The organism is Bradyrhizobium yuanmingense (assembly GCF_900094575.1).
Classification (GTDB): Bacteria; Pseudomonadota; Alphaproteobacteria; order Rhizobiales; family Xanthobacteraceae; genus Bradyrhizobium; species Bradyrhizobium yuanmingense.
The window spans coordinates 1-115343 of the sequence record NZ_FMAE01000001.1; the positions used below are offsets into that span (position 1 = coordinate 1).

Genomic DNA, 115343 nt, shown 5'->3' on the forward strand with positions numbered 1-115343 from the left:
CTTTGCCGCAGCGGGCGAGCGCTTCAAAGATCGCCCGCCAATGTCCGCGCTTGGCCCAGCGATTGAAACGATTGTAGATCGTCGTGTACGGACCATAGTCGGGCGGGCAATCGCGCCAGCGTGCGCCGCACTGAAGCATGTGAATGATACCGCTGATGACGCGTCGATCGTCATCGCGCACCGGTCCGGTCTGGTTCGTTGGCAGATGCGGCTCTATCAGAGCCCATTGCTTGTCGTTGAGCCAGAACAGTCCTTTGCGCATCGAAGTCCCCCGCGTGGAATCAACCCGCTGCCAGGGAATCAGAGTTCGCTAATTAGGTACAGACCCTAGCTTACCGCTCGCAGCAATGACGGTCTCGTAGGGTGGGCAAAGCGAAAGCGTGCCCACCATTCTCCGTATCTCGAAGAACTGGTGGGCACGGCGCGAAGGGCGCGCCTTTGCCCACCCTACGGCAGCTTCGCATCCATCACTTGAACCAGTGCACCAGCGCGATGCTGATCCCCAGCAGCAGCATCAGCGACAGCGTCACGGCGGCCGTCACCCGGCCGCCGACATTGGCGAGCACGCGCACGTCGACGCCAAGGCCGAGGGCGGCCATCGAGACCACCGTGAGAAAGCTCGTGATCGTCGTCACGGGGCCAACCACCGTCGCCGGCACGATCTCCAGCGAGCGCAGGGTCGCAAGCGCAAGGAAGCCGAGGATGAACCAGGGGACCAGGCGGAAGAAGCCGACGCTGGTTTTCTTGGCATCGCTCTGCCAGCGCGAAGCGACCAGCGACAGGCCGACGACGACCGGGCCGAGCATCAGGACACGCATCAGCTTCACCAGCGTGCCGATCTGGGTTGAGACGAGACCTGCCGGCACCGTCGCGGCGAGCACCTGCGGCACTGCGTAAACGGTGAGCCCGGCGAGAATGCCGTACTGCGTTGCGGACAATTGCAGCAGCGGGATCAGCAGCGGCAGGCCCAGCACCATCATCACGCCAAGGATCGCCGTAAAGGAGATCGAGGATGCAATCTCGTCGTTGCTGGCGCCGATGATGGGCGCCACTGCGGCGATGGCGGAATTGCCGCAGATCGAGTTGCCGCAGGCGATCAGGATCGACAGCCGCGTCGACAGGCCGAGTAGCCGGCTGAGGCCGAAGGAGACGCAGAGCGCGACCACGACGACCGCGGCGATGGAGGCGAGCAGCGCAATGCCGGAAGCCGCGATCGCGGCAAAGCTGATGGAGGCCCCGAGCAGCATCACCGCGACTTCCAGCAGTTGCTTGGCGCTGAAGGCGATGCCGGCCTGCCACCGCGGGGCCGGCTTCCAGAAGCTGCGCACCGCCATGCCGAGCAGGATCGCCATGACCAGCGCCTCGACATAGGGGTGCTCGAACATGCCCAGTTCGGCCCGCTCGAGCAGGGCCGACACACCGGCCACGAGAACGCAGAGGAGGATGCCCGGAATCAGCGCCGCAATACGGCCCGCGGCGGTGACCGGCTTGGAATCGGCCGGGCTGGATGCTTGATTCTGCGACACAAATCTCTCCCGAAGGAGAAAGATTTATACGCACCACGACCCGATTGGGAAATATGTTTTCGACATATCAGGGCCGAGAGAAGTTCTGTCCTCGGACCGGAATAAACGGCCTCAGAAGATCAGGTTCTTGGCCAGCGAGGCGACGCGGCTGAAACCGTCATAGATGCCGGGCTCGAAGAAGGCTGCACGGGCCAGCACGATGCCCGCGACCAGCGACCAGAACAGGGTGGTGCCGGCCCGCAGCAGGAGCTTCGAGGCGCGCGACTTCGGCTGTGTGTCCGTTGCGGACACCAGTTGCTCGCCGAAGGGCTCAAATCCAGTGCGTTCCATGGCTGCCGATCCACCAATTTCTGGCGGAAATGTCGTCGTTTCGGCTGCAAACAGCAATGGAAGCGATTGGCGTTTTTGCGCTCGGAAGGGGAAACTCCTTCCTCCTGACAGGACCGCGGCAATAGTTTTCTTCTTTCCGCCTATTTGGACACCGCCGCTCCGGTCACAACGCCTTCACCGCGTCGGGATTCCCCGAGGGCTCGGGAGCACGGCGGCAGCGCCATCTTCCAGTCGGTTGATGGCGCCGCACCGACGATGGCCCATCTCGCTACGCCGCCAGTCCGCTCTCTACTGGCGCAAACTCCAGCCCCAGACTCTCCGCCACCGCCTTGTTCGTCACCCGGCCGCGATGCACGTTGAGCCCGTTGCGCAGATGCGGATTCTCCAAGATGGCCGCAAATCCCTTGTTGGCGAGCATCAGGCCGAACGGCAGCGTGGCGTTGTTCAGGGCTTGGCTCGAGGTCACCGGCACGGCTCCCGGCATGTTGGCGACGCAATAGTGAACGACGCCGTCGACCTCGTAGGTCGGCTCCGCGTGCGTGGTCGGGTGCGAGGTTTCGAAGCAGCCGCCCTGGTCGATCGCGACGTCGACCAGCACGGCTCCCGGCCGCATCGATTTCAGCATCGCACGGGTGACGAGCTTCGGCGCGCTGGCGCCAGGCACCAGCACTGCACCGATCACGACGTCGGCGGCGAACACCTCGTCCTCGACCGCCTCGATGGTGGAGAAACGGGTGCGTACGCGTCCAACAAACAGATCGTCTAGTTCGCGCAGGCGCGGGATCGAGCGGTCGATCACGGTGACTTCGGCACCTAAGCCGGCGGCCATGCGTGCCGCCTGCGTTCCGACCACGCCGCCGCCGAGCACGACGACGCGTGCCGGCTGCACGCCGGGCACGCCGCCGAGCAGCAGGCCGCGGCCGCCGCTGGAACGCTTGAGCGCGGCGCCGGCGGCCTCGATGGCGAGGCGGCCGGCGACTTCGCTCATCGGGGCGAGCAGCGGGAGGTGACCGCTCGCGTCCGTGACGGTTTCATAGGCGATTGCGGTGCAGCCGGAAGCAAGCAGGCCCTTGGCCTGGTCGGGATCCGGCGCAAGATGAAGGTAAGTAAAAAGGATCTGGCCTTCGCGAAGCTGAGCCCATTCGCTCTTCTGCGGCTCCTTCACCTTCACGATCATGTCGGACTTTGCAAAGATCTCGCGAGCGGTCTCGGCAATGGACGCCCCTGCCCGCCGGTACACCTCGTCGGACGCACCGATGCCGCTGCCGGCGCCGCTCTCGACCGTCACCTGGTGCCCGGCGGCAACGTATTCGCGGACCGCACCTGGGGTGAGCCCGACCCGATATTCCTGCACCTTGATCTCCTTCGGGACTCCGACGCGCATCTTGATCTCCCTCGCCAATGCTTTGATTCCATTGTTGATCGTAGCGAGAGGGTCGGTTTGGTTTCGTGCAAATATCCGCTACCTTGGCAGCGCCCGCGCCGGTTTCCGGCGCGAAATGGTCCTTTGACGCTGGAAACGAAACCTTGGCCCTCGACCGGAAAGACCTCGCCATCCTCGCGGAACTCACGACCAATGCGCGAGCCAGCCACACCGAGCTTGCCAACAAGATCGGCTTGTCGAGCACGGCGCTGGCGCGGCGGCAGAAGGCGCTGGAGGATGACGGCTACATCCAGGCCTACCAGGCCGCGCTCGACCTGGCCCAGTTCGGCCTCACCACCACGGTGCTGGTTCGCATCGCGCTGGAGAGCCAGAGCGACGAGGCACTGAAGGCGTTCGAGGCAGAGGTGACGAAATGCCCCTCTGTCGTGCGCTGCTTCCTGATGTCGGGGACGGACGACTACATCCTGATCGTGCTCGCCCGCGACATCCAGGATTTCGAGCGCATCCATCGCACCGAGCTGTCCCGCCTGCCCCGCGTCGCGCGGGTGCAATCGAGCTTCGCGCTGCGCGAGATCGTCAACCGCGCGGTGCCGACCGTGGTGTTCGGCGAGACGAAGCGCTGATCTCGTAAATCCAATAGGGAGAACCGATTGGGAACCAAGCAACTCGTCATCCGTTGGGCGCTATCGGCCAGCGGCGGCAACGCAGTCTCGCGTCATTTGCACAATTTGCCCGGCTCGGCCTTTCCGCAGGGAAATACACCATGGCCGACCTTACGATCCCCGAACGCATTCCGATCAACCTCGTCGTCAATGGCGAAAGCCGCGCGCTCGAGGTCGTGCCATGGACCACGCTTCTGGATGCGCTGCGTGACCGTCTGCAACTGACCGGCACCAAGAAAGGCTGCGATCACGGCCAATGCGGTGCCTGTACCGTGCTGATCGACGGAAGACGGGTCAATTCCTGCCTGACCCTGGCCGTCATGAAGGATGGCGCCGAGATCACGACTATCGAAGGCTTGGCCAGGGACGGCACGCTGCATCCCCTGCAACAGGCCTTCATCGACCACGATGCCTTTCAATGCGGCTATTGCACGCCGGGACAGATTTGCTCTGCCGCGGGCCTGTTGGCGGAAGGCCGTGCGCGCGATGCGGATGAGATCCGGGAGCTGATGAGCGGAAACCTCTGTCGCTGCGGTGCCTACCTCAACATCGTGGCTGCGATCGAGCAGGCAATGAGCCGGTCATGAACAACTTCCAATATTCCCGCGCAAGCGATGTTGCCGACGCCATCCGCCTGCTCGCCGCCGATCCCGGTGCGAAGTTGATCGCCGGCGGCACCAACCTGATCGATCTGATGAAGGAGAACGTCGAACGGCCCTCCCGGCTGATCGACATCTCCCGCCTGCCGCTCCGCGACGTCGAGGAGACGGCGGACGGCGGTCTGCGCATCGGCGCCTTGGTGCCGAATTCGGACCTCGCCTACCACCCGTTGATCGAGCAGCGCTATCCCCTCCTTGCCAGCGCCATCCTGGCCGGCGCCTCCGCGCAACTGCGCAACATGGCCTCGGTCGGCGGCAATCTGATGCAACGTACGCGCTGCCCCTACTTCTATGACACCACGACACCCTGCAACAAGCGAAGCCCCGGCACGGGCTGCTCGGCCCTCGATGGCCTCAACCGCAACCATGCCATCCTCGGCACCAGCAACTCCTGCATCGCGACCAATCCATCCGACATGAGCGTGGCGCTGGCCGCGCTCGGCGCGCTCGTGCATATCGCACGCCCCTCGGGGCAGCGCACCATCGCGCTGACGGATTTCCATCGGCTTCCCGAGGACAAGCCTCATCTCGATACCAATCTCGGCAGCGGCGAGATCATTATCGCCATCGAGCTGCCGCCGCACGGCTTTGCCCGGAACTACAGCTATCTGAAGATCCGCGACCGGCTGTCCTACGCCTTTGCTCTGGTCTCGGTCGCGGCCGCGGTCGACCTGGAGGGCAACGCGATCAGCGAAGCGCGCCTTGCGCTCGGTGGCGTGGCCCACAAGCCCTGGCGAAGCCTCGAGGCCGAAGCCGCATTGCGCGGTCAGGCGGCAACACCGGATCATTTCGGGCGCGCCGCCGACCTGCTGCTGCAGGGAGCGACGGCACGCTCCCACAACGGGTTCAAGATCGACCTGGCGCGCCGAGCCGTCGTGCGTGCGCTGATGCAGGCCGCAAGCGCCACGCCGCAATCACAGGCTCACAAGAAGATCGCATGAGGACCCGATGAACGCCTATGTCGGAACACCAACGTCGCGCGTCGACGGCCGCGCCAAGGTCACCGGGGCCGCCAAATATGCCGGCGAATTCGCAGCAGACGGTCTCCTTCACGGCTTCGTCGTCGAGGCCAGCATCGCGCGTGGGCGCGTCGCTCGTCTCGATACCAGCGAGGCGCTGAAGGTGAAGGGCGTGGTCGACGTGCTCACGCATGAACATCGGCCGCCCCTCGCCGACAAGGACGAAGCCTGGAAGGATGAGGTGGCGCCGGAGAAGGGCTCGCCGTTCCGGCCGCTCTATGATGAGAGGGTCAAGTTCAACGGCCAGCCGATCGCACTGGTCGTCGCGGAGGACTGGGAGATCGCCAAGTTCGCCGCAACCCGCGTTCGCGTCGAATATGAGCAGGAGGCGTTTTCGACCGATCTTGAATCCGAACGCGGCAAGGCCGAGAAAGTGGATCAACCGCACAAGCCGCGTGGTGATGCCGCAGCAGCCCTGACGCGCGCGGCCGTGCGCCACGAGGCGGATTACGTCATTCCGACCGAGCACCACAACCCCATGGAGCTCTTCGCGACGACAGCCGTCTGGAACGGCAGTGGCGGGCTCACGGTCTACGACAAGACGCAGGGCGTCCAGAACGTCCAGAAGTTTCTCTGCAGTGTTTTCGGCAAGGAACCGGACGACATCCGCGTGATCTCGCCTTATGTCGGCGGCGCCTTCGGCTCGGGCCTGCGGCCGCAGCACCAGGTGGTGCTGGCAACCCTTGCCGCGCTCGCACTGAAGCGGTCCGTCCGCGTCGTGCTGACGAGGCAACAGATGTATGGCCTGGGCTATCGTCCCATGACCATCGAGCGCGTTGCGCTCGGTGCAAAGCCGGACGGCACCCTCGATGCGATCACCCACGAAGCCATCGCCGTGACCTCACGCTATGAGGATTTTTCGCGCAACGATACGGGCTGGGCCGAGCAGCTTTACAAGAGTCCTAACAGCAACTTTTCCCATAAGCTGGTCGACCTCGACGTTTCGACGCCCTCCGACATGCGCGCGCCGGGTGCGGCAACGGGCGTGTGCGCACTCGAATGCGCCATGGACGAATTGGCCGTCGCGCTGAAGCTCGATCCGGTCGAGCTGCGCCTGAGGTGCTACTCGGATCGCGACCAGAGCCAAAGCCTGCCTTACACCAGCAAGCAGCTGCGCGAGTGCTACGCCCGCGGCGCCGAAGCGTTCGGCTGGAGCCGGCGTAATCCGGCGCCGCGTTCCATGCGAGACGGCAAGGAACTGGTCGGCTGGGGCATGGCGACTGGGGTGTGGGAGGCGCTGCAGATGCCGGTCGCCGTCCGCATCGTGCTGACGGCCAACGGCCATGCCGAGGTCTCCTGCGCCGCGTCCGATATCGGCACCGGCACGTACACCATCGTGGCGCAGGTCGCGGCCGATGCCCTCGGGCTGCCGATCGAGAATATCAGCGTCCGGCTCGCCGATTCGACCTTGCCGCAAGCCCCCGTCGAGGGCGGCTCCTGGATGGCGGCATCAAGCGCGCATGCGGTCTTGGGAGCGGCCGAAGAAATTCGCTGGGAACTCGCACGTCTTGCCAAGGCCATGCCGGGCTCACCGCTCGCTGACCTCGACGCCGCCGACGTCACCCTGACTGACGGCATGATCGCCAGCAGCGACGGTCGCGGGGCCGCTGTCTCGATTGCGGATGTCATGCGCCACAGCAAGCTCGAGCGGATCGAAAAGGAGAAGCTCAACCAATTCGCGGAGGATAAATCGCATGCCCGCAACACACATTCGGCGGTCTTCGCGGAGGTGAAGATCGACGAGGAGCTGGGAATTATCCGCGTCACCCGGATCGTGAATGCGGTCGCGGCCGGGCGCATCCTGAACACCAAGACCGGCCGCAGCCAGATCATGGGCGGGGTGGTCTGGGGTATTGGAATGGCGCTGCACGAGGAAACGGTGATGGATCACCGCTTCGGCCGCATCATGAACGCGAACATTGCCGAATACCACATTCCCGTGAACGCCGACGTCCACGACATTGACGTCATTTTCGTCGACGAGCCCGACGAGCGCATCAACCGGTTGGGAATCAAGGGGCTCGGCGAGATCGGCATCGTCGGCGTCCCGGCCGCAATTGCGAACGCCGTCTATCATGCCACCGGCAAGCGCATCCGGCGCTTCCCGATCACACTGGACAAGCTGCTGGAGTGAAGCGTCAGGCTAACCTTGCCGCAGCACTCGGGCATGTCATCCAGATGTCATCGAATGTGCAGAGAGCTGTATCTTCCTGCACATTCGGGACCTGCCATGGACTATTTCAAGCGCTTCAACTTCCTGTTCGCCGCCCCTGTGTTCGATGCCGACGATCTCGAAGGCGTCCGCTTCAACCAGATCATCGAGGAGATCCAGCGCTCCGGCTTCGAGGTGGTCCGGGCCCGCAAGCTGGAGGATGCCGAGATGGCGGTGCAGACCGATGCCGCGATCGGCTGCATGGTGGTGGACTGGGGCAAGAAGGGCCTGGAAGGCAAGACCTCGGCGCTGATCAATCTGATGCGCCGCCGCGGCCTCGACTTCCCGATCATCCTCCTGATCCGCCGCAAGCGGTTCGAGGATTTGCCGGTCGAGGTGCTCGATTTCATCGACGGCTATGTCTTCCTGTCCGAGGAGACGCCAACCTTCATCGCAAAGAACCTGATCAGCCGGCTGAAGCAATATGCCGAGACGCTGAAGACGCCGTTCTTCGGCGCGCTGGTCGACTATGCCGAGGAAGGCAACCAGCTCTGGACCTGCCCGGGCCACAATGGCGGCGTGTTCTACAACCGCAGCCCGATCGGGCGCGTGTTCGTCGAGCATCTCGGCGAGTCCGTGTTCCGCGACGACCTCGACAATTCCGTGCTCGACCTCGGCGACCTCCTCACCCATGAGGGCCCGGCGCTGAGGGCGCAGAAAGAAGCGGCGGCGATCTTTGGGGCGGAAAAGACCTATTTCGTGCTCAACGGCACCTCGACCTCGAACAAGGTCGCGCTGGGCGCCCTCGTCACCGACGGCGATCTCGTGCTGTTCGACCGCAACAACCACAAGGCCGCCCATCACGGCGCGCTGATGATCAATGGCGGCATCCCGGTCTATGTGCCGACCGTTCGCAACGCCTGGGGACTGATCGGCCCGATGCGCTGGGACCGGCTCGAAGAGAAGAGCTTGCGCGAGGCGATCCGCAACCATCCCCTGGTGAACGATCGCGACGCTTGGCGCAAGGAGCGGCCGTTCCGTGTCGCCGTGGTCGAGCAGTGCACATATGACGGCTCGATCCACAGCGCCGAGATGATCATCAAGCGTATCGGCCATCTCTGCGACTACATCCTGTTCGACGAGGCTTGGGCCGGCTTCATGAAATTCCACCCCCTTTATGCCGGCCGCTTCGCCATGGGGCTGGTAAATCTCTCGCCCGACGCCCCCGGCATCATCGCGACGCAGTCGACGCACAAGCAGCTGGCAAGCTTCTCGCAGGCCTCGCAGATCCACATCAAGGACCGCCATATCCGCGGCCAGAAGCGTCGCGTCGAGCACCGCCGCTTCAACGAGAGCTTCATGCAGCACGCCTCGACCTCGCCGTTCTACCCGCTGTTCGCCTCGCTCGACGTCGGCGCACAGATGATGAAGGGCCGCTCCGGCGAAGTGCTGTGGGACGACACGATCCGGCTCGGCATCGAGCTGCGCAAGAAGATCCGCGCGATGCGCCAGGAGTTCGAGGAGAAGGAGCAGAACCCGGATCGCCGCTGGTTCTTCGAGCCCTTCGTTCCCGATCGCGTCGCCATTGCCGATGTCAGCCGTCCCGGCGCGGCGCATAACGTCGCCTGGGAGACCCTCTCGACCGACGAGCTCGCCACCAACCCCGCGCTGTGGCAGCTCTCCCCGGATACCAACTGGCACGGCTTTCCCGATCTCGCGGAAGGCTTTGCCATGACCGATCCGAACAAGCTGACGCTGCTCACGCCCGGGTTCGATCGTGCGACGGGAGCTTATGCCGAGCACGGCATTCCCGCGCCGGTCGTCGCGCAATATCTGCGCGAGAACCGCATCGTCCCCGAGAAGAACGACCTCAACTCCCTGCTCTTCCTGCTCACGCCCGGCGTCGAGGCGAGCAAGGCGGGCACGCTGATCTCCGGCCTCGTCGCGTTCAAGCGACTGCACGACGACAATGCGCTGCTCGCCGACGTCATCCCCGAATTCTATCAGAGGCGGCAGGCGCGCTACGCCGGTGCACGGCTGCGTGACCTCTGCGGCGAGATGCACCGTTTCTTCCGCACCGCCGATGTCAGCGCGCTCCAGGCGCGGCAGTTCATGCCCGAGCATATGCCCGAGATCGCGATGTCGCCCCGCGATGCCGCGCGCTATCTGTTCAAGAACGACGTCGACTACCTCCCGATCGAGGCGATCGCGGGCCGAATCGCGACCACGCCGTTCGTGGTCTACCCGCCCGGCATCGCCACCATCGTGCCCGGCGAGCGGCTGACGGAACGAGCCAAGCCCATGATCGATTATCTCAAGATGTTCGAGACCTGCTTCAACACATTTCCGGGCTTCGACGTCGAGATCCAGGGCGTCTACAAGGAGGTCGATGCGAATGGGCGCATCGGGCTCTACACTTATGTCGTGACCGAGTAGGTGCCGATGAACGAAGCAGCTGCGCGCGCGAGCGATGAACCCGTCCTGGTTCGGCCATCACGCGAAAGCGACATCGAGGCGATGCTGGCGATCTACCGCCATCACGTCCGCAGCGGCGTGCCGCGCGATGTCGAAGGAACCGGTGCGCCGGAGCCGGACGATCTGCGCGACCGGCGCAAGAACCTGAAGCAGACCCGCCTGCCGCATCTGGTTGCGACCTGGCGCGGCGAGGTCGTCGGCTATGCCTATGCCGTGCTGTTCCGCAAAAGGCCGGCCTATCGCTACACCGCCAAGCACTCGATCTACGTCCACCACGCCCATCTCGGCCGCGGGGTCGGACGGCTGTTGCTGCAGGAATTGATCGACGCCTGCGCGGCGGCCGGCTTCCGCCAGATGATCGGCTATATCGATGCAGATAACGCGCCCTCGCTGGCGCTGCACGAGCGGTTCGGTTTCGCACGCGCCGGCCTGCTCAGCGGCGTTGCCTACCGCCACGGCCGCTGGTCCGACACCGTCATGGTGCAACGCTCGCTCGGCGCGGGGACGACGACGCCCCCGCCCGTCACGGCACCCGGGCGCTAGTCGCTACGACGGGAAGTCGGCGGGTCTGACATGGATGCGGTCGGCATGCAGTGACCAGTGATGCAACGCCTGGTCCTTGCAGAACCTCGCTTTCGCCCGTTCCCTGGCCTCGTCCTCGTCGGCGGCGTCGATCTCGAGCGTGCCCTGGCAGACCTCGCATTGCCGGCCGTATTCGCCGAGCACGTCCTTCATGAACCTGACGACATAAGTTGACATGGGACCTCCCTGCCTGCCCGCCGGCACTCTAGTCCCATTTAGGCCGGACGGGGAAAGGAGATTTTGACGCGGATCAAGGCTTGTCCAGTCCCGGCGGAAGATTCGTTGCGGAACCTGCCGCGCGGGTTTATGGGCAAATGCCGGTCGCCAATGAGGAACTTGCCTTGCACTTTGTCTCCGATACCGAAGTCACGAAGGCTCTGACCTTTCCGATCCTGATTGAGGCCCTCGAAGAAGCGCATCGCCGGCCGAAGATGGAGGTGCTGGACGCCTTCCTTGGAGACGAGAGGGGGCAATACGTCATCCGCAGCGCCGTCGATTCCGGCCGATACATGGCCAGCAAGATGTTCACCAGCTTTCCGGCCAATCTGGCCGAAGGCAGGATGCCGGCGGTGCAGGCCGTGTGCGTGCTGTTCGACGGCACCAATGGGCGGCCGCTGGCGGCGATGGACGGGACCGAGATCACGCATTGGCGCACTGCAGCCGACTCCGCGCTGGCCACGAAACTGCTCGCCCCGCCCAATCCCGAGACGCTGCTCTGCGTCGGGGCCGGTGAGATGTCCGAATGGCTGATCCGGGGTCATCGCACCGTGCGGCCGTCACTGGAGCGCGTGCTGATCTGGAATCGCAGCCCGGACCGGAGCGTGGATGTCGCTCAGCGCTTGGCGAAGGCCGGCATCAAGGCGGAAGCAATCACGGATCTCGACGCCGCGACGCGCGAGGCCGATGTCATTACCACCTGCACCCGCGCGCATCAGCCGCTGATCAAGGGCCGCAATCTGCGGCCGGGCACGCATCTGGACCTCGTCGGCGGCTACACACCGCAAACCCGGGAGGCTGATGACGAGGCGGCCAAGCGCTCCCGCGTCTTCGTGGACCGGCGGGAATCCGCCTTCCACGGCGTCGGCGACATCCTGCAGCCGATCGCGAGCGGCGCGATCAGCGAGACGGACGTCCTCGGCGACCTCTACGACCTCGTCGGCGGCCTTGTGCAGGGGCGAACGTCACCGTCCGACATCACGTTCTTCAAGAACGCGGGCGGCGGCCATCTCGACCTCATGACCTGCGAGGCCGTGTTCCAGCAGCTCGGCGCAAAGCTGGGGTAGTGGCCCAGGCTGGCGAGACACGGCCGACGTCAGCCCTCACGCCTTGATGTCGAGGAGCGTGTCTTGCGTCTCGGCGTAGGCCTGAATGACCTTCGCATTGGCAACGAAGCTGTATTTTGCGGTCACCAGCTGAGCGAATTCGCTAGCAAGATCGACATTCGGCGCTGCGATCAGGCCGTCCTGGTTTGCGAAGGGAGCGCTCGGGTCGGATTGCGCGGTATAGCTCGGCGATACCGTCGATACGGTCGCAACCGTACCGCCCGGCGCCGAACCGCTCGACTGGGAGACCTGATCGACCCGCAAGGGCACGTAGGCTGCAGGAAACGTTGGAGCAATGCCCGCACCGGCCGATGCGCTCGACCCGCCTGACGCGGGTAGTGGGCCGGTCGTGCTGATGTTGGCGATATTGCTCGCCGCCACGTTCACGCGCAAACTCGCCGCAGAAAGTCCGGATGTCGCAATCGAAAGTATGCTCATGCTCCCTGATCTACAGGAGAGGTCATACGCGTTCATTCACGCCATCAGTAAAATCCACCGCGCTCCGTTTTCATCCTGATAACCAAGGATCGGCGCGCGACTGGGCTTCGCGCGCCCTACCCCGGCGTCACGCCAAAAGCCTGCTTGAAGCGCTCGGCATAGCGCGGCCAGGCTTCGGGATTGATGATGCGCGGCGGGCGCTTCCCGTCGAGCACATCCAGCACCTGCTCGGCGGCGATCCGGCCCATGTTCTGGCGCGCCTCGATGGTGACGCCTGCCGTGTGCGGGCTCGCCAGCACGTTGTCGAACTGGAGCAGCGGATGCTCCGGCGGCGGCGGCTCCTTGGACCAGACGTCGAGGCCGGCACCGGCGATGCGCTTGTCGCGCAGCGCCTGCAGCAGCGCGTCCTCGTCGTGAATGAAGCCGCGTGCGGTGGTGATGAAATAGGCATGCGGCTGCATCAGCGCGAATTCGCGTGTGCTGATCAAGTTGCGGCTGCCCTTGTTGAGCGGGCATGAGATCGAGACGAAATCGGCGCGGCGCAACAGCTCGTCGAGCTCGACCTTCTCCCCGCCCCGCTCGGCCATCACCTCAGCCGACAAATACGGATCGTAGGCAAGCACTGTCATGCCGAGCAGGCCCTTGCACAAGGCGGCGATGCGCCGGCCGACATTGCCGAGGCCGATGACGCCGACGGTCTTGCCCTCGACCTCGTTGCCGACGAGATCGTTGCGGTTGACGTCGCGCTCGCGGCGCAGCCGGCGATCCGACTGGATGATGCGCTTGGACAGCGTCAGCATCATCGCCAGCGCGTGCTCGGCGACCGAATGGGCGTTGCCGCCGGACTGGTTGACGACTACGACGCCTGCCTCCGTGCAGGCCTCGACGTCGACGGGATCGAAGCCGGCACCGTTGCTGGAGACCAGCAGCAAATTCGGCGTCCGCTTCAGGAACGCGGCATCGACATGGAAATGCGGGGCGAGCTCATCGCGGGCGGCGCCGACCTGGTAGACGTGGGCAGCGCCGAGGAGCGGGCCATAAACATCCTCAGGGCTTCCATTTTCGATGCGATCGACCCGCACGTCGGACCGCGCCTTCAGGATGTCGATATAGATCGGATTGGCCAAATAATTGGAGTAGACGACGCGCTTGTTGTTGACGGACATCAGGACCCTTCCGGCTCGTTCGCGGGAGATCCGCACGGTCAGCGCGATGCGCGCCATCCTATGCCCCCTCCCGTGTTCTGGTTGTCGCCGCTTATGCCATGGCGGTGCCGGCCACGGCAGGCCTGCTGGCGCAGATCACGGTGACGGCGCGGACATGTTGACAATCCCGCTGCCCGCGTCAAGTTCGGCAGGCCGCCGCGACGGCAAGAACCAAGAAGCATGCGCGGCCCAGGGAGAGCGCGATGGCGATTGCGGAACAGCAGCCGCAGGGGAGCAGCGACGGAAGCTGGCACGGCATCGTCCTGCAAACCTTGAAGCGGAACGAGATCAACCTGATCCCTTACGTGCCGGACCGCGTGCTGACGCCGCTGATCAAGAACCTGCACGCCGATCCCTTCTTCACCACTTTCGCGACCGCCCGTGAGGAAGAGGCCGTCGGCATCGTCGCCGGCGCCTGGATGGGCGGTCGGCGCGGCGCGGTGCTGATGCAGACCTCCGGCTTTGCGACGCTCGCAAACGTGCTGGCCTCGCTCGCAGTGCCCTACCAGATTCCGCTGATCATGCTCGTCTCTGAGCGCGGCACGCTCGGCGAATTCAACTACGGCCAGTCCCTGGTCTGCCGCACCATGCGACCGGTGCTGGATTCGCTGGCGCTGGAGCATCACACCATCACCCGGCTCGACGAGCTCGAATTCATCGCCGACCGCTCGATCAAGCAGGCCGTCACCACGCAGGCGCCGGTGGCGTTGATCCTCAGCCCGCTGCTGACGGGCGGCAAGGTCTTCGACAAGTGAGGCCGACGATGAACACTGGCAACACCAAGGTGATGAACCGCTTCGACGTCACCTCGCGGCTGATCGCGAAGCTGAAGCACGAGGAAGCCGTGATCGGCGGCATCGGCAACACCAATTTCGATCTGTGGGCCGCCGGCCACCGCCCGCAGAACTTCTACATGCTGGGCAGCATGGGACTCGCCTTTCCGATCGCGCTCGGCGTGGCGCTGGCGCAGCCCGACCGCCGCGTCTTCGCGCTCGAAGGCGACGGCTCGCTCCTGATGCAGCTCGGTGCGCTCTCGACGATTGCAGCCTTGAAGCCGAAGAACCTCACGATGATCGTGATGGACAACGGCATCTACCAAATCACCGGGGCGCAGCCGACGCCGGCAGCGAACGTTGCCGACATCGTCGCCATTGCCATTGGCTCTGGTCTTGCGAGCAGCGCCTGGGCCGCGGACGAGAAAGATTTCGAGCGGTTGGTCGACGGCGCCATGGCCGCTTCCGAGCCGAGCCTGATCGCGGTCAGGATCGACGACAAGCCCGGCGTGGGCACCACCCGGCGCGACCCCGTGCAGATCCGGGAACGCTTCATGCATGGCCTCGGCGTGCGCGATCCGCTTTAACATTTTTGTCATTAACTACACGGCGATCTGATACGAGCCTCGCGACAACCCGACCAAATTCGTGCTAAGCGACCCGGATGTTCATTCGTACCTTTGCCTGGCTGCTCGCCGCTGCCGTTACGTTCGCCACCCTCGGTCCTCCCGGCCTTCGCCCCCATTCCGACCTCGGTCAGGACGGCGAACATGCGCTTGCCTTCGTCATGGTGGGATTGGCCTTCGGCCTCGCCTATCCACGCCGGCGCCTACTGAGCGCAGCGGCCGCGGTCGTCCTGATCGGCGTTCTCGAGCTGATGCAATTTTGGGCACCCGGCCGTCACGCGCGGCTGGTGGATTTTGTGGTCGATGCTGCCACCGCGTGCCTCGGCTTTGCACTCGCCGCCGCCGCAGACCGGCTACTCTCGCGCTTTCGCACCAGCTCCGCCATGACAAGCGAAGGCCCCGCGGAGTGATGCTCCGCAGGGCCCTGCTCAGCACAAAGAATTGCGTCGATCAGTCGATGATCTTGACCACGCGGCGTGTGCGCGGCTCGACGATCACCCGGCGATCGTTCACGACCGCATAGCGATATTCGGTGTAGTTCGGCACGGGCCGCAGCACCACGGTTGGAGGCAGCGGCTCGCCGACCACGACGCGCTCCTGGACCACGACGGAGTCGCTGCGAGGAATTCCGCCGAGGACCGCATTCGGAATTTCGAGACCGGCGCCGACGGCTGCACCCACGGTGCCGCCAACCATTGCACCGATCGGGCCGCCGATGTCGCCACCTGCACGCGCGCCGTCCCTGGCGCCCTGTTCGGTCGTCGACTGAGCAAAGGCTGCGCTCGACGCCAGCAGCGACGCTGCAGCCAACGTAATCGCAAGACGGGTTTTCATGGTGTTTTGTCTCCAGTGATTGTCCTGCGCCTTCAACCCGCGGGGCCGGAGCATTGTTCCGGTTCCCCTGCGACGAAAGATGCATCACTGGACAGTGTTACCGCGTAACAGTTCAGGCCCTGGCGATCTCATGCCCCGCCATCAGTTCCAGCGCCCGCACCATGGCGGAGTGATCCCAGGCCTTGCCGCCATGTGCAGTGCAGGACGAGAACAATTGCTGCGCCACCGCCGTGCTCGGCAGCGACAGGCCGAGTGCACGCGCACCTTCGAGCGCGAGATTGAGATCCTTCTGGTGCAGCTCGATGCGGAAGCCAGGATCGAAATTGCGCTTCACCATGCGCTCGCCATGCACCTCCAGAATTCGCGAGGACGCGAAGCCGCCCATCAGCGCCTTGCGCACCAGCGCGGGATTCGCACCGGCCTTGGATGCGAACAACAGGGCCTCGCTCACGGCTTCGATGGTGAGCGCGACGATGATCTGGTTGGCAACCTTTGTCGTCTGCCCGTCGCCGTTGGCGCCGACATGCGTGACGTTCTTGCCCATCTTGTCGAAGATTGGCTTCATGGTGCCAAAAGCCCGCTCGGGCCCGCCGACCATGATGGTGAGGCTCGCCGCCTTGGCGCCGACCTCCCCACCCGACACCGGCGCATCGAGATAATCGGCGCCGAGCGCCTCGATCTTTTTTGCAAACTCCTTCGTCGCCAGCGGCGAGATCGAGCTCATGTCGACGACGATCTTGCCCTTGGAGATGCCGCTAGCGACACCCTCCTTGCCGAACAGCACGGCCTCCACATGCGGCGTATCCGGCACCATGATGATGACCGCGTCCGCCTGCTCCGCGACCTCCCTGGCCGATGTACAGGCGATGCCGCCCGCGGACATCAGCTCCGGCGCGATCGGAGCAACGTCACGCAGAAGCACCCGATGGCCCGCAGCCAGCAGATGGCCGGCCATCGGCCGTCCCATGGTGCCAAGTCCGATGAAGCCGATGTTGGTCATGTTTGATTTCTCACAGTTGAAGTAGCAAAATTCATCCGCGCACTCGGTGCACCTCTCCCGCTAGCGGGAGAGGGAGCGCACCGCCGACGTGGCAATATTCTCAGGTCTCAAACGTCTGTGCCGCATGCCACGACAGGCCCTCCAGCGTCGTGGTGCGCGGCTTGTATTCGCAGCCGATCCAGCCGCGATAGCCGATCGCGTCGAGGTGGCGGAACAGGAAGGGATAGTTGATCTCGCCGGTGCCGGGCTCGTGACGGCCGGGATTGTCGGCAAGTTGGACGTGAGCAATCTGAGGCAGATATTCCTGCATGGTGCGGGCGAGATCGCCTTCCATGATCTGCATGTGGTAGATGTCGTACTGGATGAAGAGGTTGTTCGACCTCACCTCGGAGATCAGCTGCACCGCCTGCTCGGTGCCGTTGAGGAAGAAGCCGGGAATGTCGAGCGTGTTGATGGGCTCGACCAATAGCTTGATGTTCTCTCGCGCCAGCGACGAAGCTGCAAAACGCAGATTCCCGACCAGCGTCTCCCGAAGCTCGTGCGGATCGGCGTCGACAGGGGCGATGCCGACGAGGCAGTTGAGCTGCTCGCAATCGAGCGCCCTGGCATAATCAATCGCGCGGAACACGCCGTCGCGGAATTCGGCGATGCGGTCGGGCAGGATCGCAATGCCGCGCTCGCCCCCCGCCCAGTTGCCGGCGGGGAGATTGTGCAGCACCTGCGTCAAGCCATGCGCCTCGAGCTGCTCGCGCAGCTGCGCCTTGTCGAAATCATAGGGGAAGAGATATTCGACCCCGGCAAAGCCCGCCGCCTTCGCCGCCGCAAAGCGGTCGAGGAACGGCATCTCGTTGAAGAGCATGGTGAGATTGGCGGCAAATTTCGGCATGGTGCTTCGTCCCCTATTCCGCCGGCTGCAGCACGCGCGTGGTCTCGACTTCGTCGAGCGGAAGGTCCAGCACCTCCTCGAACTCGACGATGTTGTCGATCTCCGTGCCCATCGCGATGTTGGTGACCCGTTCGAGGATGAACTCGACCACCACAGGCACGCGGTGCTTGGCCATCAATTCGCGGGCGGTCGCAAACGCTGCCTGCGTGTCCTTCGGGTCGGTGACGCGGATGGCCTTGCAGCCGAGGCCTTCGGCGACCGCGACATGGTCGACGCCGTAGACGCCGATCTCGGGCGCGTTGATGTTCTCGAAGGAGAGCTGGACGTGATAGTCCATGTCGAAGCCGCGCTGGGCCTGTCGGATCAGGCCGAGATAGGAATTGTTCACGACGACGTGGATGTAGGGCAGATTGAACTGCGCGCCGACCGCGAGCTCCTCGATCAGGAACTGGAAATCGTAGTCGCCGGAGAGCGCGACGATCTCGCGCTCCGGGCACGCCGCGCGCACGCCGAGCGCGGCCGGCAGCGTCCAGCCGAGCGGCCCCGCCTGCCCGGCATTGATCCAGTTGCGGGGCTTGTAGACGCCGAGGAACTGCGCGCCGGCGATCTGCGACAGGCCGATCACGGTGACATAGGTGGTGTCGCGGCCGAACGCCTTGTTCATTTCCTCGTAGACGCGCTGCGGCTTGATCGGGACGTTGTCGAAATGGCTCTTGCGCAGCATCGTCTTCTTGCGGTCGCGGCAGGCCGCAGGCCACGCCTGGCGCTCGCGGAGCCTGCCTGACCGCCGCCACTCCCTGGCGACGGCGACGAACAGTTCGAGCGCGGCCTTTGCGTCCGAGACGATGCCGAGATCGGGATTGAACACGCGCCCGATCTGCGTCGGCTCGATGTCCACGTGAACGAATTTGCGACCCTTGGTGTAGGTCTCGACCGAGCCGGTGTGGCGGTTGGCCCAGCGATTGCCGATGCCGAGCACGAAGTCGGACTCCAGCAGCGTGGCATTACCATAGCGGTGGCTGGTCTGGAGACCCACCATGCCGGCCATCAGCACGTGGTCATCGGGGATCGCGCCCCATCCCATCAGCGTCGGCACGACGGGTATGTTGGCGATTTCGGCGAACTCGACCAGCAGGTCCGAGGCGTCGGCGTTGATGATGCCGCCGCCCGCGACGATCAGCGGCCGTTCGGCGGCGTTGAGCATCTCCAGCGCCTTCTCGACCTGCTTGCGCGTCGCGGCGGGCTTATAGACCGGCAGCGGCTCGTAGGTCTCGTCATCGAATTCGATCTCGGCGAGCTGTACGTCGAGGGGCATGTCGATCAGCACCGGCCCCGGCCTGCCTGAGCGCATCACGTGAAAGGCTTGGCTGAACACACGCGGCACCAGCGCCGGCTCACGTACCGTCAGTGCCCACTTCGTGACAGGCTTTGCAATCGACTCGATGTCGACCGCCTGGAAATCCTCCTTGTAGAGCCGCGCGCGCGGCGCCTGCCCCGTAATGCAGAGGATCGGGATGGAATCGGCGATCGCGGAGTAAAGACCGGTGATCATGTCGGTGCCAGCCGGCCCGGAGGTGCCGATACAGACCCCGATATTGCCGGCCTTGGCGCGTGTATAGCCTTCGGCCATGTGCGAAGCGCCCTCGACATGGCGCGCCAGGATGTGGCGGATCGAGCCGCGCTTCTTCAGCGCCGAGTAAAGCGGATTGATTGCAGCGCCGGGAACACCGAAGGCCGTCGATATACCTTCCTTCTCCAGGATACGCACGGCCGCATCGACAGCTCGCATCTTCGCCATATCGGACCTCGCTCAAATTGCGTCAGCGAGCGAGATCATCAGATACGCAGAAGCCGATCTCAACGAGACCGATTTTATTTTCCACGATGCGGCAACCACGAGAAAATCGTGGACGTGTCAATCGGTTAGATCAACAGATGCGTGAAAGCAGCTCACTCGAACAGCGGCACCAGCTGCATCTGCGGCACCAGCACGAGTCCCTTATCGGTGATGCGAATTTCCGGAATGACCGATAGCGGAATCAAATTGAAGCCCATGTACGGGATGGTGCAGCCGGCCTCGGCCCATTCCTTCTTCAGCACCTTCACCTCTTCCGCCACTTCGGTGACACGCTTGTCGGACAGGAGTCCTGCGATCGGCAGCGGAACCAGCGCCCTCACCTCGCCGTCGGCGACGACGCAGACGCCGCCCTGCCGCTCCTTGATGGCGGCGATGGCGACCTGCATGTCGCCCTCGTTGGTGCCAGCGACGATGAGATTGTGGCTGTCGTGTCCGACGCTGGAGGCGACCGCGCCGCGCTTCAGGCCGAAATCCTTCAGGAGCCCATGGGCAACGTTCCCGGCGGATTTGCCATGACGCTCGACCACGGCGACGAAGCAGAGGCCATAGCGCGCGAACAGCGACGGCCAGTCTTTTGCGGGTTCGATCGCGACCTTCTCGTGGATCAGCGTGATGCCAGGCAGCGCGGTCTTGATGGCGTTGACGGCGCAGGCCTTGGCCGGCAATTCGGGCGTCAGCTTCATCGTCTGCGGCAGCTTGACGGTCGCATAGGCTCCCTTGGGATATTGGTAGCGATGCGACAGCGCCTGATCGAGACGCGGGGTGATCTTGCCGTGCTCGACCACGAGCTCGCCACCATACCAGGTGCATTGTGGCTCGAGCTGATCGTCCATCAGCACGAGATCGGCGCGGCGGCCGCCGCCAAGCCCGCCGATATCGCCTTCCATCCCGAAGCGGGTCGCGCCATGCAGAGAGCCCATTGACCAGGCCTGCTCGGGCGACATCCCCGCCTTCACGGCTTCCCGCACGACCCAGTCGAGACCGAACAGCAGGAGATCATCGGCGTCACGATCGTCCGTGCACACGGCGGTGCGTTTGTGCGAGGCCCCGAGCTCGGTGATTGTTCGGATCGCTTGCGGCAGCGAGTGCCAGGGCGTGGTCGGCGGTCCCCCGCGCAAAAACACCCAGACGCCGGCATCGAGCAGGTCATCGGCGATGTCGCGGTCGATCGCCTCATGGGTGTCGGTGACGCCGGATGCCGCATAGGCCGCAACGAATTCGCGGCCGTAGACATGCCCGGAAACGGGACGCCCCCGCTTCAAGGCTGCGGAGAGGATGGCATGGCTGCGCTCGTCGCCCATCGTGACAGGCACGAAATCCATCTTCTCGCCAAGCGCCACCGCTTCGGGCCAGCGATCGAACAGACCGGCGATCTTGTCCGGCGTGAGGTCGCCGCCCGCCGTCTCCAGTTCAGCCGAGGTCGCGGGAACCGTGCTCGGCACGGTCAAGAAGATCGACAGCGGCGCCTCGCGCGCATCTTCCAGCATCGCCTCCACACCGGCGACGTCCATGACGTTGCCGATCTCGTGGCTGTCGCAGAAGATCGTGGTGGTGCCGTTCAGCAACGCAGCCTCGGCATAGGCGCAGGCCGTCACCATCGAGGATTCGATGTGGATGTGCGGATCGACGAGGCCGGGCGCGATGATGCCACCGGCGGCGTCATACAGCGGAACATCGCTCCAGGCTTTCTTGGCTGTGCCTGCCGGTTTCACCGCCGCGATGCGGCCGCCTGTGATCCAGACTTCCCGCCCCTGATGAATGCGCTCCGAATAGGTCGAGAGCACACGCGCCCCCGTGACGACGAGATCCGGCGCGACGCGGGCCGACGCAACATCGGCCAAGCGCCGCGTCATGCTGTGCAGGGGAGCAACGGTGAAGCGGGTGAGTTTGGTCATCGGGGCTCTCACGGATATTGGACAGCCCAGCGATGGTTGCCCCCGACGGCGGCAGGGGCAACTCAAATAAAACGGCACCTTTGCTTACGCATTGGGCAAACTGGCCGTTGATGAGTTCCGCTAGTCCTCATTCGCCTTGAACCGCCCGAGCCCCTTCAAGACGAAGGGTGCCACCAGCGCGATCAGCGCGACGCCGAGGAGCGTCGCCGAGATCGGGCTCTGCAGCAGCGTCATGGGATCGCCGAGGCTGATCGCGAGCGCGCGGCGCAGCTGGCTTTCGGCAATCGGGCCCAGGATCAGGCCGACCACGACCGGCGCGATCGGGAAATCGAACCGGCGCATCAGGAAGCCGAGCACGCCGAAACCGGCGAGCATCGACAATTCCACCACCGACGGCTTTGCCGCGATGGTGCCCATGGTCGCGAACACCAGGATGCCGGCATAGAGCCAGGGCTGCGGGATCGCGAGCAGCCGCACCCACAGGCCGACCAGCGGCAGATTGAGCACCAATAGCATCATGTTGGCGATGAACAGGCTGGCGATCAGGCCCCACACGAGGTCGGGCCGCTCGGCGAACAGCAGCGGGCCCGGATTGAGACCATATTGCTGGAAGCCCGCCAGCATCATCGCGGCGGTCGCCGAAGTCGGCAGGCCCAGCGTCAAGAGCGGCACCAGCGTGCCTGCGGCGGAGGCGTTGTTGGCGGCTTCGGGCCCGGCGACCCCTTCGATCGCGCCCTTGCCGAACTCTTCGGGGTGCTTCGTCAGCCGCTTCTCAGTCGAATAGGACAGGAAGGTCGGGATCTCCGCACCGCCGGCCGGCAGCGCACCGATCGGAAAGCCGAACATGGTGCCGCGCAGCCAGGGCTTCCAAGACCGCTTCCAGTCCTCCTTGGTCATCCACAGCGAGCCGCGCACCGGCTCCAGCTTCTCCTCGGTGTGGTGGCGGCGCGATGCGACGTAGAGTGCCTCGCCCACCGCGAACAGGCCGACCGCGAGCGTTGTGACTTCAACGCCGTCGAGCAATTCAGGAACGCCGAACGCAAGCCGCGCCTGACCGGTCAACTTGTCGATGCCGACGAGACCGAGCGTCAGACCGATGAACAGGCTGGTCAGGCCGCGGATTGGGGAATCGCCGAAGGTCGCCGACACCGTGACGAAGGCAACGCACATCAGCGCGAAATAATCCTCCGGACCGAAGCGCACGGCGACATCGACCAGCCATGGCGCAAGGAAAGCCAAGCCAATGGTGGCGATGGTGCCGGCGACGAAGGAACCGATTGCGGAGGTCGCAAGCGCCGGCCCGCCGCGGCCGGCCTTGGCCATCTTGTTGCCTTCGAGCGCGGTCGCCATCGAGGCGCTTTCACCCGGCGTGTTGATGAGGATCGCTGTGGTCGATCCGCCGTACATGCCGCCATAATAGATGCCGGCGAACATGATCAGCGAACCGCCGGGGTCGAGCTTGTAGGTCACTGGCAGCAGCAGCGCGACCGTCAATGCCGGGCCGATGCCGGGCAGAACGCCCACGGCCGTGCCGAGGAACACGCCGATCAGCGCGTAAAGCAGGTTCATCGGCTGGACGGCGACCGCCATGCCGTGAGCCAGCGCGGCAAAGGTATCCATCACAGCAGTCGCTCCAGCGGGCCGGCAGGCAGGCTCAGCGTCAACAACCGGTCGAACGCGAGATAGATGAGGGTCGACATCACGAGAGCGATGATGGCGTCGATGAGGATGGCACGGCGTCCGAAGGCCGCCGAGGTCGTCACGAACAGGGCTGAGGTCGCTAGGATGAAGCCGCCGCCAAAGCCGATGATGGCGATCAGCAGCGCCAGACCGACGAGGATCAGAACCACAGGCACGGGATCGGCGCTTTCGCGTGCCGGCAGATTGCCGCGCAGTGCATCGACGAAATTGACGATCGCAAGCAGCGCAAGGCCGCAGGCGACCACGACCGGCATCGCCTCCGGCCCCATCCCGTACATCGCGGCGGATTGCAGGCCGCGCGCGTCCCAGACCAGCACGACCGCGAGCACCGCAAGCGATGCCGCGATGACGAGACCGGCGCGGTCGACGCGCCGCGGCGGCTGGACGGGATCGCCCGAGGTCATGACTTGACCAGGCCGACCGATTTCAGCACGTCGGTGACACGGGCCGTTTCCTTCTTCAGGAAGTCGGCAAAAGCATCGCCGCCGAGATAGGCATCCTCCCAGCCTTTTTGCTTGAGGATCTCTTTCCAGGCGTCAGACTTCACCATCTTCTCGACCGCATCGCTCAAGGTCTTGCGCTGCTCCGGCGTGATGCCGGGAGGCGCGACCACCGAACGCCAATTGGCGATCACGAGGTCGATGCCCTGCTCCTTGAACGTGGGGATGTCGCTGCCCGCGATGCGCTTCTCCGAGGTCACGCCGATCGCGCGCAGCTTGCCGGACTTGATCTGCCCTTCATATTCGCTGAGCCCCGAAATGCCCGCGGTGACCTTGCCGCCGAGGATCGCCGCCAGCGACTCGCCGCCGCCGGAGAACGGGATGTAATTGATCTTCTTGGCGTCGGCACCGACGGCGCCGGCGAACAAGGCCGCCATCACATGGTCGACGCCGCCGGCCGAACCGCCGGCAAAGGTGACCTTCGCGATATCGGCCTTCACCGCGGCGGCCAGATCCTGCGCAGTCTTGATCGGCGAGTTCGCGGGAACCACGATCACCTGGATTTCCTCGGTGAGGCGCGCGATCGGCGTCACCTGCTCCAGCGTCACCGGCGACTTGTTCATGGCGAGCGCGCCGACCATGACGAAGCCGTTGACCATCATCTGGTTGCCGTCGCCCTTGGCGCCGTTGACGAACTGGGCGATGCCGACGCTGCCACCTGCACCGGGAACATTGGTGACCTGCACGCTGCGGGCGACGCCCGCAGCCACCAGCGCCTGCTGCATCGAGCGCGCGGTCTGGTCCCAGCCTCCGCCCGGAGCCGCCGGCGCCATCAGCTTGAGCTCGAGCTGCTGGGCAAAGCCCGGATTGGCTGCCGCAAGAGTCAACGCGACGGCTGCGCCGACAAGGCGCACGGGAAATCGGAACATGTGGGCATCTCCAGGCTCATGCGGACGTTTGCCGCATTGTGTCGTTTGGTCGCATATCAACCAAAACGCCCGATGCTGTCCAGTGACATGCCTCAGCGTTTTTGGTCAGCGGGGCGCCGGGATCACCCCGCCGAGCGCGGCAGTCAGTTCCGCCGCGACGTCCCGGACGATCTGGCCGATCTCCGGCAACCGTTCGTCGGTGACGCGGCTCGTCAGGCCGGAAACAGAGATCGCCGCAAGCGGTTCGGCCAGCGCGTTGTATACCACCGCCGCGACGCAGCGCAGGCCGATCTGCGCCTCCTCATCGTCGACGGCAAAGCCCTGTTTGCGGATTTTCTCGAGCTCCCTGAACAGGTCGCTCGGCCGCACGATCGACTTCTCGGTCAGGCGGGGCATGCCGTGATGGCGGATGACGGCGCCGACGTCCTCGTCTGAATAGGTTGCGAGCACCGCCTTGCCGACGCCGGAGGTCACCATGGGGACGCGGCCACCGACCTTGGTCAGCGAGCGCATGATCTCGCGGCTTTCCATGCGGGTCAGCACGATGATGAATTCATCGTCGACCACGGCGAGATTGGCCGTCTCGCGGGTGAGATCGCGCAGCTTGCGCAAATATGGAATCGCCTGTGCGGAGAAATTGCGTCGCCGCGCAAAGCTGGCGCCGACCGTGAAGCTGCGCACGCCGACGTGCCATTTGGATTCGCCACGGTCGAACTGCACGAAACGGCGGCTTTCGAGCGTTGCGAGCAGCCGGTGCACGGTGGACGCCGACAGGCCGGTGCGGATCGCGAGATCGCTCAGACGATAGCCTTCGTCGTCCTCGGCCAGCGTCTCGATGATCGACAGCGCGCGGTCGACCGATTGCACGCCACCGTCGCGGCTCTCGTGATCGGCCTCCGAGGCCGATTTGGGCTCGAGCGATTTGCGCCGGATCACGTTCTTGCTCATCGCGACCTGACCGTTCTCCCTCGCCCCGCTCGCGGGGAGAGGGTCGGGGTGAGGGGAGTCTCCGCAAAGACGGTGAGAGATGGATTCGTGGAGAGTCCCCTCACCCGAATTGCTTTGCAATTCGGCCTCTCCCCGCAAGCGGGGAGAGGTGAAGTCGCAGCTCAGAGCAGCCCTGCCCCGCGTGCCCACTTGTACTTGGCGCCAAGCACCTCGACCGGCAGCTCGGTCGAATAGGCGTAAGCCGGGATGCCGTTCTGATAGAGATATTCGGCGGCCTCCTCGACCTCGACGTCGCCAGCGAGCGAGGCGACCATCGGCTTCACGAAGCCCTTGGCCTCCATCTCCTTTTTCACCTCGACCATGTTGCGGGCGAACACCATCGGCGGCGTGACGATGGTGTGCCAATAGCCGAGGATCAGCGCGTGGATGCGCTCATCCGACAGGCCGAGCTTCACGGTGTTGACGTAGGTGATCGGCGGCTCGCCGCCGGTGATATCCACGGGATTGCCGGCCGCTCCAAACGGCGGGATGAACTTGCGGAAGGCCGCATCGAGATCCGGCGGCATCGACATCAGCGACAGGCCGTTATCGACGCAGGAGTCCGACAGCAGCACGCCCGAGCCGCCGGCACCGGTGATGATGAGAACGTTCTCGCCCTTCGGCGTCGGCAGCACCGGTACGCCGCGGGCGAATTCAAGCAACTGGCGAAGTGAGCGGGCACGGATCACGCCGGACTGCTTGAACACGTCCTCATAGATGCGATCGTTGCCGGCGAGCGCGCCGGTGTGGGACGACGCCGCCTTCGCGCCGGCCGAGGTCCGGCCGGCCTTGAGCACCACCACCGGCTTCTTCTTGGACACGCGCTTTGCGGCTTCCGCGAAGGCGCGGCCGTCCTTGAGGTCTTCGCAGTGCTGGGCGATCAGATTGGTGTTCGGGTCCTGCTCGAAGAAGGCGAGCAGATCGTCCTCGTCGATATCGGACTTGTTGCCGAGGCCGACGATCGCGGACACGCCCATCTTGGCCGAGCGCGAGAAGCCGATGATGGCCATGCCGATGCCGCCCGACTGCGACGACAGCGCCGCATGGCCCTTGACGTCATAGGCGGTGCAGAAGGTCGCGCAGAGATTGGCGGGCGTATAATAGAAGCCGTAGATGTTCGGCCCCATCAGACGGATGTCGTACTTCTTGCCGACCTCGACGATCTCGGCCTGCAGCTCCGGCGCACCGGCTTCAGCGAAGCCCGACGGGATCAGCACCGCGCCCGGGATCTTCTTCTCGCCGCATTCGGTCAGCGCGGCCGCGACGAATTTCGCGGGGATTGCGAACACCGCGACGTCGATCACACCAGGCACGTCCTTGACGCTCTTGTAGGCCTTGTAGCCGAGGATCTCGGCGGCCTTGGGATGGATCGGATAGATCTCACCCTTGTAGCCGCCGTTGATGAGGTTCTTCATCACGGAATTGCCGATCTTGCCGTCCTCCGCGGAGGCGCCGACCACGGCGACCGCCTTCGGCTGCATGATGCGGTTCATCGCCGCGACGATCTCATCGGTCGGACGCGGCTTCGGCTTGGGCTTGTAGGCGAAGTCGACCACGATGCGGACGTCTGCGGCCGTGGCATCCTTCGGCGTCGCGAACACCGGGTTGAGGTCGAGCTCGACGATCTCAGGGAAATCGGTGACGAGCTGCGAGACCTTGACGATGACGTCGGCGAGCGCGTTGCGGTTCACCGGCTCGCCGCCGCGCACGCCTTTCAGGATCTCGTGCGCCTGGATGCCGTCGAGCATCGAGAGCGCGTCTTCCTTGGTCGCCGGCGCGAGGCGGAAGGTGATGTCCTTGAGCACCTCGACGAGCACGCCGCCGAGGCCGAAGGCGACCAGCTTGCCGAACGAGCCGTCGGTGATCGAGCCGACGATGACCTCGGTTCCGCCGGCCAACATCTGCTGCACCTGCACACCTTCGATCTTGGCATCGGACTTATATTTCTTTGCGTTGCCGAGGATGGTCTCGTAGGCCTTCTCGGCCTCCTCGGTCGTCTTGAGGCCGACGATGACGCCGCCGGCTTCGGTTTTGTGGAGAATGTCCGGCGAGACGATCTTCATCACGACGGGGAAGCCCATGGACGAGGCCATCTTGCCGGCCTCGCCCGCCGACTTGGCCACGCCCTCCTTCGGCACCGGAATGCCGTAGGCGTCGCAGACCAGCTTGCCTTCCGGGGCCGTCAGGCTGGTGCGATTGTCCGCCTTGACCTGGTCAAGCACCTTGCGGACGGCATCTTTGGAATTGGACATGTGGCTTCTCCCTTGACCTCAGTTCGTTCTTTTCAAAGCGCGCGCGTGTTTGCGGCTGCCCATGATGCTTGCCATTCGCCGCGCTCTGTTCCATGCGGCGGTACGGAGTGGCATAAGCCTCAGGACTACTCCGCCGGCATGGATCAAAAATGGCTGGCGATGGCATTTGGTATGCCAGAAGCCAACTTGTCAAGCTGGTGTAGGGCCTAGAAGGCCGCAAAAAATAGGCAGCTTGACATTCTGGCATGTGGTATGCCAAAAACTTTCCCGTTAATATTCCTGTAAAAGACGACTCCCCACTGGAGGAGATTCGTCGTGTCACTACGGAAACCAACCAAGGCGTTGCCGAACATGGCCGAGGCAGACATCGCAATCGTTCGTATTGCCCCGGAGAGCAGCTTCAAGAACAAGGCGTATGACGCCTTGAAGGAAGCCATCCTCAAGATGGACATCTACTCGACGCCCGAGCCGGTGATGCTCGACGAGCGCGCGCTGTCCGAACGGCTCGGCGTCAGCCGCACGCCGATCCGCGAGGCCATCGCGATGCTGGAGCAGGACGGTTTCGTGAAGACTGTGCCCCGCCGCGGCATCATGGTGGTGCGCAGGACCAAGAGCGAGATCGTCGACATGATCCGCGCCTGGGCGGCGCTGGAGAGCATGGCCGCCCGTCTCATCACCACCACCGCGCGCAAGAAGGACATCACGGCGCTGCGCGACTATTTCAAGGATTTCGGCAAGGACCGACTGCCCGAGGATCACGTCGAGGAATATTCGCGCGCCAACATCGCCTTCCACCAGGCGCTGATCTCGCTGTCGGAATCGCCGGTGCTGGTCGATCTCACCAACGACCTGCTCTTGCACGTGCGCGGCTATCGCCAGCTGACCATCGGACGCAAGGACCGCACCGCGACGTCACTGCCCGAGCATCTCGGCATCATCGAAGCGCTGGAAGCGCGCGACACCGAGCTTGCCGAGAAGCGCGCCCGCGATCACACCCTCGGCCTTGCCGCTTACGTCGAAGCGCACGGCCAAGAACTGTTTACGTAACTGTTCACTTAAGCAACGTTCACCAGAAGGGCGAACAATTCGCCCCAACGACCTTGAGACCAGGGAGACAAGGCCCATGCTGAATACCGCGACCAAGTCCGAAGCACCGGGCACCGAGCAGGAACTGACGGATGGCTTCCATCTCGTCATCGACGCGCTCAAGCTGAACGGCATCAACACCATCTATAATGTGCCGGGCATCCCGATCACGGATTTGGGCCGCATGGCGCAGGCCGCGGGTATTCGCGTGATCTCGTTCCGTCACGAGCAGAACGCCGGCTACGCCGCCGGCATCGCCGGCTATCTCACCAAGAAGCCCGGCGTCTGCCTCACGGTGTCGGCGCCCGGCTTCCTGAATGGTCTCACCGCCCTCGCCCACGCCACCACCAATTGCTATCCGATGATCCTGGTCTCCGGCTCTTCCGAGCGCGAGATCGTCGACCTCCAGCAGGGCGACTACGAGGAGATGGACCAGCTTGCGATCGCAAAGCCGCTGTGCAAGGCGGCCTATCGCGTGCTGCACGCCCAGGACATCGGCATCGGCTTCGCCCGCGCCATCCGCGCTGCGGTCTCAGGCCGTCCGGGCGGCGTCTATCTCGACCTGCCGGCAAAACTGTTCGGCCAAGTCATGAACGCCGAGGCCGGCCAGAAGTCGCTGGTCAAGGTGATAGACGCGGCGCCCGCGCAGATCCCCTCGCCCGCATCCGTGAAGCGCGCGCTCGACGTGCTCAAGAGCGCCAAGCGCCCCCTCATCATCCTCGGCAAGGGCGCGGCCTACGCGCAGGCCGATGAGGAGATCAAGAGCTTCGTCGAGAAGAGCGGCGTTCCGTTCCTGCCCATGAGCATGGCCAAGGGCCTGCTCCCCGACACCCATCCGCAATGCGCCGGCGCCGCCCGCTCGACGGTGCTGAAGGACTCCGACGTCGTCATGCTGATCGGCGCGCGGCTGAACTGGCTGCTGTCGCACGGCAAGGGCAAGAGCTGGGGCGAGGCGCCGAAGAAGTTCATCCAGGTCGACATCGAGCCGAAGGAGATGGATTCCAACGTCGAGATCGTCGCGCCCGTCGTCGGCGACATCGGCTCGGTGGTCTCCGCCTTCAACCAGGCGATGGGATCATCCTGGACCGCCCCGCCGGCCGAATGGACCAACGCCGTTTCGACCAAGCGCGAAGAGAACGTCGCCAAGATGGCGCCGAAGCTCATGAACAACAAATCGCCGATGGATTATCACGGCGCGCTCGGTGTGCTGAAGAACGTCATCAAGGACTATCCCGAGGCGATCCTCGTCAACGAAGGCGCCAACACACTCGACCTCGCCCGCGGCGTCATCGACATGTACAAGCCCCGCAAGCGTCTCGACGTCGGCACCTGGGGCGTGATGGGCATCGGCATGGGCCAGGCGATCGCGGCCGCGCTCGAGACCGGTCACCCCGTGCTGGCCGTGGAAGGCGACTCGGCGTTCGGCTTCTCCGGCATGGAGGTCGAGACCATCTGCCGCTACAATTTGCCGATCTGCGTCGTCATCTTCAACAATGACGGCATCTATCGCGGCACCGACGTCAACGGCGCCAACTCCGATCCGGCGACCACCGTGTTCGTCAAGGGCGCGCGCTACGACAAGATGATGGAAGCCTTCGGCGGCGTCGGCGTCAACGCGACCTCGCCGGACGAGCTGAAGCGTGCCGTCAACGACGCCATGAAGTCCGGTAAGCCGACGCTCATCAACGCCGTGATCGATCCGGCCGCCGGCTCGGAGAGCGGCCGCATCGGCAACCTCAATCCACAGAGCGTTCTGCAGAAGAAGAAGTAAGTCCACCCCTCAACCCTTATTCCCTGCCGGGTGCAGGGGCAGACAGAGTACGGAGCAATACGATGACCAAAGCGCTCGAGGGCGTTCGCATTCTCGACTTCACCCACGTCCAGTCAGGACCGACCTGCACGCAGCTGCTGGCCTGGTTCGGCGCCGACGTGATCAAGGTGGAACGCCCGGGCGTGGGTGACATCACCCGCGGCCAGCTGCAGGACATCCCGAACGTGGACAGCCTGTATTTCACCATGCTCAACCACAACAAGCGCTCGATCACGCTCGACACCAAAAACCCCAAGGGCAAGGAAGTCCTGACCGAGTTGATCAAGAAGTGCGACGTGCTGGTCGAGAATTTCGGCCCCGGCGTGCTCGACCGCATGGGCTTTCCCTGGGAGAAGATCCAGTCGATCAACCCGAAGATGATCGTCGCCTCGATCAAGGGTTTTGGCCCTGGACCGTACGAAGACTGCAAGGTCTACGAGAACGTCGCCCAGTGCACCGGCGGCGCCGCCTCCACCACCGGCTTCCGCGACGGCGTCCCGCTCGTCACCGGCGCGCAGATCGGCGATAGCGGCACCGGCCTGCACCTCGCGCTCGGCATCGTCACCGCGCTCTACCAGCGCACCCACAGCGGCAAGGGCCAGCGCGTCACTGCCGCGATGCAGGACGGCGTGCTCAACCTCTGCCGCGTCAAGCTGCGCGACCAGCAGCGCCTCGCCCACGGCCCGCTGAAGGAATACAGCCAGTTCGGCGAAGGCGTGCCGTTCGGCGACGCCGTGCCGCGCGCCGGCAACGATTCCGGCGGCGGCCAGCCCGGCCGCATCCTGAAGTGCAAGGGCTGGGAGACCGATCCCAACGCCTACATCTACTTCATCACCCAGGCCCCGGTCTGGGAGAAGATCTGCGATGTGATCGGCGAGCCCAGCTGGAAGACCGATCCGAACTACGCCAAGCCGGCCGCGCGCCTGCCGCGCCTGAACGAGATCTTCGCCCGCATCGAGCAGTGGACGATGACGAAGACAAAGTTCGAGGCGATGGAGATCCTCAACAAGGACGACATCCCCTGCGGCCCGATCCTGTCGATGAAGGAGATCGCGGAAGACCAGTCGCTGCGCGCCACCGGCACGGTGGTCGAGGTCGACCACCCCACCCGCGGCAAGTACGTCTCGGTCGGCAACCCGATCAAGCTGTCGGATAGCCCGGCAGACGTGACGCGATCGCCGCTGCTCGGCGAGCACACCGACGAGATCCTGCGCTCGGTGCTCGGCTTCAGCGATCACCAGGTCGCCGAGATCCACAAGTCGGGCGCGCTCGACCCGCCGCAGAAGCAGGCCGCGGAGTAAGCGGACCACATTTCACGAGACCAAAGGGGCCGTCCGAAGGGGCGGCCCCTTTTGCTTGTGAAGGCGTGCAATCGCAGGCTCAAAATCAAAACTGGAAAACAACCCCATGCACAGTAGCCATCCCGTTGGCACGCAACGATATTTCTGATTCGACGAAAAACTTCTGACCCGTCGGGCAAAACAGGGGTATTATGCCATCGTGGCTATCATGCCGGGAGCGCACATCAGGCGCTGGCTGCTGCACATCGGAGCGGATCCCGACCACACGCTGTTCGCGGAAGGGGCTGCAGAGATCTGGAGTCCAAGGGCGCTTATCGGACGTCAGCCCGAGGGACGTCAGCATGGGCCACAACTGGACGGATCGCGGCGCGATCCAACGTGCCCGCCCAGCCGGAGCCAGTCGGTGCTAGCGAAGACCGGGAAGATCACCCTTCAGCCGCGCTTGCCGACCGTCGCAGACCCGGCGGTAACCTCGTCCTTGTGCGCGGCAAACGCAGCCAGCACCTCGGCTTTCTCGCGCTTAGGGACCTTGGCAAAGTCGAGGCTCCGCCCGAGTTCCGCCGCGACCTCATCGAACTCTGCCGGAGATATTCTGAGATTGCGGTGCGCTTCCTCAAGTCCGAGCGGCGTCGCGCCAGGCTTGGTGGCCGCGAACTTAAGGGGCCCGCCCGAAACGTCGCAGACCCACAGCGTCCGCATGAACTTGAGGCCCGGCAACCTTGTCAGGTTCTTGGTGTGCCATTCTCGTAGTTGCGGATTCTTGGACTTCTGGCCCACGACGGGATTCTTCACGACAGCGTCGCTGAAGTGATCCACCACGGCCGCAATAGCAAAAACGCCGCCCAGCCGCTCATACAGACTTTTCTCAGGAGAGGTTTGCTGGGCCTGCGCGTATGCCTTACTCGCTCCCTGCAATGCAGTCGTCGGGGCGGCGGTCAGCGCCATTCCTGCGACCATGCTTCGTCGTGTGATGGAAGTCGGAATAAATTGTACCATGGTCACCTCCTCTGGTGAGGCAACAGGATAATCCGTTGGGAGCATGCCGCCGGTCAGAATTCGTCACTTTCTTCCGGCATTAAATTTTAGGTCGATGGATTAAGATGGAAGCGTCGGGGTTACACGCTAAGAACGATTCACCGCACATTGGCTTGTGTGGCCGCTCGGGACGTCTGCGATGGGCCACAAGCGGAAGTCGGCTCTCTATTCGATAACTTCATCGGCGCGGGCTAGGAGGCTTTCGGGTAATTCCAAGCCGAGCACTCTCGCGGTGTTGCGGTTGATGATGAATTCGAATTCGGTCGGAGCTTGCACTGGCAGGTCTGCCGGATTGGCGCCGCGCAAAATTCGATCAACGTAGGATGCCGCGCCTGCATATATTTTATTGAGGTTTGCTCCATACGAAACAAGACCCCCTACATCGCAGAATAGTCGTAGGAAGTAGATCGCGGGCAACCTGCACTTAGCAACAAGCGCGGTCATTTCCTTCCGTCGTGCGGCAGTCAGTGCGTCAGGTAGAAAAACAAGACCAGCGTTCCGCGCGTCTTGGAGAGATACGATTAGCCGTTCGATGCTGGAGCTATCGCCGTGGGGCGTCTCCACCGAAACCACCCCGGAGGTTTGTGCGACGGCCTTTATCGAAGCGAGAAACGCAGCAGAGTTATTCCCTGGTTCTGGGTTGTAGATAACGCCGATCCGCTCAATCTGCGGCGCGATCGCAGCAGGGAGACCCACTTACCCCCGAGAGATGGTGCAAAGGCAGTGAAGCCGGTAACATTACGACCGGGCCGCGCGAAAGTCTCGACATAGCGCATTCCAATCGGATCGCTGACCATCGCGAATACGGTCGGGATGTTAGACCCCTCAGCTTGCAGTGACGCCATCGACGTGTTGGTAACCGCGAACAAGACATCAGGCTTCAACGAGATCAATTCGCGCGCGCACTTGCGGCTCTCCTCAGTATCGCCATCGCTTATGCAATAGTCTATGAGCAGGTTCTGACCCAACAGCCAACCTTTCTCCTTCAATACTCTTTCGAGAATTGGCCTGCTTAGAGGGCTAGCTAGGAGCGCACCCACGCGGCGGACTTGGGCCTGAGCCCCCGCAGTATATGGGAGGATTGCTACGGCACCGCTGAAGACTATGAATTCCCGCCGTCGCATGCGTCGCTCCCTCTAGGGATCACGCCTGTGGGAAGATCAACTTAGCACTTTTTTCGTGAGACTATACCGGGTGCAATGACTGCTTCGGGTCAAAAGCTGCTGTCGAACACGAAGCCGCAATAGGTCTGCCAAGGGCCAGAAGCGGAAGAAGTACAGCCGAACTAATCAGGTATTCCCCAGGTGGCACGCACAAATAAACGGGCCGGCGGCAGCACGGAGGCGAGGTCAACTGGGGCGCGGTCCGGCTTAATTGCAATCAGATCGTAGCTCGCACCATGGTCGCTCGTCGTGTCCCTTAGCATTACACCGTCCGCGGTGTCTCGCGTCAGGGTCGCCGGTGCGGGATCAACGATGACGGCGGCGCGAATGCGCGCGTCCTGTATCGGCTCGGGCGGCGTCTCGCCGTTGTGAAGCTGTGCGCACATGCCGGTCGTCTCCTTGCAGAGGCTGGCGACCCTGGCGAAATCCGGCTTGATCCCCATCAGCACGAGGCCGGTCGCCCCGCCGAGCGAGAAACCGACGAAGCCGACCCTTGCAGGATCGATCACGGCCCTGTCCTTCGCATTGACTGGTGCCGGCCTGCGCGCACGCCTCGTCCTTCGAGACGGCGCTCACGCGCCTCCTCAGGATGAGGTTCATCGGCGTCCGTGCTCGTTGGCTATCTCGACCGGCTCAATGCGCCGACACCCTGGTCGACAAAGATGATGCCGCATCATCTCTGCATGCTGCGCAGCCAGTGCCGGATCGCCGCGAGCTTTGGCGGCGGCATCGCAGGCTCGCGAGGCGCAAGGACGTCAGCGACGAGCCCATAGGCGATTTTCACTCGCCGTCACTCCTCTCAGGGGAGCTGATGCATTCCCTTCAGCCTGACGTTCATTGCTCTCCGGCTCCCCGGCGCTCCCCCTCGATGGCGTCCCGTTTCGAATTTCGGAAGTGATCTATGCCATAGTGGATCGTCAGTCCGACAATCCACCCGATAAAGGTGCCTAAGTGGGTCGTGTGGCCGAACAGCTTCTCCTCAATCCAGGCGCCCCCCCAGATTGAGACGAGTATTAAGATCAGCGTCCATAGAGTAGTGCTCGTTTTTTCTTTGAGTGCACTTCTCGCCTCCCTTGCAGGGCTCAGTGCTATTGACGCGGACGGACCAACTCCGAGCGAAACCGATCTTCTAGCGTCGCCCGGCAGCTGCGCCCATCAGCTTTCGCGCTTCCTAAGCAGCGCAGATCAATTTCAGATCAGCTTCGAACCTGATGCTGCGCTTGCCCGCAAGCGCCGTGCCCTCGAGGAAACCGCCCTTGGCATCGCACGTCCCGGAAAAACCAATTCCAATCTCGTGTCCGCCGAATACCGGGTCTTCCCCTCGCGCCGGCGTATGCTCTTGATTGACCATCTGCCCTCTCCATCGACCGCTGGAGGAGGAATATGACCCCAGATAGTAGAAGAAGGCATCGCCACCCAGGATACGGCCGTTGTTCAATAGCATCACTCCAGTCAGGCCGCCGGGGACGCCGTCCAAGATTTTGAGATGGATGGAGTACAATCCGTTGGAAATGCCACCTTCACCAATCATCCCGGGCGCCGGAAGGTCGCTTTCATCCAGCGGGGTCATGATGGATCGAAAGACGGCACCGGGCACCTGCGGGGAGCTGCCCTCGAAGTGAAAGGCCTTACCAACCGCCCTTCCGACGACGGAAATTGACGAGACGTCGGAACCGAGCAAAGACTGATGATCGGCGCCAAAATTGTGTCGTCGGCTGGTCACATCGACACGGATTGAGTCCCCCTCGACCTGGTAATTCCCTATATGAGCAAACCCTGAATTGCCGCCCAGCAACTTGCCCCGGCGCACGTACGTGACGCTCCGGCCAACCATTTGATTGATCGAGAATTCACTCTTGAAGAGGCCGTCGAAAGTGCTTGATAACTCGTTCATCCGGCACCACCGATTGACTCGGACTCCTCTTTTGCTCAGCGGCTAGTCTCGGAAGACCGAGAGTACCGTTCGATTATTTCGACATCGGAGTCGATGACGCCCTCGCGATAGCCGAACAAGTTGACGTCCGAGTTCGGGGCAGAGCAGACTTGCTCTGCGCTGCCCGTGGTTCGCTACTGGCCGCGCCTGCGTTACCACCACTAAGCACCACAAAATCCATTCAGTCAAAACCGATGGTTGATGCCGCCCTTGGCCGTATGAAGCTGAACCTCGGTGTCCGTGAAGGACGCGCCGGGGAATGCAAGCGCATTGCCGTTCGACTTTCCGAGATTGATGTAGATGTACTCGGCCTTGAATGTCCAGCGCGGGTCGAAAGCCCATTCCAGGCCGCCACCCGCGGAGAAACCCACCTGGACCTCCGACGAGGATGCGCTTCGCGTCAGGGCCGGGAAGAAGCCATTGAAGTTGGCAATGTTCGGCGTGGCGAGATTGGAGGTGAAGATGCTGTTCTTGACGTGGCCCCAGGCGAAGCCACCGGTACCGTAGATCAGCACATTGTTCGCCGCATAGCCGAGACGTCCGCGAACCGTGCCGAAGACATCGATTTCCTGCTTGAGATTGAACACGCCGGTGAAGGCGCCATTGTCGCCGCCGATCGTTCCGGTGACGCTGAAGGGGCGGCTCGCCGTCTCCTTAATGGCTGCGCCGCTGACATCCGCTTCCAGACCGTACACGAACGTGCCGGACTGCCAGTTATAGCCGATTTGGCCGCCGCCGAATCCGCCCTTGGGGCCCACATCCAGGGTGAACGGCCCAGTCCCGCCCGTGACGACATAGCCGGGCACCGTCCCGGTTGCGAGCGCGCCGGGATCGAAGGTCGCGGTCGGATCGCTCCAGCCATAACCGCCATGCACGCCGGCGTAAAAACCGGTCCAGCTGAATGCGACCGGCGCGGGCGGCGCCTTGGTGTAAGCCCTGCCGAGATCGGCCGCGGAGGCGGCGTGGGAGAGACAGAGAGCCGAGATCAGGAGAGTACCGGAGACAATGGATTTCATGACTTCCCTCAAATTGCGCCGAGAGGCGGCGCACCCATGGAACGATTCAGTAGCGGCTTTTCGCCTGCCTATTTCACAGAGGTGATCGCAACCACCATCTGCATGCGCGTTTGCCACCGTGCACCTAGTCGCAATAGCAGAAGCCATAGACGGCACCGATCTTCGCAATGTGAATATCCGCACTGGTCTTTCGCGACGTGGTGTCTGCGTTCGACCTGAAAATGGTCGTGGTGCCCAGGGTCTGCGTGCTCGAGCTGGTCCGTGTCTCGTTGCGGTCGATGTCGAAGTGCATGTAGCGATATTCGCCGCGCAATGACCATCGCTGCGTCAGCTTGAACTCGCCGCCCGCGCCGGCCGTATAACCCGCCACCCACTTGCCGTTGGGCCCTTCGAAATTGCCGGGATCGGGAAAAGTGAAATGGCCCAGCGCCAGGCCGCCGAGACCGTAAAGCATCAAGTTCGGGGTCACGAGATAGCCGGCCCGGCCGATCACGCCGACGTTCGAGCGCAATTGCTCGCTGGCCTGCATCGCCACCTGATTGACACCTGTCGTCACGACACCGTTGGAAACTTGCCGGGTATTCCTCGTTTGCTCGCCGACCGTCTTGAACGCGACATCGGAGAACAGCGTGCCTTCGATCTGACCGCCGGCCACGACATTGCCGGCTCGCCAATTGTAGCCTGCGAACAGGTCGACCATCGAGCCCATCGTGTCGCCGACGGCATTGCCGCGGGTCGTCGTGCTGACGACGCCATTCGTCGTTAGCACGGCGCCATTGAAATTCTGCTGCGCGGAGTCGGCCGTCGAGGCGAGGTTCTGTCGGGCGCGGCCTGCGCCGGCAGCGAAATAGGCGCCGAGATAGGGGCCCGCCCAGTGGTCGCTGGGCGCGCCAGGCATCGCGGCCATGGCCGAACGCGGTCCGCCTTCACCGAACCGGTAGACCATGCCGATCTTCCCGGTGTGGAAATCGGCATTGATCTGACGATGGGTGCTGTCGGTGGACACAGAGGTCCTGGAGGATCCGGTCGATTGCGAGTTCGATGCGAATTTGCTGGATTCGTCGCGGTCGAAGCCGTAATGCGCATAGCGATACTCGCCACGCAGCGACCAATTGCCTGTCAGCTTCACTTCGCCGCCGGCGCCCAATGTGTAGCCGGCCACCCACTTGCCGCTGGAATCGCCGCGGCTGAAGTCCCCGTCTGCGTTAGTGAAATGCCCCAGCGCCAGACCCCCGAGGCCGTAGAGCAGCACGTTCGGTGTCACCAGATAACCGGCCCGGCCGATCACGCCGACATTCGAACGCAGCTGCTGCGGAGCCTGGCTCGCGGCGGTTTGCGAGCCCGAGAACCGCGAGGTGACAGCTCCGTTCGAGGTGTCGACTGAGGTGAATGTCTGAGGACCGATGGTGTTGAACGTAACGTCGGAGAACACCGAGCCTTCGATCTGCCCGCCGGCCACGACATTGCCGGCGCGCCAATTGTAGCCCGCGAAAAGATCGACCATCGAGCCCGTCACGTCCCCGACGGGACGGCCGCGCGCCGATTCAGTGCTGGTGGAGGTCGTGGTCCCGACGCTGGTGGTCGTGCTGGTCCTGCTGTTGTTCGTTGCGATGGTTTCCGCCGCACGTCCGGCACCGGCACCAAAATAGGCACCGATATAGGGTCCCGCCCAGCCGTCGCTCCAGGCCGGGCCCGGCGGTGCCGCCATCGCCGACCGCGCGCCTGACGCGCCGAATTGGTAAACCAGTCCAACCTTGCCGACGTGGAAATCGGCATCGATATGCCGCCGGTGGACGGTGCTGTTGGTGGACGTGTTGGTGCCGCCGCCCGATACGGACGTCGACGAGTTGCCTGACGGCTCGTTACGGTCATATCCGAAATGCATGTAGCGGTATTCGCCGCGCAGCGACCAGCTGTCCGTCAGCTTGACCTCGCCGCCCGCGCCCGCGACATAACCGGCCACCCATTTGCCGTTCTTGTCGCTGACCTGCGCTTCCGGGTCGGGATAATTGTCGGGATAGGTCAGGTGCCCCAGCGCCAGTCCTCCGAGGCCGTACAGCAGCACATTCGGTGTCACCAGATAACCGGCCCGGCCGATCACGCCGACGTTCGAGCGCAATTGCTGCCGGTCCTCGATGCTGTTCGTCCCCGATTCTGTCGAGGTGACGACGCCGTTGTCGCTCGACACCGAGCTGTATGCCTCGTTGCCGACCATCCTTGTGGTGACGTCGCTGAACAGGGTGCCTTCGATCTGCCCGCCGACCACGACATTGCCGGTTCGCCAATTGTAGCCCGCGAACAGATCGACCATCGAACCGGTCATATTGCCGGCGAGATTGCCGAATCCTGATTGCGTGAATGCCGACGACCCGCCGGGGACGCTGACACCGCCTTCGTCGTCGATTCTCGTGGAGGTCTGCCTTGCCCGCCCGGCGCCGGCGCCGACGTAAGCACCGATATAGGGGCCGGCCCAGCTGTCACCCCAGGCGCTTGCGAATGAAGACCCGCGTGCTGCCGAAGGTATCGCCGCCATTGCGGACAGCGGCCCGGAATCACCGAATTGGTAGACCAGACCGATCTTGGCCAGGTGGAAATCAGCATTTATGCGTGACGAAAAGGATTGACTGCTAGTCGAGACGGACGTGGTTGCGCCCGTCGCCGAGTTGGCCGTTGAGCTGGCGGCTGCGCTCCGGTTGAAGCCAAAGTTCAGATACCGATACTCGCCGCGCAGCGACCAATTGCCGGTCAGCTTCAGCTCGCCGCCGGCGCCGACCGTGTAGCCGGCCACCCATTTGTTGTTGTCACCGCCGAAAGGATCGGCGCCGTCGGCAAAGGTAAAGTGACCGAGCTCGAGGCCGCCGAGGCCATACAGCAGCAGATCCGGACGCGCGAGAAAACCGACCCGGCCGATCAGCCCGACCCGCGAGCGCAGCTGCTGGTTGCTCTGCACGATCGCCGTGCGGGCACCCGTCGAGGTCACCGCCCCGAGCAGCACGTTGGTGCTGACGCTGTTGAGCGTCTCGTTGCCGAACGGCTTCAACGCGACATCGGAAAAGACCGTGCCTTCGACCTGCCCGCCCGCCACGATACTCCCGGCCTGCCAATTATACCCCGCGAACAGATCGACCATCGAACCGGTCACATCGCCCGCAAGATTGCTCGCGGTCGTTCCGACCAAAGTCGAGCTCGACGTCACAACACCGGCGTTTGTCGAGACAGAACTGTTACCGAAACGGCCCGTCGAGGATTCCGTCACACGTCCGGCACCCGCGCCGAAATAGGCGCCGATATAAGGCCCCGCCCAGCTATCCACCCAAGCGGGTCGGGGTGGCGCCTTCACAGAGAGGTCGGCGGCCAGAGCTCCTGCAGAAACCATGATCGAGGCGCCAGCCAATGAAGCGCCCGTCAGTGATGTCAGCTTTTTCACTCCACCCCCCAATTCCAATTCCAAAGCAGGCGCTCCAAAACCACAGGAACGCGCCCCGTCAAAAGGCGTAGCGCACCACGCCCTTGCCGCCGTCGTTTGATGGCTAAGTTACTGACACGTCATGGCCATCGGCTTCTTGTCCTGGCCTGCACCCGAGTTGAACGATTCCGCATCGTCTGCCCTTTTCGGAATCCATGTTGCTCGGTGGATACATTCGCCCGTTCAAAGCATGACGAAGTTTGACAGCGACGCGCTCGACTTAGACTGGTGCGCGCAGCCAATTGGTTCTCGCAGAGAATGCGGCGCTTTACCGCACACGTACCGCTTGCGCCGCGATAAACTCTGCGGCGGTATCAAGTTACACCTGAACTTTGCCGTGCAACGATGTCCAAGGTCGTATTCGCTTCGGAGCAGCTTCCCGCGCATCTTGACGAAGGTGCGCGCCAGCGGCTGTGGCTCGACCTGTTCACCGACCATTTGTGCGCGGCGGACATTTCGTTCTTTCCCGATGCGCCGTTTTACTCGCGGTCCGAATTCCTGAAACTCGGCGATATCGCGGTCACCCAGCTTGAGGCTAATATTCAGACGGCAGTTCGTACCCAGCGTCACGTCGAAGCCGATACCCGCGGCGACTACATCATCGGCACCACGTTCAACGGTGTGAGTACGCTGATCAGGCAGGAAGGCCGCGAAGCCATTCGCGGCGCGGGGGAGGCGATGCTCTATACCAACGCCGCGCCGATCGCGTCGCAACTTGATGGGCCGATCGCCTTTCGCGGCATCACGGTGCCGCGCGCGCTGCTGGCCGAGCGGCTGCCGAATTTCGAGGACCTTGCCTTGACGCCGTTGGCTGCATCGCCGGCCTTGCGTCACCTGGAGCGCTATCTCGCCATCGTCATCGACTCCGACATCGATGCCGACCTCGTGCTGAAGGAGAACATCGGCACGCATCTCATCGATCTGGTCGCGCTGGCCCTCGGCGCCCGCGGCGATTCAGCCGAGCTTGCGACGCGGCGCGGGTTGCGTGCCGCGCGGCTGCAGGACGTGATCGCAGATATCAGGGGGCGTTTCGCTGATCCGTCGTTTTCGCCGAGCGAACTTGCACGCAAGTTAGGGCTTTCGCCGCGTTACGTCCAGGAACTGCTGCAGGAGACCGGATCGAGCTTTACCGAACGTGTCACCGAGCTGCGGTTGCAGAAGGCACGGAAGATGCTGCTCGATTCGCGCTACAACCGATCGAAGATCAGCGATATCGCCTATGCCTGCGGCTTCAACGAGGTGTCCTACTTCAACCGCTGTTTCCGCCGCCGCTTCGGAACTTCGCCGAGGCATTATCGCCGCGATGTCGGCGAGCCGATGTGATCGGACGCGCAGTCCCGCGATCCGCTGGCTCGCGTCCACCACGCACCATGATCGCCTCCGATCGCGTCGTGGCTGCGGCTTGCCAGGCGGAGACACCTTGCCGCCGCTGTTGGTGTTGAGGCAAAGTGTCCGCAAGAAAGTCAGGGCTATCGCATATGACTAGTGGCGGCCTGCGCGCACTCCGCCCTCATCCTGAGAGCCCGCCTAAGCGGGCGTCTCGAAGGATGGCCGCAAGGAGAAGCTTTCAAATGCGATAGCCCCGCGCAAGGCAGGGAGGTCAGCATGTCACTGCTCGGCAAGGCCGCCGTCGCGATGTGGTGGAGCGTCCGCCCGGAGCAGCGCAGCGAGTTCGGCGACTGGCATTCGCATGAGCACTTTCCCGAGCGGATGAGCATTCCCGGTTTTCGGCGCGGGTCACGCTGGACCAGCACGACTGACGTCGAAGGTTTCTTCGTGCTCTACGAGCTCGAGCACTACGGCGTTCTCACGTCGAAGGGATATCTCGACCGGCTGAATACACCGACACCGTGGTCGACAAAGATGATGCCGCATCATCTCGGCATGGTGCGCAGTCAGTGCCGGATCGCCGCGAGCTTTGGCGGCGGCATCGCAGGCGCGCTCGCCACCATCAGGCTGTCGCCGCTCAACGGACGGGCCGCCGAGCTACAGGCCCACCTTCTCAATACGCTTGGCGCTCTCGCCTCCAAGCCGGGGCTGACGGGCGCCCACCTCCTCCTGACCGATACGCCCAAGACGAGTTCGCCCACCACTGAACAGCAAATCCGCGGCAATGACGGTGCCGCCGACTGGATCATTCTGGTGTCAGGTTACGATATCGATGTGGTTGACGCTGTCATCGCCGGACAGCTCTCGCCGCCATCGCTTCAAAGCGCAGGCGCGCAGGATGGTGCGACGCTCGGTCGTTACAGGTTGGCGTTCACAATGACACCGAATGACATTGCGGCATAGGCCGAGCCAATCAAAGAGCGCGCCGCTGCTCCGCGAAGAGCTTCTTTGCAACGGCATGAAGTTTGCGCCCATCGTTTGGTCGTAGACCGAACAATGAGCGCCTCCTGAACTCATTTGGGCGTCGAGCTCTTCTTGGCAGATTGTCCGCCAGGGGTGCTGCTGCCCGAGCCGTCCGTGGTGCCGGTCGACGAGGTCCCGGTCGTCATGCCGCCTTTGGTTTTGTCATTGTTCTTCGTGGTGTCGCTTGTTCCGCCCACGCCGGATTGCGCGCCTCCCTGTTGCTGACTGGGTTGCGCCATTGCGGTGGATCCCATCATCGAGGCGATCACTGCGCCCAGCATGAGCTTCTTGATCATCTGACTGTCTCCTGTTCTGATCGCGAACAACACGTCGCAACGCTCCGTGTTCCTCACCTGCAGTGGTTAAACCTGGAGTCTCCACGTCGTCATGGCGGGGCTTGTCCCGCATGACGACCTCTGGTGAATGTGCAAATGCGATACCCCCTTTGCGCAGAAGGGACGTGCATCAGGCCCTAAGAGCAAGGGCGGACGAGTCAGGCGATTGGCGGGCTCGCGAGGTTGACCGCCCCTGCGACAAATAATCTGCAAGACCCCTGTCGGATCGGCGGCTTGCCCGTCGTCCTCGTGACATGAATGGGCCATAGAGGCCAGCTCGGGCCCATCAACACTGAGGATAACAACCATGCCCAATACCGTCCGCCTGCACCGCGTTCTCGCCACCAGCCCGGAGAAAGTCTATCGCGCCTTCCTGGAAGCCGACGCGATGGCGAAATGGCTTCCGCCGAACGGCTTTACCTGCACCGTGCATCATTTCGAGCCCAAGGTCGGCGGCACGTTCAAGATGTCGTTCCGGAACTTCACGACGGGCAACAGCCATTCGTTCGGCGGCGAATATCTCGAGCTCGTGCCGGGCGAACGTCTCCGCTACACCGACAGATTCGACGACCCCAACCTGCCCGGCGAAATCCAGGTGACCGTGATCCTGAAGAAAGTCTCGGTCGGCACCGAGATCGACATCACGCAGGCCGGTATCCCCGACGTCATTCCACCGGAGGCGTGCTATCTCGGCTGGCAGGAATCGCTGCGTAATCTGGCCAGGCTCGTCGAGCCGGAGATCAATGAATAGCGGTCAGTATCTTAGGGTGGGCAAAGCGACTTGTCCGCCGTAGCTCGACGAGCGAAGGCGGAAGCGTGCCCACCACCAACGGTCTCTCAACCTCGCAAAGATGGTGGGCACGGCGCGCGAAGAGCGCGTCTTTGCCCACCCAACGGCACTTGCCAGATGGCGCGCACGGCGGAGCGCGCCTTTGCCCACGCGGCGGCACTGGTGTGCGGTCTTGATATGCATCAAGCCGTCAAGACGGCGAAGCGGCTAGGAGCAGAAGTCTTCCCTGCGCGCGTCGGAGGCGAAATGATGCGATCTGCTGTCGAATGGTTGATCATTGCCGGTGTTGCCGCCGGTTTCGTCACCGCGGCCAAGGGCGAAGACGTCGATATCGGCAAGGCGGAATTTCAGTCTTCGTGCGCGAGCTGTCATGGCGCCGATGCAAGGGGCAGCGGACCCGTCGGCAGCCAGCTCAAGATCCGGCCTTCCGACTTGACCATGTTGACCAAGAACAACAACGGGGTGTTTCCCACCAACGCCGTTTACGAAACCATATACGGGTCGAAATCGGTTCCGGCGCACGGCACCCGTGAAATGCCGATCTGGGGCGAGCGGTTCAACCCCATCGTCAACCTGCCTCACGCCGTCGATTCCTATTATTGGCAAAAGGCAGGGCCGCAGCAGAACCCGGAGGTCGTCGTGCGGACTCGCATTCTCGCGGTGATCGACTACCTGAACCGAATTCAGCAGAAATAGCGATCGAACAGCGTCGCCGCACAGACGCCGAACGCCGCCTGCTATGCCTTCGCGGCAGGCCCTCCGCCTGCCGTCCAGCGCTCGGGATCCGGACTGTGCCCGATCAGCGCCAGGCCATAGGCGATCGACTCGAACTGGTCGCCGGACATCAGGCGCTCGTTGCCGAAGCGGTCGGCGAACAATTTTCGGACCGCAGGCACAAACGAGGTGCCGCCGGTCAGAAACACCTTCTCCACCTCGCGCGAGGCGATGCGGGCCTCGGCCAGCACCTTGTCGACGGTGGCACCTAACCGGGCGATGTCGTCGGCAATCCAGGCTTCGAATTTCTTCCGCGTGATGGCCGCGCCGATGTCGACGCCGCCGCCCCTAAAGCGGAAGTCCACCTCGTCCTGCGCCGAGAGCGCCACCTTGGCGTCGGACACCGCGCGGTAAAGCGCAAAGCCGAGGTCGAGATCGACGATAGTGATGAAGTCCTCGAGCAGCTCGGGCTTCAGCGCGGTGCGCGCGAGCTCGCGGAGCTCGCGCAGATCGCCGTTGCTCTTCATCATCGCGAGCTGATGCCAGCGCGCCAGGTTCGTGTAGTGCCCGGTCGGGACCGGCAGCACCTTGTCGAACGAGCGGAAGCTGGAGCCCTTGCCGAGCCGCGGCGACACGATGTGGTCGACGATGCGATAGTCGAAGGTGTCGCCGGCAACGCCGATGCCGGCATGGCCGAGCGGCTCGGCGCGAAGAACGCCGCCCGTACGCGAGAAACGCATCACGGAAAAGTCGCTGGTGCCGCCGCCGAAATCGGCCACCAGCACGGTGGCATCGCGCTCCAGCCTGCGGGCAAACGAGAATGCCGCGCCCACGGGCTCGTAGACATAGCGCGCGTGGCCGGCGCCCAAGCGCTCGAACGCGGCGCGGTAGCGCTGCATCGCCAGCGCCTCGTCGGGATTGCCGCCGGCAAAGCGCACAGGGCGGCCGACCGTGATGTTCGCCGCCTCGAAGCCGAACTTGTCCCCGCCATGGCGCGCCAGCGTGCGCAGGAACGCCGCCAGGATGTCCTCGAATTTGTAGCGCTGCCGGAAGACTTGCGTGGTGTTGAAGCTCGAGCTCGCTGCGAAGGTCTTGAACGATTGCAGGAAGCGGTAGACGTGGCGTCCTTCGAGAAACTGCTCGATCGCCCATGGCCCGCCCTCGGCCTGGGCACCGGCGCCCGGCCGGTCCTCCCAGAAGCACAGGGCCGACACGTAGACGCTGTGGCGCTGCCCGCCATGGTCGAAGCGAATGGCTTCGACCCGGCGGTCGTCCGCCGCCAGCGCAACGACCGTGTTGCTCGTGCCAAAATCGATGCCGATCGAGACGGCGGGCGAGGCGCTCGACATGAACCACTCTGAATGATGCTTGGAAAGGGGGCAGAGCACTAACGGCTTTGCCGTCCCCTTGCAAGACCTGGTCCGAGATGGTCGAGCCCGGACCTCACGCCGCGTGGCTGGCAGGCACGTCGATCAGTTGGACTGATCGCCTCGACGCCAGGCCGGAAACGGATCGGCGAGAGCGGACCATGCGGCGATGTCCATGGTGGACGTATCAGGGACAAGGCATGCGTCCAGCCTGCCACGGATCTCGGCTTCGTCCATGCCGGTGCCGATGAACACGATCTCCTGGCGACGATCGCCGTACAGCTTGTCCCAATACTGGTCGAGCCGCTTGCGCCAGGCCTCATCGTTCGGCCACCGCTCCTTTGGAACGCTCGCCCACCAGAACCCCAGCGCTTCGGTCCTCACGATCGCTCCCGCCTGGCTGATCTCGCCGAGCCATTGCGGCCTCGTCGCCAGCCAGAAATGACCCTTCGCCCGGATCACGCCTGGCCAGGATGCCTTGACGAACTTGTCGAACTTCGCCGGATCGAACGGCCGGCGGGCGCGGTAGACGAAGTTCTTCACGCCATATTCCTGCGTTTCAGGCACGTGGTCGGCGAAACCATAGAGCTCCTTGTACCAGAGCGGATGCTGCTGGGCTTTCTCGAAGTCGAACCGGCCGGTGTTGAGCACGCGGTCGAACGGCACGCGGCTGTGATTGGCTTCGATGATGTCGGCTTCGGGATTCAACGAGCGGATGATCTGCCGTGCCGCCTCGCGCTGTTGCGGCGAGGCATCGTCCACCTTGTTGAGGACGATCACGTCGGCGAACTCGATCTGCTCCACGAGGAGATCGACCAGCGTCCGCTTGTCGCCGTCCAGCGCCTCGCCGCGCTCGCCGAGGAACTCGGTCGAGGAATAGTCCTTCAGCAGGTTGGCGGCGTCGACCACCGTCACCATCGTGTCCAGGTGAGCGATGTCGGAGAGGCTTTCGCCCTCTTCCGAGCGGAAATCGAACGTCGCTGCGACCGGGAGCGGCTCCGAAATGCCCGTCGATTCGATCAGCAGATAATCGAAGCGCCCGCTTTCGGCGAGCGCACGTACTTCCCTCAGGAGATCGTCGCGCAGGGTGCAGCAGATGCAACCGTTGGTCATCTCCACCAGTTTCTCATCAGTCCGCGAGAGGTTGGCACCACCATCGCGGACCAGGTCCGCATCGATGTTCACCTCGCTCATGTCGTTCACGATTACCGCCACTTTCAAGCCGTGCCGATTGTTCAGGACGTGATTCAGCAAAGTGGTCTTTCCAGCCCCGAGGAAGCCGGACAAGACGGTGACGGGGAGTTTGGGCATGGAGATCGAACAGCCTCTTGAGGGGGATGGGCCGAGGACAACGAGACACGGCATCTCACTATGTAATGTTATAACATTACATTCTCTATTCGACCTGACCCTGTCAAGGCGCTCGGCCCGCCCAGGGTTCACCGCCTATGCCGCAATGCGGAAGAAAGAATGCTGCTATGCAAACAAGAGCATGGACGCTGGCATCTGGCATACATAGATTGTTCCCAGAAATGAGACAGCAAGACTGACTGTTCTCAAGAAAGGGATTTCCGATGTCCAAGACCGCTTCCGTCGCTCTTGCGCCCTCCTCCTCGCTGTTCGCCCGCCTGATGGCCGCGATCGACGGCTTGCTGCTGGCGAGCGCCGAAATCTCCAATCGCAACGGGGACTTGCCGCGTTTCGGCCTGTAAGAAGGCCTTCGCTCCCGCACCGAACGGGCGACGGCACAGAAGCCAAAAACACGTTGTTTGACCAAATGGCCCCGCTTGTCGGGGCCATTTCTGTTTGGCAGCGCCCTCCCTCGCAGGCGAGCGGAACTGCGACGATTAGTCCGCCGAGGCCAACCGACGATTCCGGTTGTTTGTCTACTGGCATTTCGCATACCATCCATTCAAACAAGAATGGTTGCACGATTCAAAAGTGTAAGGACGGGGAAGCGTAACGCAGGACGGAAGGCCGAGTGGCCATGTTTGCCGCGCCTTGGCGAAGCCTTAGCCGAAAGATGCGGATGCCGCGCGTTATCCCTGCTCATACAGTTTCTATCGGGACTGCCATGGGTGCTAGACCGCAAGGGTAAACCCGGGGCATGTGACTCGGGATGGGCTGACGCAAGCCGACAAAGAGCGGCTGCGTTGAGGGTTCGACAGGGAGTGAACAAGATGAAGCCATTCGTTCTGAATGTCGCGTTGGCGGCAATGGTGATGTCGTGCGCGAGCAGCACCGCAAGCCGTGCCGCCTGGGAGCCGGTCCGTCCGGTCGAGTTCATCGTGCCCGCGGGTACCGGAGGCGGCGCCGACCAGATGGCGCGCACCATCCAGGGCATCGTCACCAAGCACAATCTGATGAAGCAGCCGCTGGTCGTCATCAACAAGGCCGGCGGCGCAGGCGGTGAAGGCTTCCTCGATGTGAAGACGTCGGCGAACAATCCGCACAAGATCATCATCACGCTGTCGAACCTGTTCACGACGCCGCTGGCGACGGGCATCCCCTTCAACTGGAAGGATTTGACTCCGGTCGCGATGCTCGCGCTCGACGAGTTCGTGCTCTGGGTCAATGCCGAGAAGCCGTACAGCTCCGTCAAGGACTATGTTGAGGCCGCGAAGAAGGCACCAAGCGGCACGTTCAAGATGGGCGGCACCGGGTCCAAGCAGGAAGACCAGATCATCACGGTCGGGATCGAGAAGGCCATCGACGCCAAGTTCACCTACATTCCCTACAAGGGCGGCGGCGAAGTCGCGGTGCAGCTGGTCGGCAACCACGTCGATTCGACCGTCAACAACCCGATCGAGGCGGTCGCGCAATGGCGCGGCGGCAAGCTCCGTCCGCTCTGCGTGTTCGACGCCCAGCCGATGGCCTATGACGAGCCGATCGCCGACGGCAAGGCCTGGAAGGATATTCCGACCTGCAAGTCGCAGGGCCTTGCGATGGAATATCTCATGCTGCGCGGCATCTTCATGTCGCCCAAGGCCACGAAGGACCAGGTCGAATATTACGTCGAGCTGTTCAAGAAGGTGCGCGCCACGCCGGAATGGCAGGAGTTCATGAAGAGCGGCGCCTTCAACACGACCTTCCTGACCGGCGCCGATTACGCCAAGTGGATCGAGGCGGAGGAGAAGCGGCACGAAAGCCTGATGAAGGAAGCCGGCTTCCTCGCATCGAATTGAGCCTGGCATCGATGACGGCCGAGGATGCTGCGCGTCCTCGCGCCGGCAGCGACTGCGAAAGACTGCATTTCCGCCTGGAGGCCTCATGACTGAACGATCCCGAGCCGAATCCGGCCCCGCCCACAAGACGCTGGAAATCGGCATGGGGCTGCTGATCGGCGTGTTCGGCCTCATCGTGATCTTCGGCAGCCTCAAGGCCGGCATCAATTGGGGCCCGGAGGGGCCGCGCGCCGGATTTTTCCCGTTCTATATCGGCGCGGCCATCGTCGCGGCGAGTGCGATCAACGTCTGGAACGCGCAGCGCGACGACGACGGACGGTTGTTCGCCGAATGGGGGCAGCTGCGCCAGGTCATGAGCGTCGTGGTGCCGACCGCCATCTACGTCGGCACAATGCCGTTCATCGGCCTTTACGTCGGCTCGATGCTCTTCATCGCCTGGTTCATGCGCTGGCTCGGCGGCTATCGCTGGCTGACCGTCGCAGCGGTGGCGGTCGGCATGCCGGTCGTGACTTACCTCGTTTTCGAGCGCTGGTTCCTCGTCCCTCTGCCCAAGGGGCCGCTCGAGGAATGGCTCGGCCTGTGAGACCCATCCACCCATTCAATTGCTGCTGCAGGACGTTTTGACATGGAAGAGTTGGCCAATCTGTTTCACGGCTTCGCGGTCGCCCTGCAGCCCTACAACATCATGCTGATGGTGATCGGCATCACGCTCGGCGTCCTCATCGGCGTGCTGCCGGGGCTCGGGGGCGCCAACGGCGTCGCGATCCTGCTTCCGCTGACCTTCAGCATGCCGCCGACATCGGCCATCATCATGCTGTCCTGCATCTATTGGGGCGCATTGTTCGGGGGAGCCATCACCTCGATCCTGTTCAACATCCCTGGCGAGCCATGGTCGGTGGCGACCACCTTCGACGGCTATCCGATGGCCCAGCAGGGCAAGCCCGGCGAGGCCCTGACGGCGGCCTTTACCTCCTCCTTCGTCGGCGCGCTGTTTGCCGTCGTCATGATCACGCTGGTTGCGCCGCTCGTCGCGGGCTTTGCGCTTCGATTTGGGCCGGCGGAGAAGTTCGCGGTGTATTTCCTCGCCTTCTGCTCCTTCGTCGGCCTCAGCAAGGAGCCGCCGTTCAAGACCATCGCCGCAATGATGATCGGCTTTGCGCTCGCGGCCGTCGGACTGGACTCGATCACCGGACAATTGCGGCTGACCTTCGGCATCACCGAACTGCTCAACGGCTTCGACTTCCTGATCGCCGTGATCGGCCTGTTCGGCATCGGCGAAATCCTGCTGACCATGGAGGAAGGGCTCGCCTTCCGCGGCGGCAAAGCCAGCATCAACCTTCGTGTCGTGCTCCAGACCTGGCGCGAGTTGCCCGCCTATTGGATGACATCGCTGCGGTCCTGCCTGATCGGCTGCTGGATGGGCGTCACCCCGGCCGGCGCAACGCCTGCTTCCTTCATGAGCTACGGCATCGCCAAGCGGCTGGCGCGACGCGGCAACAATTTCGGCAAGGGCGAGATCGAGGGCGTGATCGCGCCGGAGACGGCCGCACACGCCGCCGGCACCGCGGCGCTGCTGCCGATGCTGTCGCTCGGCGTGCCGGGCTCGCCGACCGCCGCCGTGCTGCTCGGCGGCCTCTTGATCTGGGGCCTGCAGCCTGGCCCGATGCTGTTCGTCGAGCAGAAGGAATTCGTCTGGGGCCTGATCGCCTCGATGTATCTCGGCAATCTCGTCGGGCTCATCGTCGTACTCACCTGCGTGCCGATCTTCGCCGCGATCCTGCGCGTACCCTTCGGCATCATCGCGCCGTTGATCCTGGTGCTCTGCGCGATCGGCGCCTATTCGGTGCACAACAGCACCTTCGACGTGATGCTGATGTTGGTGTTCGGCGTGATCGGCTATCTCCTGAAGAAGTGCAATTACCCGCTCGCGCCGCTGGTGCTCGCCATCGTGCTCGGCGACAAGGCCGAGGAAGCCTTCCGACAATCGCTGCTGGGCTCGCAAGGATCGCTCGGGGTGTTCTTCTCCAACGGCCTCGTCAGCACCATCATGGCGCTCGGCTTGGTCGCCCTGTTCTGGTCCGCGATCCAGGAAGGCTACAGCCGGCTGCGCACGTCGATGGCGTGAGGCGGGATCTGCGCAATCCGCATCGGTACCGACGCCAAATTGCCGCACTCCAGACTTCTGGAATATAGAATTCCAGAGATTGCACCGTCCCCCGCCGACGGCGCCTCGGCGCACGCGACCAATGCAGGCCTGCAAGAACGCCAAGTGCATAGGCTTTCAACAACGCCCCGCGACGTCGCCGATCCGAGACAAAGCGCTGTAAAAACAGCCTCTTAGCTTTAATCAACTGCAATCGCCGCCATCACGCCGACGCGATCGGGCTTTACTTTTCCGCGCTCATAGCGCATGTGAACAAGCCCGCGCTATTTCGCCGCACCCTCCCGTCCTCGCTTGAATCTTGGCATATTGCATACCAGAGTGCGCGCCAGCGCATGCATAAAAATGATGGGCGCGTTTGGGAGGGTTTTTGATGACGGACATGGTGCAGTCGGCAGCAGCGGCCCCGAGTGCCGCGCGCGTAAGCGATGCCTATCGCTGGGCGCAATTGGCGATCGGTGTGGCGGCGATGGTGATGATCGCCAATTACCAATATGGCTGGACGTTCTTCGTCCCCGACATCCAGAAGACGTTCGGCTGGGATCGTGCCTCGATCCAATGGGCCTTCACGCTCTTCGTGTTGTTCGAGACCTGGCTGGTGCCGGTTGAAGGATGGTTCGTCGACAAATACGGCCCGCGCATCGTGGTGCTGGTCGGCGGCGTGCTCTGCGCTATCGGCTGGGCGATCAACGCGCAGGCGACCTCGCTGAACGGCTACTATCTCGGCATGATCATCGCAGGCATCGGCGCCGGCGGCGTCTACGGCACCTGCGTCGGCAACGCGCTGAAATGGTTTCCGGACAAGCGCGGTCTTGCGGCCGGCATCACGGCGGCCGGCTTCGGGGCAGGCTCCGCGCTGACCGTGGCGCCGATCCAGGCCATGATCAAGGACAGCGGATTCCAGACCACCTTCCTCTATTTCGGCCTCGGGCAAGGCATCATCATCTGCCTCCTCGCCTTCTTCCTGCTCGCGCCGAAAGCGGGCCAGGTGCCGCACGTGGTGGCGAATGCCAATATCATCCAGACCCGGCGCAACTATCAGCCGACCGAAGTGCTGCGCCAGCCGATCTTCTGGCTGATGTACTTCATGTTCGTGATCGTCGGCGCGGGTGGACTGATGGTCACCGCGAACCTGAAGCCGATCGCGGTTGACTGGAAGGTCGACAGCGTCCCTGTGACGCTGATGGCGGTGACGATGACGGCGGTGACCTTCGCGGCCACGATCGACCGCGTGCTCAACGGCCTGACGCGTCCGTTCTTCGGCTGGATCTCCGACATGATCGGCCGCGAGAACACGATGTTCATCGCCTTCGGCATGGAAGGGTTCGGCATTTGGATGCTCTACCTCTGGGGCCACGATCCGGTCTGGTTCGTGCTGCTCTCGGGCTTCGTGTTCTTCGCCTGGGGTGAGATCTACTCGCTATTCCCCTCGACCTGCACCGACACGTTCGGCACCAAGTTCGCAACCACCAATGCCGGCCTGCTCTACACCGCGAAGGGCACCGCCGCGCTGCTGGTGCCGATCGCCAACTACATGCAGCAATCGTCGGGCACCTGGGACAGCGTGTTCATCATCGCGGCCGGCGCCAACATCCTGGCTTCGCTGCTGGCGATCGCGGTGCTCAAGCCCTGGCGCAAGGTCGTGGTCGCGAAATCGACGATCTGACCGGCGATACAATTCAGCAAGCACGACGCCCGGCCTCACGGCCGGGCGTTTTTTCTTTGGCGATCGTCGCATCGCCTCGCCGGGGCGCGGGCGGAGCCACCAAGAAGTGACAAGTTAGGGCTTGCAATCTGGAATATCGTATACCAATCTCCGCGTCGCGCCTGCGACGATAAGCCACAATACTCGCGACACCAGGTCGTCTTGCGATCCTGTGTCACGGACAATCAGGCGCTGGGAGGTTCTCGATGATTTCCAGCCCGGACGGCGCCGTCACCGCCGCGCCGCTTCGCACCGGTTTCCGCTGGCTCCAGCTCGGCATGGGCATCGTCTGCATGGCGATGATCGCCAATCTGCAATATGGCTGGACGCTGTTCGTCGATCCGATCGATGCCGCCCACCACTGGGGGCGCACCGCGATCCAGCTCGCCTTCACCATCTTCGTCGTCACCGAGACCTGGCTGGTGCCGGTCGAGGCCTGGTTCGTCGACAAATACGGCCCGCGCATCGTCATCATGTTCGGCGGCGTGATGATCGCACTGTCCTGGATCCTCAACGCCTCCGCCGACAGCCTCACCCTGCTCTATGCGGCGGCGATCGTCGGCGGCATGGGCGCGGGCGCGGTGTACGGCACCTGCGTCGGCAACGCGCTGAAATGGTTTCCCGACCGCCGCGGCCTCGCGGCGGGCGCGACCGCCGCCGGCTTCGGCGCAGGGGCCGCGATCACCATCGTGCCGATCGCGAGCATGATCGCCTCGAGCGGCTATCAGCACGCCTTCCTCACCTTCGGCATCGCCCAGGGCCTCGTCGTGTTCGTGCTCGCCTTCTTCATCCAGCCGCCGCGCCTCTCCATTCCGCCGAAGAAGAAGCAGATCAACCTGCCGCAGACCAGGATCGATTTCACCCCGCCGCAAGTGCTGCGCAGCCCTGTTTTCTGGGCGATGTATCTCGTCTTCGTCATGGTCGCTTCCGGCGGACTGATGACTGCGGCGCAGATCGCCCCGATCGCACACGACTTCAAGATCGCCGACAAGCCGGTGACGCTCGCCGGCTTCCAGATGGCGGCGCTGACCTTCGCGATCTCGCTCGACCGCATCTTCGACGGATTCGGGCGACCCTTCTTCGGCTGGGTCTCCGACACGATCGGCCGCGAGCCCACCATGTTCATCGCCTTCGGCACCGCGGCCTTGATGCTGCTGACGCTCTCGGCCTATGGCCAGGTGCCTGTCGTCTTCGTGCTGGCCACCGCGGTTTATTTCGGCGTGTTCGGCGAGATCTATTCGCTGTTCCCCGCGACCTGCGGCGACACCTTCGGTGCGAAGTTCGCAACCACCAACAATGGCATGCTCTACACCGCGAAGGGCACGGCCTCCCTGCTCGTCCCGCTCGCGAGCGTGATCTCGACCGCCTATGGCTGGAAGGCCGTATTCGTGGTGGCGGTGGCGCTGAACGCCACGGCGGCGCTGATGGCGCTGCTCGTGATCAAGCCGCTGCGCCGCGCCTTCATCCTCGGCCAGGAAGCCGAGCGCACGGAGACCGCAAGCGGAACCGCCAAGACCGAGACGGCGTAAGGCGCCGCACCTTGCCGGCTTGCAGAGGGGCGCAGCGATGCGCCCCTTTCTTTTTGGGCACGGCGATAATGTCAGTACGCCTGTCGCAAGATTTTTCGGATCCGCCAAATCCAGCGCTTGACGATTGGCATTATGTATACCACACTTCCTCACCACTCACCCAGGGAGGTTGCAATGCTGGTCGGAGACATTCTGCGCAAGAAGACGCCGCGCGTTGTCACGGTACGTATGAACGAAACGGTGGGGATCGCGGCCAAGCTGATGCGCGCCAACAATATCAGCGCGCTGGTGGTCAAGGATGTGGTCCGCTCCGAGGGCAACACCGCGGTTGGCATGTTCACCGAGCGCGACGTGGTGCGCGCCGTCGCCGAGCACGGCGCGGGCGCCGTCAACGTCAAGGTCTCCCAGCTGGTCTCGGTGCAGCAGCTGGTGTCCTGCACCTCCACCGACACGATCGAGCACGTCCGGCATCTGATGAACCGTCATCATATCCGCCATCTGCCCGTGATCGACGATTACAGCCTCGTCTCCGTCATCAGCATGCGCGACATCGCCGCGGCGATGGATGAGGCGCTCAACGGCACGCCGCAAGCGGCGGCTTAAAGCATGATCCGGAAAAGTGCGCAGCGGTTTTCCGACAAGATCATGCTCAAACAATAGACTAAAGCGCATCGCGCTTTAGAGCGGCAAAACTTCCCCCTGCGACTGCCGGCCCCGGCTCGGATCCTTCCGAGCCGGACCGGATCTTTCGTCCCAAAATCCGTCTCTGCTCGCGAGGATTTCATGAAGATCTGCATCTACGGCGCCGGCGCGATCGGCGGATATCTCGGGGTTCAGCTCGGGCGCGCGGGCGCCGACGTCAGCCTGATCGCACGCGGCGCGCACCTTGCCGCCATGCGCGAGCGCGGCCTGACGCTGCTCGCGGGCGAGGAAAAGCACACCGTTCATCCGCGCTGCACCGATGATCCCACCGAACTCGGCGTGCAGGACTTCATCATCATCACGCTGAAGGCCCATTCGATCACCGGCGTGATCGAAAAGATGCAGCCGCTGCTCGGGCCTCACACCCGCATCGTCACCGCCGTCAACGGCGTTCCCTACTGGTACTTCTACAAGCACGGCGGTCAATATGAGAACTCGACGCTGGAGAGCATCGATCCCGGCGGCCGGCAGTGGCGTGAGCTGGGGGCCGAGCGCGCCATCGGCTGCATCGTCTATCCCGCCACCGAGATCGAGGCGCCCGGCGTGATCCGCCACGTCTACGGCAACAACTTTCCGCTCGGCGAGCCCTCGGGCGAGATCACCTCCGACGTGCAGCACCTCGCCGATCTCTTCGTCGCCGCCGGCCTGAAGGCTCCCGTGCTCGACCGCATCCGCGACGAGATCTGGCTGAAGCTCTGGGGCAATGTCTGCTTCAACCCGATCAGTGCGCTGACCCACGCCACGCTCGACGTGATCTGCACCGATCCCGCCACGCGCGCGCTGTCGCGCGCGATCATGGTGGAGACGCAAGCCATCGCCGAGACCTTCGGCGTCAAGTTCCGCGTCGACGTCGAGCGCCGCATCGAGGGGGCGCGCAAGGTGGGCGCGCACAAGACCTCGATGCTGCAGGATCTCGAGCGCGGCCGCCCGATGGAGATCGATCCGCTCGTCACCGTGGTGCAGGAGATGGGCCGGCTCACCGGTATTCCGACGCCCGCGCTGGATTCGGTGCTGGCCATGGTGACGCAGCGCGCCCGCATCGCCGGCCTCTATGACGGCGTCTCGACACCGGCTGATCCGCGCGCACTGGCGGTGGCGTGATGACGAGCGTGACCAAATGGCTGCGCTTCCGCCATGGCGGGACGACGGGCTTCGGCACGCTGACGTCCTCCGGCATCACCGTGCACGAGGGCGACATGTTCGGTCGCAACGCCGCAACGGGCAAGATTTTGGCGCTCTCGGAGGTCGAGCTGCTTGCGCCCTGCGTGCCCAGCAAGATCGTCGCGCTCTGGAATAATTTCCACGCGCTCGCGGCCAAGCTGAACCAGCCCAAACCGCCGGAGCCGCTGTACCTGCTCAAGGCCACCACCAGCATCGCCGCACCCGGCGCCGTGATCCGCCGCCCGTCTCATTACGACGGCAAGACCACCTATGAGGGCGAGCTCGGCATTGTCATCGGCAGGACCTGCGCCCGTGTCTCGCCAGATGAGGCCGACAGCTTCATCTTCGGCTACACCTGCGTCAACGACATTACCGCCAACGACATCCTGACGCGCGACCCCACCTTCGCCCAATGGGCCCGCGCCAAGGGCATCGACGATTACGGTCCGTTCGGCCCTGTGATCGCGACCGGTCTCGATCCGGCAAAACTCACGGTTCGCACCATCCTCAACGGCGCGGAGCGGCAGAACTACCCGATCTCGGACATGATCTTCAGCGCGCAGGAGCTGGTGAGCAGGATCTCCCACGACATGACCCTCTCGCCCGGCGACCTCATCGCGGTCGGCACCTCGGTCGGCGTCGGCGTGATGAAGGAGCCCGTCAACACGGTGACCGTCGCGATCGACGGCATCGGCGAGCTCACCAACGAGTTCCGGCTGTAGACTTTTTCGCCGCCGCAGAGCAGCAAAATTGATCTGGCGCAAACCCGCCGTCGCGGCCAAGGCTACCCTCCCCGGCAAAAGATTGATTTCTGATGCAAGGGAGGACGCACATGTCGAATGCCGGCAACGCACTGCTGTGGACCGTGCTGTACTTCGCTCTCTCGTTCGCCGCGATCTTCGTGGTCTGGTTCGCCGATAGGATTCGGTCGAACTTGCTCGGGAAGCGATAGCCCCAGGGCACGTTGCTTCGTCCTAGCGCTGGCGGCTGGCCTGGGTGCAAGCGGGCCGGCACAGGGACGTGGGCGCCACCTCGCATCTTCCGCAGCGCCTGGCGTTGACGGAATCCCGGTGCTGCGCTCTGCGGTAAGCCAGCGGGCCCCTGTCGGCACCAGGGTCGGTCGCGCTCCGAAACATCCAGACACATCACATCTCCGCGCGCCCGAGCAATGCCGCCAACATGTCCCGTGCGCGCCGCAACTTGGACGCATTCGGCCGCCCTTTTGGGAGGCGTGTCTGGGGGCACGGCATGACCGTGTTTGGACCAAACCTTCTAGGGGTATCGCTGTGAAGAAGATTGTATTTGCTCTGGGTGCCACGCTTGCTTTTGCGACGGCTGCAAACGCTGCAGATCTGCCGCGCCGGCAGCCGGTGCCAGCCTATCCGGGCGAGCAGGCGCCAATCGGCAAGATGCCGATCGGCAAGAACCCGATTGGAAAGGCCCCGATCGGCAAGGCGCCGGGCCCGGTCGCCGCGCGCTACTGACGCGCAGCGAAATACGCGTCAGACATTTGCGCTCGATGGTCGAGGGGGAATAGCGTGACGAACAAAGCTGGTCGATCGGGATCCTGCATCCTCGCGGGCTTCGCTCTTGCAGCTATGCTCTCATGCACGACGCCCTCGGCCTCGGCCCATGAGACCGACAAGCAGACCGACAAGCGCGTTGCCGATGCGAACGCGCTTGCTACGACCGACACTGCCCCGCGGCCACAGCCGCAATCGACGCGGCGCTCGGTCGCGCGGGCGGAGAAAGGCCCCTATTACGTCGACTTCCGCGCCCGCACGGCTGCGAGCTGGGGCCATGCGTTCGTCTGGTACGGCAAGACCAGCGAGAAGGCCGTCGAGGTTGCGGGCCTGACACCGGCCGGCGATACGCTCGCTTACGTGCTCGGTCACATTACCTTTGTGCCATCCGAGACCGGCGCCAGCTACGGCGATCTCGATCCGGAATATCTGACCGCGAGCTATCGGGTCTATCTCAACGAAGCCGACGCCAAGCGCGTGTTCGCCTACATCAAGGAGTTGCAGGCCAGCTCGCCGGTCTGGAATGCCGAGACCATAAACTGTACCGGCTTCATCGGCGACATCGCGGAGTTCATGGGATTGAAGGTCCCCCATCGCTGGCAGCGCCCGGAAAACTTCGTCAACAGCCTCAAGGAAATCAACGGCGGGCGCCAGATGGTGCGGTTGTCGGCGAAGTAGCTCTTCGCCCCATTCTCGGTGTCATTGCCCGCGGAGGCGGGCAATCCAGTATTCCAGAGACTGCGAGGGTAGAGCCGAGAGGTCGCGGCGTACTGGATACCCCGCCTTCGCGGGGTATGACGGCGGAGTTTGAGGAAAGAGCTTGCCCTCATCAGGCAGCAGCGCACCCCAATTATCCGCCCCGCGGAATCTCCTCGCCTTCCGCATGGTCGCCCCGCCGGGCGGCGCAATAGACTTTTCCCACCCCTAGCGGCATCCTGCCGCCATCAACCGAGAACAAAGCGCCACGCGGGGCGCGGGGGGAAACAGATCATGTTGCAGACACGGTTCACCAAGCTCGTCGGCGTCCAGCACCCGATCGTTCAGGGCGGCATGCAATGGGTCGGACGCGCCGAGCTGGTCGCAGCCGTCGCCAATGCCGGCGCGCTCGGCTTCATCACCGCGCTGACCCAGCCGACGCCGGAGGACCTGACCAAGGAGATCGCGCGCTGCCGCGACCTCACGGACAAGCCGTTCGGCGTCAACCTCACCATCCTGCCGGCGATCAAGCCGCCGCCCTATGCCGAATACCGCGCCGCGATCATCGAGAGCGGCATCAAGGTGGTCGAGACCGCCGGCAACAAGCCGCAGGAGCATGTCGACGAATTCAGGAAACACGGCGTCAAGGTCGTGCACAAATGCACCAGCGTCCGTCACGCGCTCTCGGCCGAGCGGATGGGCGTCGACGCCATCTCGATCGACGGCTTCGAATGCGCCGGCCATCCCGGCGAGGACGACACGCCCGGCCTGATCCTGATCCCGGCCGCCGCCGACAAGATCAAGATTCCGATGATCGCCTCGGGCGGCTTTGCCGATGGCCGCGGCCTGGTGGCGGCGCTGGCGCTGGGAGCCGAGGGCATCAACATGGGCACCCGTTTCATGGCCACCAAGGAGAGCCCGATCCATCAGCTCATCAAGGAGAAGATCGTCGCCAATGACGAGCGCGAGACCGAGCTGATCTTCCGCACCATGCGCAACACCTCGCGCGTGGCCAAGAACGCGGTCTCGACCAAGGTCGTCGCGATGGAGAAGGAAGGCGCCAAGTTCGAGGACATCCGCGAGCTCGTCGCCGGTGCCCGCGGCAAGATGGTCTATGCCACCGGCAATTCCGACGAAGGCATCTGGTCGGCCGGCCAGGTGCAGGGCCTGATCCAGGACATCCCGAGCTGTGCCGAGCTCGTCTCCCGCATCGTGCGCGAGGCGGAGGCGATCATTCGCAGCCGGCTCGAGGGGATGATCGTTCAGTCACAACGCGAAGCGGCGGAATAATCACTGCAAGACGTGAGAGTATTGCATGAAAGCCTACGTCTACGGCCCTGAAGGCGCGGGGATTTCCGACGTCGCTCAACCAAAGCCCAAAGGCACGCAGGTGCTCGTCCGCGTTCGCGCCTGCGGCCTCAATCGCGCCGACACCGGCATGCGCAAGGGCCACGCCCATGGCGCGGCCGGCGGCGTCGGCACCGTGCTGGGCATGGAATGGGCCGGTGAGGTCGCCGAGCTCGGGCCCGATGCGAAGGGCGTGAAGATCGGCGACCGCATCATGGGATCGGGCGGCGCGGCGTTCGCCGAATATACGCTGGCCGATCACGGCCGGCTGCTCCACACGCCGTCGAACATGAATTTCGAGGAGGCCGCCACCCTCCCCGTCGCGCTCGCGACCATGCACAACGCCGTCGTCACGATCGGCGGGGTGCAGGCTGGCCAGAGCGTGCTGGTCCAGGGTGCGAGCTCCGGCGTCGGGCTGATGGCAATGCAGATCGCCCGGCTCAAGGGCGCGAAGCTGGTGATCGGCTCGTCCACCGACGCGTATCGCCGCGGCCGGCTGAAGGAGTATGGCGCCGACCTCGCCGTCGACAGCTCCGATCCGAAATGGGTCGACGAGGTGCTGAAGGCGACGAACGGCGAAGGCGTCGACCTCATCGTCGACCAGGTCTCGGGCAAGGTCGCCAACCAGAACCTCGCCGCGACGAAGATCAAGGGCCGCATCGTCAATGTCGGCCGCCTCGGCGGCACCCATGCCGACTTCAATTTCGACCTGCACGCGGCCCGCCGCATCGACTATGTCGGCGTCACCTTCCGCAGCCGTACCATCGAGGAGGTCCGCGAGATCTTTGCCGAGGTCCGCAGGGACATCTGGGGCGCGGTGGAATCGCGCAAGCTGCAACTGCCGATCGACAAGGTGTTCGCGTTCGGCGAGATCGACCAGGCGTTCGAGCACATGGAAGCGAACAGGCATCTGGGGAAGATCGTGGTGACGGTGCCGTAGGGCGCCGGCAGCGGCCCGGTAGGGTGGGCAAAGCGAAGCGTGCCCACGATCTGCATCCATCGCGGACGAATGGTGGGCACGGCGCTAACGCGCCTTTGCCCACCCTACGGGGCCGGAGCAAGGCGTAGACCGCTCCTGCAACTCACTAGCGACTACATCCTGTGGATCATCGCTTGATGTCCCACACGGGGCTGCTAAATCCCCGCCCATGACCTCCCAGCATGACAAAACCTCGGTCGCGGCCATCTCGATCTTCGCCAGCGGCGGCATGGCGGCGGCCAAGTTCGCGGTCGGGATCGCGATCGGCTCGCTGGCGCTGATCTCGGAAGCCCTGCATTCCCTGATCGACCTGGTTGCGACCATCATCACCTGGGCGGTGGTGCGGGTGTCCGACAAGCCCGCCGACGAGGAGCACCATTACGGCCACGGCAAGCTGGAAAGCATCTCCGCGCTCGGCGTCACCGCCCTGCTCTACGTGCTGGCCGGGGGCATCCTGGTCGAGGCCTATAGCCGGCTGCGCGAGGGAACCCCGCCGCCGACCATCTCGGCCGTGCCGTTCGTGGTGCTGGTGATCGATATCGCCGTCAATCTCTGGCGCGCCCGCGCCCTGCACCATGCCGCGCGGGAGACCAGAAGCCAGGCCTTGGCGGCCGACGCGCTGCATTTCGCCTCGGACGTGATGGGCTCCTGCGCCGTGATCGTGGGCCTGATCCTGGCTGGGCTCGGCTTCTGGTGGGGCGACACCGCGGCGGCCGCAGCGGTTGCCGTGATGATCGCAGCGCTCGGCCTGCGCATGGCCGGCTCGACCGTGCAGACGCTGGTCGATCGCGCTCCCGAAGGCGCGCAGGAGAAGGCCAAAGCGGCGATCCGCAGCGTGCCCGGCGTGATCGACGTCGAACGCTTGCGCGTGCGCATGGTCGGAGCGACCACGTTCATCGACACTATCGCGAAGGTGCCGCGGACCTATCCGATCGACCGGGTCGAGGACATCAAGCGCAACGCGCAGGCCGCCGTCGCCAAGGCTTTCGGCGATGCCGACCTTACCTTCGCCGCAGTGCCCGTCGCGCGCGACAACGAGACCGTGCGCGACCGCATCATGGTGATCGCGCGCAATTCCGCCCTCGCCGTCCACCACGTCACGGTGCACGATCTCGGCGTCAAGCTGATCGTCAGCATCGACCTCGAGGTCGATGCCAACATGCAGCTCGAGGCCGCGCACGACATCGCCAACACGCTGGAGCGCAACATCCAGGAGGAGTTCGGCGAGGACGTCGAGGTCGACGTTCACATCGAGCCGCTGGAACCGGAACTTCCGTTCGGGGTCGATGCCACGCCGGACCGGGTGCGGACCATCGCCGCCGCGCTGACGGAATATGCCGCCGGCAGCGAGATCCACGACATCCACAATGTGCGGGTCCGCAACACCGACGCCGGCGAGATCGTCAACTTCCACTGCCGCGCAACACCGTCGATGAGCGTGATCAAGGTGCACGAGCATGTCGACGCGATCGAGCGTGCGTTGCGGCGCGCGTTCCCGAGCGTGAAGCGCGTCATCAGCCACGCCGAGCCGCCGCGGGCGTGATGAAGAATGCGCGACGAGTCACACGTTCTCGTTTCGGACTCGTTGCACCCGTGCCTTTGCGGACGCGCGACGCACAAACTGCGTGTTGGATAAGAATAATTTCGCGTTAACGATTCGTTGACTCTCGACAGCCCGCGAAAACTGGATTCAAATCGGTGTGATTCGGAAGTGACGTGGGGCTGCTTCCGGAACTCGTTTTTCAGGGGGCCGAAGGCATGTCGCGTGCAGACGCCGCGAACGCGTGCGTCCAATCCGATTCGATCAAGGGATTGGCGCAATCGATCGCGAAACCTGCCTATCATCGGCTGTTGATCGCGGAGCCGGCGCTGCGTCGCGCCGTGCCGACGCTCATCATCGCCTTCCTGATCACGATCTGCCTCGGTGCCTTCGTGCAGGTGGTCGATCAAACGCGCCAGAAGCGGCTGGTGATCCGACACGACATTTCGGCGCTCGCCGACCTGCTCGCCGAGCGCATCGACCGCCTCACTTCGGTTCGCCAGGAGCGGCTCAAGACCATCGAGGGCCTGCCGACGCTGCTGCCTGATCTCATTCCGTCCTGGGCCACGGCCTCGGGCCGGCACGTCATCGTCACCTCCGCCGGCATCGACCGCCGCATCCTCGCGCGCATCCCGGCCGACAGCGACCCGATCGGCAACGACCGCCTGCTCGATGCGATCACGACCGCGCAGCTGGTCGCGGCGCCGCCACGCGACGCCAACGTCTCCGACCTGACGCTGCCGAGCGGCAACGCGGCGATGGCGACCTCGCGGCAGATCAAGTCACTGCCCGGCTTCGTCACCGTGATCCAGGAGCGCAACGAGCCGATCTGGGGCTCGGACGCCGCGCTTTCAGTGACGCTGTCGGCGACCACGGGCTTCGTCGTCCTGATCCTGGGCTTCGCCTTCCACTGGCAGTCGACCCGCGCCCGCGAAGGCGACCTCATCAACGACGCGGTGCGCGGCCGCATCGACACGGCGCTCAACCGCGGCCGCTGCGGGCTGTGGGACTGGGACCTGTCGCGCGGCCGGATCTTCTGGTCGCAGTCGATGTTCTCGATCCTCGGTCTCGACGGCCGTCACGAACTCCTCACCTTCGGAGAGGTCAATGCGCTGGTGAAGTCCGATGACATCGACCTGTTCGCGATCGCCGACCAGCTCATCTCCGAGAAGATCGACCATATCGACCAGACCTTCCGCATGCAGCATGTCGACGGCCACTGGATCTGGCTCCGCGTCCGCTGCGAGAAGACGCGCGGGGCGACCGATTCCAGCGTCCACCTGATCGGGATCGCCGTCGACATCACCGAGCAGAAGAGCCTCGCCGAAAAGACCGTGGAAGCCGACCTCCGCCTGCGCGACGCGATCGAGACCATTCCGGAGGCCTTCGTGCTGTGGGATGCGAGCGACCGCCTGGTGCTCTGCAACTCGCACTTCCAGCGCCTGCACAAGCTGCCCGACACCGCGGTCATCCCCGGCACCTCCTACGAGACCGTGCTCGAGGTCGGCCGCATGCCGGAGGTGCGCACCCGCCACAACGAGACCGCGGCCCAGGGCCCGGGGGCGCGCACCTTCGAGGCGCAGCTCGATGACGGCAGCTGGCTGCACATCAGCGAGCGCCGCACCAAGGACGGCGGCTACGTCTCGGTCGGCACCGACATCACCCGCATCAAGGAGCACGAGCAGAAGCTGGTCGACAACGATCTACGCCTGCGCGCCACCGTCATCGACCTCAAGCGCTCACAGGCCGCGCTGGAGCGCCAGGCGGTCGAGCTCGCCGACCTCGCCGAGAAGTACCAGCGCGAGAAGACCCGCGCCGAGGAAGCCAACCAGACCAAGTCGAAATTCCTCGCCAATATGAGCCACGAGCTGCGCACGCCGCTCAATGCCATCATCGGCTTCTCCGAGATCATGGGGTCGGGCATGTTCGGCGAGCTCGGCAGCGAGAAGTACCAGGAATATTGCCAGGACATCCTGACCAGCGGCCATTATCTGCTCGAGGTCATCAACGACATCCTCGACATGTCCAAGATCGAGGCCGGCCGCATGAAGCTCGACATGGAAGAGCTCGACCTCGCGCAGACGCTTGCCGAATCGTTGAGGGTCGTCACCGGCCGTGCGCAGGACAAGCACCTGACGCTCGATGCCGACATCGCAAAATCCATCTCGGTCGTCGCCGACCGCCGCGCCACCAAGCAGATCATCGTCAACCTGCTCTCCAACGCCGTGAAGTTCACGCCCGACGGCGGACGGGTCGTGGTGCGCAGCCGGCAGCTCGACGACAGGATCGTGCTGATGATCGCCGACACCGGCATCGGCATCGCACCGCATTCGCTGGCGCGGCTCGGGCGTCCCTTCGAGCAGGTCGAGAGCCAGCTCACCAAGACCTATCACGGCTCGGGCCTCGGCCTTGCCATCGCCCGCTCACTGGCGCAGCTCCACGGCGGCTCGATGCGCCTGCGCTCGAAGATCGACGTCGGCACCGTCGTGCGCGTGACCCTGCCGCGGGATGCGGTGAAGGCGGGATCGGGGATATCGGCTGCGGCTTAAAACCGCGAGCAACGATCGAGTCAGTTTCGATCTGGGATGCCCTTCTCCCCTTGTGGGAGAAGGTGGCGCGAAGCGCCGGATGAGGGGTGTCTATCCACGCCAATACTTTCGGGAGGAGAGATACCCCTCACCCGTCTCGCCGCTACGCGGCGAGCCACCCTCTCCCACAAGGGGAGAGGGGAAGAAGAGCTCTCGGTTCACTCGGCTCAGCCAAAAGACCTTCCGCTTACGATTGCAGCGTCGGCGCGACTTCGCGCGCGACGTTGACCAGCGCTGCGATCAGCGGCGTCATGGGATCGCGCTGCGGGATCACCAGGCCGATGCTGTAATTGACCTCGGGGTCGACGATCGGGATTGAGCGGACGGTGTCGGACAGGCCGAGTGTCTCGGCGAGCTTGGCCGGCATCACGCTGGCCCAGCGCCCGGTCTTGACGTGTGTGAACAGCACCAGCAGCGAGTTCGACGTCAACGTCGGCGTCGCCTCCGCGCCGACCGATCGCAACGCGCGGTCGATGATGCGACGGTTCTGCATGTCGGGCGTCAAGAGGCACAGCGGCACTTGCCCGACCTCGGTCCAGGTCACCGTCTCGCGATCGCCGAACATCGCGTCCGGCGCGGTGAGCAGGCGATAGCTCTCGTTGTAGAGCGGGATGGTGCGCACCTTGCCGATCGGCTCGTTCTCGATATAGGTCAGCCCCGCATCGACCTCGAGATTTTCCAAGAGCCCCAGCACCTCGGACGAGGTGGTGGACTGGATGCGGAAGCGCACCTCCGGATGCTTGGCACGGAACGGCGTCGTCAGCGCGGCGACCATGCCGAGCACGGTCGGGACCGCCGCGATCCGGATCTCGCCGGAGAGCTGATGCTTCAGCCCGTTGATCTCGTCGCGCATCGCCCGGGCATCGCCCACGATCCGCCGCGCCCAGTCGAGCGCCCGCTCGCCTTCCGGCGTAAATCCCTGAAAGCGCGAGCCGCGCTGGACCAGCATCACGCCGAGAATTTCCTCGAGCTGCTTGAGCCCGGTCGACATCGTCGGTTGCGTCACACCGCAGGCCTCGGCCGCGCGTCCGAAATGCCGCTCCTTCGCCAGCGCCAGCAATAGTTCAAGCTTGTCGATCAACCGGCCGTCCCCTCGGATTCCATCGTGGCACGCAAGCTAGCACGCCGGGCCTGCACCAACACGCAAAAACCCGCAGCCCACCCAACTTTCATGACCAATCCGTATCGATCGATTGCGGTTGCAAATCGATCGGAATCCGCAATCGCAGCACGGGACAGCTTTATTGATCTGCGAATGATTCCAACTAGTTTGCGGCGAAGGAAACGCTCTGGTTGAGAACGAAGAATGACAACGGTTTATGAGCCTTGGAACGAGACGCGCGGCGCAGAGATCATCGCCGAACATGCCAACCAGGAGGGAGCGACGCTGGTCATCCTGCATGCGCTTCAGGACGCATTTGGCTATGTGCCCGAAGCCGCGATTCCCATGGTGGCGAAAGCGCTCAATTTGTCGCGAGCCGAAGTCCATGGGGTGTTCACCTTCTATCATGATTTCCGCCACAAGCCCGCCGGCCGCCATGTGCTGAAGCTGTGCCGCGCCGAGGCATGCCAGGCTGCCGGCGGCGACGCGCTGGTTGCGCGGGCGGAGACGAAGCTCGGCGTGTCGCTCGGCAGCACGACGCCCGACGAGCGCGTCACGCTGGAGCCGATCTATTGCCTCGGCCTGTGCGCGACCGCGCCATCCGCCATGCTCGACGGCCGCCTGATCGGCCGGCTCGACCAGAAGCGCCTCGATGCGCTGGTTGCGGAGGCGCAGCGATGAGCATGCGTGTCTACGTCTCACGTGATGCTGGCGCGGTCGCCGTCGGCGCCGACGAGGTGGCGCAGGCGCTCGAGCGGGCCGCGGCCACGCGCGGTGTTGCAATCGAAATCGTCAGGACCGGCTCGCGCGGAATGTACTGGCTGGAGCCGCTGGTCGAGGTCGCAACGCCGCAGGGACGCATCGCCTTCGGCCCGGTGGCGGAAGCAGATGTGCCCTCCCTGCTCGACGCGCTCGCAAACAACACCCCGCATCTCTTGCGGTTAGGGGCCACCGACGAGATCCCTGGCTGAAGCGCCAAACCCGCCTCACCTTCGCGCGCTGCGGCGTGATCGATCCGCGCTCGCTCGACGACTACCGTGCCCATGGCGGCTACAAGGGCCTCGCGCGGGCTCTCTCGCTTGGCTCGGATGCGATCCTCACCGAAGTCACCGCATCGGGCCTGCGCGGCCGCGGCGGCGCCGGCTTTCCGACCGGGATCAAGTGGAAGACCGTCGCGCAGGCCAAGGCCGACCGCAAGTTCATCGTCTGCAACGCCGACGAGGGCGACAGCGGCACCTTTGCCGACCGCATGATCATGGAAGGCGATCCCTTCCTGGTGATCGAGGGCATGACCATCGCCGGCCTCACCGTCGGCGCGACCAAGGGCTACATCTACATCCGCAGCGAATATCCGCATGCGGTGGAAGCCATGAACGCCGCCATCGCGGCGGCCAGGCGCGGCGGCTATCTCGGCGACAAGATCGGCGGCTCCACCACCAGCTTCGATCTCGAAGTCCGCGTCGGCGCCGGCGCCTATGTCTGTGGCGAGGAGACCTCGCTGCTGGAAAGTCTCGAAGGCCGCCGCGGCATCGTGCGCGCAAAACCGCCGCTGCCGGCGCATCACGGCCTGTTCGGCAAGCCGACCGTGATCAACAACGTGCTGTCGTTCGCCGCGATCCCGTTCATCCTCGCCGAGGGCGCCAAGGCGTATGCCGATTTCGGCATGGGCCGCTCGCGCGGCACGATGCCGATCCAGCTCGCGGGCAACATCCGCTACGGTGGCCTGTTCGAGACCGCCTTCGGTGTGACGCTCGGCGAGCTCGTCGACGACATTGGCGGCGGCACCTTTACCGGCCGCCCGGTCCGCGCCGTGCAGGTCGGCGGGCCGTTAGGGGCCTATTTCCCCCGTGCGCTGTTCGACACGCCGTTCGATTATGAGGCCTTTGCCGCACGCGACGGATTGATCGGCCATGGCGGCATCGTCGTGTTCGACGACAGCGTCGACATGCGCAGGCAGGCGCGCTTCGCCATGGAGTTCTGTGCCGTCGAATCCTGCGGCAAGTGCACGCCGTGCCGGATCGGCTCGACCCGCGGCGTCGAGACCATCGAGAAGATTATGCGCGGCGAGCGCGTCAATGAAAACATCGCGCTGGTCGAGGACCTCTGCAACACCATGAAATTCGGCTCGCTCTGCGCACTCGGCGGCTTCACGCCCTACCCCGTGCTCAGCGCGTTGAAGCACTTCCGGGAGGATTTCGCATCCCTCGCGACCACGCTGCAGGCCGCGGAATAGGAGAACGACGATGTCTCTGATCGAAGAAATCGACTACGGCACGCCGCGCTCCAAATCCACGACGATGGTGACGCTCATCATCGACGGCAGAGAGGTCACGGTGCCCGAGGGCACCTCGATCATGCGCGCCGCGATGGACGCCGGCCACCAGATCCCGAAGCTCTGCGCAACCGACATGGTCGACGCGTTCGGGTCCTGTCGACTCTGCCTCGTTGAGATCGAGGGTCGCGCCGGAACGCCGGCCTCCTGCACCACGCCAGTGATGAACGGTCTCGTCGTGCACACCCAGACCGAGCGACTCAAAAAGTTGCGCAAGGGCGTTATGGAGCTCTACATCTCCGACCATCCGCTCGACTGCCTCACCTGCGGCGCCAACGGCGATTGCGAGTTACAGGACATGGCCGGCGCCGTCGGCCTGCGCGATGTGCGTTACGGCTATGAGGGCGAGAACCACGTCTTTGCCACGCGCCACGGCTGCGACAACGACCACTGGATGCCGAAAGACGAGTCCAATCCATACTTCACCTACGATCCCTCCAAGTGCATCGTCTGCTCGCGCTGCGTCCGCGCCTGCGAGGAGGTGCAAGGCACCTTCGCGCTGACCATCTCCGGACGCGGCTTCGACAGTCGCGTCTCGCCGGGCATGAGCGAGAGTTTTTTGGGCTCCGAATGCGTCTCCTGCGGCGCCTGCGTGCAGGCCTGCCCGACCGCGACGCTGACCGAGAAGTCGGTGATCGAGATTGGCCAGCCCGAACATTCCGTGGTCACCACCTGCGCCTATTGCGGCGTCGGCTGTGCCTTCAAGGCGGAGATGCGCGGCGAAGAAGTCGTGCGCATGGTGCCCTACAAGGACGGCAAGGCCAATCGCGGCCATTCCTGCGTCAAGGGCCGCTTCGCCTGGGGCTATACCAATCACAAGGAGCGCATCCTCAAGCCGATGATCCGCGAACGGATCGAGGATCCCTGGCGCGAAGTGTCCTGGGACGAGGCGTTCTCGTTTGCCGCCGCCAGGATGCGCGGTATCCAGAAGAAATACGGCCGCGACGCCATCGGCGGCATCACCTCGTCGCGCTGCACCAACGAAGAGACCTATCTGGTGCAGAAGCTGATCCGCGCCGGCTTCGGCAACAACAATGTCGATACCTGCGCCCGCGTCTGCCATTCGCCGACCGGCTATGGCCTGGCCACCACCTTCGGCACCTCCGCCGGCACGCAGGATTTCGACTCGGTCGAGGACACCGACGTCGTGGTCGTGATCGGCGCCAATCCGGCTTCCGCCCATCCGGTGTTCGCGTCCCGCTTGAAGAAGCGGCTGCGCCAGGGCGCCAAGCTGATCGTGATCGACCCGCGCCGCACCGAGATGGTGGAATCGCCGCATGTGAAGGCGCTGCACCTGCCCCTGATGCCCGGCACCAACGTCGCCGTCATGACCGCGCTGGCGCATGTCATTGTCACCGAAAGCCTCGTCAACGAAGCCTTCGTGCGCGAGCGCTGCGACTGGAGCGAGTTCGAGGAATGGGCCGCCTTCGTCGCCCAGCCGAAGAACAGCCCCGAAGCCACCGCCATCCTCACCGGCGTCAATCCCAGGGATCTGCGCGAAGCCGCGCGGATCTATGCCACCGGCGGCAACGGAGCGATCTATTATGGCCTCGGCGTCACCGAGCACAGCCAGGGCTCGACCACCGTGATCGCGATCGCCAACCTCGCGATGGTCACAGGCAATATCGGCCGCCCCGGCGTCGGCGTGAACCCGCTGCGCGGCCAAAATAACGTTCAAGGCTCCTGCGACATGGGCTCGTTTCCGCACGAGCTGCCCGGCTACCGCCACATCTCCGGCGACGCGGTGCGCGACCAGTTCGAAGCGATGTGGAACGTCAAGCTCAACCCCGAGCCCGGCCTGCGCATTCCCAACATGTTCGACGCCGCGGTCGAAGGCACCTTCATGGGCATCTATGTTCAGGGCGAGGACATCCTGCAGTCCGATCCCAACACCAGCCACGTGGTCGCGGCGCTATCGGCGATGGAGTGCGTCATCGTCCACGACCTCTTCCTGAACGAGACCGCGAACTACGCCCACGTCTTTCTGCCCGGCTCGAGCTTCCTCGAGAAGGACGGCACCTTCACCAACGCCGAGCGCCGCATCCAGCGCGTCCGCAAGGTGATGACGCCGAAGAACGGCCTGGCCGACTGGGAGGTCACCATCGGCCTTGCCAAGGCGATGGGCTTCGACATGAAGTACAACCACCCGTCCGAGATCATGGACGAGATCGCGGCGCTGACGCCGACCTTCGCCGGCGTCTCCTATGCCAAGTTAGATGAGCTCGGTTCGGTGCAGTGGCCCTGCAACGACAAGGCGCCCGAGGGCACGCCGGTGATGCATATCGACGGCTTCGTCCGCGGCAAGGGCAAGTTCGTCGTGACCGAATACGTCGCAACGGACGAGCGCACCGGCCCGCGCTATCCGCTGCTGCTCACCACGGGCCGCATCCTCAGCCAGTACAATGTCGGCGCGCAGACGCGGCGCACAGAAAACGTGGTCTGGCATGCCGAGGACCGGCTAGAGATCCACCCGCATGATGCCGAGCAGCGCGGCGTGCGCGACGGCGACTGGGTGCGGCTGAAGAGCCGCGCCGGCGAGACCACGCTGCGCGCCGAGATCACCGACCGCGTCGCGCCCGGCGTCGTCTACACCACCTTCCATCATCCCGACACGCAGGCCAACGTCATCACGACCGACTATTCGGACTGGGCGACCAACTGTCCCGAATACAAGGTCACGGCGGTGCAGGTCTCGCCCTCGAACGGCCCGTCCGACTGGCAAAAGGCCTATGATGCGCAGGCGCGCCAATCCCGCCGCATCGTGCCGGCCGAAGCCGCGGAGTAAGCGCATGCACGTAGCGGTCCAGGCAATCGATCGCGACATTTGGCGCAACGGCGCGGCGTCGGAAGGAACGCGGTTCGTCCCGGAGGAGACGCCGTTGGCGCTGACCTATAATGGCGGCAGCTATGCCGTCATGATGGGAACGCCGCAGAACCTCGAGGATTTCGCGGTCGGTTTCAGCGTGAGCGAAGGCATCGTCAAGTCGGTCGACGACATCAAGTCGCTCGAAATGGTCCGCCTCGACGACGGCATCGAGCTGCGCATGTGGCTGGCATCGGAAGATGCCGCGCGCATCAACCAGCGCCGTCGCCACATTGCAGGTCCCACCGGCTGCGGCATCTGCGGCATCGAGTCCATTGCCGAAGCGGTGCGGCCCGCGGCGATCGTCCCGGACGGGCAGACCTTCACCCCCGAGCAAGTCATGGCGGCGATGCAGGCCATCGCGCCGCTGCAATCGATCAATCTGCAGACCCGCGCCGTTCACGCCGCCGCGTTCTGGTCCCCCACAAGCAACATCGTCGCGCTGCGCGAGGATGTCGGCCGCCACAACGCGCTCGACAAGCTCGCCGGCGCCCTGGCGCGCAGCCGCACGGACGCGCGGGGCGGCATGGTGCTGCTGACGAGCCGCGTCTCGGTCGAGATGGTACAGAAGACCGCCTCGATCGGCGCGCCGGTGATGGTCGCGGTTTCCGCCCCGACCGCGCTCGCGGTGCGCACGGCGGAAGCCGCCGGCATCACGCTGATCGCCATCGCCCGCCAGGACGGGTTCGAAGTGTTTTCGCATGGCGACCGGATCGTCACGCGCCATGCCACGGAGGTTGCCGATGTCGCCTGACCGCCTGATCTACATGGCCAACCAGATCGGCAAGTTCTTTGGCAGCCAGGGCCCTGACAAGGCCGTGCCGGGCATTGCCGAGCACATCAAGAAGTTCTGGGATCCCCGCATGAAGCGCGCGATCTTCGCCCATCTCGATGCGGGCGGTGCGGGCCTGGAGCCCGACGTGCGCGAGGCCATCACCGCGCTGAAGAAGGCTATGACCCTTCCAGCAGCGCCCTGAACACGCGCCGCACCTCGCTCTGGGTCTCCTTCACCCGCGCCTCCAGCGAGGAGAAATCCGGCGCGTCGCCGGCGCGCGCCATGACGCGTTGCAGGTCGGTGCCGGCGGTATCAGGCTTGAAGCGCTCGCTGACGCAGAGACGCAGGATCTGCGTGAGGTCGTGATAGAGCCGCGCCGCGGCCCGCAAAATCTCCGTCTCGGATTGCGCGAGCACGCCGATCCTGCAGGCATTTTCCAGCACCTGCATGGTGCTGACGTCGAGAATCTCGGGCTTGTCGTGCGCGTGCACGAGCTGGAGATATTGCGCGATGAAGTCGATGTCGACCATGCCGCCGGCGGCATGCTTGAGATCCCAGCAATCGGCCTCGCCCTTCTCCTGCGCGATCGCACGCCGCATGTCGGCGACGTCGTTGGCGGTGATGGCAGGATCGCGGCGGCGGGTCAGGACATCGCGGATGACGCGCTCGATCCGTTCCCGGAATTCGGGCGAAGCCGAGACCACGCGCGCACGCGTCAATGCCATGTGCTCCCAGGTCCAGGCTTCGTTCGCCTGGTAGTCCGCGAACGAGACGAGGCTCGAAGCCACCGGACCTGCGCGTCCCGAGGGCCGCAGCCGCATGTCGATCTCGTAGAGCACGCCGTAATTGGTGCGGGTCGTGAAGGCGCTGATCAGGCGCTGGGTGAAACGGGCGAAATAGTGTGCGCCGTGAAGCGATTTCACCCCGTCGGAGTCCGGATGGTCGCCGTCGAAATCATAGAGCAGGATCAGGTCGAGATCGGACGAGGCCGTCATCTCGCGGCTGCCGAGCCGGCCCATCGCGACGATCGCGGTCTCCTGACCCTTGATGCGGCCGTGCTGGGCGGCGAAGCGATCGGCGACGAGACCGTGCACGGTGTGGACGATTCCCTCCGCGACGTCGGCGAAGGCCGTGCTCGCCTGCTGCGCCGAGACGGTGCCGGAGAGGATGCGTGTGCCGATCAGGAACAGGCTCTCCTGCCCGAACAGGCGCAGGCGATCGAGGAACTCCTCGTATGAGCCGGCGTCCTGCACGGTGGTCGCGAGCCGCCCCGACAATTCCTGCCTGTCGGGCATGGCGCCGAAGAAGCGCGGATCGATCAGGCCATCCATCAGCTGAGGCTGCCGCGCCAGCATGTCGCCGAGCCGCGGCGCGGCTCCCAGCACCAGCGCCACCAGCGCGACGAGATCGCGGTTCTGGCCGAGCAGCGTGATCAGCCGGCCGCCGCGCTGCAGCGCGCCGAGGAAATGATCGAACGAAACGACGGCGCGATCCGGCTCTTCGGCATGGGCAAGGCCGTCGATCAAGGCCGGCACGAACTCGACGAAGGCGCTTCGCGTCGCCTCAACGCGGAAGACGCGATAGTCGCCGGTGATCCAGTCGCGCACCGTCTGCGCGACCGCGGCGGGCTTCTTGAAGCCGAGCGTCGCGAGGTGCTGCAGCAGGCGCGGATCATCGGGGCCCGCACCGTAGTCGAGCGCCGGCAGCCTCGCCGTGCCGGTGGGGTCATCGCCCTCGAACAGTTTTTCGTAATGGCCCTGGACGATCTGGAGCTGGCGCAAGAGGTCGCGCGCAAAGGCCTCCCGAGTCCGATAGCCGAAGAACCACGCAAAGCGCTCGACCGCTTGCTTGTCCTCCGGCAGCGTGTGGGTTTGCTCGTCGGCGATCATCTGCAGGCGATGCTCGACACGGCGCAGGAATTCGTAGGCGGTCGCCAGCTCGTCACGCGCCGCCACAGTGATCCAGTTGCTGGCGGCGAGCACGTCAAGCGCCCGCAGTGTCGGCCGCACCCGCAATTCCGGATGGCGGCCGCCGGCAATCAATTGCTGGGTCTGCGCGAAGAATTCGATCTCGCGAATGCCGCCGCGTCCGACCTTGACGTTGTGGCCCTCGACCGCAACCTCGCTCTGGCCGCGATAGGTCTGCATCTGCCGCTTCATGTCGTGTACGTCGGCAAGTGCGGCAAAGTCGAGATGCTTGCGCCAGACGAACGGCGCGATCTCGGCGAGCAATGCCTCGCCCGCTTTTGAATCGCCGGCACAGGTCCGCGCCTTGATCATCGCGGCGCGCTCCCAGGTGCGCCCTTCCCGCTCGTAATAGTTCAGCGCGGCGTCCCGCGAGATCGCCACCTGCGTCGAGGACGGGTCGGGCCGCAGTCGCAAATCGACGCGGAAGACGTAACCATCATAGGTGCGCTGCTGCAGGATGCGCGCCATGCCTTGCGTCACGCGGACGAAGAACGGCTGCGGCTCGATATCGGGCGCGAGGGTCGTCGCATCGGGATCGAAGAACACGATGAGATCGATATCGCTGGAATAGTTCAGCTCGCCCGCACCCATCTTGCCCATCGCGAGCACGATCAGCCCGCAGCCCTCTTCGGGTGCCTCGGGATTGGGCGGTGAGAGCTTGCCGCGTGCGGCTTCCTGCCGCAGCAGATATTGCAGTGCCGCCTGCACCGAGGACACCGCGACATCGGTCAGCGCCGCCGTCACCCGCATCACCGGCCAGACACCGCCGATATCGCACAGCGCGATCAGGAGCGCAGCCTCAGCCTTCATGCGGCGGAGCAGCCGCATCACCTCGGCCTCCTCCGAAGCCGCGAGCACCGCGCTGCGCGCCTCCGCGATCAGCGCCGTCAGATGCGCATCCGGATCGCATTCGAGCAGCCGGATCAGGCGCAAGGCATCGGCGCGCACCAGTTCGAACAGATAGGGCGAGAATTCCGCAATCCCGGTCAGGATCTCGCGGGCGAAGGGATGGCCGAGATGCGTTTCGAGACGGGCCGATTGTGCCGGCTCGAGCTCGGCCAGCCAGCTTTCGAAACGGGGTTCATCGGTTGCGGAAGCGGCAATATGGGGAGCCTCGGCGAAGCGTGCGGCCAGCCTCTCACCATGCTTGTCCGCGTTTCCCGGCGCGGAGTGGTTCATGCCACCTTCTGTGGCACATCCGGTGTTGGCGGAGCAACCCTGTCGCCGGCGCCCGCGCGCGCCGGCAGCACGAGCGTGGCGACAAGGCCGGGATGGGCATCGCCCAAGCGCAATTCGCCGCCGTGCAACGTCGCCACCGCCGAGGCGAGGCTGAGGCCGAGGCCCGAGCCCGGCAGCGTGCGGCTGGCCTCCAGCCGCACGAATCGCTCGATGACGTGCTTGCGGTCGGCTTCGGGGATGCCGGGGCCGCGATCGGTGACGCTGAGCAGCACCTGGTCGCCCTCGCGCCTCGCCTCGATCGTGATTTGCCTCGCGTCCATGCTGACCACGGTTCCCGCCGGCTGTGCCGCGGGCTGGCCGTATTTGATCGCGTTCTCGACAAGATTGGCGAGCGCCTGGCTGATCAGCTCGCGATTGGCATGAACCGGCGTCGGCTCGCACTTGACCTTCAGGGTCATGCCGTCGTCCTCGGCGAGCGGCTCGTAGAGCTCGTGGATGCCCTCCGCGACCTCTGCGGCGTCGAAGTCGTCCATGTTGCCGCGCGCCTGTCCGGATTCCGCGCGCGCGATCATCAGCAGCGCGTTGAAGGTCCGGATCAGCCCGTCGGACTCCTCGATGGTCCGCTCCAGCGCGGCGCGATAATCCGCCTCGCAGCCCGATCTCGCCAGCGCCTCCTCGGCGCGATTGCGCAGCCGCGTCAGCGGCGTCTTGAGGTCGTGGGCGATATTGTCGGAAACCTCCTTCAGCCCCGCCATCAGCGCCTCGATCCGCTCCAGCATGGCGTTGAGGTTCTCGGCGAGGCGATCGATCTCGTCGCCGCTGCGCCCCACGGGCAGGCGCTCGCTGAGATCGCCGGTCATGATCCGCTGCGCCGTGCCGGTCATCGCGTCGATGCGCCTCAGCACCCGCCGCGCGACGAAGATGCCGCCGCCGAGGCCGAGCACGACGACGATCAGGACCGAAAATTGCGCCGCCTTGGCGACGATGCCGAACAGGCGCCGCCGCTCGGCGAGGTCGCGGCCGATCAGAAGCCGGAAGCCGTTCTCCAATTCGGTGACACGAACCAGCGCGCGATGATCGCGGTCATCGCTGTCCTCGATCCGCCGGTAGGCCGTCTCTGACCAGCCGCGCGTCGCCATAACGCCCGGCGCCAGCGAGCCGACATTGCCGGCGATCGCCTGGCCCGTCGGCGTGGTCACGAGATAGAGATTGGCGCCTGGCCGCAGCGCCCGATACTCGATCGTGCGCACGAGACCGACTAGGCCGCGGCGGTCGTAGATCTCGTTGATCTCCGAGGTCTCGGCATTGACGGTCTGCGTGATCTCCTCGGTGATCAGCCGCCGCGTATTCCAGGCGAAATAGGCCAGCAGCGAGGCCGCGAACATCGCGAACAGCAGCAGATAGACCAGCGTCAGCCGGAACGCCGTGGTGCGGACGAGTTTACCGAATGCCGTCACGGATCATGTACCCAGTTTCAACCACGCGCCTGCATCACGAGCATCGACACTCACGTATTTCGCTTTGTTTACAATGACATAGCCTATAGATTGTCGCACCTGCGCCTAGGTCCCTTGTGGAACGAGCAACGCGAAAGGCATTCGTGACCACACGTGATAGGCGCACGCGGAACGTTAAAGGGGCACTCGATCGGAACCAAGTTAAATCCCCGCAAGCTCGGGCCATGCGGACACCGGACGGAGCCTGCGAGAGCAGTGATCCGCTGTGGGCCTCCCCTTCCGACCACGCTGAGGAACATCAGCCGTTACGGCGGACGTCCTTGTCGAGGGCATCGCGCCATTGCGGTCAAACCCGCCGGCTTCCCTCACACTTCCAGCCATTGCGCGCGAACGTCGCTGTTTGATTTCAGTTGCTCGGGCGTACCTTCGAAGACCACACGACCGTGCCCCATGACGTAGACGCGGTTGGAGATCTTCATCGCAATCGACAGCTTCTGCTCGACGAGCAAAATTGCGACGCCGGCCTGCGCAATGCGGGCGATGAGATCGCCGACCTGCTGCACGATCAAGGGCGCAAGACCTTCGGTCGGCTCGTCGATCATGATGAGATCGGGGTCGCCCATCAGGGTCCGGCACGTCGTGAGCATCTGCTTCTCGCCGCCTGACAGCACCCCCGCAGGCGTATCTGCCCGCGCGGCAAGATTCGGAAACATGTCGAGCATGTCCTGAAGCTGCCATTTGCCGGGACGCCGCGTATCCTTGATGCCGAGGAGCAGATTCTGGCGGACCGTCAGCCCCGGAAAGATGTCCCGATGCTCCGGCACATAGCCGAGACCGAGGCGCGCGATCCTGTAGCTCGGCAGCCCCGCGATGTCCTTGCCTTTGAAGCGGATCGTGCCTTGCGGCGCAACCTCGCCCATGATCGCCTTGACAGTGGTCGAACGTCCGACGCCGTTGCGGCCGAGCAGGCTGACGACCTCGCCTGCCGCAACGTCGAGATCGACGCCCTGGAGAATGTGGCTCTTGCCGTAATAGGCGTGCAGGTCCCTGACCTCCAGCATCAGTGCGCCTCCTCGCCGAGATAGGCTTCCTTAACTTTCGGGTCCCGCCTGATCTCCTCCGGCGTGCCGGAAGCAATGATGTGGCCGTAGACCAGCACGGAAATGCGGTCGGCCAGGCCGAACACAACGCTCATGTCGTGTTCGACGATGACCAGGGTCTTGCCCTCGGTCAGGCGCCGGATCAGCGACACCGCGCGGTCGGTCTCGGCGTGGCTCATGCCCGCCGTCGGTTCGTCCAGTAGCACGACGGTCGCGCCGCTGGCGATGGTGATGCCGATCTCGAGTTCGCGCTGCTCCGCGTAGGTCAACAAGCCGGCCGGAACATCGCGCCGATGCGTCAGATGGATGTCGTCGAGGATTTGCGCCGTGCGCTCGCGCACCTCCGGCAGGCTATCGACGTTCTTCCAGAAGGCGTAACGGTGCCCCGTCGCCCACAGCACGGCACAGCGGACGTTCTCCCAGACCGACATGCGCGCGAATACGTTGGTGACCTGGAACGACCGCGACAGGCCGCGCCGGTTGATCTCGAACGGCCTGAGGCCGGAGATCACATCGCCGTTCAGTCTCACCTCGCCCGAGGTCGGCTTGATGTGGCCACTGATGAGATTGAACGTCGTCGATTTCCCGGCACCGTTCGGACCGATGATGGCGTGACGCTCACCTTGCGCGACGCTGAGATTGAGATCGCGGATGATGCCGACATTGCCAAAGCGCTTCTCAACGGCGCGGACTTCGATCGCTGCCGTCATGCCAAGTACCCCCGATCGCGCGCGACCGTCGCCGCGCGGTCCCATGCCTCGGCGACGCGCCGCCAGCTCAGGCGCGCGACGAAGAAGCCGCCGATGAGGAGGACCGCCGCGCTCGCCCACGTCAGCGGCGACGCCGGACTGAAGGCAACGCCGAACAGGTTGATCGGATTGCCCTGACCGCTATGCGTGCGCGAGATCGATTCGATCGTCAGGATCACACCGCAAGCCAGTGCCAAGGTCGGCACCGCCGCGATCAGATAGGAAGGGATCACCGTCGGCAGAGTTCCGGCGCGAACCAGCGGCCGGTGCATCATGACCAGCCCGGCGATGCCGCCGGGGGACAGCATCACGATGCCGATGAAGATAATGCCGAAATAGAGCTGCCACACGCCGGTGACGCTGGTCAGCCCGAGCTGAAGATAGGTCACGAGGATTGCACCCAGGATGGGTCCGAAGAAGTACGCGACGCCGCCAATGAAGGTCGAGAACAGCACGAGGCCGGATTGGATCGCGCCGAGATAGGCGGCGTTGGCGATCTCGAAGTTGATCGCGGCCAGGCCCCCTGCCACGCCAGCGAAGAAGCCGGCAAAACAGAAGGCGATGTAGCGCACCACGTGCGGATCATAACCGATGAACTGGACGCGCTCGGGGTTGTCCCGCACCGCATTGCTGATTCGCCCCAGCGGGGTCCGCGTCAGCGCATACATCGCGACGGCCGAGATCACCAGCCAGAACGCGATGAGGTAATAGACCTGAAGCTGCGGGCCGAAACTCAAGCCGAAGATCTTCGGCAAAGCCGTGCGGTCGGTCGATATTCCGGACTCGCCGCCGAACACCGAACGCAGGATCAGCGAGGACGACGCCACCAGTTCGGCAATGCCGAGCGAGATCATCGAGAACACGGTACCAGCCCGCTTGGTCATCAGCCAGCCGATGATGATCGCGAAAACGAGGCCGCCGAGTCCACCGAACAGCGGTATGAACGGCAGCGGGATTGGCCAGCCGTGCGAGACCACTGCATTCATCATGTGGCACGCTGCGAAGCCGCCGAGGCCGTAATGCACCGCATGGCCGAACGACAAGAGGCCGGTCTGGCCGAGCAGGATGTTGTAGGACAGCGCGAACACGATCGCGATGCCGATCAGGCTGAAGGACGTCAGCGAGCCGCCGGAGGAGAAGATCAGCGGCAGCACGATCAGCACGGCGATGCCGGCAAGCCATATGCCGTAGAAGCGCAGGCCGTCGCCGGCCGGCTTCCCTGCGATTGTCGATGTCGGCGTCGATGTCGTTTTGGCGTTCATGTCTCGCGCGTCCCCATCAGGCCCATGGGGCGTACGATCAGAATGATCACCAGCAGCAGGTAGGGTACGATCGGCGCCACCTGGGCAATGGTGACGTTCCAGATGTCGGTGAGCACGGACGGCCCTGCCGACGGATCGAGCGGACCGAAGGCGCTCGCCAACGAACCGTTCAGCGCCACCGCGAAGGTCTGTATCAGGCCGATCACCAGCGAGGCGATGAAGGCGCCCGGCAAGGAGCCGAGGCCGCCAAACACGATGACGACGAACAGGATCGGTCCCAGCGCCGCGGCCATGTCGGACTGCGTCACCAGCGCCGGACCGGCGATCACGCCGGCAATTCCCGCCAGCGCGCTGCCGACGCCGAACACCAGCATGAATATGCGTCCGACATTGTGACCGAGATGCCCCACCATATGGGGATGCGTCAGCGCGGCCTGAACGATCAGGCCCACCCTCGTGCGCTTGAGCACCATCAGCAACACGATGAATATCAGGATCGACACAGCCAGCATGAAAATCTTGTAGGCGGGATAATTCGTCGAGAAGATCGTGAAGGCCGGAAAGTCGAGCAGCGCCGGCACGCGGTAATCGACGGGGCTCCTGCCCCACATCATCGCCACGATTTCTTCGATCGCGAACGCAAGACCGAAGGTCAGGAGCAACTCCGCCACATGGCCGTGCTTGTGCGTATTGCGCAGGCCGTAGCGCTCGACCGCCATGCCGATCGCGCCGACCAGCAGCGGAGCCAGCAGCAGGGCCGGCCAGAAGCCAATCCATTTGGTGAGCTGGAAACCGAAGAAGGCGCCGAGCATGTAAAAGCTGGCATGGGCGAAGTTGAGCACGCCCATCATGCTGAAGATGACGGTCAGGCCGCTCGACAGCAGGAACAGCAGCATGCCGAACAGCAGACCGTTCAGCGTCGATATAACGATCAGTTCAAGCACAGTAATCACACCTCTGGCCGGGACAGAAACGGCCCCGGCGAAGTCGGTCCGGATGCGAGCAGCAACCTTCCCGCGAGCCGCTGTCGGCTGCGGGAAGGCAAAGCTATTCCAGGCTTACGGCCGGGTCATCTTGCAGGTTGTGGGAACCATCGTCTTGGATGTGTCGATCTTGGAAACCAGATGCCATCCCCAGCCGGTGCCTTCCTCGTCGAACGGCTCGTCTGCAGCGAGCTTGCCGAAGGAGGAGATGTAGATCGGCTGGAAGAACTGGTGATCGTCCTTGCGCATGACGCCCTCACCGCCATCCAGCACCTCGAACTTGAGATCCTCGAGGGCAGCCGCGACCTTCACCGGGTCGAGCGAGTTGGCCTTCTCGGCCGCGGCCTTGAACATGCGCATCTCGTTGACGGCGCGCGGATACCAAAGCGACATGTTGACCTTGGCACGGAAGGTCTTTTCGAAGTCCATCGCCGGCTGGTGGCCGGAATTGGCAAAGCCCTCGGTGATCTGGAAGACCTGATGGTCGAGACCGGTCTGCTTGATTGCGGTCGGACCACCAGCGCCGCCGGCATAGTAGGTGTACCAATTGACCTTCAGGCCGGCGTCCGCCGCGGCTTTGAGCAGCAGTGCGATGTCCTGGCCCCAGTTGCCGGTCACGACGCTATCGGCGCCCGAAGCCTTGATCTTGGCGATATAAGGCGAGAAGTCGGTGATCTTCAACAGCGGATGCAGTTCGTCACCGACGATTTGGATGTCGGGCCGCTTGGCGCCCAGCATCTTGCGCGCATCCGCACGCACCGACTGGCCGAAGGAGTAGTCCTGGTTGATCAGGTACACCTTCTTGATCGCGGGGACATCCTTCATGTAGCTGGTGAGCGCTTCCATCTTGATGTCGGAGCTCGCATCCCAGCGAAAATGCCAGTAGCTGCACTTTTCGTTGGTCAGGCTCGGATCTACGGCGGCATAGTTGAAGTAGAGCACTTCCTTGCCGGGATTGCGCGTGTTGTTCTTGGTAACGAAGTCGGACAGCGCTGCGGCGACCGACGAGCCGTTGCCTTGCGTGATGAAGCGGGCGCCGGCATCGATGGCCTTCTGCGCCTGCACCAGGCTTTCCTGCGGGTTGGTCTTGTTGTCGAGAGGCAGAATCTCGATCTTGCGGCCCAATATGCCGCCCTTGGCGTTGATCTCGTCAGCCAGATACTGGAACGTCTTCAAGCCGCCTTCACCGATGCTGGCGCCACCGCCGGACAGCGGATCGATGTAGCCGAACTTGATTGTTTCCTGCGCGAATGCCGCTCCTCCGAGCATCGTCAGCGCTGCCGCCGCAACAATTGCGAGCTTGTGCATCCTGGCCTTCTCCCTTTTGTATGTTCTTGTCCTTGGCGATCGAAGCTGACTCACAACGTCGGTCGCGCCCACTCTTCGCTACTCCAATATTGAATACTGTGTAAAGTTTTGGTGCAAGAAGTAATTGCGGCCTCAACGTGAAGATTGCCGCGCGCCGTCCGGAATATTGAATTCACAGGCAACTTTTGGGATCAAAGCCGCGCTCAATCTGCGGCTGACATCAAGTCCGAACGGGAAAGGATGAAGAGCGCGATCAGGGTCTCAGATTGGTTGCTTTATACCACTCCCCGACGGGGCTTGAGCCCCAAAAGGAACAGCCGCGAAAAATAATCGGCAATCTGCATCGGAGACCAGCTCCGCTCGTCCCTGAACCAGATCGGGTACCAGTGGCCCATTCCAGTCAGAACGCGTTCGGCGAAGTAAGTGTCGACGCTGCGGAAGTATCCCTCGTCGATCCAACACTGGTGGTTTCTCTGGTCCTGCTGGATCGTTGCGAGCACCTGCCTGACATAGTGCTTGCGGTCAACGTCGTTGAGATAGTTGATGTTGTGGTAGGTCGCCTTCGGGCCGCAAGGGGTATCGTGCAGCATCAACAACAGGCGGACTCTCTGGACGACGTAATCGAACGCCCCGAGCCTCAGGTCCTGCAAATATCCTCGAATCCCGATCTCACCGGCCAGACCTCTTCGCAGGCAAGCCAGCAAGAGGCGCTCCTTCTCGCTGAAATGATAATAGATGCCGGCGCGGGTCATGCCTGCCTCCGCCGCGATGCTCTCGAGCGACGTACCGGACGCGCCCCTTCGATTGAAACTGTCCGAAGCAATCGAGAGCATCCTGTCCAGCTTCGCGGCGCGCTTGTTCAATTTCGAGCGGGACTGGAGAAATGGTGCCAGGCTCGGCGCTTCAGGCATGTCCGGTAAGGCAATCTCACGCCGATACACCCCATGCGTGATGATGTCGTCAATGGCATCAATCGCCTGCTGGCGCGAATAATAGTCGCGCTCGGAGAACCAGAACGGAACCCAATCCAGGATGGAGATGAGGGCGACGGCCGTAAGGAGCGGCTCCCCGCAGGCAATCGAGCCGTCGGCAATGCCACGCTTCAGAAAGTCGGCGAGCAGCGCGGCATTCTGCCAGCGCCTGGCATGCACGTCTTTGCTGTAAGACGCAGCCAGTGCATCGATGTCGGAGAACAGGATCATGCGCTGGCCTTCAGGCCGCAGCCGGGCTCTTATGAAGCGCCTGACGATTTCGAGCCCGTCTATCCCGGGTTCGGCCGCCGTCTCGATTTCGTGCCTGTAGATCGCAAGACCGCGCAGGTAGCAGTGAAAGATCAGGTCTTCCTTGTCGCGGAAGTAGTGGTACAGCGCTCCCGGCACCGATCGAACCGATGCTGCGACCTGCTCCATCGTCACATTCGCATAGCTATGGCGGGCAAACAGCTTGGAAGCCGACACGAGGATCTCTTCAGCTCGGTCGGACGGGAAGGCGGCGACTTGCAAGCTTGAATATCCTTCCTGATCGTGGACGGATTCACCCCGGTGAAACGTCCACTACCACACGTCGGATATTCTTGCCATCGGACGAGGCGTTAGGCCAGTATCGCCCGCAACCCTCGGACGGCGGTGCAAATGAAGACGCAGCCGATGATTGCAGGCGCGCCGTAGATCGACGCCGAACGCCCTATCTCATGCCGTCACGGATCATGTATCCGGCGCCGCGGATCGTGTGCAGCAGCGGGCGCTCGAAGCCCTTGTCGATCTTGGAGCGCAGCCGCGAGATGTGCACGTCGATGACGTTGGTCTGCGGATCGAAATGATAGTCCCAGACGTTCTCCAGCAGCATGGTGCGCGTCACCACCTGGCCGGCGTGCTTCATCAAATATTCGAGCAAGCGAAATTCGCGCGGCTGCAGCGTCAGCTCGTCCTTGCCGCGGGCGACGCGATGCGAGAGCCGGTCGAGCTCGAGATCGCCGACGCGATAAAGCGTCTCCTCGGCGGGACCGCCGCGGCGGCGCGACAGCACTTCGACGCGGGCCAGCAGCTCGGCGAAGGAATAGGGCTTCGGCAGATAATCGTCGCCGCCCGCGCGCAGACCCTTGATGCGGTCATCGACCTGCCCGAGCGCGGAGAGAATCAGCACCGGCGTCGTATTGCCCTTGTCGCGCAATGCGCCGATCAGCGACAGCCCGTCGCGCTTGGGCAGCATGCGGTCGACCACCAGCACGTCGTATTCGCCGTTCTCTGCCATGGCGAGGCCTTCCTCGCCGTCGGCGGCGTGGTCGGCGATGTGTCCGACTTCGCGAAACGCCTTGGCGAGGTAATCGGCGGATTCACGGTCGTCTTCGATGATGAGGAGGCGCATCGTGCGTTCGGCGGCGGTCAAGGAGGTCAACCTTCTCTAAACATGGCGCGAGCGACAACCGCATGCAAGCCGAGCAGGAGAGGCTCGAAGCGGGAAAAAGGCGGGCGGTGAGGCTGGGGGGACCTCACCGCCCTAGGCCTTCCGACGGAGGGGGGCGTAATTCCACCGGAAGGTAGATGAGGGAAGCCAGCGTTGCGCTGCTTCCCCGAAGGGCACCGGCGGCGGGGGCGACTGATGCCGGCGGTACCCTTCATCTCGTGGGCCTCCTGAAGGCCTCAGCCCTTGGCGATGGGCACCGCGACGAAGCGCGACTGGCCGCCGCTCTTCACGCGCATCAGGACGCTGTTCTTGTTGTCGGTCCGCGCCGCATTGATGGCGTCGCGGACTTCGCCGGCGGTCGCCACGCTCTTGCCACCGACCTCGAGGATCACGTCGCCTTCCTTGAAGCCGCGTTCGGCCGCCGCGCTCTTCGGATCGACCTCGGTGACCACGACGCCTTCCTTGCCGGCACCGGCCACGGAATTGGCCGGCGCAACGGTCATGCCGAGCTTCGGCACGTCGGTGCCCTTGCTGGCGCCCTTGCCGCTGTCCTTGTCGGTATCGGCCTTGGCCTCGACCGTATTCGGCAACTGGCCGAGGGTGAGGTTGACGACCTTGTCCTGGCCCTTGTGCAGCACATTGAGCTTCACGGACGCGCCGGGCGCCATGCCGCCGATCGTGCGGGCGAGCTCGCGGGCATCCTTGACGGGGTCGCCGTTGACCGCGGTGATCACGTCGCCGGACTCGATGCCGGCCTTCGCGGCCGGACCGTTGGCCTGCGGCTCCGCCACCAGCGCGCCTTCGGCCTTCTTCATGCCGAGGCTGTCGGCGATGTCGGAGGTGACGGGCTGGATCTGGACGCCGATCCAGCCGCGGCTGACCGAGCCCTTGTCCTTGAGCTGCGCAACCACGCTCTTGACGGTGTTGGCCGGGATCGAGAACGCGATGCCGACGCTGCCGCCGGAGGGCGAGTAGATCGCGGTGTTGACGCCCATCACCTCGCCGTTGGTGTCGAAGGCCGGACCGCCGGAATTACCCTTGTTCACGGGCGCGTCGATCTGGATGAAATCGTCATACGGGCCGTTGCCGATGTCGCGGCCGCTCGCCGAGACGATGCCCGCGGTCACGGTGCCGCCGAGACCGAAGGGATTGCCGACCGCGAGCACCCAGTCGCCGATCCGCGGTTTGCTGTCGGCGAGCTTGGCGAACGGGAAGTTCGTGCTGCCTTCGACCTTGATCAGCGCGAGGTCGGTGCGCTGGTCGGTGCCGATCACCTTGGCGGTGTAGGTCTTGCCGTCGTCGGTGGTAACCTCGACCTTGTCGGCGCCATCGACCACGTGGTTGTTGGTCACGGCATAGCCGTCAGCCGAGATGAAAAAGCCGGAGCCCTGCCCCTGCACGACGCGGCCACGGCCGCCCTTCAGGCCGGGGGGCAAACCATCCGGACCACCGAAGCGGCGGAAGAAGCGCTCCATCGGCGAGCCCGGCTGGAACGGCGAGGAGGAATCGTCGCCGTCGTCATTGCTGGCGGTCTTCTCCTTCATGTTGACCTTGACCGAGATCACCGAAGGCTTCACGCGCTCGACGACGTCGGCGAATCCGACCGGACGCTCGACCTTGCGGACCTCGTTGTTGACCTGCGCATGCGCCGGGCTGGAGAACAGGTCGGCCGGCGAGGTCGACGGGCTGAAGCCATAGACGGCCGCGCCGAGACCGGCGACGACGGAAGCCATCAGCGCGAGCTTGCGCGCGGAAAACACCGACCGGCGCGGCTGCCGGTAGGACGGGAGGTTCGAAAGGTCGATACGATCGTTCATGCGGAAATCTCCAGAGCCCTGAATTCCTGTTGGTGCCGGATGCCGGCACCTTGCGGACCTGAAGATGGGGACTCCCGCCTTACCGCGCGCTGGCGGCGGGGTTAAACTTTCGTAATGATGGTCGAGGCCGATGCGGCAGTTTAGCACAGGCCAAAAATCGTGGTCTTACAGGAACTTAATCGAGTTCCCCCAACAAGGCGGCAGGCGCGAATTCTGGCCCTCAGCTCGCCCTGACACTGACGATGAACTCGTCGACTTCGCGCTTCAAGGTCTCGGCCTGCCGCGACAGATCGACGGCCGAATCCCTGGCTTCGGCCGCCATGCGGCCGGTCTCGGCCGAGGTGGAGGTGATCTGGACGATATGGTTGGAGACGTCGAGGGTTCCGCGCGCGGCGTCCTGGGCGCTGCGCGTGATCTCCTGTGTGGCGTTGCGCTGCTGGGCGGTGTCGACCTCGATGCCCGACATGATCGACGAGATCTCCGACAGCGTCCTGGAAATGCCGTCGATCGCGCCGCGGGTCTCCGCGGTGATGCCCTGAATGCTGGCGACGTGCGAGGTTATCTCCTCCGTCGCCTTGCTGGTCTGATGCGCCAGGTTCTTCACTTCCGAGGCGACCACCGCAAACCCCTTGCCCGCTTCGCCGGCCCGTGCCGCCTCGATGGTGGCGTTGAGCGCCAGGAGATTGGTCTGCGATGCGATCGCCTGGACGAGCTGGACGACCTCACCGATCTTTTCGGCGGCATCCGACAGCGTGTGAATGGTATCGCGGCTCTTCTCCGCCTGGCTTGCAGCGCCTTCGGCGCGCTGGGTCGCGTCCGTGACGCGGCGGCTGATCGTGCCGATCGAGTTCGTCATCGCCTCGGCGGACCCTGCAACCGTCTGCACGCTGGCGCTGGCCCGGCTCGCCGCGCTCGCGACCGCATTGGCCTTGGTGCTGGTGTCGTTGGCGGTCCGCGACAGCGTCTCCGCGTTGGTCTTCAGATGCACGGCCGATGACGCCACGCTGGCGACGACACTGGCGACGAGATCGTTGAAGCGCTTGATCCTGTTATCGAGGAATTTCGACCGCTCGGCCTGGTGCTGCGCTTCATGCAGCTGCTGCTCGGAGAGGCGGCGCCGCTCGATGCCGTTGGTCTTGAACACCTCCAGCGCACCGGCGAGCAGGCCGATCTCGTTGGTGCGGCCGAGCCCCGGAACTGATGTCTCGAACTTCTGGTCGGCAACCTCGCGCATGGCATGCACGATGGCCGCGAGGGGATTGAGGATGCCGTTGCGCACGGCGAACCAGGTGGTGAAGCAGATCGCGAAAGCGACGACGGCGATCACGCCGCAGGCGACCAGGAAATAAGAAAACGCGGTCTGCGCCTGCTGGTAGATCTGCATGGCATGGTCGCGCGCCGGGCCGCTCAGCGCGGCGAAGTTCGAGGACAGGCTGGTGATCTCGTTGTTGAGATAGAGGACCGCGATGAAGCCGGTGCCGCCGCCGATGCCAAGCAGGAACAATAACGCAGCGACGACGGCGCCGACCAGGAAGCGGATCGTCAGATTGCTGTTCGCGAACATCGGGGGACTCAGGAGCTGGAATCAAATCTCGCGACAAGCTTCCAGACAAAGGTCAATTTAGCATGAACCACGCAGCCGTCGCCGCGCACTGCGTGGCACGACGTAGACGGCTTCAGGGCGATTTGGGTTCGTCCGACATCAAGGCCGCGAGCCGTGCCTTCTCGTCGGGCGTGAGCGGCGGTGCCGGTACGTCCACACCAGTTCGCGAGCGGCGGCGGATTTGCAGCCACAGCGCCAGGCCGCCGCCGATCAGCAGCACCGGCCCGAGCAGCCACAGCAGCAGGGTCTGCAGCTCGAAGCGCGGCTTGAGCAGCACGAACTCGCCGTACCGCGCCACCAGGAAATCGAGCACCTGCGAATTGCTGTCGCCGGCCGCGATGCGCTCGCGCACCAGCAGTCTGAGATCGCGTGCCAGCGGCGCATCGGAATCGTCGATCGACTGATTCTGGCAAACCATGCAGCGAAGCTCGCGCGACAATTCGCGCGCGCGCGATTCCTTCACCGGATCCGGCATGATCTCGTCGGGCTGCACGGCGTGGGCCGCCGGCAAAGCCAGCAACACCAACGCGATGAACGCGGCCATCATCCGGCGCATCGGGTCATTCCGCGGGCTGGAGGCGCTGCTTGGCCCGCGCCGGCTTCGGCGCGCCGACCCGCAGACGGCGGTCGGAGAGTGAGAGCACGCCGCCGAACGCCATCAGCACCGGTCCCCACCAGATCAGGAGAACCAGCGGCTTGTGATAGATGCGCACGGCGATGGCGCCTTCGGCGGTGGCGTCGCCGAGCGAGACGTAGAGCTGGCTCGCGCCGCTGGTCAACAGCGCGGCCTCCGTCGTCGAGGAGCCGCGGGTGGTGAAGCTGCGCTTGGACGGCGTCATCACCGTGACCGCCTCGCCATCGCGGCTGATCTTGAACTCTGCGATCATCTCGCGGTAGTTCGGGCCCTGGCGTTGAAATAGCCCGTCGAGCTTCAGATCGTAGCCGGCGACATGGGCAGTCTCGTTCGGCTTCATGGTCGCGACGTATTCGCTGTTCCAGGTGGTCTCGCAGACGATCCCGATCAGCGCAACGCCGAGGCCGGCATGCGCGAACGCGGTGCCCCAGGCCGAGCGCGGCAGGCCGCGCGCCCGGTGCAGCACCGTCGCGAACGGTAGGCGCACCAGGCCCGTCCGCTCGACCAGATCGGTGACCGCGCCGGCGATGACGAAGACGCCGAGGCCGATCGCGAGCGGCGCCAGCGCGCTGCCGCCCCGCACCCAGGCCCAGACGATGGCGACCACGACCAGTCCGGCAACGCCGGCCGCGAGCAGACGTTGCATCACGCCGAGCAGGTCGCCGCGCTTCCACGCCAGCATCGGCCCGAACGGCACCGCGAGCAGCAGCAGCGCGAACAGCGGCGCGAAGCTCAGATTGTAGAAGGGTGCGCCGACCGACATCTTGAAATCGGCGAGCATCTCCATCGCGAGCGGATAGAGCGTGCCGAACAGCACCACCGCGCAGGCCACGGTGAGCAGCAGATTGTTCAGCACTAGCGCGCCCTCGCGCGAGATCGGCGCGAACAGGCCGCCCTGCTTCAGCGAGGTGGCGCGGCCCGCGAACAGCGACAGGCTGCCGCCGATGAACAGGCACAGGATCAAGAGGATGAACACGCCGCGGGTCGGATCGGTGGCGAAGGCGTGCACCGAGGTGATGACGCCCGAGCGCACCAGAAAGGTGCCGAGCAGCGACAGCGAGAAGGTCAGGATCGAGAGCAGGATGGTCCAGACCTTCAGCGCGTTGCGCTTCTCCATCACCAGCGCCGAATGCAATAGCGCGGTGCCGGCGAGCCAGGGCATCAGCGAAGCGTTCTCCACCGGATCCCAGAACCACCAGCCGCCCCAGCCGAGCTCGTAATAGGCCCAATACGAGCCCATGGCGATGCCGAGGGTCAGGAAGATCCAGGCGACCAGCGTCCAGGGCCGCACCCAGCGCGCCCAGGCCGCATCGATCCGTCCCTCCATCAGCGCCGCGATCGCGAAGGAGAACGAGATCGAGAAGCCGACATAGCCGAGATAGAGCATCGGCGGGTGCACGGCGAGACCGATGTCCTGGAGCACGGGATTGAGATCGCGTCCCTCGATCGGGGGGCTCGCGATGCGCAGGAACGGGTTCGATGTCATCAGGATGAAGAGGTAGAACGCGCTGGCGACCCAGGCCTGCACAGCCAGCACATGCGCGCGCAGCGAGAGCGGCAGATTATTGCCGAAGCTGGCGACCAAGCCGCCGAACAGCGCGAGGATCAACACCCACAGCAGCATCGAGCCTTCATGGTTTCCCCACACGCCGGTAATCTTGTAGAGCAGCGGCTTCATCGAGTGGGAATTCTCGTAGACGTTGGCGACGGAGAAATCCGAGTTCACGTGCAGCATCACCAGCGCGGTGAACGAGGCGCCGACGAACAGCAGCTGCGCGAGCGCGGTGGAGCGCGCCACGTTCATCAGGGCGGCGTCGCCAAGGCGCGCACCGACCAGCGGCACGACGGACTGGATCAGTGCGAGGGCGAGCGCCAGCACCAGCGCGTAATGTCCTGATTCCGCGATCACCGCACCGCTCCCTGCGGATTGCCCTGGGCGGTCGTCGCCGCGGGTTTGGCAGCGCCAGAAGCTTGGGCGCCGTAATCGTCCTTCCAGTGCCCCTGCTTCTTCAGGGCATCGGCGACGTCCTTGGGCATGTAGGTCTCGTCGTGCTTGGCAAGGACGGTATCGGCCTTGAACACGCCGTTGGCATCGAGTGCGCCTTCCGCCACGACGCCCTGCCCTTCGCGAAATAGGTCGGGCAGAATGCCTTTGAAGGCGACCGGCAGCTTGGCGTTGCCGTCGGCGACCTCGAACGTCACCGCGAGATTGTCGCCGCGCTGGAGCGAGCCGGGCTGCACCAAGCCGCCGAGGCGAAACCGCTTGCCGGGCTCGACATGCTTCTCGGCGACCATGGTCGGGGTCGAGAAGAACACGATGGAGTCGCGCAGCGCGTTGAGCACCAGCGCGGCGGCGAGCGCGAGCACGGCGAGCGATCCGCCGATGATGGTCATACGTCGCTGCTTGCGCGTCATGGCGTATCCGTTCTCCGCATCTCTCGTCCCGAAATCATCATCCGCCGATCCCGAGAGTCTTCAGGCCTTCGTTGAGCTGGCGCAGCCGCTCGGCGTTGCTGGCAACCGCCTGCCGGGCATCGGCCGAAGCGCCCATTGCCTTGTCACGCTCGCCCATCACCAGATAGGCGCGCACCAGGCGCAGCCAGCCCTCGACATCGTCGCCGTTCTGTTTCAGCCGCGTCGCGAGACGATCGACCATGCCGCGCACCATGGCGTTGCGATCGGTTTCGGCCATGTCCTTGGAGGCAGCAATCGTCTCGTCGGACAGCGCCGGCAGCGTGCCGCCGCCACCGACCCGCGCCAGCGAGGACTGCACCAGGGCACGCCACGGCGCATCCGCAGGCGCTTTCGCAAGCAGCGCGCGCCAGATATTGGCCGCGTCGTCCTTGCGGCCGTCCTGCTCGGCGGCAAGGCCCAGAAAGTAATTCGCCTTGGGATCGTCGGCGTTCAAGGCGTGTGCGCGCTCGAATTCGGCCTTGGCCTCGGCGGTCACCACGCCGCCGGCGGCAGCCGAGATCGCTTCGCCGAGATCGGACCTGCGCTCCGCGCTTTCGCCATTGTAGGTGAGCGAGTTGCGATAGGCGCGCACCGCGTCGTCGAAGCGGCCGAGCCGCTCCAGAACCGGCGCGAGCACGTTCCAGCCGCGCCCGTCCGTCGGATTCTTCTCAAGATGCTGCTCGACCTGCACGACGAGGTTCTCGAGCGACTGCGCCATGCCACCCCCGCGCTCCCGCTGCGCAAGGGGAAAGTCCTGCAGCCGGGGCGAGCCGAGTGGCATGTAGACGCCGGCCGCGATGAGCGGCAGTCCGGCAAGCGCCAGCACGGCCGCCGCACGGCGCCATTTGAGGTTCGACTTCGGCGCCGTTGCCGGCTCGCTGGCCGCCGCCGCGAGCAGCCTGCGGCTAACCTCGACGCGCGCAGCCTCCGCCTCCGGCGCCAAGATCAACCCTGCGGCGAGATCACGCTCAATTTCGGCGAGCTGGTCCTTGTAGACCGCGACCTCGCTGCCCTGATCTTGTGCGCGGCTGGTGCGGCCAAGCGGCAAGAGCACGGCGAAAATCGCCGCGACCGTCATCAGCGCGAACACGAACCATAGCGTCATCTGGCAAGCTTCCGGCGGCGCCCGAACCGCGCCTGTAGGTGCCTTTACACCACGGCCGGACGATGCGGCAATTGACAATTGTCAAGGCGGCGCAACCGCATGTAGTGCCGAAAAGGTGAAAATCCAACGGCTTAGCCGATCTCGAAGTCGATACTTTGCGCGGCCTGCTCGCCGTGCCCGTCGAAGGCCTTCAGGAAGTATGTTCCCGGCTTGATTGCATCCGGCAATCTGATGCGCAGCGCTCCGACCGGAACCCGAGATGCAACCCTGGTGGCGGTCTCGGGCAGCTGCCGATCGCTGGCCTTCTCGACCAGCACCACCTTGGCTCCAACCATCAGCCGTTGATACTTGGCAACGATGACGCGGTTCTCAATTTCAATCGAGCTGATGACCGGTTTCATGCGCCTACAGATGGAAATTTCCAGACTTGCACCCGCGAAAGTACGGTGCGCCATCGGTGTCGTCAACTTAAAATTGTGATCAGAAAAAATGCGCGCCGATTAGCCTGCGCGCGACGATTTGCGTTCGCCCGTGAGTGCATTTTCGGCGGCCCGGCTCATCAATGAGGCGTAATCGTCGCCGAACAGCACCTGGCAGAAGCGGATCGCGGCCTGCACCTGCTGCTGCCGATAGGTGCGGACCTTGTGATCGGCGGCACGCAGCGACTGCACCAGCTGCTCGGTCGACCGTTCCACATATTGCTGGAGATCGGAAAAGGTACGCAGCGTCACCTCGTTGATCGCAAGCTCGCTCGCATAGTTGCGGCACGTCGCGACGAAGTCGATCAGTGCCACCGTTTCCTCGACCTCGGTGCTGTCGATCCGCGCGCCCGGCGGAATGTCCTTTTCGGGGCGCTGGCGCAGGATGCGGCGGACGCGGCCGGGAACGCTGTCGATCTCGGACTGCAGCGCATTGGAGATGTCGGCCCGGATCGACGTCAGTTGCTTGCCCCAGGTCGAATCGTTGCGCAGGTCGAGCTCGGTGCGCAGTCCGCGCACGCCGTCGTGCAGCGTCTTGAGGTTGCCGGCGACATTGTCGAAATGGCCGCGCTTGATGTCCATGCGCAGGACCGCGGCGACGCAGGACAAATCGTGCAGGGCCATCGTGACGGCCATACCGTAGGGCGTCGCCGCGACGCGGATCTCGTCATCGGACGCCGCTATCTTGACCGCAAGGCGGATGATCTGCCAGGGCGCGGTCATCCGCTGCACGACGATCGACAAGGCGAAAGGCAGCATCTGCGGCGTCTGAAGCGCCGGAATGTTGAGCGCCGACGTCACCGAGGCGATCTGGGAATCCCCGAAGGCCCGCAAGGTGCGCGGTAATTTCTCGTTCAATGTCGCAATGGCGTCCCGGACCTGGAGCACCGCACCGATCGAATAGAGATCCTCGATCACGTTGGGCGGTCCGACCCGGGCCAGCGCCCGCGACTTGTCGCCGCCGCCCGGCCCCGTCAGCTCGAAGATGGCGTCCGCGGCCACCGCCTGAAGCTTCTGCGCCAGGGCTTCGACCTGCCCAGCACTGTCCGCCGGCATGCGCGCCAGCGCCGCCTCGAATTCGTTCACCTTGTCCGGTGCGCCGTCACGGCCAAGCCACTGCCAGATCGGCTGCAGCGAGGAGCGGCGAATCTGGCCGGCCCTGACAGGAGTGCCCGCTTCGACGAGGAACGGTTCCAACACCTGGAATAGGAGCCGCGACAGATCGTCCGTGCGCGGCGGCAAAGCCTCGTCGGCCTCGCTCTTGCGGACGATCTTGCGCAGCTGCTCGAGCACGAGGGTGGCCACCGCCGTGTCCTGGCCGCGCTCCAGCGCACGCTCGAACTCCCGCATCAGCAGTGCCTGCGACTGCGGCGGGAGCTGCGCGAGATATTCCCTCAGCCGCTCGATCGATGTCTGGCTCATGCGCCCGGGTAATGCACGGTAAAATGGCGGACATGGGATGGGTCCGGCGCGATCATAGAGGGTCCCGACTTAAGAAGCCGTTTAGGAAGCTGCCTCGAATGCCTCCCATGCTTCGCTGGAGGAGCCTCGGCCGCGCCGGAAATTGTCGTCGAAACAAGGGATTATAGTCCGGGAAGAACCAGCTCGGCGCGCAGACCCCCAGTCGGGGCGCTGCCGAGCGAAAGGCTGCCACCATAGAGGGCCGCGAGGTCGGTCACGATCGACAGCCCCAGTCCCGACCCGGGCTTGGACTCGTCGAGGCGCTTGCCGCGCCGGGCGACCTGGGCGCGCTCGGCTTCCGATAGGCCGCGGCCGTCGTCGTCGACGATGACCCGCAAACGCGGGCCGGCGCCGGCCCGCTGTGGCGGCTCGACGAGGACATCAATGAGGACGCGGGAGGCCGCCCATTTGCAGGCATTGTCGACGAGATTGCCGACCATCTCCTCAAGATCCTGCCGCTCGCCCCGGAACTTGGCGGATGGATCGGCCTTGGCCTCGACCACGATGCCGCGGTCGCGATGGATCTTCTCCATGGTCCGCCGCAGTCCCTCGATGGCAGGCGCCACCTCCGTCACGGTCGCGACCACTGAGACCCGTGCCGCGATGCGGGCGCGCTCCAGATGATGGGCGACCTGATCGCGCATCACATCCGCCTGCTCCATCACCTTCTCCGCGAACGGATCGGCGGCATGCGCGCTGGCTTCGTTGACGATGACCGAAAGCGGCGTCTTGATCGCATGAGCGAGATTGCCGACATGGGTGCGCGCCCGCTCGACGATCTCGCGATTGGCGTCGATCAGCGCGTTGGTCTCGCGCGCCAGCGGCGCGATCTCGACCGGGAATTCACCCTCGAGCCGTTCCGCCCGCCCGGAGCGGATGTCGGCGATCGCGTCCGAGATGCGCTTGAGCGGTGCAAGGCCGAAACGGACCTGGAACACGGTCGTCAGCAGCAGCACGATGCCGAGCGCCGTGAAGGTGCCGCCGAGATAGTAGTCGAAGCTGCGTGTCTCGTCGAAAATCTCGGTATCGTCCCCGGCGACGCTGACCAGAAATTTGCCGTCGGCACCGAGATCGACCGGCCGTTCAACCATGCGCAGATTCTGCCCTTCCGGCCCGTCGACATAGGCGAGGCGGATGCCGGCGGCGGTGAGCTCGGCACCCTGCTCTTCGAGCTTCGGCAGCTTCTTGTCCCAAAGCGAGCGCGAGGAGCGCACTTCCAGCTTTTCGGTGTCGGTCCGCGTGATCTGCCAGTACCAGCCGGACAGCGGCAGGTCGAACAGGGGCTCGCCAAGCGACTGGAACTGGCGGTCCGGCGGCTCGTCGGGCGTTGCGACCTCGGCGATGAGGGTGCGCAGATAGAGATTGAGCCGGCGGTCGAAGGCGCGCTCGGTGGCGTTCTTGTAGACCGACGACAGCACCACGCCTGTGATGGCCAGGATCACCACGAGCCAGGCGGTCGCCGACAGGAACAGTCGGTTCGCAAGCGAGCTAGCGGCCATCGGAATGATCCCGGGCGGCGCAGGATGGCAGGTGGTCGGACGTCATGACCGGACCAAGGGCCCTGTTCGGCCTCCCGTCAAGCCAAGATACTTCAAAGGCCGGAACGCCTCAGGCGCCCGGGGCCGGCGGCGGGGTCAGGAGATAGCCCAGGCCGCGGACGGTCTGGATGATGTCGACGTCGAGCTTCTTGCGGATGCGGCCGACGAAGACCTCGATGGTGTTGGAGTCGCGGTCGAAATCCTGGTCGTAGAGATGCTCGACCAGCTCGGTGCGCGAGACCACCCGCCCGGAATGGTGCATCAAGTAGGCCAGAAGCCGATATTCGTGCGAGGTCATCTTGATGGGATTGCCCGACACGCTGACCCGGCCGGTTCGGGTGTCGAGCGTAACCGGGCCGCAGGTCAATTCGCTCTGGGCATGGCCGGTGGAGCGGCGCAGCAGGGCGCGGATGCGCGCCAGCACCTCCTCGAGGTGGAACGGCTTTGCGACGTAGTCGTCGGCGCCGGCATCGAAGCCCTGCACCTTGTCGCTCCAGCGGTCGCGTGCAGTGAGGATCAGGACCGGCATGGTGCGGCCGTTGCGGCGCCAGGCTTCCAGCACCGAGATGCCGTCCTTCTTCGGCAGGCCGATATCGAGCACCACGGCGTCATACGGCTCGTTGTCGCCGAGATAGTGCCCCTCCTCCCCGTCGAAAGCCCGATCGACGACATAGCCGGCGTCGGTCAGCGCCTTGGTGAGCTGGCGATTGAGATCGGGGTCGTCCTCAACAACGAGCAGGCGCACGCTTCTCTCCAAGGATAGGCTGCAAGAACAGGCGACATGAACACCGCCACAGATGAGCAATTCCGGCGTGAACTGAATATGAACGCAGGGAACCGGGCTACGTTACTTTTTGGTCATATACGACCCGGCGCGCGCAAATGCGACTGCGCCCACCATGCCGCCGGAGGAGCCGGTGGCATGGTGGGCGCAACGTGCCGCATCGCGCGGCGAGCCGGAAGGTGCCGGCGTGCTGATCCGGCCGTCAGGTCCGGAAGAACACGAACCAGACGACGGCGAGGATCAGGATCGCAAGCCCGGTCGAGATGGCGAGCAGCGCCGCCACCGATGGTCCGGGCTCGCCCTGGCGTGCCTCGGTCGGAGTTTCGACGATCCGGTTCTGCTCTCGCCTGGTTGCCATGGTGACCTCGATCTGTGGCTGTCGCGTCGGATGGCCGCGACCTCCTCGGCGATGAATTGCCGGGGCAACGCGTCATCTCGGGCGATGTTCCGGTCCAGCAAACACGGCGCAGGCGGCGATTAACGCCGTTGCAAGATTCCGCGCCGGCGGTTGCTATGATTCGCAACTGGGCGATGGTATCCTCAAAGCTTGTCCGCTGTTGCGTCTGGAGTAGCCCATGGCCCCCCGCGCCAATTGGAAGGGTTTTCTGCGTCTGTCGCTCGTGACCTGCCCGGTCGCGCTCTATCCGGCCACTTCGGATACGGAGAAGGTTTCGTTCAACCAGATCAACCGCAAGACCGGCCACCGCATCAAGTATCTCAAGGTCGATGCCGAGACCGGCGACGAGGTGACGTCCGAGGACATCGTCAAGGGCTACAAGGTCGACACCGACACTTATATCGAGGTCACCAAGGACGAGCTGGACGACATCGCGCTCGATTCCACCCACACGATCGAGATCGACGAGTTCGTGCCCAAGGCCGACATCGACAACCGCTATCTGATCCGCCCCTACTACCTCGTGCCGGACGGCAAGGTCGGCCACGACGCCTATGCGGTGATCCGCGAGACCATCCGCAGCATGGACAAGGTCGCGATCGGCCGCGTGGTGCTGACCAACCGCGAGCACATCATCGCGCTGGAGCCGCTCGAGAACGGGCTGATGGGCACGCTGCTGCGCTACCCCTACGAGGTCCGCAGCGAGAAGGAATATTTCGACGACATCCAGGACGTGAAGCTGACGAGGGACATGCTCGACCTCGCCAAGCACATCGTCGAGAAGAAGTCCGGCGCGTTCGAGCCCGAGCTGTTCGAGGATCATTACGAGACCGCTCTGATCGATCTCATCAACAAGAAGCGCAGCGGCATGCCGATCACCGCCAAGGCCGCACCGAAGACCGGCGGCAACGTCATCAGCTTGATGGACGCGCTGAAGAAGAGCATCGCGAACGAGAAGGACGCGGCCCCCGCGGCGAAGGTCGCCAGGGACACGGACAAGGAGACCGCCAAGGACACCAAGGCCAAGAAGCCGAAGAAGCGCGTCGAGGGCCAGCGCGAGATGCTGCTGCCGATATCAGGCAAGGGCGGCAAGGACGCTGCGGCGAAGGCTGCGACCACGCCGAAGAAGGCCGCCGACAAGCCGGTGCGCGCGCCGGCGCGGGCAAAGAAGGCCGGCTGACAGCACCACGCCCCGCGATCACGCCGTGATGTCTCTCCTCGCCGATCGGCCGGCCTGACATGCCCTGGTCGACGGCGTTCGACGATCCCGTTCGCGTGAGCAACAAGCGCAAGCTGCTCACGCTTCAAGAAGCCGCCGACTACATCATGGAGCTGCCCGAGGACGCCCAGCACGAGGCGCATTGGCAGACCGCGATCGAGACCTTGATCAATGCGGCCGAGACCGGCGGCGGCTGGGTGATGTTCGCCCGCATCGCGATGTTGCGGGCGCTGAATACGGACGGCCGGCGCGGATGAGCGCGATCGAGACATCCTTGCCTATTCGTTGACGAACAGGCTCAACAATCGGTTAAGCGGTCAAGCCAATGGGGGCAATGCACCGGGCTGTCGGTTTGACTTCATTTGAACGGATCGACGGAACCCTAATTTAATGAATGCCGTCGTACGAGGTAAGGTGCGATCGCCGTGTTTTGGCGCGCTCGAAGATTTATTCGATCGATTTGCAAGTCCGATAACGACGCGACCATCCATCGGATCGGATGAACAGGAGTTGGCAATGCGTCTGCTTAGGTCCTTCCTTGCCGATGAGAATGGCGCAACCGCAATCGAGTACGGCCTGATCGCCGCAGGGATCGCTCTGGCAATCGTGACCATCGTCAACAGCACGGGCGCTGCGCTGCTCAACAACAAATTCAACTCGGTCAGCACGGCGATGAAGTAACCGCCGGCCAACGGCCTGCGCAGCGGCTGCCCGCCGGAGCGGCGGGCCATGATCTGGGTCAACAGCATCGGGACGGCGGCGTCTAAGCATGGAGGTCCGACTCCCTGCTGCCGGCCCGTCCATGCATCCAGACCTTCCGCATTCCCAACTGAAGATCCGCCGCGTCCGCCTCGACACCGGCCGTGAGAACGTCGTCGTCGTCTCGAGGCGCTCCAAGGCGCTGCGCGCGGAGATCTTCCGCGGTTTCAGCCGCGTCGAGCTTCGTCAGGGCGGCAAGGTTCTGCTGGCGACCCTGCTGATCACGGACGACGATACGCTCGCGGCTCCCGACGAGATCGGCCTCTCCGAGCCTGCGTTCCGGCGCTTCGCCGAAGCGGTCGGAACGGAGGTCACGGTCAGGCCCGCCTCGCCTCCGGAGAGCCTGGAAGCGGTGCGTGCGAAGATCCGCGGACGAACTCTGAGCCAGGCCGAGATCGGCGCGATCATCAGCGACCTTGCCCATTATCGCTACTCCGACATGGAGATCGCCGCCTTCCTGATCGGGTCGGCGAGCTTCATCACCAGCGACGAGCTGCTCGCCCTCACGGGGGCCATGGCGCAGGCCGGCACGCAATTGGTCTGGCCGACCCCTGTCGTCGTCGACAAGCATTGCATCGGCGGCATCCCCGGCAACCGCACCTCGATGGTGGTGGTGCCGATCGTCGCCGCGCATGGCCTGCCGATCCCGAAGACCTCCTCGCGCGCGATCACCTCGCCGGCCGGCACCGCCGACACGATGGAGGTGCTGGCGCGGGTGAATATCTCCGTCGAGGAGATGAAGGCGATCGTCTCCTCCTGCAACGGCTGCCTGATCTGGGGCGGGCACGTGAACCTGTCGCCGGCCGACGACGTCCTGATCTCGGTCGAGCGCCCGCTGAGCCTGGATACTCGCGAGCAGATGGTCGCGTCCATCATGTCCAAGAAGATCGCGGCAGGCTCGACCCATCTGCTGATCGACATTCCGGTCGGGCCGACCGCGAAGGTCACCGGCGGCGTCGAGGCCATGCGGCTGCGAAAGCTGTTCGAATTCGTCGGCGACTGCTTCGGCCGGACGGTCGAGGTGATCACGACCGACGGCAGCCAGCCGATCGGCAACGGCATTGGGCCGGTGCTGGAGGCCAACGACGTCATGGCGGTGCTCGGCAATGACAAGGATGCGCCGCGCGATCTGCGCGAGAAGTCGCTCCGGCTCGCCGCCCATCTCTTGGAATACGATCCCAAGCTGCGCGGCGGGGCCGGCTATGCCCGGGCGCGCGAACTGCTGGATAGCGGCGCGGCACTGAAGCAGATGCAGAAGATCATCGACGCACAGGGCCCCTCGACATGCAGCAACGAGCTCGGACCGCTCAGCTTCGACGTCGAGGCGAGGCATGACGGCATCGTGTCCGCAATCGACTGCCTGCGTCTGAACCGCCTCGCCCGCACCGCCGGCGCGCCGCTCGACAAGGGCGCAGGCATCCGCCTGTTCAAGAAGATCGGCGACCGCGTCGAGCAGGGCGAGCCACTCTATCGCGTCTACACGTTCGGCCGGTCGGAGCACGATTTGGCGGCCAGCGCGACTGCGGCCGACGACGGCTATGCGATCAACGGCAAGCCCCTCGGAGAATGACAGATGAGCATCACCGTTCGATTCTGCGGTGCCACCCGCACCGTGACCGGCTCGAGCTATCTGTTCCAGACCGCAAGCGGCTGTTTCCTGGTCGATTGCGGATTGTTCCAGGGCCAGAAGACGCTGAAGGAGCTCAATTATCGCGCCTTTCCGTTTCGCCCCGCCGACATCGATGCGGTGCTGCTCACGCACGCTCACATCGACCATAGCGGTCTCTTGCCGAAGCTCGTGCGCGCGGGCTTCGAGGGGCCGATCCTAGCGACGCGCGGCACGATCGACCTCTGCTCCTACATGCTGCCCGATGCCGGCAACATCCAGGAATCGGAGGTCAAGCAGCTCAACCGGCGCAATGCTTCGCGCGGGCGCAAGGAGGTCGAGCCGATCTACACGCAGGCCGATGCGATCGCATCGCTGCGATCGTTCCGCGCCGTCGACTACGAACGCTGGACCGACGTGATCCCCGGCGTCCGCGCACGCTACTGGAACGCCGGCCATTTGCTCGGCTCCGCCTCGATCGAGCTGGAAATCGCCGAGCAAGGCGCGGCGCGGCCGCTGCGCGTGCTCGTCTCCGGCGACGTCGGGCCGGAGGCCAAGCTGCTCCAGCCCGATCCCGAAGCGCCGAGCGATTTCGACTACGTCATCTCGGAATCGACCTATGGCGACCGCGTGCGCGAGGCCACGACACCTGCGCTTCGCCGCAAGCACCTCGCGGCCGAGGTGCGCGATGCCGCGGCGGCCGGCGGCGCGCTGCTGCTGCCCGCCTTCGCGGTCGAGCGCACCCAGGAGCTGATCGTCGATCTCGTCGACCTGATGGAGCACCGCGAGATTCCGACGGCGCCGATTTTCCTTGATTCACCGCTCGCGATCCGCGCGACCGAAGTGTTCCGCCGCCATTCCGAGAGCCTCGATCCGTCGGTCGACGCCACGCGCCTGCTCAACTCGCCGCATCTGAAATTCACCGAGACCGCGGACGAGAGCAAGGCGATCATGCGTCTGTCCGGATTTCACATCATCATCGCCGCGAGCGGCATGTGCGATGCGGGCCGGATCCGCCATCATCTGAAGCGCTGGCTGTGGAACGAGCGCGCGACCGTGCTTCTGGCCGGCTTCCAGGCCAACGGCACGCTCGGCCGCTTCCTTCAGAACGGGGCCAAGGCCGTCCGCATCCAGGGTGACGAGATCAAGGTCGCTGCCCGCATCCGCATGATCGACGAATATTCGGGCCATGCCGACGGAGCCGGCATGGCCAGCTGGATCGCGGCGCGTCGTCCCATCGCGCGCGGGCTGTTCCTGGTCCACGGCGAGGAAGCGGCGGTTGCGGGCCTGGCCGAGCGCGTCGCCGAGCGCATCATTCCCGCGGCCAGGATCTACCAGCCGATGCTGGACGACACTTTCGAGCTCGCGGCACCCGAACCGCGCGTGCTCGACGCCGATCATCGCCGGCGACTGTCGCCGGAGGCCGTGACGCGTCTCGACTGGCACAACGAGATGTCCGAGCTGATGCTCGACATCAACGATCGCGTCGCAGCCGCCGCCGACGACCGCGCCCGCGGCGTCATCATCCGAAGGCTGCGGCGGGCGCTGCAGGAAACGGCGTAGCGCCGGCGGAAACAATAATCCGGATTGCGCCTCGCTTCATCCAGGCTACGGCGCTTTGACGGCCCTCTGGGTGCTGATATTCTCCGGCGGAACGGGCTCGACGAGCCATGCTGTCAATCGCTCAACCAGCGCTGCCGAGAGAATGCGGATGAGACGCGTGATGCTCCTGACGATCGGCCTCATGCTTGTCGGCGCCTGGTCGCACGACAGCGCCAGAGGCCAGACTTCGGTCCCGCCGCCGGTTTCGCTTGCTCGGCCCGATGCAGCGCCGCCACGCCCGGGTGCCACCAAGCCCGCCCGGGTAACGACGAACGGAACTCCAGCAGCGACGTCCAGCAGAGAGCCTTCCGTGATTGGCCGGCCTCAACCGAATCCAGCCGCCGATTACGATGGCTTCAGCGTCAGCACCGTCGATGACCTTGGCACGCCGAGCCGCGTGACGCCGGCCGTGCGTTCACGCGCAGCAAGGGACGCCAGGTCCAATCCGGATGGTCTCGATCAAGAAGATGAGGCGTTGAAGCGAAAGCTGATGATCTGCCAGAGCTGCAAATAGCAGAGCAATCGGATATGACTTGTGGCGGCGGCCTGTGCGCACGCCTCGTCCTTCGAGACGGCGCTGACGCGCCTCCTCAGGATGAGGCTAGTCAGCATCAGTGCTCGTTGAAATGGCTGCCGCGCACTCCGCCCTCATCCTGAGGAGCCCGCCCATAGCGGGCGTCTCGAAGGATGGCCGCCGGGGAAACTCCCAAATGCGATAGCCCTGCTGCAAAGAGGGATGTAAGCACAGCTTCAGATGCCGCGCCCATCCCGCTCGAATTCGTCCTTGCGAATCTTCAGGTTTTCGCGCCGCCGCTCCTATCCTTGAGGGCGGCCAGCAACTCTTTTCCGAGCGCTCCGGCAGAGGCGGGGTTCTGGCCCGTGATGAGCCGGCCATCGACGACGACGTGAGGTTGCCAATTGGCCGCGGACGAGTACTCGGCACCCTCTGCCCTCAACGCATCCTCGAGCTCGTAAGGTACGTCATCGCGCGCATAGTCGTACTCTTCCTTCTTCGAAAAGGATGTCAGCTTCTTGCCGCGCACGAACGGGACGCCATCGCCGAGGTCGACGCCAAGCAGCGCGCACGGCCCGTGACAGACAGCGGCGACGAGCTTGCCGGTGCTCCAGGCTCGCACAACGGCACTTTGGACCGCCGCATTGCGCTGGATGTCCACCATGGGACCAAGACCGCCGGGTATCAGGATGGCGTCGTAGTCGGCGGCATCCACCTCGGATAATTTACGGCTGTGATTCAGGCGGCGAAAGGCTTTGCTGGCGAGGAAATCCTTCTGAGCAGGATCTTTCTCGTCATATGCATCGTAAGGCGTCCACCCCCCGGCCGGCGACGCGAACTCCACCGCGATCCCAGCCTTGTCGAGCACCTCGAAAGGATGAGCAACCTCGGCGAAAAAGAAGCCGGTCTTGCGACTATGCGGTCCGATCACGGCTGCGTTGGTGACAATGAAGAGGACGTGTTGGGTCATGGTTTTCTCCTTTCGATAATGCTATCTGGGATCGCCTTGCCGCGGTGCGGAGACCGCCTCAATTCGGACAGGGCTGTCCGGCCGCGCCCCACATCGCCATGTCCTTGACGTGATCCTCGAAGGTGCCGGGCGGCGTTGAGCGGCCGGCTCCGGGCGCCCAGCCGCGCGGGATGAAGCCGCTCAGCGAGGCATCGTGCCGCAAATGCCCGACGAGACCAGCGGCGTCGCGACCGCCGTTGCGCTTGGGATCTTTCATCTGGGCACAGATCTCGGCGCCGCTCTTGCCGAACCAGATGAAAGCCACCGGGGCGAGCTGCCAATCGATGCCGGCGCGCGGCGGCGAGGGCGCCGGCTCGTTCGCCTGGGTCGAGGTCATGTGGCAGGTCGAGCACGGGATCGCTTCCGCTCCGATGCGGCTCTCGCCGCCATGGATGTTCATGCCATGCGGGCGAGGCTTGGTTTCGCCGGCCGGCGTCCAGATCGGTATCGCCTTGGCATCGACATGGCAGTTGGCACACCGTGGATGGGTCACGACGGCTTCGATCCGCTTCCACGCCTCCAGCCCCTCGGCGCGGCTGACGCTACCGGGCGGCAGCAGGTCCTTGGCGGCCTCGTCCTTCGCGGCGACGATCCCGGTCAGGGCGGCGACGGCCGACGCTGCCAAGACCAACGCGATCAGAGATCTCTGCATGGCGTGTCTCACACGAAATCGATGAACTTGTTGAAGGGCATTTCGCGGATGCGCTTTCCGGTCGCCGCGAAGATCGCATTGGCAAGCGCAGGCGCGGCGGGTGGCACCGGCGGCTCTCCGAGGCCCCTCACCTTCGGATCGTTCTCGAGCCCGCGAACTTCGATGACCGGGCATTGGTGGATCCGCATCGCCTCATGGTGATTGTAATTGGTCTGCTGCGCCGCGCCTTTTGAGTAGGTGATTTCGCAATTCATCGCGTGGCCTAGGCCCCAGACGACGCCGCCCTGGACCTGGTTCTCGAAATTGACGGGATCGATCACCTTGCCGACGTCGACCGCGACCCAGACCTTGTCGATCCGGATGCCACGGTCCGTCGCCGTCACCTCGACGACCTCGGCAACCGGTGTCCCGAACGACTCGACGAAGGCGACGCCGCGGCCCCTGCCGTTGCCGAGCGGCCCCTTCCAGGTCGACATCTCGGCAAGCGTCTCCAGCAACTTGCGATAATGCGGCACATTGCACATCGCGATGCGCGCCTTCATGGGATCGAGGCCGGCTGCGTGGATCAATTCGTCGATGAAGCTCTCGGTGAAGAAGCCGGCCGTGGACGCTCCCACGGAGCGCCACGTGGTGCACGGCGACAGCCCTTGCGCCTCGTAGCTGGTGGCTCGGAAATGGGGAATGTCGTAATAGACGTTCCACGTGCCGGCGGCCAATTGAGGATCGGGATCCTTCAAAGGCGTACCCATGCGCTCGAGCAGTCCCTTGAACGGCGCCGTCGATGCCAATTGCAGATCGGTCGCAACGATCTTGCCGTTGGCGACGCTTCCCCTGTGACGCGCGATCGCAATCTGCCGCGGAATATCCTGAAGGAAATCCTCCTCGCGCGAGAAGACGAGCTTGATCGGCGTCCCGCGCATCTGATTGGCGATCTCGGCGAGCACGCGGACGTTCTCGAACTCGAGACGATGGCCGAAGCTTCCGCCGGTCCATTGATTGTGGAAGGTGACCTGCTCCGGCTTGAGGCCGATAGCGTTCGCCGCGATGGCTTGCACCGCCTGCGGGCTCTGATGGCCAACCCAGATTTCCATGCCCTTGTCGTTGACGAGACCGATCCCGTTCAGCGGCTCGAGCGGCTGATGCGCCACGTAAGGGGCGCGATATTCGGCTTCGACGAGCTTGCCCGTCTTCAGGCCGGCTCCGACGTCGCCGATCGTCCGCCACTCCTTGCCGAGGAATTCGGGCTTGAACGATGATTCCAGCACTTTCCAATGATCGGCCTGCTCGGCGGGATAGGCCGAAGGCGCCCACTCGCAAGCGATGGCGTCGACGGCTTTCATCGCGTACCAGCTGTTGGTGGCGATCACCGCAACGCCGTTCTTGATCTCGAGGATCTTCTTCACGCCCGGCATCGCGCGCGCCTTGCTGGCGTCGTAGGATTTCAGCGGCTGTCCCTTGCCGGGGTTCAGTTTGACGGAGGCGTAGAGCATGCCCTCCATCTTCAGGTCGATGCCGAATTGCAGTTCGCCCATCACTTTGGCGCGCACGTCGAGGCGCGTCATCGGCTTGCCCAGCATGCGCCATGTCGAGGGATCGCGCGGCTGCGCATCGAGCACCGGCGGAATTCTTGCGGCCTCGGCCGCCAGTGAGACGTACGGAATTTTGCTTCCGTCAGGCAGGATCACGTGGCCGGATTGCGTGCGGATGTCGGCGACGGCGACGCCCGAACGTTTGGCCGCAGCTGCCTTCAACGTCTCACGCGCAACTGCCCCTGCCACGCGCAGCTTGTCATAGGTGTCCGGGATCGTGCTCGAGCCGCCCGTCATCTGCAGGCCGGATTTTCGAAGACTTTCCAGCGCAGCAGCGCGTGCCGCTTCGGCCTCAGGACTCTGGTCCGCGGCCAGGAACGGCGCCAGTTCCTCCTTGAATCCGGTGTTGAAGTAAGCGGGACTCGGGCCGGCGAAGCGGACTTCGAACTGGCCGGGGTCGAGGTCCATCTCTTCGGCGATCATGATCGGCTGCACCGACCCGACGCCCTGGCCGATGTCGGCGTGTTGCGCGATCAGCGTGATCTTGTCGGGGCTGATCTCGACCCATGGATTGAAGGTGACGGAATTCGGGCCGAGTCCGGCGGCCAGCGGATTGCCATCGGCACTCGGCGCGGCCGCTTCGGCCGGACCATAGGCACCGAAAACGATGCCACCGGCGACCGCGGCAGAACCGAACACGAAAGCCCGACGCGAAAGGGTTTGCATGTCGCCCATCTCACTTCTCCGCCATCTTGTTTGCGGCGGCCGCATGGATCGCCGCACGAATGCGCGGATAGGTGCCGCAGCGGCAGAGATTGCCGGACATCACCTGGTTGATCTGCTCGTCAGTCGGTTTTGGGATCGATGCAAGAAGCGAGATGGCCTGCATGATCTGACCGGTCTGGCAGTAGCCGCATTGCGGCACCTGATGCGCGATCCAGGCCTGCAAGACCGGATTTTGGTCCTTGTTGTGCAAGCCTTCGAGCGTGACGACCGATTTGCCCGCGACCTCGCCGATATGGGCCTGGCAGGACCGCACCGCCTTGCCGTCGATGTGAACGGTGCAGGCCCCGCATTGCGCGACCCCGCAGCCGTATTTGGCGCTGGTGATGCCCAGTTCGTCACGCAGCACCCACAACAGGGGCATCTCGGGCACGACGTCGACCTGGCGCTTGATCCCGTTCACCTTGAGCTCGATCATGCCGATATGTCCTCTCGCCTACCTGGTCGCTGCAACAGCAATGCTCGACGCCCATTGCGCCGTATTTCCGAATCCTGCTGGATCATGCGCAATCCCTGCGGAATGGCTTTCGAGCCAATCGGCTTTCACCTCCGCCTGGCCACAGCACAATTCGCGATACTGCCCTGGGGTGAGATTTGCGGCCTTGCGGAATACGCGCGTGAAATTGGCCTGCGAGCCGAAACCGAACTCCAGGGCAATCTCGACCAGCGACAGGTGGTCGCGCGCGAGCTCCTCTCGCGCGGCGTGGACGCGGCGATCGGTGACATAACGGTGCGGTGACAGTCCGGTCGCCTCGCGAAACAGCCGGGAAAAATGATAGGGGCTGAGGCAGGCTTGGGTCGCCAGATCCTCCAACCTGATATCGCTGCCGAGAGACGCCTCGATATAGTCCAGCACGCGCTGCAGGCGTCGCGCGTCGAGCGCCGGCGACTTGTCGGGCGCGCGCCAGCGGTCGATCGTGTAATTGCCCAGGAGATGCGCCGCGAGGGTGACCTGGATCCCCTCCACGAACAGCGCGTCGGTCGGCTGGCGCGGGCGATGGAGCAGATCGCGAAGCGGCGAACAGATGTGGAAGAGCACCTGGTCCGCCAGACCGTGCGCATAGGCGATCTCGATTTTGGCCGGATCGATGTCGAAATCCGCAAGTGCACTGTGGTCGAGCAGCGCGGGCGGCAGATAGAGATGAAGACATTCCATCCGGTCGGAAAGCTCGAGGTGGCTCTCCTGCGTGCCCACAGGCACGAGATAACTCATGCCCGGACGCGCGAGGCTTTTCTGGATTTCGCCGTTGCCGGCGCGGGACACCATCCCTCCGCCCGACAACAGCATGACGATCTCGGTGCAGATGGGAACGGGCGTTGCCTGACGGCCCGCCTCGAACTTGCGATGCTCGATGCTCAGCCCCGGCCAATCATTGACCTCCGCGAGCTTCTCGCTGTTCTTGTATTTCTCATCACCATGCGTCACGAGCGCCATCCCGACCTCCGCTTTGTTGCGGCGATTCCCGGCCCCGTATCGCGCGAGCGATCATTCCATCCGGTGGTGAGTTGCAGCCCCGGTCACTGCCACGCCGATCGCGAATTACTCACAAGCTGCGCCAGCGAAGTCCAGAGGCGGCACGGTTAAAAGAGGTAAAAGCCAGCCAAGGCAAAGGCTTGGCGCCAGACGTGTTCGGCTTCGCAAGCTTGATCTCCTCGCACCTCAGCAAGATGCGTGCGTCATCGCGCAGGAATCGGAAATATCGCAATGCGGGCGTGCGCTAGTGAAGGCGCACCAACGACAATGTCGCCGTATAGAGGACAGGAGCCTGACATGAAGCCGCTTACCTCCGCGCTTGCCGCGTTGTCGATCGCAACCGCCGCCCCCGCGGCCGCGGCCGACAGGAATGTCTCGATTGTTCTCGTGCACGGCGCCTTCGTCGATGGCTCGGGCTGGAAGGACACCTACGGCATCCTCTCGGAGGCGGGCTATGAGGTGCTCGTCGTTCAGCAGCCGACGATCACGCTTCGCGACGATGTCGCCGAGACCGAGCGCGTGATCGCCAAGGCACGGCATCCGGTCATTCTGGTCGGGCATTCCTATGGTGGGATGGTCATCACGGAAGCCGGCGACAATCCCAAGGTTCGCAGCCTGGTCTATCTCGCTGCCTTTGCTCCTGACGCCGGAGAGTCCGTCAGCACGCTGGCGGAAGCCCCGGTGCCCGCCGGCGAGCACAAAGCTCCGCTGGTCACCGAGGGCAATTATCTGCTCGTCGACCGCGCAAAATTCCCCACCTCTTTCGCGGCCGATGTCGACCCGGCCACGACCCGCTTCATGGGCGCCGCGCAGCTGCCCTGGGGATTGCAGGCGGTGCAGACCAAGGTCGATCGCGTGGCGTGGAAGACGAAGCCGACCTATTACATGGTGACGAGCGAGGATCGCATGATCCCGCCGACGGCACAGCGCACCATGGCCAAGCGTTCCGGCGCGAAGGTGACGGAGATGAAGAGCAGCCACGCCGTCATGCTGTCGCATCCGCGCGAGGTCGCGGCGTTCATCAGAAGCGCAGACACGTCAGCGACCGACTGAGATCGGCTGCGCCGCACACCGACGGACTTGGCCCTCGCAGACAAGGACTAGCAACATGTCCCTCAAGGATATTCTGCCGGGACGACTAGGGTTCGGCGCGGCGCCGCTCGGCAACATGTTCCGCGACATCCCGGAGCGGGAAGCGCTCGCGACGGTGAACGCAGCCTGGGACGACGGCATTCGCTATTTCGACACCGCGCCGTTCTACGGCGCGGGGCTTGCGGAGATCCGCATCGGCGCCGCACTCGCCGGCCGGCCGCGGAGCGACTACGTGCTCACACCAAGGTGGGCCGCCTGATCCTGGACGAGATCGAGGACGTCGATGCCCGCGACCTCGGCGAGAAGGGCGGCGTATTCAGGTACGGCCGCCCGAACCGGATCGTGAACGATTATTCCCGGGACGGAACGTTGCGCTCGATCGAGGACAGCCTGAAGCGGCTCGCGACTTCCCACATCAACGTCGCTTTCGTGCACGACGTTGCGCAGGATTTCTACGGCGACGAGTGGCTCTCGGTGTTCGAAAGCGCCCGCAAGGGCGCCTTCAGGGCGCTCGACCGGCTGCGCGACGAAGGCGTGGTCAAGGCGTGGGGACTAGGTGTCAACCGGGTCGAGCCGATCGAGCTGCTGCTCGCGCTCGAAGAGCCGCGCCCCGACGGCTTCCTGCTCGCGGGCCGATACACGCTGCTCGACCATGCAAGGGCGCTGCAGCGGGTGATGCCGATGGCCGCCGAGCACGAGCTCGCGATCGTGGTCGGCGGCCCCTACAGTTCCGGCGCGCTCGTCGGCGGCCCGAACTTCGAATATGCGCCGGCGCCTCCCGAAATCCTCAAGAAGGTGGCGCGGATCAAGGCGATCGCAGACCGCTATCGGATCAGCATGAAGGCGGCCGGCCTGCAGTTCGCGCTCGCCAATCCCGTGGTTGCCGCCGTCATTCCCGGTGCGAGCCGCCCAAGCCGCATCGCCGAGGATCGCGCGGCGCTCGAGGAAGCCATCCCGGCGGAGTTCTGGCGCGAGCTGCGCTCCGAGGGGCTGGTCAGCCCCGCAGCTCCGCTTCCCGCCGCTGATTAACCAATCCACCGAACGACCAAGGAGAGCAACATGACAGATGAAACCGACAACACCACCGAGATGGGTCGCCGCGCCCTGCTTCAAACCGCCGGCGCCGCCGTCGTCACCGGCATCATAGCCGGCACGGCAATCGACGCACGGGCCGCGACACAGGATGCGGAGCGCGACGAGGCACCGCTCGGCGCGCGGCTCCAGGGCGTCCAGCATTTCGGGCTGACGGTCCAGAACATGGAGCGGGCGTACCAGTTCTACACGGAGGTGCTTGGCGGCACCGAGGTGTTCCGGCACGGCGACTTCCAGGGGGACGGGGTGCAGAATACGCTGCTGGCCGACCAGGAGATCGAGGCGAACGCACGCGGGATCAATCCGCGATCAATTGGCGTGCCCGACTTGCGAAGCGGGGCACAGCGGCTCGATGTCCGGTTCATCCAGTTCGACAACATGGTGCTGGAGCTGCTGCAATATCGCGAGGCTGATCAGCCCATGGGCAGCGCCAAGAGTTTCGCCGAACCGCTGGAGCACATGAGCCCGGCCTTTCCGCGCATGATGCACATCTGTTTCTATGTTCGCGACGATGTCGACTTCAACAAGTTCATTGCGGATCTCGAAGCGGAATCGGCGCGCCGCGGCATGACGCAGGTGAGGGCGAACCGCACCATCCGCGTCATGACGGAAGCGGATCGCAAGGCCGCGCCCCGCAGCACCAACACGAACCGGGTGACCGCCGAACCCTCGAACGGCTGGGAGTTGATCTATTGCAAAGGACCCGAAGGCGAGCAGCTCGAATTCGTCAAGGCGCTCGGTCCGGTCAAGAAGCGCTTCAGCGAGGCCTTGGCAAAACGGCAACAGAAGATCCTGCGCTAGATTCTCGTGCGGGGCGGCTGTCAGGTGTCCTGGCTGGTCACTCTGCGATCCAATCACATGTCGAGGACTTCACCATGCAAACTCTCGTCCGCAACTCGCTTGCCGCCCTGCTGATCGCCTCCGTGGCGCCGGCGACGCTTCCGGCCATGGCTCAGGAGGCGCCGCGCATGCACTATGGGGAGATCCCGGAGGGGGCATATTCCGTGGTGGCCCAGGTGCGCGCCAAGCCTGGAAAGGAAGACATGCTGCGTGCCGCCACCTTGCCGCTGATCGACTTGGTCCGCGGCGATCCCAAGAACCTGATCTATTTCCTTCAGGAAGACCGCGCCAAGCCGGGCCACTTCATCTTCTACGAAGTGTTCGCCAGCCAGGCCGATTTCGACGCACACAACGCGATGCCTTATGTGAAGGATTGGTTCGCCAAGCTTCCGGAACTTGCCGACGGCGGCGTCGAAGTCATGCGCATGGCCGTTCTTGGCAAGCCCAAAAAATAGCCGAGCCGTCCGGCGCGCGCGTGTGTCAATTGTCCTGCGGCAAATCGTACGACCCGGAAGGGTTCCCTTCAAAAATATTGCAGTGCATGATAATACCAGTCGATCTATTCGATCGATTGGCAATGATCAATGCGGGCTGCCACGGAGACACGACAACGGGGCACAGGCCGGCGGGAGCTAACCTACAGCTTCGGCTCCTTTCGACTGATACCCAGCCGCCAGTTGCTCCTTCTCAAAGGGCGCCCCGTCAAGCTGGGCGGACGCGCATTCGAGCTTTTGCAGCTGCTGGTGCAGCGCTGCGGCGAGCTGGTCAGCAAGAACGACCTGATGGCGGCCGCCTGGCCCGGCACCTTCCTCCACGACAGCAATCTCAAGGTCAACATGTGGAGCTTGCGGCGTTCGCTGGGAGATACCCAGATCGAGCCCGTCTACATCGCGACCGTGGCGCGACGCGGATACAAGTTCATCGCCGAGGTGCAGATCAGCATCGGCGAGGTCGAGGACGATCTTGCGCTCGCCGAACCGCTTCCCTCGTCTAGTCCGCCATTGCTGCGCGGCATCGTTGGTCGTGAAGCGGAAGTCGACGAAATTACCGGTCTGTTGACCGGCAACAGGCACGTGACCCTGGCGGGCGCCGGAGGAATCGGCAAGACGACGGTTGCCTTGGCTGTAGCCCAGGCGTTTGCGCCACAGTGCCGCGACGGCGTGTGCTTCGTCGATCTCGCAACGATCTCCGACCCGACGCTATTCGGCGCCGCACTGGTGACGGCATTGGGCATCAGGGGCAATCCGGACAACAGCCTGGCTGCGGCCATCGACTATCTGAAACCGCGGCAGATGCTGGTCATTCTGGACAATTGCGAGCACGTCTTGCCAGCCGCAACGATCTTCGCCGGCAGGTTCATGGCGGAGGCATCGCCGTCCAAGCTGCTTGCGACGAGCCGCGAACCGCTCGGCACCGCCACCGAGCACGTCGTCCGGCTCGGCTCCCTGGTCTCACCCAAACCCGGCCACGCCCTGACCCCAGATCAAGCCGTCAGGTTTCCGGCAGTGCAATTGTTCGTCAGCCGCGCCGCCGAATGGGCGGACTACCAATTCGTCAATGATGATTGCGAGGCCGTTGCCGCAATCTGCCACTCGCTCGACGGCCTCCCGCTGGCCATCGAATTGGCGGCAGCCCAGATCAGCAGGTTCAATCCTCACCAATTGGTGGAGTTGCTCGACCAGAATTTGGGTTTTCGTGCCCCCGCCGCCGATGGCGCGCCGCCGCGTCATGAAACGCTGATGGCGACGATCGACTGGAGCTTCAGACTGCTGTCGCAGCGGGAAGCCAGACTGTTCGGCCTGCTCTCGGTGTTCAGCGACGCATTCGAGGTCGAGGACGCGGTCTTCGTCGCCGAAGCGGCAGGGCTCACGCCGGTCGACGTCGTCACCGGCCTCGGCAGTCTCGTTGCCAAATCGCTCCTGAGCGCGCAGGCACATGGCGCGAGCCTGCGCTATCGCCTGCTCGACAGCACATGCCGCTATGCGAGCGAGCGGCGCCGGGCCGATCCTGCCTGCGACCAGGCGCTGCGCCGTCATGCGCAACGTGTCCTCACGCTGTTCGAGCAGTCCGAGGAGGAGTGGAACTGGCGCGAGCCGGCCGATTGGACCCAGCGTTACCTTGGCCGCATCGCCGACTTGCGCGCCGCTCTTTCATGGGCGTTCGGCGAGCACGGCGATGCCGTACTCGGGATCAGGCTCACGGTTGCGGCGATCACCTTGTGGTCGGAGACGTCGATCCTGTCGGAAGCGCAGGCGCGGTATGCGGACGCGCTCGCATTGGCCAAGACCGTCCCGTGCGACGATCTGTCGAAGACAAAACTCGCCTGCGCCCTTGGGTGGAGCCTCTTCTACGCCCGCAAGATGTCGAATGAGAACGAGATTGCCTGGCTCGATGCCATCCTCTTTGCAAAGCGGGCCGGCAACATCGAATATCAGCAGCGGGCGCTGGTCGGGTTCGGCTTCTACCTGCTGCAGATCGGCCAGGTCGAGCGCGCCATATCTTATCTTGAAGAGGCCACTGAGCTCGCCGACCGCGATCGCGATCTGACGGCGACGTCCGAAGCCGATCGCGCGCTGGCCTGGGCTCGCGCTTTTGCCGGCGAATTGAGCAGGAGCCGCCCTGTTCTCGACCGTCTTGCAGCGACCTACTCGCTGGCCGAAGGGCGTTCGCGCAAGGACGCGAACGAAGTCTATCGGTTCATCACCGTCCGCTTCAATCTGCCCTTCGTCGCGTGGATGCAAGGGCAAGCGGACTACGCGGCGAGGCTCGCCAAGGACGCCATCGATGCCGCGGACCGCAGCGGCCATTGGGTGTCACAGTCGAACGCATTTGGGCTCGCCGCCCTTCCCGTTGCGCTCGAAACCGGCAATCTTGACGCGCTCGCGAGCTACACTGAGCGATTGCGTCGCAACCTTGAACGCGAGCGCATCTCACGCTGGGTTCCGGTCGAGCGCTATTTCTCCGCATGCCTTCGCGACCTGCGGGGCGATCCACGCGCGGTGGAGGATATTCGAGCCGCGATCGACGAACTGACAGAATGCCGGTTCTTGATGCGGATCGGCAGCTATCTCGCGGTCCTCGCCCGCGCCTATCTGAGGCAAGGGCGGATCGCGGAGGCGCAAGAAGCCATCACGCGGGCGATCGAGCATCAGGAACGCCAAGGCGAGCGCTGGTGCCGTCCGGAGCTCCAGAGAGTTGACGCCGCGATCCTTCTCCACACCGGCGAGCCGCTGCGCGCCGAAAAGCGGTTTCAGCAAGCGCTCGCGGAAGCGCGCAGGATAGGCGCGCTGACGTTCCAATTGCGGATCGCGACCGATCTCGCGGCACATTGGATCGCCACCGACCGCAGATCCAAGGCTGTCCGGCTGCTCTCGCCGATCTATCACGAGTTCACCGAGGGGTTCGGGACACCGGATCTGCTTGCGGCCCAGCGCCTGCTGCAGCCGACCGCGAGCGGCTGCAGCGACCATCGCAGGATGGAGCCGGTACACGCTGGCGACGCATAGCTGGCCTACCGCCGCGCTCGCTGCCCGCGCTTTACGCTCCCGGAAATTCCTGATCCTCTCCTCCCAACAAGCCGGATCAACCGGCCTTGCCAGGGAGAGAGACGCCATGAAGCTCGGCACCGCCATTGCGGAAATCATGAGGCGCGAGGGGATCGAGATCCTCTGCGGCTATCCGGTCAATCATCTGATCGAGCACGCGGCCAAGGCCGAGATCCGGCCGGTGATGGTGCGGCAGGAGCGCGTCGGCATCCACATGGCGGACGCCATCTCGCGGGTGACGTCGGGGCGCAGCATCGGCGCCTTCTGCATGCAGCACGGGCCGGGCGCGGAGAACGCGATGGGCGGCGTGGCGCAATGCTTTGGCGAATCCGTTCCCGTGCTGGTGCTGCCGATGGGCTATCAGCGAAGGCTGGCGCATATCGAGCCGAACTTCAATTCCAGCGAGGCGATGAAGCCGTTCGCGAAATCGTCCGAGCCGATCATCCTCGCGAGCGA

99 protein-coding genes and 3 pseudogenes (1 of these 102 running past the window's edge) are annotated in these 115343 nt (G+C 64.2%); 49 read left to right on the top strand and 53 right to left on the bottom strand.

Features of this window, described 5'->3' with window-relative positions; translation table 11 throughout:
• The 4 genes from GA0061099_RS00005 to ald all read right to left on the bottom strand — a co-directional run.
• The coding region (locus tag GA0061099_RS00005) for an IS5/IS1182 family transposase (protein ID WP_074447480.1) at positions 1-262 on the bottom strand (262 nt) is incomplete at its 3' end.
• Positions 263-467: 205 nt separating this feature from the next.
• Positions 468-1526, bottom strand: coding sequence for a YeiH family protein (locus GA0061099_RS00010; protein ID WP_036023353.1), 1059 nt, complete (start codon positions 1524-1526; stop codon positions 468-470).
• 111 nt (positions 1527-1637) lie between these two features.
• Complete coding sequence (locus tag GA0061099_RS00015; protein ID WP_027546306.1) at positions 1638-1856, bottom strand: hypothetical protein; 219 nt, start codon at positions 1854-1856, stop codon at positions 1638-1640.
• Between the two features lie 268 nt (positions 1857-2124).
• Positions 2125-3240, bottom strand: coding sequence for an alanine dehydrogenase (gene ald / locus GA0061099_RS00020; protein WP_036005590.1), 1116 nt, complete (start codon positions 3238-3240; stop codon positions 2125-2127).
• A 143-nt stretch (positions 3241-3383) separates the two neighbouring features.
• On the opposite strand from ald, the gene GA0061099_RS00025 reads away from it, so the two are divergent.
• The 6 genes from GA0061099_RS00025 to GA0061099_RS00050 all read left to right on the top strand — a co-directional run bounded on the left by GA0061099_RS00025 (position 3384) and on the right by GA0061099_RS00050 (position 10750).
• Positions 3384-3863, top strand: coding sequence for an Lrp/AsnC family transcriptional regulator (locus tag GA0061099_RS00025; RefSeq protein ID WP_025035213.1), 480 nt, complete (start codon positions 3384-3386; stop codon positions 3861-3863).
• Positions 3864-4003: 140 nt separating this feature from the next.
• Positions 4004-4489, top strand: coding sequence for a (2Fe-2S)-binding protein (locus GA0061099_RS00030; protein ID WP_036023352.1), 486 nt, complete (start codon positions 4004-4006; stop codon positions 4487-4489).
• The gene (locus tag GA0061099_RS00035; RefSeq protein ID WP_036005597.1) at positions 4486-5502 is read left to right on the top strand and encodes an FAD binding domain-containing protein; all 1017 of its coding nucleotides are present in this window, start codon (positions 4486-4488) and stop codon (positions 5500-5502) included. Before GA0061099_RS00030 ends, GA0061099_RS00035 begins: the two co-directional genes overlap by 4 nt.
• 7 nt (positions 5503-5509) lie before the next feature.
• A complete protein-coding gene (locus GA0061099_RS00040) occupies positions 5510-7714 on the top strand; it encodes a xanthine dehydrogenase family protein molybdopterin-binding subunit (RefSeq protein ID WP_036023351.1) in 2205 nt (734 codons plus the stop codon).
• 96 nt (positions 7715-7810) lie between these two features.
• Positions 7811-10168 carry an Orn/Lys/Arg family decarboxylase gene (locus tag GA0061099_RS00045; RefSeq protein ID WP_036023350.1) on the top strand — a complete coding sequence of 786 codons (2358 nt, stop codon included), beginning with the start codon at positions 7811-7813 and terminating at the stop codon, positions 10166-10168.
• A gap of 6 nt (positions 10169-10174) precedes the next feature.
• On the top strand, positions 10175-10750 hold the full coding sequence (locus GA0061099_RS00050) for a GNAT family N-acetyltransferase (RefSeq protein WP_036023349.1): 576 nt from the start codon (positions 10175-10177) through the stop codon (positions 10748-10750).
• A 3-nt stretch (positions 10751-10753) separates the two neighbouring features.
• Here GA0061099_RS00050 and GA0061099_RS40985 read toward each other — a convergent pair whose 3' ends face one another.
• Positions 10754-10966: a hypothetical protein gene (locus tag GA0061099_RS40985; RefSeq protein ID WP_036005605.1), complete on the bottom strand. Its 213-nt coding sequence runs from the start codon at positions 10964-10966 to the stop codon at positions 10754-10756.
• 164 nt (positions 10967-11130) lie between these two features.
• On the opposite strand from GA0061099_RS40985, the gene GA0061099_RS00060 reads away from it, so the two are divergent.
• Positions 11131-12072 carry an ornithine cyclodeaminase family protein gene (locus GA0061099_RS00060; protein ID WP_036023383.1) on the top strand — a complete coding sequence of 314 codons (942 nt, stop codon included), beginning with the start codon at positions 11131-11133 and terminating at the stop codon, positions 12070-12072.
• A gap of 36 nt (positions 12073-12108) precedes the next feature.
• Here the strand turns inward: GA0061099_RS00060 and GA0061099_RS00065 are convergent, their stop codons facing one another.
• Both GA0061099_RS00065 and GA0061099_RS00070 read right to left on the bottom strand, forming a co-directional pair.
• Positions 12109-12549, bottom strand: a complete 441-nt coding sequence (locus GA0061099_RS00065) for a flagellar basal body rod protein FlgC (RefSeq protein ID WP_036023347.1) — start codon at positions 12547-12549, stop codon at positions 12109-12111.
• Between the two features lie 116 nt (positions 12550-12665).
• Positions 12666-13715 (bottom strand): hydroxyacid dehydrogenase, encoded by a 1050-nt coding sequence (locus GA0061099_RS00070; protein ID WP_036023381.1) that lies wholly within the window; start codon positions 13713-13715, stop codon positions 12666-12668.
• 242 nt (positions 13716-13957) lie between these two features.
• Between GA0061099_RS00070 and GA0061099_RS00075 the strand changes: the two genes are divergently transcribed.
• The 3 genes from GA0061099_RS00075 to GA0061099_RS00085 all read left to right on the top strand — a co-directional run bounded on the left by GA0061099_RS00075 (position 13958) and on the right by GA0061099_RS00085 (position 15563).
• On the top strand, positions 13958-14509 hold the full coding sequence (locus GA0061099_RS00075) for a thiamine pyrophosphate-binding protein (protein WP_036023346.1): 552 nt from the start codon (positions 13958-13960) through the stop codon (positions 14507-14509).
• 8 nt (positions 14510-14517) lie between these two features.
• Positions 14518-15114: a thiamine pyrophosphate-dependent enzyme gene (locus tag GA0061099_RS00080; RefSeq protein ID WP_036023345.1), complete on the top strand. Its 597-nt coding sequence runs from the start codon at positions 14518-14520 to the stop codon at positions 15112-15114.
• Between the two features lie 77 nt (positions 15115-15191).
• The gene (locus tag GA0061099_RS00085; RefSeq protein ID WP_036023344.1) at positions 15192-15563 is read left to right on the top strand and encodes an antibiotic resistance protein VanZ; all 372 of its coding nucleotides are present in this window, start codon (positions 15192-15194) and stop codon (positions 15561-15563) included.
• 40 nt (positions 15564-15603) lie between these two features.
• On the opposite strand, the gene GA0061099_RS00090 is transcribed toward GA0061099_RS00085, so the two are convergent.
• From GA0061099_RS00090 to GA0061099_RS00135, 10 genes are all read right to left on the bottom strand, one after another.
• Positions 15604-15987 (bottom strand): DUF1236 domain-containing protein, encoded by a 384-nt coding sequence (locus GA0061099_RS00090; protein WP_036005622.1) that lies wholly within the window; start codon positions 15985-15987, stop codon positions 15604-15606.
• Between the two features lie 112 nt (positions 15988-16099).
• Complete coding sequence (locus GA0061099_RS00095) at positions 16100-16987, bottom strand: 2-hydroxy-3-oxopropionate reductase (protein ID WP_036005625.1); 888 nt, start codon at positions 16985-16987, stop codon at positions 16100-16102.
• A 100-nt stretch (positions 16988-17087) separates the two neighbouring features.
• Positions 17088-17873, bottom strand: a complete 786-nt coding sequence (hyi, locus tag GA0061099_RS00100) for a hydroxypyruvate isomerase (protein ID WP_036005630.1) — start codon at positions 17871-17873, stop codon at positions 17088-17090.
• Positions 17874-17886: 13 nt separating this feature from the next.
• Entirely contained in the window at positions 17887-19671 is a 1785-nt protein-coding gene (gcl, locus tag GA0061099_RS00105; RefSeq protein ID WP_036023343.1) for a glyoxylate carboligase, read from the bottom strand.
• 152 nt (positions 19672-19823) lie between these two features.
• Entirely contained in the window at positions 19824-21626 is a 1803-nt protein-coding gene (locus GA0061099_RS00110) for an adenine deaminase C-terminal domain-containing protein (RefSeq protein WP_036023342.1), read from the bottom strand.
• A gap of 120 nt (positions 21627-21746) precedes the next feature.
• Positions 21747-23246: a tripartite tricarboxylate transporter permease gene (locus tag GA0061099_RS00115; protein ID WP_036023341.1), complete on the bottom strand. Its 1500-nt coding sequence runs from the start codon at positions 23244-23246 to the stop codon at positions 21747-21749.
• Positions 23246-23731 carry a tripartite tricarboxylate transporter TctB family protein gene (locus GA0061099_RS00120; protein ID WP_036023340.1) on the bottom strand — a complete coding sequence of 162 codons (486 nt, stop codon included), beginning with the start codon at positions 23729-23731 and terminating at the stop codon, positions 23246-23248. Before GA0061099_RS00120 ends, GA0061099_RS00115 begins: the two co-directional genes overlap by 1 nt.
• Positions 23728-24696, bottom strand: a complete 969-nt coding sequence (locus tag GA0061099_RS00125) for a Bug family tripartite tricarboxylate transporter substrate binding protein (protein WP_036023339.1) — start codon at positions 24694-24696, stop codon at positions 23728-23730. Before GA0061099_RS00125 ends, GA0061099_RS00120 begins: the two co-directional genes overlap by 4 nt.
• 105 nt (positions 24697-24801) lie before the next feature.
• The gene (locus GA0061099_RS00130; RefSeq protein WP_036023338.1) at positions 24802-25644 is read right to left on the bottom strand and encodes an IclR family transcriptional regulator; all 843 of its coding nucleotides are present in this window, start codon (positions 25642-25644) and stop codon (positions 24802-24804) included.
• Between the two features lie 161 nt (positions 25645-25805).
• Positions 25806-27935: an acetate--CoA ligase family protein gene (locus GA0061099_RS00135; RefSeq protein WP_036005664.1), complete on the bottom strand. Its 2130-nt coding sequence runs from the start codon at positions 27933-27935 to the stop codon at positions 25806-25808.
• A gap of 351 nt (positions 27936-28286) precedes the next feature.
• On the opposite strand from GA0061099_RS00135, the gene GA0061099_RS00140 reads away from it, so the two are divergent.
• The 3 genes from GA0061099_RS00140 (at position 28287) to frc (ending at position 32132) form a co-directional block, all read left to right on the top strand.
• Positions 28287-28982: a GntR family transcriptional regulator gene (locus tag GA0061099_RS00140; RefSeq protein WP_157282741.1), complete on the top strand. Its 696-nt coding sequence runs from the start codon at positions 28287-28289 to the stop codon at positions 28980-28982.
• Positions 28983-29058: 76 nt separating this feature from the next.
• Positions 29059-30792 (top strand): oxalyl-CoA decarboxylase, encoded by a 1734-nt coding sequence (oxc, locus tag GA0061099_RS00145; RefSeq protein ID WP_036005667.1) that lies wholly within the window; start codon positions 29059-29061, stop codon positions 30790-30792.
• Between the two features lie 62 nt (positions 30793-30854).
• Complete coding sequence (gene frc / locus GA0061099_RS00150) at positions 30855-32132, top strand: formyl-CoA transferase (protein ID WP_036023337.1); 1278 nt, start codon at positions 30855-30857, stop codon at positions 32130-32132.
• Positions 32133-32564: 432 nt separating this feature from the next.
• On the opposite strand, the gene GA0061099_RS00160 is transcribed toward frc, so the two are convergent.
• The 7 genes from GA0061099_RS00160 to GA0061099_RS00190 all read right to left on the bottom strand — a co-directional run bounded on the left by GA0061099_RS00160 (position 32565) and on the right by GA0061099_RS00190 (position 40706).
• Complete coding sequence (locus tag GA0061099_RS00160; protein WP_036023379.1) at positions 32565-33128, bottom strand: group I truncated hemoglobin; 564 nt, start codon at positions 33126-33128, stop codon at positions 32565-32567.
• Between the two features lie 204 nt (positions 33129-33332).
• On the bottom strand, positions 33333-33863 hold the full coding sequence (locus tag GA0061099_RS42695; RefSeq protein ID WP_074447481.1) for an ABC transporter substrate binding protein: 531 nt from the start codon (positions 33861-33863) through the stop codon (positions 33333-33335).
• Positions 33764-34291, bottom strand: coding sequence for an ABC transporter substrate binding protein (locus GA0061099_RS42700; protein ID WP_050995894.1), 528 nt, complete (start codon positions 34289-34291; stop codon positions 33764-33766). Before GA0061099_RS42700 ends, GA0061099_RS42695 begins: the two co-directional genes overlap by 100 nt.
• 161 nt (positions 34292-34452) lie before the next feature.
• Complete coding sequence (locus GA0061099_RS00175; RefSeq protein WP_050995893.1) at positions 34453-34839, bottom strand: alpha/beta hydrolase; 387 nt, start codon at positions 34837-34839, stop codon at positions 34453-34455.
• Positions 34840-35501: 662 nt separating this feature from the next.
• Positions 35502-36224 (bottom strand): GrlR family regulatory protein, encoded by a 723-nt coding sequence (locus tag GA0061099_RS00180; protein ID WP_036023336.1) that lies wholly within the window; start codon positions 36222-36224, stop codon positions 35502-35504.
• Between the two features lie 224 nt (positions 36225-36448).
• The gene (locus tag GA0061099_RS00185; RefSeq protein WP_074447482.1) at positions 36449-37279 is read right to left on the bottom strand and encodes an outer membrane protein; all 831 of its coding nucleotides are present in this window, start codon (positions 37277-37279) and stop codon (positions 36449-36451) included.
• A gap of 124 nt (positions 37280-37403) precedes the next feature.
• Positions 37404-40706, bottom strand: a complete 3303-nt coding sequence (locus GA0061099_RS00190; protein WP_141697543.1) for an outer membrane protein — start codon at positions 40704-40706, stop codon at positions 37404-37406.
• A gap of 384 nt (positions 40707-41090) precedes the next feature.
• On the opposite strand from GA0061099_RS00190, the gene GA0061099_RS00195 reads away from it, so the two are divergent.
• Together GA0061099_RS00195 and GA0061099_RS00200 are read left to right on the top strand one after the other, a co-directional pair.
• Complete coding sequence (locus tag GA0061099_RS00195) at positions 41091-42068, top strand: AraC family transcriptional regulator (protein ID WP_074447483.1); 978 nt, start codon at positions 41091-41093, stop codon at positions 42066-42068.
• A gap of 282 nt (positions 42069-42350) precedes the next feature.
• Positions 42351-43037, top strand: coding sequence for a hypothetical protein (locus tag GA0061099_RS00200; RefSeq protein WP_036023324.1), 687 nt, complete (start codon positions 42351-42353; stop codon positions 43035-43037).
• Positions 43038-43147: 110 nt separating this feature from the next.
• On the opposite strand, the gene GA0061099_RS00205 is transcribed toward GA0061099_RS00200, so the two are convergent.
• The gene (locus GA0061099_RS00205; protein WP_036023323.1) at positions 43148-43393 is read right to left on the bottom strand and encodes a hypothetical protein; all 246 of its coding nucleotides are present in this window, start codon (positions 43391-43393) and stop codon (positions 43148-43150) included.
• Between the two features lie 346 nt (positions 43394-43739).
• On the opposite strand from GA0061099_RS00205, the gene GA0061099_RS00210 reads away from it, so the two are divergent.
• Together GA0061099_RS00210 and GA0061099_RS00215 are read left to right on the top strand one after the other, a co-directional pair.
• Positions 43740-44183 (top strand): SRPBCC family protein, encoded by a 444-nt coding sequence (locus tag GA0061099_RS00210; protein WP_036023321.1) that lies wholly within the window; start codon positions 43740-43742, stop codon positions 44181-44183.
• A 156-nt stretch (positions 44184-44339) separates the two neighbouring features.
• Complete coding sequence (locus tag GA0061099_RS00215; protein WP_244429316.1) at positions 44340-44918, top strand: c-type cytochrome; 579 nt, start codon at positions 44340-44342, stop codon at positions 44916-44918.
• Between the two features lie 41 nt (positions 44919-44959).
• On the opposite strand, the gene GA0061099_RS00220 is transcribed toward GA0061099_RS00215, so the two are convergent.
• Together GA0061099_RS00220 and zigA are read right to left on the bottom strand one after the other, a co-directional pair.
• Positions 44960-46285 carry an Hsp70 family protein gene (locus tag GA0061099_RS00220; RefSeq protein ID WP_036023319.1) on the bottom strand — a complete coding sequence of 442 codons (1326 nt, stop codon included), beginning with the start codon at positions 46283-46285 and terminating at the stop codon, positions 44960-44962.
• Between the two features lie 123 nt (positions 46286-46408).
• Complete coding sequence (gene zigA / locus GA0061099_RS00225; protein WP_036023317.1) at positions 46409-47614, bottom strand: zinc metallochaperone GTPase ZigA; 1206 nt, start codon at positions 47612-47614, stop codon at positions 46409-46411.
• A gap of 263 nt (positions 47615-47877) precedes the next feature.
• On the opposite strand from zigA, the gene GA0061099_RS40990 reads away from it, so the two are divergent.
• From GA0061099_RS40990 to GA0061099_RS00295, 15 genes are all read left to right on the top strand, one after another.
• Positions 47878-48015 carry a hypothetical protein gene (locus GA0061099_RS40990; RefSeq protein ID WP_167361641.1) on the top strand — a complete coding sequence of 46 codons (138 nt, stop codon included), beginning with the start codon at positions 47878-47880 and terminating at the stop codon, positions 48013-48015.
• A gap of 468 nt (positions 48016-48483) precedes the next feature.
• Complete coding sequence (locus GA0061099_RS00230; RefSeq protein ID WP_036023325.1) at positions 48484-49488, top strand: Bug family tripartite tricarboxylate transporter substrate binding protein; 1005 nt, start codon at positions 48484-48486, stop codon at positions 49486-49488.
• An 85-nt stretch (positions 49489-49573) separates the two neighbouring features.
• Positions 49574-50071, top strand: coding sequence for a tripartite tricarboxylate transporter TctB family protein (locus tag GA0061099_RS00235; protein ID WP_036005718.1), 498 nt, complete (start codon positions 49574-49576; stop codon positions 50069-50071).
• Between the two features lie 42 nt (positions 50072-50113).
• Positions 50114-51613, top strand: coding sequence for a tripartite tricarboxylate transporter permease (locus GA0061099_RS00240; RefSeq protein WP_036005721.1), 1500 nt, complete (start codon positions 50114-50116; stop codon positions 51611-51613).
• A gap of 409 nt (positions 51614-52022) precedes the next feature.
• Positions 52023-53315 (top strand): oxalate/formate MFS antiporter, encoded by a 1293-nt coding sequence (oxlT, locus tag GA0061099_RS00245; RefSeq protein ID WP_036023315.1) that lies wholly within the window; start codon positions 52023-52025, stop codon positions 53313-53315.
• Positions 53316-53560: 245 nt separating this feature from the next.
• Positions 53561-54883, top strand: a complete 1323-nt coding sequence (oxlT, locus tag GA0061099_RS00250; protein ID WP_036005726.1) for an oxalate/formate MFS antiporter — start codon at positions 53561-53563, stop codon at positions 54881-54883.
• Between the two features lie 174 nt (positions 54884-55057).
• Positions 55058-55486, top strand: a complete 429-nt coding sequence (locus tag GA0061099_RS00255) for a CBS domain-containing protein (RefSeq protein WP_036005729.1) — start codon at positions 55058-55060, stop codon at positions 55484-55486.
• 180 nt (positions 55487-55666) lie between these two features.
• Positions 55667-56686 (top strand): 2-dehydropantoate 2-reductase, encoded by a 1020-nt coding sequence (locus GA0061099_RS00260; RefSeq protein ID WP_036023293.1) that lies wholly within the window; start codon positions 55667-55669, stop codon positions 56684-56686.
• Positions 56686-57468, top strand: coding sequence for a fumarylacetoacetate hydrolase family protein (locus tag GA0061099_RS00265; protein ID WP_081492906.1), 783 nt, complete (start codon positions 56686-56688; stop codon positions 57466-57468). The genes GA0061099_RS00260 and GA0061099_RS00265 overlap by 1 nt, the downstream gene beginning before the upstream one ends.
• A gap of 564 nt (positions 57469-58032) precedes the next feature.
• Positions 58033-58230, top strand: a complete 198-nt coding sequence (locus GA0061099_RS00270) for a hypothetical protein (protein WP_244429315.1) — start codon at positions 58033-58035, stop codon at positions 58228-58230.
• Positions 58231-58284: 54 nt separating this feature from the next.
• Positions 58285-58947 carry a hypothetical protein gene (locus tag GA0061099_RS00275; RefSeq protein WP_036023292.1) on the top strand — a complete coding sequence of 221 codons (663 nt, stop codon included), beginning with the start codon at positions 58285-58287 and terminating at the stop codon, positions 58945-58947.
• Between the two features lie 312 nt (positions 58948-59259).
• Positions 59260-60255, top strand: coding sequence for an NAD(P)H-dependent flavin oxidoreductase (locus GA0061099_RS00280; RefSeq protein ID WP_036005739.1), 996 nt, complete (start codon positions 59260-59262; stop codon positions 60253-60255).
• Between the two features lie 25 nt (positions 60256-60280).
• Entirely contained in the window at positions 60281-61252 is a 972-nt protein-coding gene (locus GA0061099_RS00285) for a zinc-binding dehydrogenase (RefSeq protein WP_036023291.1), read from the top strand.
• 208 nt (positions 61253-61460) lie between these two features.
• Entirely contained in the window at positions 61461-62834 is a 1374-nt protein-coding gene (locus tag GA0061099_RS00290) for a cation-efflux pump (protein ID WP_036005745.1), read from the top strand.
• 215 nt (positions 62835-63049) lie between these two features.
• Entirely contained in the window at positions 63050-65380 is a 2331-nt protein-coding gene (locus GA0061099_RS00295) for a PAS domain-containing sensor histidine kinase (RefSeq protein ID WP_036005929.1), read from the top strand.
• 226 nt (positions 65381-65606) lie between these two features.
• On the opposite strand, the gene GA0061099_RS00300 is transcribed toward GA0061099_RS00295, so the two are convergent.
• Positions 65607-66500, bottom strand: coding sequence for a LysR family transcriptional regulator (locus GA0061099_RS00300; protein WP_036005748.1), 894 nt, complete (start codon positions 66498-66500; stop codon positions 65607-65609).
• Positions 66501-66725: 225 nt separating this feature from the next.
• Here GA0061099_RS00300 and GA0061099_RS00305 point away from each other — a divergent pair, with 225 nt between their 5' ends.
• The 5 genes and pseudogenes from GA0061099_RS00305 to GA0061099_RS00325 all read left to right on the top strand — a co-directional run bounded on the left by GA0061099_RS00305 (position 66726) and on the right by GA0061099_RS00325 (position 72693).
• Positions 66726-67202, top strand: coding sequence for a formate dehydrogenase subunit gamma (locus GA0061099_RS00305; RefSeq protein WP_036023289.1), 477 nt, complete (start codon positions 66726-66728; stop codon positions 67200-67202).
• Positions 67199-68754: pseudogene (locus tag GA0061099_RS00310) on the top strand (formate dehydrogenase beta subunit). The gene GA0061099_RS00305 and the pseudogene GA0061099_RS00310 overlap by 4 nt, the downstream one beginning before the upstream one ends.
• Positions 68755-68764: 10 nt before the next feature.
• A complete protein-coding gene (gene fdhF / locus GA0061099_RS00315) occupies positions 68765-71638 on the top strand; it encodes a formate dehydrogenase subunit alpha (protein ID WP_074447484.1) in 2874 nt (957 codons plus the stop codon).
• Positions 71639-71642: 4 nt separating this feature from the next.
• Positions 71643-72470: a formate dehydrogenase accessory sulfurtransferase FdhD gene (gene fdhD, locus GA0061099_RS00320; RefSeq protein WP_036023283.1), complete on the top strand. Its 828-nt coding sequence runs from the start codon at positions 71643-71645 to the stop codon at positions 72468-72470.
• Positions 72460-72693: a formate dehydrogenase subunit delta gene (locus tag GA0061099_RS00325; protein ID WP_036023282.1), complete on the top strand. Its 234-nt coding sequence runs from the start codon at positions 72460-72462 to the stop codon at positions 72691-72693. Before fdhD ends, GA0061099_RS00325 begins: the two co-directional genes overlap by 11 nt.
• Here GA0061099_RS00325 and GA0061099_RS00330 read toward each other — a convergent pair.
• From GA0061099_RS00330 to GA0061099_RS40995, 20 genes are all read right to left on the bottom strand, one after another.
• A complete protein-coding gene (locus GA0061099_RS00330; protein ID WP_036023280.1) occupies positions 72668-75637 on the bottom strand; it encodes a bifunctional [glutamine synthetase] adenylyltransferase/[glutamine synthetase]-adenylyl-L-tyrosine phosphorylase in 2970 nt (989 codons plus the stop codon). The genes GA0061099_RS00325 and GA0061099_RS00330 overlap by 26 nt on opposite strands.
• Positions 75634-77094, bottom strand: a complete 1461-nt coding sequence (locus GA0061099_RS00335) for a sensor histidine kinase (RefSeq protein WP_036023279.1) — start codon at positions 77092-77094, stop codon at positions 75634-75636. Before GA0061099_RS00335 ends, GA0061099_RS00330 begins: the two co-directional genes overlap by 4 nt.
• 365 nt (positions 77095-77459) lie before the next feature.
• Positions 77460-78155, bottom strand: a complete 696-nt coding sequence (locus tag GA0061099_RS00340) for an ABC transporter ATP-binding protein (RefSeq protein WP_036005758.1) — start codon at positions 78153-78155, stop codon at positions 77460-77462.
• Positions 78155-78904 (bottom strand): ABC transporter ATP-binding protein, encoded by a 750-nt coding sequence (locus GA0061099_RS00345; protein ID WP_036005761.1) that lies wholly within the window; start codon positions 78902-78904, stop codon positions 78155-78157. Before GA0061099_RS00345 ends, GA0061099_RS00340 begins: the two co-directional genes overlap by 1 nt.
• Positions 78901-80205 (bottom strand): branched-chain amino acid ABC transporter permease, encoded by a 1305-nt coding sequence (locus GA0061099_RS00350; protein WP_036023278.1) that lies wholly within the window; start codon positions 80203-80205, stop codon positions 78901-78903. The genes GA0061099_RS00345 and GA0061099_RS00350 overlap by 4 nt, the downstream gene beginning before the upstream one ends.
• The gene (locus GA0061099_RS00355; RefSeq protein WP_036005767.1) at positions 80202-81149 is read right to left on the bottom strand and encodes a branched-chain amino acid ABC transporter permease; all 948 of its coding nucleotides are present in this window, start codon (positions 81147-81149) and stop codon (positions 80202-80204) included. The genes GA0061099_RS00350 and GA0061099_RS00355 overlap by 4 nt, the downstream gene beginning before the upstream one ends.
• Before the next feature lie 114 nt (positions 81150-81263).
• Positions 81264-82496 carry a branched-chain amino acid ABC transporter substrate-binding protein gene (locus tag GA0061099_RS00360; RefSeq protein WP_036023277.1) on the bottom strand — a complete coding sequence of 411 codons (1233 nt, stop codon included), beginning with the start codon at positions 82494-82496 and terminating at the stop codon, positions 81264-81266.
• Positions 82497-82771: 275 nt separating this feature from the next.
• Complete coding sequence (locus GA0061099_RS00365) at positions 82772-83998, bottom strand: TetR/AcrR family transcriptional regulator (protein WP_081492905.1); 1227 nt, start codon at positions 83996-83998, stop codon at positions 82772-82774.
• A 181-nt stretch (positions 83999-84179) separates the two neighbouring features.
• On the bottom strand, positions 84180-84860 hold the full coding sequence (locus GA0061099_RS00370; protein WP_036023302.1) for a response regulator transcription factor: 681 nt from the start codon (positions 84858-84860) through the stop codon (positions 84180-84182).
• 275 nt (positions 84861-85135) lie between these two features.
• Positions 85136-86716: a Do family serine endopeptidase gene (locus GA0061099_RS00375; RefSeq protein WP_036005773.1), complete on the bottom strand. Its 1581-nt coding sequence runs from the start codon at positions 86714-86716 to the stop codon at positions 85136-85138.
• Between the two features lie 220 nt (positions 86717-86936).
• A complete protein-coding gene (locus GA0061099_RS00380; protein ID WP_036023275.1) occupies positions 86937-88280 on the bottom strand; it encodes a methyl-accepting chemotaxis protein in 1344 nt (447 codons plus the stop codon).
• A 112-nt stretch (positions 88281-88392) separates the two neighbouring features.
• Entirely contained in the window at positions 88393-88875 is a 483-nt protein-coding gene (locus GA0061099_RS00385) for a cytochrome c-type biogenesis protein (protein ID WP_036005780.1), read from the bottom strand.
• 4 nt (positions 88876-88879) lie between these two features.
• Positions 88880-90862: a heme lyase CcmF/NrfE family subunit gene (locus tag GA0061099_RS00390; protein WP_036023272.1), complete on the bottom strand. Its 1983-nt coding sequence runs from the start codon at positions 90860-90862 to the stop codon at positions 88880-88882.
• Positions 90859-91368 carry a cytochrome c maturation protein CcmE gene (ccmE, locus tag GA0061099_RS00395; RefSeq protein ID WP_036005786.1) on the bottom strand — a complete coding sequence of 170 codons (510 nt, stop codon included), beginning with the start codon at positions 91366-91368 and terminating at the stop codon, positions 90859-90861. The genes GA0061099_RS00390 and ccmE overlap by 4 nt, the downstream gene beginning before the upstream one ends.
• Before the next feature lie 37 nt (positions 91369-91405).
• On the bottom strand, positions 91406-92512 hold the full coding sequence (gene ccmI / locus GA0061099_RS00400) for a c-type cytochrome biogenesis protein CcmI (protein WP_036005789.1): 1107 nt from the start codon (positions 92510-92512) through the stop codon (positions 91406-91408).
• A gap of 131 nt (positions 92513-92643) precedes the next feature.
• Positions 92644-92913, bottom strand: coding sequence for a hypothetical protein (locus tag GA0061099_RS00405; RefSeq protein ID WP_036005792.1), 270 nt, complete (start codon positions 92911-92913; stop codon positions 92644-92646).
• Between the two features lie 99 nt (positions 92914-93012).
• A complete protein-coding gene (locus GA0061099_RS00410) occupies positions 93013-94413 on the bottom strand; it encodes a hypothetical protein (RefSeq protein ID WP_036023270.1) in 1401 nt (466 codons plus the stop codon).
• Positions 94414-94574: 161 nt separating this feature from the next.
• Entirely contained in the window at positions 94575-95951 is a 1377-nt protein-coding gene (locus GA0061099_RS00415; protein ID WP_036023269.1) for a sensor histidine kinase, read from the bottom strand.
• A gap of 109 nt (positions 95952-96060) precedes the next feature.
• Positions 96061-96735, bottom strand: a complete 675-nt coding sequence (locus GA0061099_RS00420; RefSeq protein WP_036005801.1) for a response regulator transcription factor — start codon at positions 96733-96735, stop codon at positions 96061-96063.
• A 241-nt stretch (positions 96736-96976) separates the two neighbouring features.
• Positions 96977-97132, bottom strand: a complete 156-nt coding sequence (locus GA0061099_RS40995) for a hypothetical protein (protein WP_167361642.1) — start codon at positions 97130-97132, stop codon at positions 96977-96979.
• A gap of 217 nt (positions 97133-97349) precedes the next feature.
• On the opposite strand from GA0061099_RS40995, the gene ku reads away from it, so the two are divergent.
• The 6 genes from ku to GA0061099_RS00450 all read left to right on the top strand — a co-directional run bounded on the left by ku (position 97350) and on the right by GA0061099_RS00450 (position 102871).
• On the top strand, positions 97350-98351 hold the full coding sequence (gene ku / locus GA0061099_RS00425; RefSeq protein ID WP_036005804.1) for a non-homologous end joining protein Ku: 1002 nt from the start codon (positions 97350-97352) through the stop codon (positions 98349-98351).
• Between the two features lie 59 nt (positions 98352-98410).
• Complete coding sequence (locus tag GA0061099_RS00430) at positions 98411-98647, top strand: hypothetical protein (protein ID WP_036023267.1); 237 nt, start codon at positions 98411-98413, stop codon at positions 98645-98647.
• A gap of 259 nt (positions 98648-98906) precedes the next feature.
• Positions 98907-99071: a Flp family type IVb pilin gene (locus tag GA0061099_RS00435; RefSeq protein WP_036005811.1), complete on the top strand. Its 165-nt coding sequence runs from the start codon at positions 98907-98909 to the stop codon at positions 99069-99071.
• A 121-nt stretch (positions 99072-99192) separates the two neighbouring features.
• Positions 99193-100719 (top strand): thymidine phosphorylase family protein, encoded by a 1527-nt coding sequence (locus GA0061099_RS00440; protein ID WP_036023300.1) that lies wholly within the window; start codon positions 99193-99195, stop codon positions 100717-100719.
• 3 nt (positions 100720-100722) lie between these two features.
• Complete coding sequence (locus GA0061099_RS00445) at positions 100723-102318, top strand: MBL fold metallo-hydrolase (protein WP_036005813.1); 1596 nt, start codon at positions 100723-100725, stop codon at positions 102316-102318.
• 148 nt (positions 102319-102466) lie between these two features.
• On the top strand, positions 102467-102871 hold the full coding sequence (locus tag GA0061099_RS00450; RefSeq protein WP_036023299.1) for a hypothetical protein: 405 nt from the start codon (positions 102467-102469) through the stop codon (positions 102869-102871).
• A 280-nt stretch (positions 102872-103151) separates the two neighbouring features.
• Here the strand turns inward: GA0061099_RS00450 and GA0061099_RS00455 are convergent, their stop codons facing one another.
• The 5 genes from GA0061099_RS00455 to GA0061099_RS00475 are packed head-to-tail and all read right to left on the bottom strand — an operon-like array spanning position 103152 to position 108279.
• Positions 103152-103841, bottom strand: a complete 690-nt coding sequence (locus tag GA0061099_RS00455; protein ID WP_036023266.1) for a type 1 glutamine amidotransferase domain-containing protein — start codon at positions 103839-103841, stop codon at positions 103152-103154.
• Between the two features lie 58 nt (positions 103842-103899).
• A complete protein-coding gene (locus GA0061099_RS00460; RefSeq protein ID WP_036023264.1) occupies positions 103900-104532 on the bottom strand; it encodes a hypothetical protein in 633 nt (210 codons plus the stop codon).
• 8 nt (positions 104533-104540) lie between these two features.
• Positions 104541-106796 carry a xanthine dehydrogenase family protein molybdopterin-binding subunit gene (locus GA0061099_RS00465; protein WP_036023263.1) on the bottom strand — a complete coding sequence of 752 codons (2256 nt, stop codon included), beginning with the start codon at positions 106794-106796 and terminating at the stop codon, positions 104541-104543.
• A 1-nt stretch (position 106797) separates the two neighbouring features.
• Positions 106798-107262 carry a (2Fe-2S)-binding protein gene (locus GA0061099_RS00470; protein WP_036023261.1) on the bottom strand — a complete coding sequence of 155 codons (465 nt, stop codon included), beginning with the start codon at positions 107260-107262 and terminating at the stop codon, positions 106798-106800.
• A gap of 18 nt (positions 107263-107280) precedes the next feature.
• On the bottom strand, positions 107281-108279 hold the full coding sequence (locus GA0061099_RS00475) for a helix-turn-helix transcriptional regulator (protein WP_244429314.1): 999 nt from the start codon (positions 108277-108279) through the stop codon (positions 107281-107283).
• A gap of 336 nt (positions 108280-108615) precedes the next feature.
• On the opposite strand from GA0061099_RS00475, the gene GA0061099_RS00480 reads away from it, so the two are divergent.
• The 6 genes and pseudogenes from GA0061099_RS00480 to GA0061099_RS00505 form a co-directional block, all read left to right on the top strand.
• A complete protein-coding gene (locus tag GA0061099_RS00480) occupies positions 108616-109371 on the top strand; it encodes an alpha/beta hydrolase (RefSeq protein ID WP_036005822.1) in 756 nt (251 codons plus the stop codon).
• A gap of 55 nt (positions 109372-109426) precedes the next feature.
• Positions 109427-110439: pseudogene (locus GA0061099_RS00485) on the top strand (aldo/keto reductase).
• A 30-nt stretch (positions 110440-110469) separates the two neighbouring features.
• A complete protein-coding gene (locus tag GA0061099_RS00490) occupies positions 110470-111303 on the top strand; it encodes a VOC family protein (RefSeq protein WP_036023257.1) in 834 nt (277 codons plus the stop codon).
• A 74-nt stretch (positions 111304-111377) separates the two neighbouring features.
• On the top strand, positions 111378-111797 hold the full coding sequence (locus tag GA0061099_RS00495; protein WP_036023255.1) for a putative quinol monooxygenase: 420 nt from the start codon (positions 111378-111380) through the stop codon (positions 111795-111797).
• A gap of 222 nt (positions 111798-112019) precedes the next feature.
• Positions 112020-114848 (top strand): ATP-binding protein, encoded by a 2829-nt coding sequence (locus GA0061099_RS00500; protein ID WP_050995890.1) that lies wholly within the window; start codon positions 112020-112022, stop codon positions 114846-114848.
• A 106-nt stretch (positions 114849-114954) separates the two neighbouring features.
• Positions 114955-115343 (top strand): annotated as a pseudogene (locus GA0061099_RS00505) (thiamine pyrophosphate-requiring protein); it runs 1244 nt beyond the window's last position.

Bases quoted from the DNA above. Each gene is read 5' to 3' on its own strand.
- GA0061099_RS00370 (WP_036023302.1), bottom strand. From the start codon at position 84,860: ATGCGCCTCCTCATCATCGAAGACGACCGTGAATCCGCCGATTACCTC.
- GA0061099_RS00350 (WP_036023278.1), bottom strand. From the start codon at position 80,205: ATGAACGCCAAAACGACATCGACGCCGACATCGACAATCGCAGGGAAG.
- ccmE (WP_036005786.1), bottom strand. From the start codon at position 91,368: ATGACGCGCAAGCAGCGACGTATGACCATCATCGGCGGATCGCTCGCC.
- GA0061099_RS00180 (WP_036023336.1), bottom strand. From the start codon at position 36,224: ATGAACGAGTTATCAAGCACTTTCGACGGCCTCTTCAAGAGTGAATTC.
- GA0061099_RS00120 (WP_036023340.1), bottom strand. From the start codon at position 23,731: ATGACCTCGGGCGATCCCGTCCAGCCGCCGCGGCGCGTCGACCGCGCC.
- hyi (WP_036005630.1), bottom strand. From the start codon at position 17,873: ATGCCGAAATTTGCCGCCAATCTCACCATGCTCTTCAACGAGATGCCG.
- GA0061099_RS00085 (WP_036023344.1), top strand. From the start codon at position 15,192: ATGTTCATTCGTACCTTTGCCTGGCTGCTCGCCGCTGCCGTTACGTTC.
- GA0061099_RS00215 (WP_244429316.1), top strand. From the start codon at position 44,340: ATGGCGCGCACGGCGGAGCGCGCCTTTGCCCACGCGGCGGCACTGGTG.
- GA0061099_RS00075 (WP_036023346.1), top strand. From the start codon at position 13,958: ATGGCGATTGCGGAACAGCAGCCGCAGGGGAGCAGCGACGGAAGCTGG.
- GA0061099_RS00235 (WP_036005718.1), top strand. From the start codon at position 49,574: ATGACTGAACGATCCCGAGCCGAATCCGGCCCCGCCCACAAGACGCTG.
- fdhF (WP_074447484.1), top strand. From the start codon at position 68,765: ATGTCTCTGATCGAAGAAATCGACTACGGCACGCCGCGCTCCAAATCC.
- GA0061099_RS00130 (WP_036023338.1), bottom strand. From the start codon at position 25,644: ATGAGCAAGAACGTGATCCGGCGCAAATCGCTCGAGCCCAAATCGGCC.
- ccmI (WP_036005789.1), bottom strand. From the start codon at position 92,512: ATGACGCTATGGTTCGTGTTCGCGCTGATGACGGTCGCGGCGATTTTC.
- GA0061099_RS00440 (WP_036023300.1), top strand. From the start codon at position 99,193: ATGCATCCAGACCTTCCGCATTCCCAACTGAAGATCCGCCGCGTCCGC.
- GA0061099_RS00450 (WP_036023299.1), top strand. From the start codon at position 102,467: ATGAGACGCGTGATGCTCCTGACGATCGGCCTCATGCTTGTCGGCGCC.
- GA0061099_RS00380 (WP_036023275.1), bottom strand. From the start codon at position 88,280: ATGTTCGCGAACAGCAATCTGACGATCCGCTTCCTGGTCGGCGCCGTC.
- GA0061099_RS00210 (WP_036023321.1), top strand. From the start codon at position 43,740: ATGCCCAATACCGTCCGCCTGCACCGCGTTCTCGCCACCAGCCCGGAG.
- ku (WP_036005804.1), top strand. From the start codon at position 97,350: ATGGCCCCCCGCGCCAATTGGAAGGGTTTTCTGCGTCTGTCGCTCGTG.
- GA0061099_RS00360 (WP_036023277.1), bottom strand. From the start codon at position 82,496: ATGCACAAGCTCGCAATTGTTGCGGCGGCAGCGCTGACGATGCTCGGA.
- gcl (WP_036023343.1), bottom strand. From the start codon at position 19,671: ATGGCGAAGATGCGAGCTGTCGATGCGGCCGTGCGTATCCTGGAGAAG.
- GA0061099_RS00375 (WP_036005773.1), bottom strand. From the start codon at position 86,716: ATGAACGATCGTATCGACCTTTCGAACCTCCCGTCCTACCGGCAGCCG.
- oxlT (WP_036023315.1), top strand. From the start codon at position 52,023: ATGACGGACATGGTGCAGTCGGCAGCAGCGGCCCCGAGTGCCGCGCGC.
- GA0061099_RS00430 (WP_036023267.1), top strand. From the start codon at position 98,411: ATGCCCTGGTCGACGGCGTTCGACGATCCCGTTCGCGTGAGCAACAAG.
- oxc (WP_036005667.1), top strand. From the start codon at position 29,059: ATGCTGAATACCGCGACCAAGTCCGAAGCACCGGGCACCGAGCAGGAA.
- GA0061099_RS00475 (WP_244429314.1), bottom strand. From the start codon at position 108,279: ATGGCGCTCGTGACGCATGGTGATGAGAAATACAAGAACAGCGAGAAG.
- GA0061099_RS00015 (WP_027546306.1), bottom strand. From the start codon at position 1,856: ATGGAACGCACTGGATTTGAGCCCTTCGGCGAGCAACTGGTGTCCGCA.
- GA0061099_RS00065 (WP_036023347.1), bottom strand. From the start codon at position 12,549: ATGAGCATACTTTCGATTGCGACATCCGGACTTTCTGCGGCGAGTTTG.
- GA0061099_RS00290 (WP_036005745.1), top strand. From the start codon at position 61,461: ATGACCTCCCAGCATGACAAAACCTCGGTCGCGGCCATCTCGATCTTC.
- GA0061099_RS00435 (WP_036005811.1), top strand. From the start codon at position 98,907: ATGCGTCTGCTTAGGTCCTTCCTTGCCGATGAGAATGGCGCAACCGCA.
- frc (WP_036023337.1), top strand. From the start codon at position 30,855: ATGACCAAAGCGCTCGAGGGCGTTCGCATTCTCGACTTCACCCACGTC.
- GA0061099_RS00465 (WP_036023263.1), bottom strand. From the start codon at position 106,796: ATGGGCGACATGCAAACCCTTTCGCGTCGGGCTTTCGTGTTCGGTTCT.
- GA0061099_RS00470 (WP_036023261.1), bottom strand. From the start codon at position 107,262: ATGATCGAGCTCAAGGTGAACGGGATCAAGCGCCAGGTCGACGTCGTG.
- GA0061099_RS42700 (WP_050995894.1), bottom strand. From the start codon at position 34,291: ATGCGACGGCGGGAATTCATAGTCTTCAGCGGTGCCGTAGCAATCCTC.
- GA0061099_RS00305 (WP_036023289.1), top strand. From the start codon at position 66,726: ATGACAACGGTTTATGAGCCTTGGAACGAGACGCGCGGCGCAGAGATC.
- GA0061099_RS00230 (WP_036023325.1), top strand. From the start codon at position 48,484: ATGAAGCCATTCGTTCTGAATGTCGCGTTGGCGGCAATGGTGATGTCG.
- GA0061099_RS00260 (WP_036023293.1), top strand. From the start codon at position 55,667: ATGAAGATCTGCATCTACGGCGCCGGCGCGATCGGCGGATATCTCGGG.
- GA0061099_RS00080 (WP_036023345.1), top strand. From the start codon at position 14,518: ATGAACACTGGCAACACCAAGGTGATGAACCGCTTCGACGTCACCTCG.
- GA0061099_RS00385 (WP_036005780.1), bottom strand. From the start codon at position 88,875: ATGCGCCGGATGATGGCCGCGTTCATCGCGTTGGTGTTGCTGGCTTTG.
- GA0061099_RS40995 (WP_167361642.1), bottom strand. From the start codon at position 97,132: ATGGCAACCAGGCGAGAGCAGAACCGGATCGTCGAAACTCCGACCGAG.
- GA0061099_RS00480 (WP_036005822.1), top strand. From the start codon at position 108,616: ATGAAGCCGCTTACCTCCGCGCTTGCCGCGTTGTCGATCGCAACCGCC.
- GA0061099_RS00220 (WP_036023319.1), bottom strand. From the start codon at position 46,285: ATGTCGAGCGCCTCGCCCGCCGTCTCGATCGGCATCGATTTTGGCACG.
- GA0061099_RS00345 (WP_036005761.1), bottom strand. From the start codon at position 78,904: ATGACGGCAGCGATCGAAGTCCGCGCCGTTGAGAAGCGCTTTGGCAAT.
- GA0061099_RS00195 (WP_074447483.1), top strand. From the start codon at position 41,091: ATGTCCAAGGTCGTATTCGCTTCGGAGCAGCTTCCCGCGCATCTTGAC.
- GA0061099_RS00460 (WP_036023264.1), bottom strand. From the start codon at position 104,532: ATGCAGAGATCTCTGATCGCGTTGGTCTTGGCAGCGTCGGCCGTCGCC.
- GA0061099_RS00455 (WP_036023266.1), bottom strand. From the start codon at position 103,841: ATGACCCAACACGTCCTCTTCATTGTCACCAACGCAGCCGTGATCGGA.
- oxlT (WP_036005726.1), top strand. From the start codon at position 53,561: ATGATTTCCAGCCCGGACGGCGCCGTCACCGCCGCGCCGCTTCGCACC.
- GA0061099_RS00495 (WP_036023255.1), top strand. From the start codon at position 111,378: ATGCAAACTCTCGTCCGCAACTCGCTTGCCGCCCTGCTGATCGCCTCC.
- ald (WP_036005590.1), bottom strand. From the start codon at position 3,240: ATGCGCGTCGGAGTCCCGAAGGAGATCAAGGTGCAGGAATATCGGGTC.
- GA0061099_RS00410 (WP_036023270.1), bottom strand. From the start codon at position 94,413: ATGAGCCAGACATCGATCGAGCGGCTGAGGGAATATCTCGCGCAGCTC.
- GA0061099_RS00035 (WP_036005597.1), top strand. From the start codon at position 4,486: ATGAACAACTTCCAATATTCCCGCGCAAGCGATGTTGCCGACGCCATC.
- GA0061099_RS00330 (WP_036023280.1), bottom strand. From the start codon at position 75,637: ATGAACCACTCCGCGCCGGGAAACGCGGACAAGCATGGTGAGAGGCTG.
- GA0061099_RS00265 (WP_081492906.1), top strand. From the start codon at position 56,686: ATGACGAGCGTGACCAAATGGCTGCGCTTCCGCCATGGCGGGACGACG.
- GA0061099_RS00445 (WP_036005813.1), top strand. From the start codon at position 100,723: ATGAGCATCACCGTTCGATTCTGCGGTGCCACCCGCACCGTGACCGGC.
- GA0061099_RS00030 (WP_036023352.1), top strand. From the start codon at position 4,004: ATGGCCGACCTTACGATCCCCGAACGCATTCCGATCAACCTCGTCGTC.
- GA0061099_RS00280 (WP_036005739.1), top strand. From the start codon at position 59,260: ATGTTGCAGACACGGTTCACCAAGCTCGTCGGCGTCCAGCACCCGATC.
- GA0061099_RS00205 (WP_036023323.1), bottom strand. From the start codon at position 43,393: ATGATCAAGAAGCTCATGCTGGGCGCAGTGATCGCCTCGATGATGGGA.
- fdhD (WP_036023283.1), top strand. From the start codon at position 71,643: ATGCACGTAGCGGTCCAGGCAATCGATCGCGACATTTGGCGCAACGGC.
- GA0061099_RS00200 (WP_036023324.1), top strand. From the start codon at position 42,351: ATGTCACTGCTCGGCAAGGCCGCCGTCGCGATGTGGTGGAGCGTCCGC.
- GA0061099_RS00285 (WP_036023291.1), top strand. From the start codon at position 60,281: ATGAAAGCCTACGTCTACGGCCCTGAAGGCGCGGGGATTTCCGACGTC.
- GA0061099_RS00160 (WP_036023379.1), bottom strand. From the start codon at position 33,128: ATGGTACAATTTATTCCGACTTCCATCACACGACGAAGCATGGTCGCA.
- GA0061099_RS00110 (WP_036023342.1), bottom strand. From the start codon at position 21,626: ATGACCAAACTCACCCGCTTCACCGTTGCTCCCCTGCACAGCATGACG.
- GA0061099_RS00340 (WP_036005758.1), bottom strand. From the start codon at position 78,155: ATGCTGGAGGTCAGGGACCTGCACGCCTATTACGGCAAGAGCCACATT.
- GA0061099_RS00240 (WP_036005721.1), top strand. From the start codon at position 50,114: ATGGAAGAGTTGGCCAATCTGTTTCACGGCTTCGCGGTCGCCCTGCAG.
- GA0061099_RS00050 (WP_036023349.1), top strand. From the start codon at position 10,175: ATGAACGAAGCAGCTGCGCGCGCGAGCGATGAACCCGTCCTGGTTCGG.
- GA0061099_RS00115 (WP_036023341.1), bottom strand. From the start codon at position 23,246: ATGGATACCTTTGCCGCGCTGGCTCACGGCATGGCGGTCGCCGTCCAG.
- GA0061099_RS00255 (WP_036005729.1), top strand. From the start codon at position 55,058: ATGCTGGTCGGAGACATTCTGCGCAAGAAGACGCCGCGCGTTGTCACG.
- GA0061099_RS00040 (WP_036023351.1), top strand. From the start codon at position 5,510: ATGAACGCCTATGTCGGAACACCAACGTCGCGCGTCGACGGCCGCGCC.
- GA0061099_RS00135 (WP_036005664.1), bottom strand. From the start codon at position 27,935: ATGTCCAATTCCAAAGATGCCGTCCGCAAGGTGCTTGACCAGGTCAAG.
- GA0061099_RS00185 (WP_074447482.1), bottom strand. From the start codon at position 37,279: ATGAAATCCATTGTCTCCGGTACTCTCCTGATCTCGGCTCTCTGTCTC.
- GA0061099_RS00045 (WP_036023350.1), top strand. From the start codon at position 7,811: ATGGACTATTTCAAGCGCTTCAACTTCCTGTTCGCCGCCCCTGTGTTC.
- GA0061099_RS00405 (WP_036005792.1), bottom strand. From the start codon at position 92,913: ATGAAACCGGTCATCAGCTCGATTGAAATTGAGAACCGCGTCATCGTT.
- GA0061099_RS00125 (WP_036023339.1), bottom strand. From the start codon at position 24,696: ATGTTCCGATTTCCCGTGCGCCTTGTCGGCGCAGCCGTCGCGTTGACT.
- GA0061099_RS00095 (WP_036005625.1), bottom strand. From the start codon at position 16,987: ATGACCAACATCGGCTTCATCGGACTTGGCACCATGGGACGGCCGATG.
- zigA (WP_036023317.1), bottom strand. From the start codon at position 47,614: ATGCCCAAACTCCCCGTCACCGTCTTGTCCGGCTTCCTCGGGGCTGGA.
- GA0061099_RS00090 (WP_036005622.1), bottom strand. From the start codon at position 15,987: ATGAAAACCCGTCTTGCGATTACGTTGGCTGCAGCGTCGCTGCTGGCG.
- GA0061099_RS00415 (WP_036023269.1), bottom strand. From the start codon at position 95,951: ATGGCCGCTAGCTCGCTTGCGAACCGACTGTTCCTGTCGGCGACCGCC.
- GA0061099_RS40990 (WP_167361641.1), top strand. From the start codon at position 47,878: ATGTCCAAGACCGCTTCCGTCGCTCTTGCGCCCTCCTCCTCGCTGTTC.
- GA0061099_RS40985 (WP_036005605.1), bottom strand. From the start codon at position 10,966: ATGTCAACTTATGTCGTCAGGTTCATGAAGGACGTGCTCGGCGAATAC.
- GA0061099_RS00070 (WP_036023381.1), bottom strand. From the start codon at position 13,715: ATGTCCGTCAACAACAAGCGCGTCGTCTACTCCAATTATTTGGCCAAT.
- GA0061099_RS00140 (WP_157282741.1), top strand. From the start codon at position 28,287: ATGGCCGAGGCAGACATCGCAATCGTTCGTATTGCCCCGGAGAGCAGC.
- GA0061099_RS00490 (WP_036023257.1), top strand. From the start codon at position 110,470: ATGACAGATGAAACCGACAACACCACCGAGATGGGTCGCCGCGCCCTG.
- GA0061099_RS00325 (WP_036023282.1), top strand. From the start codon at position 72,460: ATGTCGCCTGACCGCCTGATCTACATGGCCAACCAGATCGGCAAGTTC.
- GA0061099_RS00295 (WP_036005929.1), top strand. From the start codon at position 63,050: ATGTCGCGTGCAGACGCCGCGAACGCGTGCGTCCAATCCGATTCGATC.